Genomic DNA, 113,561 nt, shown 5'->3' on the forward strand with positions numbered 1-113,561 from the left:
AACGGCGACTCGCCTTCAGCGACGCGACCCTCGCGGCGCAGACGCGCATCCGGGTCGTCGAAGAAGACGGCTACCGCGTCAAGGTCGAGGCGATCGTCGAAGACGCACCCGCCTCCTAGAGCCACAGTCCCCTACAGAGAGGAAGCCCAGTACATGGACTTCATCAGCAGCAACACGTCCATCGTCTCGGTGGTCGTCGTCATCGTCATCATCGTGGCGTTGCTCGGCTTCATCGCCAGCCGCATCCGCCGCGTTCCGCCGAACCAGGCGCTCATCGTCGTCGGCCGCGGCGCCGCGAAGGACGCGGCATCCGGCATCACGTCGCCGCAGAAGGTCATCATCGGCGGCCGCACGTTCATCTGGCCGATCTTCCAGGAGGGCTTCAAGCTCTCGCTCGAGCAGTACCAGACCTCGGTCGACGTCACTGCGATCGACAGCAACTTCATCCGCACCTCGGTGAAGGCCACGGTCAACTTCAAGGTCACCGGCAGCGAAGACGGCGTTCGCCGCGCCGCCCAGCGCTACCTGCTGCAGCAGGCGAAGCTTCCCGAGATCGTGCAGCAGTCGCTCGAGGGTTCGCTGCGTGGACTCATCGGCGGCCGGGCCGTCGACGAGCTGGTCAAGAACTTCGCGCAGCTCGCGCAGGATGCCGTGACCGAGACCAAGGGCGAGCTCGCCGAGCTGGGCCTGCAGATCGAGACCCTGAACATCCGCGAGATCGAGACCCCCGGCTCGACGTACCTCGCCGACCGTGGTCGCGCAGAGGCCGCCCAGGCCCGCCAGATCGCCGAGGTGCGCGAGGCCGAGACCGTGCGCGCCGCAGCCCTGTCGCGCATCGAGAACGAGCAGCTCACGGCAGAGCGCCAGCGCGAGCTCGACATCCGAGTCGCCTCGATCAAGGCAGACACTGAGCGAGCCAATGCCGAGGCGGATGCCGCCGGTGAACTCGCGCGCGCCGAGCAGGCCACCTTCGTGGCCGGCAAGGAGCGGGAGGCCGTGGTCGAGCAGGCCAAGGTCGCCGAGCAGCGACTCAACATCGAGGTGCGCCAGCCCGCCGAGGCGGCCGCCTACGCTGCGGTGCAGAAGGCCCAGGCCGATCGCGACACCGAGAAGGCCGCCGTCGATGTCGAGGTCTACCGTCGTCAGCAGACGGCAGAGGCCGCCCGCACCGCAGCCGTCAACGAGGCCGAGTCGATCACCGCCCTCGGTAACGCCAACGCCGCCGCCACGCGGGCACGAGGTGAGGCCGAGGCCGCTGCGGTCAAGGCTCTCGCCGAGGCGCAGAACCTGCTCAGCCGCGAGGCCCTCGCCTCGCGCGCCATCGATGCACTGCCCGAGGTCGCGCGTCGCATGGCCGAGCCGCTGTCGAACGTCGACAACATCTCGATCATCTCGACCGACGGGGCGAGCGCGCTCACGAAGTCCGTCGCGCAGAACATGACCGAGCTGCCCGAGGTCATCAAGCAGGCCACGGGCCTCGACCTCAGCGCACTGCTCGCAGGGCTCGGCGGCGGCATGGTCGCCAAGTCGACACAGGGCGCGGGCAGCACAGGCGCGCGCACCACGGCGGCGCCAGCCACCGCGGCCGACACGGAATCGCCCGTCATCTAGCACCTTCCAGCTAGCACCCTCCATCGAGCGCGGGTGTTCGCGTCGAACGCGGTGGTTCAGCCACCGCGCACGGCGTGGGCACCCGCGCTCGACGCGTGAAGCCCCCGACGGCATCGCAGTGTCCGCCGCTACCGATACCGTGAACCCATGAGCACCACGCACCGCACCGCCGAGGGCACCACGAACGTCTCGGCGGCCATCCAGTTCGCCTCGATGGGAATCGTGTGGGGTGCCAGCTTCCTCTTTATGAAGGTGGCCCTCGAGGGCACCTCGTTCGGCCAGGTCGCCTGGAGCCGCCTGGTGCTCGGTGGCCTCGCCCTCGGCGTGGTGATGCTCATCACCCGCAGCGCACTCCCCCGCTCGCCGAAGGTGTGGGCGCACTTCGTCGTCGTGGCCGTCTCCGGGTCGGTTCTGCCCTATCTGCTCTTCGCCTGGGCCGAGCAGTACGTCTCGAGCGGGCTCGCGAGCATCTACAACGCCGTCACCCCGATCACCACCGCCCTTATGGCCACTCTGGTGTTCCGCGTCGAGAAACTGTCGCGCGCGCAGATCCTCGGCGTCGCCGTGGGAATCGTCGGAGTCATCGTGATCATCGGCCCCTGGCGCTTCGTGCCCTCGGCCGCCGCGGCCGGCTCGCCCGTGACCGAGCTCGCTGGCCAGCTCGCGTGCCTGGGGTCTGCCGTCTGCTACGGATTCACCTTCAGCTATCTGCGCCGTTTCATCACCGGTCGGGGCGTCAGCGGCGTCACGACGGCCTTTATGCAGATCGGCCTCGGTGGTGCCATCATGCTGCTGCTCACGCCCGTCGTCGCGATCGGCGCCGTGCAGCTCACGCCCGCGATCGTCGCCAGCCTGCTCGTCCTCGGCATCGTGGGCACCGGCTTCGCCTACCTCTGGAACATCAACGTGCTGCTCACCTGGGGCCCGACCGTGACCTCCACCGTCACCTACCTGACGCCGATCGTGGGAGTCGCCCTGGGCATCCTGGTTCTCGGCGAGACCCTCTCGTGGAACGAGCCGCTGGGCGCCGTGCTCGTGTTCCTCGGCATCCTGCTGGCGCAGCGCAGACTCCGCTGGCCCCGCCGATCACCCGTCGGTGCCTAGCCACCACGCAGGGCAACAGGCAGCTCAGAGGCGGTCGCGCTCCTCGCGCATGCGCGGCACGAGGGGGATCGCGGCCACCGGAAACAGGGCGACCACCACGAAGGCGACCGGATAGCCCACGAGCCCGATCAACGCTCCGACGGCGGGTCCCACGATGGAGGCGGCCACGTACTGTCCGGTGTTCTGCACGCCGAGGGCGCGACCGCTCCAGGCCGGCCCCGCGGTCTCGGCCACCGAGGTGAAGGCCAGCCCGTTGTCTGCGACGACCACGACCGTGGCGATCACGAAGACGACGGCGGCGGCACCCCACGCCGCGGCATCGGAGAGGGCGAGCAGCAGCATCACGGCGCCGGCCGACATCGCGACCCAGCGCAGCGGGCGCACGCGGCTGCCGAGCCTGTCGCTCCAGACCCCCACGAGGATCCGCCCGATCGCGCCCACGAACTGCGCGGCTCCCACGAGAACTCCGGCGGCGAGCGGCGTCCAGCCGAGCTCGGTGACCAGCCACACCAGCCCGAACGTCGACACGGTGAACTGCGGCACGACGAGCAGAACCGACACCACGTGGATGCGCCACAGGAACGCGCTTCCCCGATAGGGATTGGCGGGCCGCGCCGCAGAGACGGCTGGCGCACCGGGCGCCGCGGGCGCGTCGCTTTCCCCGAGCGAACCGGATGCCGCGGGCGCGTCCGCCGCTCGAACCTCCGCCGCGGGCGCATTACGGATGCCGAGCCCACAGGCCACGGCGAACACGCCGGCGATCACGCCGGGAACGAGCAGGGCGAGCGGCACTCCCCCGGCCTCGGCCGCGACGGGCACAGACACCGCCGCGATCGTGACCCCGAGCGGCACGGCCATCTGCCGGATGCCCATGGCCAGCCCCCGACGCGAGCTCGGGAACCAGCGCACCACGAGCGAGCCGCTCGCCGAGTTCGTGCTGGCGGAGGCCATGCCTCCGAGAAGCAGGAAGACACCGATCGCGACGTATCCGTCGGCCGTCATCGCGAGGAACGCCGCCGCTGAGGTGAGCGCGAGACCGACGGCGATCACCCCGCGCTCGCCGATGCGATCGACGAGGGCACCCCAGGCGAACAAGGTCAGCACCATGCCGACCGTGGGTGTCGCCGCGAGCAGCCCCGCCTCGGCCAGGGTGAGTCCGCGCTGCGTGTGCAGCAGCAGGATGAGGAACGCGGGCGTGTTGATGAAGACGGTTCCCGCGGACTGCGCCCCCAGCCCGAGGCCGAGGTTGATCCAGGCGCGGGCGGGGATGCGCGCTGTCGCGCGGGCAGAAGCTGTCGCCGTGGAGGTCATGGGGCCGTTCCTTCGTTCACGACCTCCGAGCTGAGGCCGCATTGGTATACCATTACGGTATACCAATTGCTGAACGCCGCAACCGCGCTGCAGAATGAGGCAAGGAGCACGGACACCCATGGCCGACGACGTCGAGCGCTCATCCCAGACGACGCAGTTGTACGAACGGCTGCGCACCGCGATCCTGACCCTCGAGCTGCTGCCCGGCCAGAGCCTGGCCGAACGCGGCCTCGAGTCGCGATTCCAGGCATCCAGAACCCCCGTGCGCGCCGCGCTCGTTCGTCTCGAGGCCGAGGGTCTCGTGCGCCGCGACGGCCGCAGCTACGCGGTGGCGCCGATCGACCTCGACGAGATCGCGCAGCTCGCCGAATACCGCGAGGCGATCGAGACCGCTGCGGCGCGACTGGCCGTGCGGAGGGCATCCGACGAGCAGCTCGATGAGCTGGCAGACGAGCTGAACGACGCCGCAGACGCGAGCGCCGCCGGTGACAGTGTGCAGGCCGGAGGTGACTTCCACGCCCGGCTCGCGGAGCTCGCCGGCAATCCGTTCTTCGGAACGGCGGTCGCCACCTCCCTACGCCGCCTCGAGAGAACCCGCTGGCTCGAGGCCCGCTCGCCCGAGGCCCGCAGCCACGCGCGCGACGAGCACCGGCGCATCCTGCAGGCCATGCGCGAGCGCGATGCCGAGCTCGCCACGACATTGATCGCCGAGCACATCCGCGGAACCCACGAGCGCCTGCAAGACGCCGTCGCCACGAACGACTGGCGCCGGGCGCAGCTGCTGCCGCAGTGAGCCCCGACGCCTATGCTGGCCCGATGGTCACCGAACACCGCTTCACTGGTCGCATAGCCGGCTTCGGCACGGCGTCGGGCACTCGAATCGTCGTGGGCGTCTGGGCCGAGTCGCCGCTCGGCGCCTTCACCGACGTGATGCTGCAAGACGCCGACGGACACCGCACGCTGCTCGCTCCGAGCGACGAGATCGCCGAATTCGTGTCGTCGACGTACTCGTTCGACGAGGTGAGGGTGGTTCCGGTGACCACCCGGCGCGTCGACGGCGGCCTGGCCGTGACCGCCGGTGACCTGTCGGTGCGGATGCGCGTGGGCGGCCTCTCGACGCTCGGCCGGCTGCTGCGCGTGGTGCCGTCGCTGGTCGCGACGCATCCGGCGTGGCTCCGGGTGATCGATCCCGTCGCGAGCCGCCTCGTGGCGGGAGTGCACACGGCCGGCACGGCGGGCAACGGGAGGCAGGAGTTCTACGGGGTGACGCTCATCCGGGATCTCGACGACGTCGTGGCGACCCGTTCGGGTGAGAGCCTCGGCGCGATGACTCCGCTCGATCCGCCGGTGACCTTCGGATTCGGATCGGCCCCGCCCGCCCCCTCGATCGTCGACGTCGTGACGACCATCCGGGAGTAGCTGGTCGAGTAGGCCGCCACTTCGACAGGCGCAGGGAACGAGCGACCCGCGCAGGCCGAGGTCACGCGCGCCAGCGGTACTCCACCTCGGGGCGGCCCGGCGTTCCGTAGCGCGGCGCCCTGTCGGCGCGACCCGAGTCGGCCAGGTACTCCAGATAGCGGCGGGCGGTCACCCGCGACGCACGGATCTCCTCGGCCAGCTCCCGCGCCGACACTCCCCCGCTCGACTCGAGCAGCAGGGTCGACACCGCACTGAGGGTCTCCGGGCTGAGCCCCTTTCCGAGGCCGGGATCGTTCGACGTGCGCAGCGCAGCGAACGCGCCGTCGACATCCCTCTGGCTCGCCACGGTCGGCGACTGCGCGAACAGGCTGCGGAAGTCCCGATAGCTCGTGAGCTTGTCGGTAAAGACCCCGAAAGTGAACGGTTTGATGAGGTACTGCACAATGCCCGCCGCGATCGACGCCCGCACCACCTCGGCACTGCGCACCGCCGTGATCGCGATCACGTCGACGTCGACTCCGCCCGCGCGGATGCGCCGGCACAGCTCCAGCCCGTCGATGTCGGGCAGGTTCATGTCGAGCAGAATCAGGTCGATGCGCTCGGCCGCCTCACCCAACGACGCCTTGAGCAGCCGCACCGCCTCGGCACCGGTGTGCGCGATCCCGCCGACCTCGAAGCCGTCGAGCCTGCCCACGTAGAGTGCGTGCGCCTCGGCCGTCAGCACCTCGTCCTCGACGATCAGCACCCGGATCATGTCGCCCCTGACGATGGCCGCATCCCCATCGGACGGGCCTTCACGACTCGACCCGCGCGGGCATCGGCAGTGTCACGGTGAACACGGCGCCCACGTGCTCGCTCAGCTCGATGACCCCGCCGAGCCTGGCGACCGTCTGCCGAACGAGAGCCAGCCCGAGGCCCCGGCCGAAGGCATCCGATTCTTTGGTCGAGAACCCGCGCCCGAACACCCGCTCGCGCGCCTCGTAGTCGATGCCCGGACCCGAGTCCGAGACCTGCACCACGAGGTCGTCCTCGCCGTCGCCCAGGCCGAGGTAGACCTCGACCCACGGCTCGGTGCCGGGGGCGGTTCCGGATGCGGCCGCGTCGAGGGCGTTGTCGACGAGATTGCCGAGGATCGTCACGACGTCGGCCGGCTCGAAACCCTGCGTTCCGGGCTCGAGGTGCGTCTCGAGGTTGAGCGCCACCCCACGCTCGCGCGCCTGCGCCGCCTTGCCGAGCATCAGGGCGGCGATCACGGGTTCGTCGATCGAGACCAGCACGCGGTCGGCGAGCCGCTGGCTGAGGTTGAGCTCGTCGGCGGCGAAGCGCAGCGCCTCGTCGGAGCGGCCCAACTCGAGCAGCGACGCGATGGTGTGAAGGCGATTGGCGAACTCGTGGGTCTGCGAGCGCAGCGCATCGCTCATGGTGCGCATCGACTCGAGCTCGCCGGTGACCCGCAGCAGTTCGGTGCGGTCGCGCAGGGTGGTGACGGTTCCGAGAGACCGGATGCGGCCCGAGCCGCCCTGGGTCTCGGGCGGCAGGGCCGGCTGATGGTTCACGACGAGCACGTGGTCGCGCGTCACGAAGACCTCGTCGCGCGCCTCGCCCTCGCTCAGCAGCAGGGACTTGAGCGACGCCGGGATGTCGAGCTCGTCGACCGGCCGCTCGGGGCCGCCCGGCGTGAGGCCGAGAAGATCGGCCGCGTGGTCGTTGTAGAGCACGAGCACCCCGCGGGCGTCGACGAGCACCAGGCCCTCGCGCACGGAGTGCAGCACCGACTCGTAGTAGGCGAACACCTGGCCGAGCTCCTCTGCTCCGCGGCCCGCCGTGACCCGGCGCAGGTAGCGGCTGAACAGCCACGACACGAGCGCGCCCACCGCGATCATCGCCGCTCCGGCGCCGAGCAGCAGGTGCACCCGGGGCCAGAATTCGGCGTCGACCTGGGTCAGCGTGATGCCGGCCGAGACGAGGGCCACGACACTTCCGTCGGACCCGATGATCGGCGCGACCGCCCGCACCGACGGCCCGAGGGTGCCGGTGTACGTCTCGGTGAAGCTCTCGCCCGCGAGCGCGGGGGCGATCGTGCCCAGGAACTTCTTGCCGATCTGCTCGGGGTCGCGGTGCGTGTAGCGCGTGCGATCCGGTGCCATCACGGTGATGAAGTCGACGTCGGTGTCGTCCATCAGGGTCACGGCGTAGGGCTGCAGCACGGCGGAGGAATCCGACTGCTGCACGGCATCGATCACGAACGGGTTGTGGGCGACGGCCTGGGCGGTGACCATGCTGCGCGTCGACGCGTCCTCGGTGGCCCGGCCACGGGCATCCAGAGCCAGCAGCGCGACGGCGAGGCCGACGGCCACGATCACGAACACGGCCTGCACGGCGAACAGCCGAGCGGCGATGCTGACCCGTCGTCGTCGACCGTTCATCTGCAGCTCCTTCGCGCTCCGTCGCGCCCCTGCCGCCCTACGCTACGCGTCGCCGGACCCTTCCGTCGACCGGATCGCGAACAGTATGAACACAACCGCCTCCAGCGTCGTGGTCGCGCGCAGGATGACCTCAGTAGTTCAGGCAGAGTCGCCACGGTGTTGTGGCGGCCCCTCACGAAGGCAGGCATTCCATGAGCAGCACATCGGTATCGGGCCGCAAGACCCGCAAGAAGCTCGACAAGAACCACTATCTCTACATCGCGGTGATCATCGCCGTGGTGGCCGGCGTCATCGTCGGGCTCGTCGTGCCCGAGTTCGCCAAGACTCTGGCCCCGATCGGCACCGCGTTCGTCGGCCTGATCAAGATGATGATCGCGCCGATCATCTTCTGCACGATCGTGATCGGCGTCGGCTCCATCGCGAAGGCCGCGACCGTGGGCAAGGTCGGCGGCCTGGCGCTCGGCTACTTCATCGTGATGTCGACGTTCGCCCTGGCGATCGGCCTCGTGGTGGGCAACCTGCTGCATCCGGGTGAGGGCCTCGACATCTCGGCTGCGAGCTACGACACGAGCAACATCGTCGCCGAGTCGACGGAGGACTTCTTCCTCGGCATCATCCCCGTGTCGCTCTTCTCCTCGCTCGTCGACGGCAGCATCCTGCAGACCCTGTTCGTGGCGCTGCTCGTGGGCTTCGCGCTGCAGAAGATGGGCGACAAGGGCGCGCCCATCCTCGGAGCGATCAAGTCGCTGCAGGCGCTGGTCTTCCGCATCCTGTCGATGGTTCTGTGGGTCGCCCCGCTCGGCGCGTTCGGCGCCATCGCGGGCGTCGTGGGCTCGACCGGCTGGGGCGCCGTCGTTGCGCTCGCCACTCTGATGATCGGCTTCTACGTGACCTGCGCGATCTTCGTGATCGTGGTGCTCGGCACCCTGCTCAAGCTCGTCACGGGCGTGAACATCTTCTCGCTGATGAAGTATCTGGCCCGCGAGTACCTGCTCATCGTCGGTACCTCGTCGTCGGAGGCCGCGCTCCCCCGCCTCATCGCGAAGATGGAGCACCTGGGCGTCTCGAAGCCGGTCGTGGGCATCACCGTTCCCACCGGCTACTCGTTCAACCTCGACGGCACGGCCATCTATCTGACGATGGCGTCGCTGTTCATCGCGAGCGCCATGGGAACCCCGATGACGATCGGCGAGCAGATCGGCCTGCTGCTGTTCATGATGATCGCCTCGAAGGGGGCCGCCGGAGTCACCGGCGCCGGGCTCGCGACGCTCGCCGGCGGACTGCAGTCGTTCCGTCCCGACCTTGTCGATGGCGTGGGCGTGATCGTGGGAATCGACCGCTTTATGTCGGAGGCCCGCGCCGTGACGAACTTCACCGGCAACGCCGTGGCGACGCTGCTCGTCGGAACGTGGACCGGCGAGGTCGACAAGGGCCAGGTGCGCAACGTTCTGGGCGGCAACGACCCGTTCCAGGAGTCAAGCATGAACCCGGATGCGCACGCGTCGGACGCCCCGGCCGAGGCCACGGCGGCGGCGGACGCCGACCCGGCGGTTCCGTCGACCGCCTCGCTGCACGCCCTCACGGGAGTCGAGCCCACGAAGGCGGCGCCGCGCCGCTGAGCCCGGATGCGCCCGGAGCGGGTGTTCGCGCGAGGCGCGGTGGTTTCGCCACCGCGGTGCGCGAACACCCGCGTTCGCGCGCGTCAGACGACGGTGGTCGTGACGACCACTCCCGACTCGGATGCCACGGTGGCGGCGCCGCCGGAGCGTGTCACCGTGAAGGTCGCGGCGCGGCCATCCGGAGCAGTCACCGTGACCGACGTCTCGCCGTCCGGCCCGGGGTACACCCGCAGCTCGAGGCCGTCGAGGTAGTCGTAGTCGGGTCGATCGGTTCGCGCGCCGACCGGGAGCACGGCCCCCTCGCGCACATACAGCGGCAGCGACAGGAAGCCGTGCTGCTCGGTGCGCCAGCCGCCGCCGGCCACGACCTCTCCCGTGAAGTAGTTCGTCCAGCGCCCGGCCGGCAGGTAGAACTCGACCTCGCCCGACTCGGAGAAGACCGGCGCCACCAGCAGGTCACGCCCGAGCATGTACTGGGTGTCGAGGTGTGCGGCACCCCTGTCATCGGGGAACTCGAGCGCCATCGGGCGCAGGATCGGCGTTCCCCGCCGCGTGGCCTCGAGCCCGGCGGCATAGAGGTACGGCATCAGCTGGAGCTTGAGGTTTGTGAAGAAACGGGTGACGTTCGTTGCGCTGTCTTCTGCTTCGGCCTGCCCCGAGCCTGTCGACGGGTCGAATGCCCACGGCACGCGGTGCGAGTTCGAGCCGTGGAAGCGACTGTGGCTCGACAGCAGGCCGAAGGCGGTCCAGCGCTTGAAGACCCCCGCGTCGGGGGTGCCCTCGAAGCCTCCGATGTCGTGGCTCCAGAAGCCGAAGCCGCTGAACGCCAGCGACAGCCCGCCGCGCAGCGTCTCGGCCATCGACTCGTAGGTCGACGTGGAGTCCCCGCCCCAGTGCACGGGAAGGCTCTGCCCGCCGACGGTCGCCGACCGCGCGAACAGCACGGCGTCGCCGACGCCGCGCTCCTCTTCGAGTACCTCGAACACGGCCTTGTTGTAGAGCTGCGCGTAGTAGTTGTGCATACGCTCCGGGCTCGAGCCGTCGAAGTAGTCGACCTCCAACGGGATGCGCTCGCCGAAGTCGGTCTTGAAGGCATCAACTCCTTGGCGTTGCAGCACGCGCAGCTTCTCTTTGAACCAGTCCGTCGCGCCGGGGTTGGTGAAGTCGACGAGCCCCATGCCCGCCTGCCACAGGTCCCACTGCCAGACCGAGCCATCGGGGCGCTTCACGAGGAAGCCCGCCTCCTTCGCCTCGGCGAACAGGGGGGAGCGCTGCGCGATGTACGGGTTGATCCACACGCAGATGTGCAGGTCCTTATCGTGAATGCGCGACAGCATGCCCTCAGGATCGGGGAACACTCTCGGGTCCCACTCGAAGTCGCACCAGTTGAACTCGCGCATCCAGAAGCAGTCGAAGTGGAAGACGCTCACGGGCAGTTCGCGCGCGGCCATCTCGTCGATGAACGACGAGACCGTCTCCTCGTCGTACGAGGTGGTGAACGATGTAGAGAGCCAGAGGCCGAACGACCACGCGGGCACGTGGGCCGGGCGGCCGGTCAGGGCGGTGTACCGCTCGAGGATCTCGGCGGGCGTCTCGCCGTGGATGACGAAGTACTCGAGGCCCTCGCCTGCGACCGAGAACTGCACGCGCTCGACCGACTCGGAGCCGATCTCGAAGGAGACGTGGCCGGGGTTGTTCACGAGTACGCCGTAGCCGCGGTTCGTGAGATAGAACGGCACGTTCTTATAAGCCTGCTCGCTCGAGGTGCCGCCGTCTGCGTTCCACACGTCGACCGTCTGCCCGTTCTTCACGAGCGGACCGAAGCGCTCGCCGAGCCCGTAGACCAGTTCGCCCACGCCCAGCGACAGCTGCTGAACCGTGTAGTTCGGGGCGAAGGCGCGGGCCGTGCCGCCACGCGCATTGCCGACCGGGGCGCCGTCGAGCTGCGCATCCGGTCGCACCTGCATGTGCGCGGTCGACTTCGGACCCGCTGTCGTGAGTACCCGCCCACCCGCGGAGAAGCTGAGCCCGTAGGGCGCGCCCTTCTGCACCGTGACACTCAGGTCACCCGAGGTGAGCACGCCCCGCTCGTCGGAGACCTCGACGACGCCGTGCCCGTCTTGCGCCCCGAGCAGGTCGAAGCCCAGCTCGTCGCGACCTCCGGAGAAGTGCGAGACCTTCACCCCGATGATGTTCGGCAGCGGCGACGACAGCGCCACGGTGAGCACGGGACGGTTCAGCACGTCGCCCCGCTTCTCGATGACCATCGTCGGCGCGGTCACGACGATGCCGTTCTCGCCCTCCGGCCAGATGTCATACGCCTCCTGCGCGTAGAGGGGGGTGACGCCGGGGCGCAGCTGCCAGAAACCGTCGGTGAACTTCATATATGCCCCTTAATGTGCACTGCGTGTTGTTACTTGGTCGAACCGGCGGTGATTCCGCGGGTCAACGTTCGTTGGAAGATGAGGAAGAAGATGAGGGTGGGAATGAGACCGAGCAGGGCCGACGCACTCGTGGTCGTTACATCCATCAGCCTGTCGCCCTGCAGGGCCGTGATCGCGACCGGAACCGTCTGGTTCGCGTTCGACACCAGGAAGGTGAGAGGGATGAGGAACTCGTTCCAAGTCCAGATGAAGAAGAAGATAAGCAGCACCGAGAGCGTCGGACGGCTGATGGGCACGACGACGCGTCGGAGGATCTGCCAGCGATTGGCGCCGTCGAGCGAGGCCGCCTCGATGATCTCCTTCGGGAACGTTCCGAAGACCGCCGACAGCAGATAGGTGCCGAACGCGCTCTGCACGACGGTGAAGATGATGATGACGCTCCACACGTTGTCGTAGAGGCCGACCTGCTTGAACATGAAGTACAGCGGGTAGAGCATCGCCTCCTGCGGCAGGGTGTTGGCGACCATAAAGAGCACCAGAACCCAGACACGGCCCTTCACCCGGCCGATACCGATGGCGTAGGCATTGAAGACCGAGACGATCACGGCGAAGACGGCCACGGTTCCGCTGATGAAGAAGCTGTTCCAGAGCTTCTCGGGAAAGTTGACCCTCTGCCAGAAGCTCGCGATTCCATCGAGGTAGATGTTGGTCGGAAGGCTGAGCGGCCCGCCGTTGGCGTAGTCCGAGGGCGACTTGAACGAGTTCACCAGAATGATGAGGAACGGCACCGCGACCAGCACGGCGACCACGATCACGGCGATCAGCAGAATCCAGTCGCCGAGCGTGCGGCGCGGCTTCTGCTTGTGCGGCTTGAGCTTCTTCTCGGGCTGCGGGGCCGAGGCCCTGGGTGCGCTGCGCGGAGTCAGTGTGGCGGTCATCAGCGTTCGTTCTCCAAACGTTCTGCGCGGTTCTGGGCGAGGATGAAGATGATCGTGATCGCGACGACGACGACGGTCAACGCGGTGGCGATCGTCGCTCCGTAGCCCACCTGCTGGCTCTGGAAGAACTCGCTGTACGAGTAGTAGCTGGGCACGATCGTGGAGTTGCCCGGGCCGCCGCGGGTGAGGGCGTAGATCGGGCCGAACACCTTGAGGGCCGCGATCGTCGCGGTGAGCACCACCACGTAGATCTCGGGGCGGATGATGCTGACGGTGATCGACGTGAAGCGCTGGAACCAGTTGGCACCGTCGAGCTCGGCGGCCTCGTAGAGTTCCGGGTCGACGCGCTGGAGCGCGGCCATGAAGATCACGACCGGGTAGCCGATCTGCACCCAGACCATCACGACCATCACGCTGGCCAGGGCCGTATCGGGACTGCCCAGCCAGTTGTGCTGCAGGGATCCCAAGCCGACAGCATCCAGAACCGTGTTGAGCGCCCCGTTCTCGGGCCGCAGGATCCAGCCGATCACGATCGCGGCGATGGCCACGGGCAGAATCTGGGGCAGGTAGTAGGTAGCGCGGAGGAAGCTCGCGAGCCTGCCGCCGAACTTCTTGCCGACGAGGTCGAAGAGGAGGGCGGCAAGCACCAGTCCCGCGAGGGTCGGCACGACGACCATGGCGACGATCATGGCGACGCTGTTCTGGAACGACACCCAGAACTTGTCGTCGCCCATGAGTTTGACCCAGTTGTCGAGACCGATGAATTCGGGCGGGCGGATGCCGCGGTACGACGTGAAGCTGAGGTAGATGTTCCAGATGAGGGGAACGAGGATGATGATCGTGAACAGCACGAGGCCGGGGATCAGGTAGAGCCAGAAGCCTCGTTTTCGCACTCCGGGGAGCAGGCTCATCTCCGGTGCTCGGCGACTCCGTGCGATGACGGGGGCGGGTGGCAGCGTTGCCATGGGGTGTCCCTTTCGTGCGGTCTGAGGGAGTGAAGTGGGGGGCCTTCGACGGGCTCGGGGAACGGATTCGTTGCCTGAGCCCGTCGAAGGGCGAGGGGACGAGAGGACTACTCGCCCGTGATGTCCGCCACGCCGGATTCGTACTCGTCGCCGAGCGTGGTGTTCATCTCCTCCGGGGTGGTCGAACCGTTGAGCAGCTCCTGCGTCGCCGCCACGATCTGGTCGTAGAACGTCGACGTGGGCCAGTCGGGGTAGAACGCCAGCCCGTCGCGCTCCGTGAGCGTGTTGAAGTTGGCGATCAGCTCCTGGCTCTTCGGGTCGGTGATGTCTTCGGTGTTCGCCGCGACGGGCACGCCACCGTTGTTGCCGATGAGGGCCTGGATCTCAGGACGCATGGTGATGTCGATGAACTTGTACGCCAGGTCCTTGTTGGCGGCGTTCTCGGGAACCACCCACAGGTTTCCACTGGAGCCGGGAGCCATCTCCGATCCGGGGAAGAGGAACGTTCCCCAGTCGAAGCCGGTGGCCTCGTTGATGACGCGTCCGTACCACCACGAGCCCGACACCATCATCGGATACTGGCCCGACATGAACGAGACGCCCATGTCCTCGGCCTTGATGCCCGTGACATCCTTCGAGATGTAGCCCTTGTCGACGTACTCGGCGAGCTTCTCGCTGGCGTAGCTGAGCTCAGGACCCTGCCAGTCGACCGGGTTCTTGTAGAGCTGGTAGTCGTCGACGAAGTCTCGGTCGCCCTTGGACAGGGCGAGCTGATACCAGAGTTGTCCGATGGGGTACTCGGCGCCCGCCTCGGCGAGCGGCGTCACGCCGTTGTCGACGAACGTCTGCAGGGCGGCCTCGAACTCGTCGTAGGTCGTGGGCACGGCGATGCCGTACTTCGCGAACATGTCCTTGTTGTAGTACACCTCGACGAACTCGCCGTAGTTCGGGATCCCGTACCAGGAGCCCGAGCCCATGACGCCCTTGTCGTCGTAGCGCGCGGTCGTCTGCAGTGACGGGGCGAGCTTGTCGGCCCACCCGTACTCCTCGACGGCATCATCGATCGGGGTGAGCAGTCCCTGGCTGGCCAGCAGACCCGCCGTAGCGTTTCCCTTGTTGTATTCGAGAATGTCAGGGGCCTCGTTCGAATTGAGCACCTGGCTGGCCGTCGAGCGGATCTGTTCGAAGCTCTTCGCCTCGAACTCCACCTTCGCGCCGGTCTCTTTCTCGAACGTCTTGATGGCCTCGTCCCATGCGATGCCCATCGCGCTGTCCTCGCCCTCGAAGTGCCAGAGCTTCAGCGTGTTGGCGTCCTCTTCGGACGCTCCGGCCGAGCAGCCCGAGAGCAGGGCTCCCGCGGCGATCACGGTCGTGAGCATGGTGAGTGTGCGTTTCATTTTCATGTGTCTACCTCCTTGTAGGGATGAGTTGCCGGCCGGGCCGGCGATGGTGCTGTGGGTTTCGAGTGGCGTATCGACAATCATCGAAGCGCTTCGACAATGCGCGCGGAACTCCTTTCGGGTCGAGTGTCAGGCCGGGTGGGCGGCGGGCTTCGGGGCGGCGATGGAGCCGCGGTCGAGATAGGTCGGGGCGATGAGCGTGACCTTCGGGTGGCCGAGCGCGTCGACCAAGGCCAACGCGTTCTCGACGGCCGAGTGGCACATCTCATCAAGGGGAAGCGGAATGGCGCTCAGCGGCGTCTCGAGCTCGTCGGCGGCGTAGCTCGCGCAGGCGGCGAGCACGGAGAGGTCGCCCGGAATCGACAGCCCGAGTTCGCTGATACGACGCAGCGCCCCCTCGACGATGGGCTCGTTGCAATGGAAGACGAGGGCGGTCATGTCGGGAAGTTGTTCGCGCAGCAGGTCGTAGGCCTGCTGCCCTCCCGAACGCCCGATCTCCGGCCACTGCGTCGCCGTGCGCACGCCGCGCGCCCGGCACTCCTCGTCGAAACCGTGCGTGAACCGGCGGATGAAGTTGGTGTCGCGGTCGACGTAGCTGTGCGGATGCCCGATCACGCCGATCGCCTTATGCCCGGCGTCGGCGAGCATGGCTACGGCATCCCGCCCCGCCCGGTCGAAGTCGAGGTCGATGCACGACATGTCGTCGATGCCCGGGGGCACCCCGATGAATGCCGACGGAAGGCCGAGACGCCGAACCAGGGGCACGCGCTCGTCGACCGTGGCGACGCCCATGATGACGACACCGTCGATCAACGATCGCGAGGCGGCGCGGCGGATGCCGGAGACCTCGTCGTCGGTGGCGAGCAGCAGCACGTCGTAGTCGTGTGCCCGTGCCGCCTCGACGACACTCGTCACGAACCGCATATGGGTCGGCAGGTGGCCGTCGGGGCCGAGCGGCGCGCTCAGGGCGAGGATGTTCGTGCGGGCGCCCGCAAGCATCCGGGCGCCGGCGTTGGGCTCGTACTCGAGCTCATCGATGGCCCTCATGATGCGCTGGCGCGTGGAGGCTGCGATGGACCGCTTGCCCGAGAGCGCGTACGACACCGTGGAGATCGACACGCCCGCGGCCTGTGCCACGTCGGTGATTGTCGCCATCTGAAGACTCCGGTGTCTGGGGTGGTGCGGTCTGTTTAAGCGCTTCGATTGTGAACGCGCTCTCAGCAGAGTACGACGCGAAGCGCTTCGACGCAACAGATATTGCTGACTCGCCCAACAAATCGGCTCGAGCAGCGGCGGCGGTCAGCCCGGCAGCACGCCCAGGCCGTCGACCTTCGGGATCGCCGACAGCAGCTGCTTCGTGTAGGGCTGCTGAGGGTTCGACCACACCTCGTTCACGTCGCCGCGCTCCACGATCTTGCCCCTGCTCATCACGGCCACGTCGTCGGCGATCACGCGCACCACCGAGAGATCGTGGCTGATGAACAGCAGCGACGCACCGGTCTCGAGCGCGAGACTGCGCATCAGGCCCGCGACCCGCGCCTGCAGAGACGCGTCGAGGGATGCGATGGGCTCGTCGCCGACGAGCAGGTCCGGCCCCGAAGCGATCGCCCTGGCGATCGCGATGCGCTGGCGCTGCCCGCCCGAGAACTGGTGCGGGAAGCGCGACCGGGCCGACGCATCCAATTCGACGTGCGCGAGCAGGTCGGGAACCGTCCAGGCCGAGCGGTCGGGGTTAACCTTCAGGCCGTCCTCGATCTGCCTGCCGATCGTGCGCCGCGGGTTCAGCGAGGCGTAGGGGTTCTGAAACACCATCTGGATGCGCAGCAGCTTGCGATCACGGGTACGCATGCCCAGGCGGGTCACGGGGGTGCCGTCGAACGTGATCGATCCGCTGTCGAGGCCCTCGAGCCCGCAGATCGCACGGGCGAGCGTGGACTTGCCACAGCCCGACTCGCCGACGAGCCCCAGCACCTGCCGGGTGCCGAGCGAGAGGCTCACGTCATCCACGGCCACGAGCCGAGGGCGACCCGCGACCCGGTAGCTGACCTTCACACCATCGAGTTCGAGCAGCGCCGTCATGATGCATCTCCTGTCGGGGCCGACTTCGGTGCCGCATCCGGGGCCGAGCCGTCGTGCGGCAGCGCGTCGATGAGCGCCCGCGTGTAGGGGTCGCGCGGGGCCGTGATCACCTGGAACCGGTCACCGTGCTCCACGATCTCGCCCTCGCGCATCACCGCGATGGTGTCGGCCAGCGCGCTCATCACGCCGAGGTCGTGCGTCACGAGCAGAATCGCGAGGCCGAGGTCGTCGCACAGCTCGCGCAGCAGGCGCAGGATGCCTGCCTGCACGGTGACGTCGAGCGCGGTCGTGGGCTCGTCGGCGATGAGCACGCTGGGGCTGCACATGATCGCCGAGGCGATGGCCACGCGCTGCAGCTGCCCGCCCGAGAACTGGTGCGGGTACTTCTTGAGGGCCCCGGCCGGGTCGGGCACCTTGACCTGCTCGAGCACGACGCGGGCGCGCTCGAGGGCCTCGCGCTTCGACATGCCCGTGTGCTGGCGCAGGTGGTCGGTGAGCTGCGATCCGATCGAGAGCATCGGGTGCAGGCTCGACGTCGGATCCTGGAACACCATCGCGATGTCGTTTCCGCGCAGGGTGTTGAGCTTCTTCGTCGGCAGCTCGAGCAGGTTGCGGCCCTCGAACTCGATGACGCCGCCGACGGTCGCCTGCTCGGGCTGCAGGCCCAGAACCGTCATGCCCGTCATGGTCTTGCCCGAGCCCGACTCCCCCGCGAGGCCCGTGATGCGGCCCGCTGGCACGTCGAGCGAGATGCCGCGCAGGATGCGCTTGGCCTTCTCGCCGCGCCCGATCGAGAGCGTCAGGTCGCGAATACTGAGACCGCCGGATGCCGATGGCCGGTTCACAGGGCCCGGCCTTTCACTGCGTCGGCGGTGCGCGGGTCGAGAGTGTCCCGCAGCGCGTCGCCGAGGAAGTTGAAGGCCAGAACCACGGTGAGGATGGCGAGGCCGGGGAACACCGAGATCCACCACGACGAGAAGTTCTGCACGCCGTCGGAGACCATCGCGCCCCAGTCGGGAGTCGGCGGAACGGCTCCGAGGCCGAGGAACGACAGGCCTGCGAGCAGCAGGATGGCTGTGCCCACGTCGAGCGTGGCCAGCACGACGACCGGCGCGATGATGTTCGGCAGGATGTCTTTGCCCAGCGACACGAACGGGCTGTTGCCGAGCAGTCGGCCGGCCACCACGTACTCCGAGCGCGACGCGACGACCACGAGCGAGCGGGTGACGCGGGCGTACGCCGGCCACGACACGATGAGCATCGCGATGACCGCGTTGGTCAGGCTCGGGCCGAGCGACGCGGCGATGACCATCGCAAGGATGATCGTGGGGAACGCGAAGACCAGGTCGGCGATGCGCATGATGACCTCGTCGGCGACCTTGCCGAAGTAGCCGGCCACCGATCCGGCGATCGTGCCGACGAGCAGCGACGACACGACCAGCAGCAGGGGCAGGATGATCGACACGCGTGCGCCGTCGAGAACGCGCGCGAGCACATCCCGGCCGAGCTGGTCGGTGCCGAACCAGTGCGCCGCACTCGGCGGCTGCAGGCGCTCGAAGTCCTGAGCCAGGGGCCCGGCGGGGCTGATCATCGGCGCAAGGAGCGCCAGCAGCAGCCAGACGACGATGATCGCCGTGCCGGTCACGGCCAACGGATTGCGCAGGGCCGCCGGGAACCGCAACCGGCGTCGGGCGGCCACGGCCAGAACATCCGGCTGGGGCCGCGAAGCGGGCGCTGTGGTCTGGCTCATGCGGCCCTCACCCTCGGATCGATGAAGCCGTATGCGATGTCGACGATGAAGTTCAGGCCGATGTAGACGATGCCCACGACGAGGCCGACGCCCATGATGGCGGGCAGGTCGAGCTTGGTGGCCGACGAGAAGGCGTATTCGCCGAGGCCGTGCCAGGAGTAGACCTTCTCGACGAGAACGGTGCCGCTGAGCAGCGAGCCGAACGCGATGCCGAGCACGGTGATGATCGGAACAAGGGCACCGCGCAGCACGTACTTGAGAACCACGGTGCGACCGGTGAGCCCCTTCGCCCTGGCGCCCCGCACGTAGTCGGCGTCGAGCACCTCGAGGATGGCCGAGCGCGAGAACCGCGTGAGCAGGCCGATCGTGTAGAGGGCGAGAACGGATGCCGGCAGCACGAGGTGATAGACCGCGTCGCCGAACGTCGCCCACTGCCCGGCCAGCAGCGAGTCGACCGTGTAGAGGCCGGTCACGTGCGGGGGCGCGACCGCCGTGGGATCGAGTCGCCCCGACCCCGGGAACAGGCGCAGCTGGAAGAAGAAGATGAAGTACACGAGCAGGGCCATCCAGAATGCGGGGACGCTCAGCCCGATCAGGCTGACCACGCGGATGATCTGGTCGATGAACGTGCGGCGGCGCAGCGCGGCCCAGAGGCCCAGGCCGATTCCGATGATGGCGGAGATCAGGATGGCGCCGACCGCGAGCTCGATGGTGGCAGGGAAGGCCTTGCCCAACTCGGTGGCGACCGAGGTGCGCGTCTGCGTCGACGTGCCGAGGTCTCCCTGGAAGAGGTGGCCGAGGTAGGTGAAGTACTGCACCGGCAGCGGCTTGTCGAGCCCGGCGTTCTCGCGGAACTGCGCAACGATCTCGGGATTCGCCGCCGCCTGCTCGCCGAGTGCGGCCTGCACGGGGTCGGCCGGCACCAGGTTGGTGAGGATGAAGGTGACGAGGGTGACGCCCAGCATGAGCAGGGCCGTCACCCCCAGCCGGATGGCGAGGTAGCGCGCCAGCGGGGGGATGCCCGCCGGCGCGCTGCGTCGTTCCGTCTTCACGGCGTCGATGCTATTTGATTCCGGCAAGGTCGATCGTCCAGACCGGGTTCAGGCTCACGCCCGTGATGCTGGGTGAGGTGACCACGTTCTGCGCGGGCTGCAGCAGGGGAACGAACGGGCCGCTCGCATTCTGTGCCTCCTGCAGGGCCGCGTAGACGCTCTGGCGCTCGTCGGTCGAGACCGCGGCCTTGGCGGCGGTGGCCAGGTCGGTCACCGTCTGGTCCGCTCCGGCAGCCCAGCCGGCGCGAAGGCCGACGAGCTCGCCCGGGGTGAACGCGAGGTAGTTCGACGGGTCGGGGAAGTCGGGGCCCCAGTACCAGAGGCCGACGGTTTCCTTGCCGTCGCGGTACGCGTCGAGCTCGGTCGCGACAGGGGCGGGAGCCAGCACGATGTTGATGCCGACCTCCTTGAGCTGGGCCTGCACCGACTCGGCGACGCTCTGCAGCGACAGACCCTGGACCGTGATGTCGTTCGGGAAGTTGAGCGTGACATCCTCACCGGCGTACCCGGATGCGGCCAGAGCCGACTTCGCGGCGGCGGCGTCGTACTGGTTGCCGTCGGATGCGTCGATCGCGCCGACGAAGAGCGACGGGATGAATCCGCCGGGCTGCACGGAACCCTCACCGGCGAGGTCGACGATCTTGTCGTAGTCGATCCCGGCCTTGACCGCCTTGAGGAAGTCGGGGTTGCTGGTGATCGCAGAGACCGACGGGTCCTGGTTGAGGAGCAGGAAGATCATGTAGCGCGACGGGCTCGAGAGAACCGTGACATCGGATCCGTCGAGCTCGGCGACCTGGTCGGGGTTCAGGTCGAGGGCGACCTGCGACTCACCGGCCTGGATGTTGAGCTTCTGCGTCGGGCCCTGCACGTTGCGCAAGACGACGCGGTCGTAGGCGGGGGCGTCACCGGTGTACTTCGGGTTCTTGGTGAAGACCACCTGCGAGGCCACGTCGAACGACTCGAGCATGTACGGGCCGGAGCCGGCGGACGCGCCGTTGAGGTAGGACTCGGCACCGTCGGCGTCGGTCGCCGTTCCACCGTTCTCCTCGACGACCTTCTTGTTCACGACGCTGAGGGCCGGGTTCGGAAGGATGTACGGAAGGGCCGGGTTGGGCTCGGCCGAGGTGAGCGTCAGCGTGGTGTCGCTCGTCTTCTCGACGGTCACGCCGTCGAGCAGGAACGACGGGTTGCCCTTGATGCCCTGCACGCGCTGCAGCGAGAAGACGGCGTCGTCGACGGTCACCGGGGTGCCGTCGGAGAAGACGTGGCCATCGGCCATGGTGAGGGTGAGCACCGTGTTGTCGGCGTTCATCTCGTAGCTGGCGAGCCCGTCGATCGGCTTCGTCACGTCGTCACCCTTGAAGGTGAGGAGGGTCTCGTAGAGCGCCTTGGCCACGATCGAGCCCGTGGTCTCGTACTCGCGGTTCGGGTCGGCGGTCTTCAGGTCGAACGAGGAGTCGACGACGACGGACTTGCCGCCGGAGGATGCGGAGTCGCTCGAGCCTGCGCTGCAGGCTGTGATGCCGAGCGTCGCGACGACGGCGATGCCGACGATGCCTGCGATGCGGCGGAATGGTGACAACACGAGGGTGGTCTCCTATCGGGTGAGGAAGGGTGCAGGGCGGGTTCGGCGCGATGAGGCGGTGAATTCTGAACGAACCGAATGTGGAATGTTGTCTTGAAATTACTTCTCACACAGATCAAGTGTCAATCTGACCGCATCAGATAGAGACAAAGTGATGACAGCAACCGCCTTTTCGACATAACATCTCCAAACAAGAGACTCTGCAGCCGCGGAGACGGACAAAACAGGGAGTCGAACGTGGATCTTGATGAGACGCATGTGCGCATGCTGGAGATCCTGAGAGACAACGGGCGTATTTCAATCGCCACGCTCTCGGAGCAGCTCGGCATCTCGCGTTCGAATGCCTACACGCGCTACGAATCCCTGGTGCGCAACGGGGTCATCCGCGGAGTGCACGCCGACATCGATCCGGCCGCCGTCGGCCTCGCCGTGGCGGCCATGGTCTTCGTCACGGTGCGGCAGAGCCAGTGGTCCGATTTCCGCAGCCGACTCACGACGCTCGACGAGCTCGAGTCGTTCACGGTGATGACCGGAGAACACGACGCCATGCTGCTCGTGCGGGGATCGGGCGTCGCCGCCATCCACGACCTCGTTGCCACGCGACTCGCGCAGTGGCCGTCGGTCAAGGCCACCGTGACCGTCTTCATCATGGACGAGATGACCTCGAACGTCTCGCTGCGCATGGGCGCCGCGACGAGCGACACCCTGCAGCAATCAGGCGAGCGCTACGGAATGACGCGGTTCGTGCGCACCAGCGACGAGCGGGCCAAGAGTGCGGAGAGCGCACAGAACGCTAGGCGCGCACCTCGCGGCACACGCTGACATGGTCGGCCCCGTCGGGGCCCACGAAGTCCTCTGTCAGCTCGAGCACACCGTCGTCGGTGCGGCTCACGACGGAAGTCGCGGAGCCCGCGGTGGTGGTTCCGTCTGTGCCCAGGTGCACGAAGGAGACGTGCAGTACGTCGCGGTCGCGATAGCCGCTGAACCGTCCGACCGTCACCGTGTCGCCCGTGTAGTCGCCCCAGATCACACCGCGATCCTCGCGATAGTGGAACCGCGACGGCGCCGTCGTCGAGACCGCGCTGGCGGTCGACGAGACCATGTCGAATACCGTGTCGTCGATAGATTCGTCGAAGGTGCGGGAGGCGGCGGCAGCGGAGGCGTCGGAGGGGGTGCTCATGATCGCCCACTGTTCCGGAGTGCGCCGCAGCTCGTCAATTCCCGGGCAGAAAGTCCGTTGGAGGGTGTCAGCCACATGACATTCACGGACGAATAGGCACGTTCGGGTTCAGGATCAGGACAGATCGGCGCCAGCGCCGTAACGAGCTTGAAACCTGTTCGCAGATCCGGCTACTTTGCAGTCATGACTACTCTCTCGCCCGCTCCGCGCGACCCCCGGATGCCTCGGCTCCCCACCTCCGACGCCTTCCGCGAGTTCATGGCGAGCGGCTGGGGCGAGCTCGATCGCACCGCCCGGGTGACGCCAGGAGCGGCCGAGGCGGCGGCCGACCACCGCCGATTGCTCTCGGCAAGATTCCCGCGCGAGACGCTCGTCGTGGCGAGCGGGCGCAGTGCCGTGCGCTCGAACGACACCGAGTTCGACTTCCGCCCGCACAGCGACTTCGCCTGGCTCACCGGATGCGCGGCGGAGGCGGCCGTGCTGGTCATGCGGCCGGTCAGTGCCAGCGACGGCGCATCCGGTCACGACGCCGTGCTCTACCTCATCGAACCGGCCTACGCCGGCGACGAGGCCTTCTACACCGACGCGCTGCGCGGCGAGCTGTGGGTCGGGGCGGCGCCCGGCCTCGACGACTGGGCGTCGGCCCTGCAGATCGACGTGCGCTCGCTCGCCACGCTTCCCGACGATCTGCTCGCCATTCACACCGCCGTGCTGAGCGCCGGTGCGAGCGAGCCCGCCCTGTCGGAGGCCGGAATCGACGAGCCTTCTCCACTGCTCGAGCAGGCGCTGTCAGACTTGAAGCTCGTGAAGGACGAGTGGGAGATCGCCCAGCTGCGCGCCGCCGTCGACGCCACGGTCGCGGGCTTCTCGGCCGTGGTCGCCGAGCTGCCGGCCGCACTGGCGGGCGGCGGCGAGCGCTGGCTGCAGGCCACGTTCGACAGGCACTCGCGGCAGGGCGCGAACGGCGTCGGCTACACCACGGTCATGGGGTCGGGGCCCAACGCGGCGACCCTGCACTGGTCGCGCAGCGACGGCCCGGTGAGCGAAGACCACCTCGTGCTGCTCGATGCGGGCGTCGAGGTCGACACCCTCTACACGGCGGATGTCACGCGCGTGTTCCCGGCATCCGGCACGTTCTCGCCGGCCCAGCGCCGCGTCTACGAACTCGTTCTCGAGGCGCGAGCAGCAGCGCTGAGCGTGCTGCGCCCGGGTGGGCTCTTCTCCGACTTCCAGGAGGCGGCGCACGACGTGATCGCCCGCGGTCTGCACGGCTGGGGCATCCTGCCGGGCACGCTTGAGGAGGCGCTGAGCCCCGAGGGGCAGTACCACCGCCGCTACGCCATCTGCGGCAACGGCCACCACCTCGGACTCGATGTGCACGACTGCGCGAAGACCAGCGAGGAGCTCTACCTGCGCACCCCCCTCGTGCCCGGAATGGTGCTCACCGTCGAGCCGGGCATCTACTTCCACGCGAACGACCTCACCCTCCCCGAGGAGCTGCGCGGCATCGGCGTGCGCATCGAGGACGACCTGCTCATCACGGAGTCGGGCTACGAGAACCTCTCGGGCGCCCTACCCGTGGAGGTCGCCGACGTGGAGGCGTGGGTGCGCGCGCTGACGCGGTAGCGCCACTCGCTCGCCGCTCGCATCGCCGCTCGCATCGCCGAGCGCGGGACTTCGCGCGTCGCGCGGTGGTTCCGCCGCCGCGCTCAGCGAGAACCGCCGCGCTCGCCGACGCGGGCCCGTAGGGCACTCCCCACCAGCACCGTGCGACCATGGGTACTGTGCAATCACGAGCGTCCGAATCAGAGCTCACGGATGCCGAACTGCGGCTTCTCGAGGCGAGATTGCGCGAGCGCCGGGCCGAGATCGACACGGAACTCGGCGGGCTGGCGCAGACGCTCGTCGAGGTGCGCGAGGCCCGGGGCGCGGAGTCGGTCGACGACGAGCACGACCCGGAGGGTCCGACGCTGTCGAGCGAGTGGTCGCGCATCCACGGGGTGCACGGCGAGCTCGCAGCGGCGTCGGTGGCGGTGGATGCGGCCCTCGACCGCGTCGCGTCGGGGTGCTACGGAGTGTGCGCCCGCTGCGGCAAGCCGATCGGCTTCGCCCGCCTCGACGCGCGCCCTGAGGCCACGCTCTGCATAGCCTGCGCCCGAGCCGCCGAGCGCTGAGCGAGCCCCGCCCGCCCCGCCCGTTCCCTGAGCGCCCCGCCCGTTCCCTGAGCCTGTCGAAGGGAAACTCCCCTACCGAGCCCCTCCGACAAGCTCAGGGAACGAGCCGCCGTATCGAGATCACCTCTGGCTAGGCTGAGCCCATGATCGCGAACTCAGAAGCCCTCGTCTTCTCGTCATTCCTCGCCTACGTCGTCGGTCTCGCGATCGGCGCACTCGTTCTCTACATGGTGATCCGTTCGGCCGTCGCGTCTGCCCTCTACAAGCACCAGCTGTGGCTCGAGCAGTACCGCCCCGCCACGAACCCGGGGCCTCAGCCGCCGACGCCGCCGGCCCCGCCCGTTCCCTGAGCCTGTCGAAGGGAAACCCCTCGACCGACCCCCTTCGACAAGCTCAGGGAACGAGGCCCCTTCGACAAGCTCAGGGAACGAGGCGGCTCACGCGGCGACCTCTTCGAGCACCTCTCGGAACGCCAACGTCGCCGGGTGGTGCGACCCGCTGTCGCGCACCGACGTGAAGATCGATCGGCGCGCATCCCCCGGCAGATCGATGAGCAGGCAGCTCGTCTCGCGCCCCGCCCACACGAGCTCGGGCATCAGCGCCACCGCGTTCCCCGACTCGATCAGACGGATCTGCGCCTGCAGGTCGGCGGTCTCGTAGCGCACATCGGGCTCGAAGCCGGCGATGCGGCACTGCTGCAGCGCCCAGTGCCGAGACGCGGCGCCCGCCGGCTCCATCACCCAGGGAAGGTCCCGCGCATCCTGGATCGACGCGACGGCATGGATCTGCCGCGAGGTCGGCGGAACGGCGAGCGACACGGCATCGCTCGTGAGCCGCTTCTTGTCGAGCTCCGGATGCCGCGGCGCCGCGTGGGCCGGGTACTCCTCGGCGACCACCATGTCGAAGTCGCGGGCCCAGGTCTCGTAGAGCGCGGTTTCGGGCTCGCGCTGCACCATCTCGACCCGCACCTCGGGATAGCGGGAGCGCATGAGGCTCAGCGCATCCGGCATCAGGGCCAGGGCGGCCGACTGGAACACGGCAACGCGCACCGTGCCCGTGACGGCTGTCAATGACGCGGCGAGCGTGGCCTCGGCGCGCTCGAGGATCTCGAGCATCGACGCCGTCTGGGTCACGAGGATCTCGGCCTGCGGGGTGAGCTGCACGCGTCGGCCGACCTTGCGCAGCAGCTCGACGCCGGTCTCCTTCTCGAGCAGGGCGAGCTGCTGGGACACCGACGACGGGCTGAAGTTCATGGCCGTGGCGACCTCGGCGAGGGTGCCGCGGATCTTGAGTTCGCGCAGGATGCGCAGGCGCCGGGCATCGAGCACGGGCGGAGCCCCATTTCATTAGCTGAGCTGATGGTTATTGGTTATAAACGGTCACTTTATCTAATGTGAACCTCATCCCATACTGAACCCATGACCGACATCGCCGCACACCCGGAAGCCGACTCCACCACGCCCGCGCCCGCGCCGGCCGAGCGGGCCGACCTTCCCACCCCCGAGGCGGCCACCGCGCTCGTTCGCCGCTGGCTCACGGAGGCCGCCGCCATCCCGGCCGACGCCTCGGCGCAGCGCCTCGCCGGCGTGCTCAAAGACCCGAAGGGCCTCGACTTCACGGTCGGCTTCGTCGACGGAGTCGTGCGCCCCGAAGACCTGGGCGTCGCCGCCCGCAACCTGCGTGCTCTGGCCCCGAATGTGCCGGCGTTCCTGCCCTGGTATCTGAGGAGCGCCGTGCGCCTCGGCGGCCTGGCCGCTCCTGTCGTCCCGGCCATCGCCATTCCGATCGCCCGCAAGGTTCTGCGCGGCATGGTCGGTCACCTCATCATCGACGCCACCGACGCCCGCCTCGGCTCGGCCATCGCGAAGCTGCGCAACCACGCCGAGGGCACGAAGCTCAACGTGAACCTGCTGGGCGAGGCCGTGCTCGGCGAGGCGGAGGCCGCCCGCCGCCTCGAAGGAACCCACCGCCTGCTCGCCCGCGACGACGTGGACTACGTCTCGATCAAGGTCTCCTCCACCGTCGCGCCGCACTCCGCCTGGGCCTTCGACGAGGCCGTCGCCCACATCGTCGAGCGCCTCACTCCGCTGTTCGAGCGCGCTGCGAAGGCGACGCCGGCCAAGTTCATCAACCTCGACATGGAGGAGTACAAGGACCTCGACCTGACCATGGCGGTCTTCATGCGCATCCTCGACGACCCCCGCTTTCACTCACTCGAGGCCGGAATCGTGCTGCAGGCCTACCTGCCCGACGCCCTCTCCGCGATGATCCGCCTGCAGGACTGGGCATCCGCTCGCCGTGCCGCGGGCGGGGCCGGGGTGAAGGTGCGCATCGTCAAGGGCGCGAACCTGCCCATGGAGGAGGTCGAGGCGAGCCTGCACGGCTGGCCGCTGGCGACGTGGTCGTCGAAGCAGCAGAGCGACACCAACTACAAGCGCGTCGTGAACTACGCCCTGCACCCCGACCGCATCGACAACGTGCGCATCGGCGTTGCCGGGCACAACCTCTTCGACATCGCCTTCGCGTGGCTGCTCGCCCAGAAGCGCGGCGTGACCGCGGGACTCGAGTTCGAGATGCTGCTCGGCATGGCGCAGGGGCAGGCCGAGGCGGTGCGCCGCGAGGTCGGATCGCTGCTGCTCTACACGCCCGTCGTTCACCCGCAGGAGTTCGACGTGGCGATCGCGTACCTGATCCGCCGCCTCGAGGAGGGCGCCAGCCAGCAGAACTTCATGTCGGCCGTCTTCGAGCTCAGCGAGAACGAGGCGCTGTTCACCCGCGAGCGCGAGCGATTCGAGGCCTCTCTCGCCGAGCTCGACGACGCCGTTCCGCAGCCCAACCGCACCCAGAACCGCACCGCTACCGAGGCCACCGCACCGCGCACCGGCTTCGACAACGCCGCCGACACCGACCCCGCACTGCCGCAGAACCGCGCGTGGGGCCTCGAGATCCTGCGCCGCGTTCCCTCGTCGCTGCTCGGCGACGACACGATCGCCGCGTCGATCGTGCACGACGAGAGCGAACTGGATGCCACCATCCAGAACACGGCCACGGCCGGTTCAGCGTGGGGCCGGCTCTCGGGCGCCGAGCGCGCCGAGGTGCTGCACCGGGCCGGTGACGAGCTCGCCCTCTCTCGCGCCGACCTCATGGAGGTCATGGCGAGTGAGACCGGCAAGACCCTCGACCAGTCGGACCCCGAGGTGTCGGAGGCCATCGACTTCGCGCACTTCTACGCCGAGCGCGCCCGCGAGCTCGACGCCCTCGACGGCGCCGACTTCGTGCCGGCCGCGCTGACCGTGGTCGCTCCCCCCTGGAACTTCCCCGTCGCCATCCCGGCCGGCTCCACCCTCGCGGCCCTCGCCGCGGGCTCGGCCGTCGTCATCAAGCCCGCCCGCCAGGCCCGCCGCTCGGGCGCCGTGATGGTCGAGGCGCTGTGGAGGGCGGGAGTCCCCCGCGAGGCGCTGCGCCTCGTGCAGCTCGCCGATCAGTCCCTCGGCCGCACGCTCATCGCCCACGAGGCCGTCGACCGCGTGATCCTCACCGGTGGATACGAGACGGCCGAGCTGTTCCGCTCGTTCCGCCCCGACCTGCCCCTGCTCGCCGAGACCAGTGGCAAGAACGCCATCATCGTGACCCCGTCTGCCGACCTCGACCTCGCCGTCAAAGACGTGGTCGCCTCGGCGTTCGGCCACGCCGGGCAGAAGTGCTCCGCCGCATCCCTCGTGATCCTGGTCGGCTCGGTCGCGAGCTCGCGCCGGTTCCGCACCCAGCTGGTGGATGCGGTGTCGTCGCTCACGGTCGGCTACCCGGCCGACCCCAGCACGCAGATGGGCCCGATCATCGAGAAGGCGAAAGGCAAGCTGCTCTCCGGTCTCACCACCCTCGGCGAGGGCGAGACGTGGCTGGTCGAGCCGAAGCGCCTCGACGACAGCGGGGCCCTGTGGAGCCCGGGAGTTCGCGCCGGCGTGCGCCGCGGATCCGAGTACCACCTCACCGAGTACTTCGGCCCGATCCTCGGCATCATGACGGCCGCAACCCTCGAGGAGGCCATCGAGATCCAGAACGAGATCGACTACGGCCTCACTGCAGGGCTGCACTCGCTGAACTCGGCCGAGCTCGGCGTGTGGCTCTCGCGCATCCAGGCCGGCAATCTCTACGTGAACCGCGGGACGACCGGTGCGATCGTGCGCCGGCAGCCCTTCGGCGGCTGGAAGAAGTCGGTCGTCGGACCCGGATCGAAGGCCGGCGGACCGAACTACCTGCTCGGCCTCGGCTCGTGGAAGACGGCCGTGAGCCACGCGGATGCTCCGGTCGCGAACGCGTCGGTACGTCGCCTGGTCGACGCGGCCGCGACGGAGCTCGGCGCCGACGAGTTCGGCAGCCTGCGTCGGGCCGCTGCGAGCGATGCCGCCGCGTGGGCATCGGAGTTCGGCACGGCGCGCGATGTCTCGGGGCTCAGCGCCGAGCGCAACGTGTTCCGCTACGTTCCGCGCCCCGTGACGATCCGCTTCGGCAGCGACGCCCGCGATGCGCATGTCGTGCGCGTGCTCGCCGCGGCGTTCGTGTCGGGCGCGCCGATCGACGTGTCGGCCGCTGTGGCCCTGCCGTCGGAGCTGCGCGCCGCCGTTTCGGAGTGCGGCCTGTCGATGCGCATCGAGAGCGACGAGGCCTGGCTGGCCCGCGCGAACACGATGTCGGATGCGACGATCCGGCTCGTCGGCGCATCGGCCGGCGAGCTGGCGATCGCCACGGGCGGCCGCCCCGACCTGGCCGTGTACGCCGGCGAGGTCACGGAGTCGGGCCGCATCGAGCTGCTGCCGTTCTTGCACGAGCAGGCCGTCTCGATCACGGCGCACCGTTTCGGCACACCGAACCACCTGAGCGACAACCTGATCTAGCGGCCCGTTCCCTGAGCCCGTCGAAGGGCAGCCCTTCGACAAGCTCAGGGAACGGCCGGCCTACGCCCCCGCGAAGAACGCCCCCACAGCGGCCGACAGCGCCACCGGGTCGTTCACGTGGCAGAGCTCCCGTGCCGAGTGCATCGACAGCAGCGGAACACCCACGTCGACCGTGCGAATTCCGAGCCTCGTCGCCGTCAGCGGCCCGATCGTCGATCCGCACGGAACCGAGTTGTTCGACACGAACTCCTGGTAGCTGACGCCCGCTCGCTCGCAGGCGCGCGCCCACAGGGCCGCACCGAGCGCATCCGTCGCATAGCGCTGGTTCGCGTTGATCTTGAGCAGCGGACCGCCGCCCGCGATCGGCGTGTTCACGGGGTCGTGCCGCTCAGGGTAGTTCGGGTGGATGGCATGGCCGGCGTCGGCCGACAGGCACCAGGATGCGGCGTACGCCCGCAGGCGGTCGGTCGGGGTGGCGCCGAGCCCGGCCCCGATACGGGTGAGCACGTCGTCGAGCAGCGGGCCGGAGGCGCCGGAGCGCGACTCGCTGCCGAGCTCCTCGTGGTCGAAGGCGGCGAGCACGCTGATGTGCTTCGCGCCGCTGCCACTAGCACCGCCGCCGACCGTCTCATCGGCCGCGGCGGCGATCAGCGCGACCAGTCCGGCGTAGACCGACGAGAGGTTGTCCATGCGCCCGGCCGCGAAGAGTTCGTCGTCTTTGCCGAAGCGGGCCGGCGCCTGGGTGTCGGCGGTCAGCAGGTCGTACCCCGCGACATCCCATGCGGGCACCCCGCCGAGCTGGGCGAGGTGGGCGAGTAGATCGCCCGCGTGGCCCACGCCGAACACGGGGGTCAGGTGCCGCTGCTTGTCGAGCGTGAGCCCAGAGTTCACCTCGCGGTCGAGGTGGATGGCGAGCTGCGGGATGCGCAGGTACGGGCCGGTGCGCACGAGATGCTCGCGACCGTCGCGGGTGACGAGCCGGCCGGCGAGTTCGAGCTCACGGTCGAGCCACGAGTTGAGCAGCGGGCCGCCGTAGACCTCGACGCCGGCCTGCAGCCATCCGCGGTTCGCAATCGTGGGCTTCGGTTTGAGCTTGAAGGCGGGCGAGTCGGTGTGCGAGCCGAGCACGCGGAACGGCGTGGTCGACGAAGCCCCGCTCGGCTGGATCCACGCGATGATGGCTCCGTCGCGGATCACGTAGCGGCGCTCGGGTCCGTCCTGCACACCCGCGTCGTCGCGCACGCTCCAGTCGCGCTCCTCGTCGAGCCGCGAGAATCCGGCCTCGTCGAGCCGCCGGGCGGCTGCGGCCACCGCGTGATACGAGCTCGGCGACGCCTGGATGAAGCGGGCGAAGTCGTCGATGTAGGCGTCGGTCGTCATGGAATCCATGACTCAATCCAACCACTCGCCACGAAACCGTGCAGTCCCAGCGCCTCCTCGTCGCCAGGTTGCGAGGCGCGGCTGTGGCTGCACGAAATCGTGCTACTCGTCGGGGAAGACCCGCTTATACGTGCGCCCGTCGGGCAGCGTGACGGTCTCTGCTCTCAGGAGGCCGCGGCTGATGCGCAGGTAGATCGCCTGGGCGCTCACGCCGAGCTGCTTCGCGGCCTCCGACACCGACACCCCGGGCAGGTCAGTGGGCACGCTGCTCGGGCGGGCGGAACGCTTGCGCCCCGCCTCGTGCCGCTCTGCGATCTCGGCGTCGGTGCCGTGCCAGCGCCACTTCGCGGCGGCGGCCCCGAGGCCGGCGGCGTTCGCGATGTCCTCCCACGTGATGCCGGATGCGCGGGCCTCACGAACGGCGTGCAGGGTCGCGGCGTCTTTCTCGAGTTCGGCGGCGAGCATGCGCACCGCGCGGATGCGATCGAGGGGCGCGGGCGGGGACTGGGGCGATGCGGCGGCGGCGGCATCGAGCTCGGCGACGCGGGCGAGCCACGCGCGGCTGTCGTCTGAAAGGAAGGACACGCGCCATATTAACCCGCGAAGCTGCGACTGATTCAGGAGAAGCGCGCGGCCGACGCCACTATCCACGCGGCCAGCCTCTGCTCCCGAACACGTGACGCCGGTCAGAGGCTCTCGGCACGCCGATCGAGCCGCTTCAGGGCCTTCGGAGAGTCGTTGAGCGCCGCTGCTCCGCGGTGCTGCGCGCGCACGGTCATGGCGCCGTAGACGAAGGTGTTCTCGCCCGCCGCGTGGGCTCGGTTCGAGGTCAGCAGCAGGTGCTCCACGAACAGGGCGCTGTCTCGGTGGTCGCCCAACGCATCCTGCACCCGCTCGGCCTCGCGGGCGATGTACCGGTACTTCTTTCCGAGCACGGCTGTGCCACCCTGCGACACCGCGTCGGCCGCGAAGCGCAGTCGACGCGCGGCCTTGCGAGCGCTGTGCAGGGCCTGGTCGCCGCGCGCGTCGACGGCGCCGCCCGATCCGGATGCCCCGGCGAACGCGGCCGCGCCGGCCCGCTTGCGCAGACGCCCGAGTTCGCTCGCGATCACCTTGGCGGCGACCACCTTGATCGACTGGCGCCTCTCGCCCCGCTCCGAGAGCGGCGGGTTGGCCACGAACTCGTCGAGGGCGTCGAACAGCCGATAGTACGACGCGCTCGACAACATCCTCAGCGCGGCCGCGTGCGCTTGGCGGTACTCCTCGAGCGAGCCCTCGACCAGTCGGCGGCGCGAGGCGTCGTCGACCCGGTGTCCGATCTCGGCAAGTTCGTCGTCGGCCAGCTGCGCGCGCACCTCGGCGTCGCGCGCTGTGCCGAGGACCGCGCCGAGCGAGCGCAGCTGATCGCGCAGAGAATCCACCCGCTGCGCGTCGAAGAGGCGGCTGTAGGCCGCGAGCACGCTGCGCAGCCGTCGCACCGTCGAGCGCATACGGTGCACGGCGTCGGGCTGGTCTGCCCTCGCCTCGGGGTCGAGCTGCTCGAGCTGTTCGACGAGCTGGCGCAGCGCCTCGATGATCACGTCTGCCGCGGGGCTCTTCGACGTGAGGGGAGCGGCCTCCGCGGTCTCGGGAAGCAGCTCCGCAAGAGAGGTTTGTCCGAGTGCGCGGGCGATCTTGGCCGGCGACGACGACACCGAGGCGGCCTCGGCCAGCACGGCGACTTCGAGCGCGTCGAGCAGTGCGGTGCGCTCCTGCTCGTTGTCGGGAGCGCCCGGCAGAAGCTCCATCTCCCATTCGCGCCAGGCCCGCACCGACCCGCCACGAACATCCGATGCCGTCACCAGGTCGTCGGCGAACTCGGCCACGGCCTCGCCGCCCCCGGCGAGCAGGTGCGTCGCGGTGCGGCGGGTCGAGATGCGCGCGACCGGGGTCAGGATGCGATCGCGCACGATGGCGCGCACCGGCTCGAGCACCGAGTCGGGCACGGTCTGGGCCGACCCGCCTTCGATCGCCCCGGCCTCACCCGGTGAGGAGTCGACGTCGAGAGGCCAGTGCAGCTCGGTGCGGCCCTCCGCCGCGGGGCGCTTGATGTGCCACCCCTCGTCGCCACCGCCTTCGCGACGACGCACGATGTGGCGCCTGCGCAGGAGGTCGAAGTCGTCGGTGTCGTAGTACACGGCCTCAAGCGTGACGGTCTCGTCGACGGAGACGTTCTCTATACCCTCGACACTCGTGAACGTGGGCACGAGCGCGTTCTCGTCGACGTCGTACTTGCGCTCGATCTCGACCTGGCTGGTGTGCTTCATGGCTCCCATTGTCGCCGACGACGGTCAGCGCTGCACGCGGAACCTGTTCTCGGGATCGAGCTTCACCAGCATCTTGCCCATGATGCGGTTCAGGTCTGCCACGTCGTCAGACGTCAACGGATCTATCACGTTCTCGCGCACGGTGGCGACGTGTCCGGGAGCGGTGGCGACGACCTTCTCCCACCCGGCCTCGGTGAGCTGGGCATTCGTGGCGCGACGGTCTTCGGGGCAGGGAGCGCGCTCGATGTAGCCCCTCTTCTCGAGGCGCGAGACGACGTGCGAGAGCCGGGGAAGGGTGGAGTTCGTGGCCGACGCGAGCTCGGTCATGCGGAACACGCGGTTCGGCGCCTCGGAGAGCATCGCGAGGGTGAAGTACTCGAAGTGGGTGAGGTCGGCATCGTGCTGCAGCTGACTGTCGAGAACGCCCGGCAGAAGCTCGACGACGGCAATGAACTTCACCCAGGCTCGCTGCTGCACGTCGCTCAGCCAGACATCCTCATTCATGCTGACCATTCTATCGGAATAGTTGACGCTACAACTAAGTAGACGTACATTACTTGTAACAACAACTAAATCGGGCTCTGGTCCGATCGATGACAAATAGGAGATTCTCATGGCGCTCGTCACCATCATCGGAGCAGGAAACATGGGTTCGGCCATCGCCGCAGTGGCAGTCGCCGGCGGTAACGCGGTGCAGGTTCTGGCCCGAGATGCAGAGAAGGCCGTGGCGGTCAACCCCCAGGCGACCGCTGGCGTCGTCGGCGACGCCATCACGGGCGACATCGTGGTGCTCGCCCTCCCCTACGGCGCGGTCGCTCCCGTGCTCGAGTCCTACGCCGGACAGCTCGACGGCAAGGTGCTCGTCGACCTGACCAACCCGCTCGACTTCTCGACCTTCGACTCGCTCGTCGTCGCTCCCGGGTCGTCGTCTGCCGCAGAGATCGCCGAGGCCGTACCCGGCGCATCCGTTCTGAAGGCGTTCAACACGAACTTCGCCGCGACCCTGGCGACCGGGGCCGTCGGCTCCGAGAAGACCTCGGTGCTGCTCGCCGGTGACGACGCCGACGCGAAGGCGGCCCTCGCGGCCATCATCGACGGCGGCGGACTCAAGGCCGTCGACGCGGGCAGCCTGAAGCGCGCGCACGAGCTCGAGGCCCTCGGCTTCCTGCAGCTGACGCTGGCGGCCGCGGAGAAGACTTCTTGGACGAGCGGATTCGCCCTGGCCGACTAAGCCCCTTCGGCGCGGCACCCGTCACACGAATGTGCCCGTTTCCCTCCATCTGCTCCGTCACCACGGAGCAGATCGGAGGTGAACGGGCACCATGGCTACGCACCGGCGAGTGGGAGAATTGACGGGTGACAGACACCCGCACGTATCTCTGGGCCGGCTCCTACACCGCAGACTCCGGCGGATCAGGCGCGGGAATCGAGCTGCTCGACGCCGCCGTTGGCCGCTCGCTCGAGTCGCTCGGAACCGCAGCCGAAGCGCCGTCTCCGTCGTTCCTCGCGGCACACCCCACCGCCCCCGTGCTCTATGCCGTCTGCGAGGCGGCCGGTTTCGTTCAGGCCTACTCGGTCGTCGACGGAGAAGAGGGCCACCTCGGACCCGCCCTGACACCGCTCGGCGAGTCGTGGACCACGGGCGACGCCGGATGCCACGTGGCCGTCGACCCGCGCGGCCGCTATGCGATCGTCACCTGCTGGGGCGACGGCCAGGTGATCCTCTTCGGCCTCGACGGCCGGGGCGGCATCGTCTCGCGCACGATCGCCCCCGCCGCGCGCGACCCGCACGCTCACCGCAACCCCGCGTATCCGGCCCTCGGAACCGCCAGGCCGTCGCGCGCCCACGCCAGTCTCATACTGCCCGACGGGCGCATCCTCACCACCGACCTCGGGCTCGACGTCGTGCGCATCTGGACCCACGACCCGCTGCGGGGACTGGTGCGCGCGGGCTTCGTGACGCTCCCCTTCGAGTCCGGGCCGAGGCACCTCGCACTGCACCGCGACGGGCGCGTGCTGGTCGTGACCGAGTACTCGGTCGAGGTGTTCACGCTCGCGCCGAACGACGAGGGCGGATTCGACGTCGAGCACCAGACCCCTGCCATCGAGGGCGGCGCCGACGAGGGCGACACCGCCGCACACATCGAGCTGTCGGCCGATTCGACTCGCGCCTACGTGGGCGTGAGGGGCTCGAATCGCATCGCCGTGCTGAGCGTCGACGACGACGGCGCGCACCCCCTCGAGGCGTCGCCGTCGGGCGGCGACTGGCCGCGGCACCACCTCGTTCACGACGGACTGCTGCGGGTGGCCCACGAGCGATCGAGCGAGGTCACGACATTCGCGCTGGATGCCGCGACCGGCCTGATCGGCGAGCCTCTCGATTCACTCGGGGTCGGCTCCCCCACCTGCCTGGTGCTCGCCCGCTAGCTGCGCGGCCCTTCCGCAATACAGGTTGTTCTGTCAACACGCCGCTGTTCGGAGCACGAAACACCGGCCTTGGCCCCATCCATCCTGTCGAACGGATCCGCTCTTCAGATCGGGCAGCTCACAAACCGGCCGAGGACTTCCTCGATCGTGCCGCGAGGATCGCGAAAGCCGCAGCGACCGCGAGCGCGACCACGAAGACGGAGCCGAACGCCACATCGCCGTCGAACACGGTGACATCGCCGGCCGGAGAAGCGAATGTGCAGAGCGATCCGGTCGGAACCACCGAGAACACCGTCGACGGAGCTGATCCGTGGAGTCGGACCCTTCATCCGACCGACCCTACCGCTGGTGCTCGCCCGCTAGCGCACTAGATGGCGGACAGCCTGCCGACCACCTTCGTCGTGAGGCTCTCCGTCCACGGCACGGGGTCGACATAGCGCGGCGGCATCACGCCGACGAGGGTCATGCCGAGCTGGGCGTAGCGCTCCATGTCGGCCAAGAAGGCGTCGGTGTCGCCGGTCGGGTCGCCCTGGTACAGCATCGTCTTCTCGATGGCGTCGTAGTCGGTTCCGAGCTCGTCGCAGTGGCCGCGCAGCACCTCGAGCTTGTGAGCGACGGTCGCGAGGGCCCCGTCGCCCGGAGCTCCGAAGAGGTTGCAGGCCTGCGCGTACTGCGCCACGAACTTGAGTGTCTTGCGCTCTCCGCCGCCGCCGATGAGGATCGGCACCGATCCGCGCACGGGCTGGGGAAGGCTGATCGTCTCGGCCAGCGAGTAGTGCTCGCCCTCGAAGGGGCCGTCGTTCGGCGACCACATCTGCCGGCAGATCTGCAGTGTCTCTTCGAGCCTCTCGAAGCGCTCCTTCGTCGAGGGGAACGGCACGCCGAGCGCCGCGTGCTCCCGCTCGTACCAGGCCGCGCCGAGGCCGAGCACGGCCCGGCCCTTCGAGAGCACGTCGAGGGTCGTCACCGTCTTGGCGAGCAGGCCCGGATGCCGGTAGGTCACGCCCGTGACCAGCAAGCCCAGCCGCATCCGGTTCGTGACGCCCGCGAGGTAGCCGAGCGAGGTGTAGCCCTCGAGCATCGGCTCGAACGGACCGCCGGCGTCGAGCATCTGGAACCAGTGGTCCATGAACGAGAACAGCGAGACGCCGCCCTCGTCGGCGATGCGCGCCGTCTCTGTGAGGCGATCGGCAAGGGTGGTCTCCCACTCGGGAGCGGTGAACGTGTAGTAGTGCAGACCCAGATCCATATCGTCACCCTAACCCCGAAAAACGCAGGCCCGAAAAGCAGCAGGGCCCGCAGAACACCGTCCCCGCCGGGTTAGCCTCGATCCATGAGATACACACGACTCGGCAGCACCGGACTGAAGATCAGCGAGGTCGTGCTCGGCTGCATGAGCTTCGGCACGCCCGACCGCGGCGGTCACGCCTGGACCCTCGACGAGGAGGCGAGCCGGCCGCTCATCCGCAGCGCCATCGAGCAGGGCATCACGACCTTCGATACGGCGGATGTCTACTCCGACGGCTCGAGCGAGGAGATCGTCGGTCGCGCGCTGGCCGACTTCTCCCACCGCGACGATGTCGTGATCGCGACGAAGGTGCACGGACGCATGGGCGATTCACCCAACCGCGGGGGTCTGTCGCGGGCGCACATCATGTCGGCGATCGACGACAGCCTGCGCCGCCTCGGCGTCGACCACGTCGACCTCTACCAGATCCACCGCTGGGACGCGGAGACCCCGATCGACGAGACGATGAGCGCACTCAACGACCTCGTTCGCGCCGGCAAGGTGCGCTACATCGGCGCCTCGTCGATGTGGGCGTGGCAGTTCGCCAAGGCCCAGCGCGTGGCCGAGGCGAACGGCTGGAGCCGCTTCGTGTCGATGCAGGACCAGTACAACCTGCTGCAGCGCGAGGAGGAACGCGAGATGCACCCGCTCTGCATCGACGAGAAGGTGGGCGTTCTGCCCTGGTCGCCGCTCGCGCGTGGCCGGCTCACACGCGACTGGGATGCCGAGACCGAACGCACGGGCAAGGATCTCTTCGGGGCGACGCTCTACTCCTCGAACGACGACTCGAATCGCGCGATCGTGGATGCCGTGGCCGCGATCGCGGGTGAGCGCGGCGTCTCGCGCGCCCAGGTCGCCCTCGCGTGGGTGCGGCAGCAGTCGGCGGTTTCGGCGCCCATCGTGGGAGCGACCTCGCAGAAGCACCTCGACGACGCCGTCGCGTCGCTCGACGTCGAGCTGAGCGAGTCGGAGCTCGCACGCCTGATCGAGCCGTACACGCCGCGCAATCCCGAGGGCTTTTAGAACTGCGTGATTGAACAACCCCATACCAACACTTATTGCATAAGTGTTGGTATGGTCGAGCCGTGGATGCACGTGAGGGAATGGCTATAGCCATTCCGCCCACAGGTTCAGAGACACACAACTGGACTCCTCGATACCCCGATCTCTATTCGCGGTCCGAGGTGAACCGACAGACCGGCCCCTACGACGCCGCCACGACTCCGCCGATCGCGCAGTGGTCACCCGTACTCTCGAGCGAGACGATCGCCGACGTCGAGGAAGCAGCACTGGCCATTCGAACGTTCGACCTGCATTCGCAGGCCGTGCTGGGCTCAACCGATCCCGCCCTGGCGCCGATGTCCGCAATTCTTCTTCGAACGGAGTCGGCATCCAGCAGCCAGATCGAGCATCTGACGACATCAGCGAAGCAACTCGCCCTCGCCGAGATCGACGAAGGCAAGAAGTCCCACGCCCTCACGGTGATCGGCAACGTTCGAGCCGTGGAAGCGGCGCTGCGACTGTCTGACTCCCTCGACGCGACAAGCGTTCTGGCGATGCACAACGAGCTTCTGAGTCGACAGCCCGGCTTGGAACACGAGGCGGGACGATACCGCCGCGAGCTCGTCTGGATCGGGAACCACGACACGGCCGGCCCTCGCGGAGCATCCTTCATCGCTCCGCAGCACGAACTCGTGCCGCGTGCCGTCGACGACGTCATGTTGTTCGCACGCCGAACAGATCTGCCCTCTCTTGTGCAGGTGGCTGTGGCTCACGCGCAATTCGAGACCATTCACCCATTCGTCGACGGCAACGGCCGTACCGGCCGCGCCCTGGCACAGGCGATGCTCCGCCACAACAAGATCTCGGCTCACACGACGGTGCCACTATCAGCAGGACTGCTCGTCGACACGGAGTCGTACTTCGACGCGCTCAACCGGTATCGACAGGGAGACGCGGGTCCCATCGTGCGTCGGTTCGCAGATGCCGCTCGCTACGCTTCGGTCACCGGGCGGACTCTCGTCGACGCGCTCGCCGATCAACTCAGAGAGTCCACAGAAGCACTGTCCGGGATTCGTTCCGACTCTGCCGCATGGAGGATCCTGCCGCGACTCGTCGGGCAACCGGTGGTCAACACCCGCTACCTCGTCGGCACTCTCGGCTCACGCGATGTGACGGTTGCCAGGGCCTTGGATGTGCTGACCACACGCGGAGTGCTTGTCGAGCGCACCGGATTCTCCCGCAACAGGGTCTGGGAGCACCGAGGAATTCTGACCGTGCTCGATGACTACGCAAGGGAGGTTAGGAGGGCGCGATAATCACTCTTGACGGGTCACTTGTTTTTTGCAAGTATCAGATCAGCCACCCGTCGAATCCAGCTGAGGAGCCCCACAATGTCGTCGATGTTCGTCAACCTGCCCGTCACCGATCTCGAGCGCGCCAAGGCGTTCTACACCGCTCTCGGGTTCCGCATCAATCCCATGTTCACCGACCACAACGCGGCCTGCGTCGTCGTCGAAGACGGCCATAACTACTTCATGATCCTGGTGCGCGAGTTCTTCCAGACGTTCACGAAGCTGCCGATCGGTGACAACGCGGTGAACCCGGCCGTGTCCACGGCGATCTTCCTCGACACCCGCGAGGCGGTCGACGAAGCCGTGACCAACGGGCTGTCGGCCGGCGGAACCGAGCCGCAGCCGGCATCCGATTACGGTTTTATGTACCAGCGCCAGATCACCGACCCCGATGGAAACCTCATCGAGTTCGGCTGGATGGACCCGGTCGCCGCGGAGCAGGGTCCCGAGGCGTTCGCGAATCAGCAGCCCGAGCAGGCCTAGGGCTCGATGGCCGCGCGCGATTACGGGCAGTACTCCGGCGTCACCCGAGCCGTCGAGCTCGTCGGCGAGCGCTGGGCACTGCTGATCGTGCGCGACCTGCTGGTGGGGCCGCGCCGCTACGGCGAGCTCGCCGAGGGGCTCGCGCGCATCCCGAGCAACATTCTCGCGACCCGGCTCAAGGAGCTTCAGGCGGCCGGCATCATCCGCCGCGCACCGCGATCGCGCATCATCGTGTACGAGCTCACCCCCTATGGCCGGGAGCTGGAGCCCGTGGTGCTCGCACTCGGCGCCTGGGGATTCAAGGCATTGGACGAGCCACGTGACGAGCAGGTCGTCACCCCGGCGTCATTGACCATGGACCTGCGGTCCGCCTTCCAACCGCGGGTGGCTCTCGAGCTGCCGGCAACGTCGTATGCGGCCCGCATCGGCGACGCGGAGCTGTTCATCAGGGTGGATGGGTCGGCCCTCGACCTGACGCGCAGCGACGGCCCCGTCGACATCACTTTCGCGACGGGTCCGGCCATCCACCGGCTCATCTCGGGCGACTTGGCGCCGCAGCGGGCGATCGAGACAGGCGCCGTCGAGGTCCTCCGCGGCCACGGCGCACTGCTCGACCGCTTCGCGAGCACGTTCCACGTGGCTGCCCGACCCCGCACGCACTGAAGTGCGGAGAGTGGCCGCTTTCATATCGATCGAAGCGGCCCTTCTCCGCACTTCAGTGCGTTCAGTGAGAGCTACTCGGCGTCGAGGTCCGTTTCGAGCAGCGCGGCGAGCTCCTCGAGCGCTGCCTCGGCCCCATCGCCCTCGGCGGCGAGCGTGACGATGTCACCGTTCGCCGCGCCCAGGCTCATGATCGACAGGATGCTCGCGGCGTCGAGCGGGGTGCTGCCGCCCTTCGAGATGGTCACCTTCATGGGCTGGCGCTTGACCGCCTCGATGAAGACGGAGGCGGGACGGGCGTGCAGTCCGACGCGGCTGGCGATGGTGGCGGTGCGTTCAGGCATGGTGTGTCTCGTTTCTTGAATCGGGGGTGCTTGTTTCAAAGGTTTCGATGAAGAGGTGTCGGTGCTGAGGTGCTAGTGCTGACGCCTCAGCGGGCCGCGACCGGCACGCCGGCCTTGACAGACGAAGCCGACGCGGCCGACGACGTTGCGCCGGCCACAGACGAGTCGGCGGTGTCGGCACCCTCGACCGGGCGGCGACGCACCCAGCGCTTGAGCGCCACGACGAGCAGTCCGGACACGACGGTCCCGGCGAGGATCGCGACGATGAACATGGCCAGGTTGCCGATCGCGAAGAAGACGAAGATGCCTCCGTGCGGTGCCTGCGAGGTCACCCCGGAGCCCATCACGATCGCGCCGGTCAGGGCGCTTCCCACGATTCCGGCGGGGATGACGCGCAGCGGGTCGACGGCAGCGAATGGAATCGCGCCCTCCGAGATGAACGCGGCGCCGAGCAGCCACGCGGCCTTGCCGTTCTCACGCTCGGCTGCGCTGAACAGCTTCTTGTCGAGCACGGTGGCGAAGGCGAGCGCCAGCGGCGGAACCATTCCCGCGGCCATGACCGCGGCCATGATCTCCCACGGCGCCTGGTTCGTGGCCGAGCCCGCCGAGAGGCCGGCCACCGCGAAGGCGTAGGCGACCTTGTTGATGGGTCCACCGAGGTCGGCGGCCATCATGACACCCAGGATCAGGCCGAGGATGACCGCGCTCGCCCCGGTCAGCGACGAGAGCCACGTGGTGAGGCCGGACATGAGCAGAGCGATGGGCCCGCCGAGCACGATGACCATCAGGCCGGATGCGAAGATCGAGCCGACGAGCGGGATGATGACGACGGGCATCAGGCCACGCAGCCAGCGCGGCACCTGCAGCCGCCCGAGCGCCCACGCGATGAATCCGGCGAGCAGACCGCCGACGAGGCCGCCGAGGAATCCGGCGTTCATCAGCAGGGCCACCGCACCTGCGGTGAAGCCCACCGCGATGCCGGGACGGTCGGCGATCGCGTAGGCGATGTAGCCGGCGAGGGCGGGAACCAGGAAGCCCATCGACGCCGCACCGATGGCGAATGCCACCGCGCCGAGGTAGGTGCCGAGGCCTCCGTCGGGCAGGTTGAAGAGGCTGTAGTTCAGGATGATGTCGGTCGCGTTGCCGCTGATCTTGTAGCCCGCGAGCAGGAAGCCGAGGGCGATGAGAAGGCCGCCGCCCGCGACGAACGGGATCATGTAGCTGACACCGGTGAGCAGCCAGCGCTTGATCTTCTGGCCCACGTGCTCGTCGGTCGTGGTGCCGGTGGATGCCGCGGCGCCGTCACCCGCGACACGTCGCGCCTGCGGGTCGTTCGCGGCGGCGAGCGCCTCGGCGATCATCTGGTCGGGCTCGTCGATTCCGCGCTTGACCGGCGCCTGGATGACGGGCTTGCCCGCGAATCGCGCCTTGTCGCGCACGTCGACGTCGACCGCGAAGACCACGGCCACGGCGTTCGCGATGATCGCGGGATCGAGCGGTGTGACGCTCGACGATCCCTGCGTCTCGACGTGCAGCTCTGCGCCGGCGCGCTTGGCGGCCGCCACGAGCGAGTCGGCGGCCATGTAGGTGTGCGCGATGCCGGTGGGGCAGGCGGTGACGGCCACGAGGATGGGCCGGGCTGCGGCATCCGGTGCCGGTGCGTCGGCCACGGGGGCAGCCGACCCGGCCGCATCCGACGCGGGAGCCGCGACAGGCTCGTCGGCCAGCGCACCGTCGACGAGCTCGACGATCGCCTCGGCGCTCGGAGCCTCGCGCAGCGCGGTCACGAACTCGGGCTTGATCAGCGAGCGCGCGAGCTTCGACAGCAGCACGAGGTGCGCCTGGTCGGCGCCGTCCGGGGCGGCGATGAAGAAGATGATGTCGGCCGGGCCGTCGGATGCGCCGAAGTCGACGGCGGGGGCCGGCCTGGCCATGGCGAGCGTCGGCTCGAGCACGGCCGTCGAACGGCAGTGCGGGATGGCGATGCCACCCGGGATGCCGGTGTCGGTCTTGCTCTCGCGAGCCCAGGCATCGGCGAAGAGCGCCTCGGTGTCGCTCGCGCGACCGGATGCGGTGACGAGTTCCGCGAGGCGCCGGATGACGGCCGCGCGGTCGGTGCCGAGATCCTCGTCGAGGATCACCAGCCCAGGGGTGATGAGTGAAGACATCGTTGTTCTCCTTACAGGGTGATTCGCTCCGCGGGGATGCGCGGAAGCGTGGTGACGACGAGTTGTTCGGGATGCGTCTGGTCGAGCCTCGGCACGGTCGTGCCGGGGAGGGAGGCGGCTGCGGCGCCGTGGGCGACAGCCTGGGCGAGGCGGCCCGCGGGCAGGTCGCCTCTCTGGTCTGCGAGCACGTAGCCCGCGAGCGAGCAGTCACCGGCGCCGACCGTGCTGCGGGCGACGATCCGAGGGGCCGGCGCGAACCGGGCGGCGTCGGAGTCGACGAGCACGGCTCCGTGCGATCCGAGCGTCACGAGCACCGAGCCGAGGGAAGGCGAGAGCAGGGCCTCGGCGAGCGACACCGCGAGCGCCGGATCGGCCTCGAGCTCCTCGTGCGTCGCAGAACCCGTGTCGAGGCCCTGCGATTCGGCCAGCTGCAGCAGCTCCTCGGCGTTGGGCTTGATGAGGTCGACCCTCTCCCCCGACGCGACGAGGGCGGCGAGCGGCGCGCCCGAGCTGTCGACGGCGATGCGCAGCTGCGCCGCCGCAGAGTTCGGCACGGCCGGCACAGCCCGCACGGCTCGTACGAGATCCGCGTAGAACGTGTCGGGCACGCCCGGAGGAACCGAGCCGGCGAGCACGAGCCACGACGCCGAGACGCAGGACGCGACGACCGCCTCGATCAGCTCGGCCACCGTCTCCGCGCTCAGGTGCACGCCGGGGTCGTTGAGCTTCGTGGTCGTTCCGTCGGGCTCGGTCAAGGTGATGTTCGAGCGGATGGGCGCGTCGATCGACACGGTCGCCGTCGGAATGCCCGACGCCTCGAGCGCCACGACCAGCGGGTCTGTCGACGCGCCGGGCAGGATGGCGAGGGTCTCGCATCCGGCCGCATGCAGGGCCCGCGAGACGTTCACGCCCTTGCCGCCCGGCTCCTGGCCGGTGACGACGGCGCGCTGCACCTGGCCGCGCTCGAGCGGAGCGTCGAGCTCGACCGTGCGGTCGAACGAGGGGTTCACGGTGAGGGTGACGATCACGGCACGATCACCTCCACGCCCTCGGCGTCGAGGGCGGCCGACAGCGTTCCTGCGGGGTCGACGTTCGAGACAAGGGTGTCGAGGTCGCGCAGCTCCGCGAACCGGTAGAGCGCCTCCTCGTCGAGCTTCGTCGAGTCGGCCAATACGACCGAGCGCCGGGATCGGCGGATCATGGCGGCCTTGACCGCGGCCTCCCTCTCTTCGGGAGTGCTGAGGCCGAAGGCGGCGCTCACGCCGTTCGTGCCGAGGAAGGCGATGTCGGGCCGGAGCCGATCGAGCTGCTCGATCGTGGATGCGCCGACAGCCGCGCTGGTGAGGCCTCGCACGCTGCCGCCGAGCAGGTGCAGCTCGATGGAGGGGTTGAGGTGCAGCAGGGCCGCGATGGGAACGGAGTTCGTGATGATGGTCAGCGGATGCCCGTGCGACGGGTTCCAGTCGACGAGCAGTTCGGCGAGCATCCCGGTCGTCGTGCCGGCGTCGAGCAGGATCGAGCCGCGGAAGGTGTCGCCGATCATGTCGAGGGCTGTGCGGGCGATCAGGAGCTTCGCGTCACGGGACTTGTCGGCCCTGACGGCGACGGTCGATTCGGCCAGGCTCGTCTTCGATCCGGCGACGGCCCCGCCGTGCACTCGTAGCAGAACGCCACGACGTTCGAGGTGGTCGAGATCCCGGCGCACGGTCTCTGCGGTCACGCCGAATCGCTCGGAGAGCTCGGTGACCGTGACGCGGCCCTGCGCGCCGATCGCTTCGCCGATCTGCTGGTGCCGCTCTATGGCGTACATGTCGTCGTTGACCTCGTCTTTCGATTCGTCTGTGAACCTGCGTCTGGCTGTGTTGTGATGTGACTTTATGTCTGTTTGTCTGTTAAAGCAAGATAAACAAAGATTTTGGATGCCCTTCGACAAGCTCAGGGAACGGCACGGCTGCCCTTCGACAGGCTCAGGGAACGGCCCTGTGCTCAGGCAACCGGGAGGGTTCTCCCTTACCGTGAAGCGATGACCGACACCCTCACCCGAGAGATCGAGATCGGCGAGAGCCCCCAGCATCCGGTGCGCCGCGCACTGCGCCGTGCCCGGGCCTGGGTCGAGCGGCACCCGCGCATCCGGTTCGCCTACCGATTCGCCGTAGCGGTTCTCGGCGCAACAGTGGCCATCGTCGGGCTGATCCTCGTGCCGTTGCCGGGGCCGGGCTGGCTGATCGTGTTCCTCGGCATCGCCATCCTCGGCACCGAGTTTCCGGCAGCCCACCGCCTGGGTCAGTGGCTGAAGCGCGTACTCGCGAAGGCCGTTTCGAAGTGGAAGGCGTGGCGCGCATCCCGTTCTGCCCGTGCGTCAAGCTCCTCCCGAATGGACACACCGCGCGCCTAGGATGAGCAGCACTACCCCCGTGCAGTGCGTAAGGAGACGTTCCATGACCGGTTCCGCATCCACCATCGACGGGCTTCAGTCGCCCGTCATCCCGCGCGACGCGCACAACCCCTGGTATCAGCGGCCGGCCGAGCCGCTCGAGGGCGAGGCGCTGCTGCAGGTCGATGCCTGGTGGCGGGCCGCCAACTACCTGTCTGTGGGGCAGATCTACCTGCTCGACAACCCGCTGCTCGAGCGCCCCCTCAGCCGCGACGATGTGAAACCGCGCCTGCTCGGGCACTGGGGAACCACTCCCGGCCTGAACTTCGTCTACGCCCACCTCAACCGCATGATCCGGCACCGCTCTCTGCCGACGCTCTACATCGCGGGCCCCGGCCACGGCGGTCCCGGCATGGTGGCGAACGCCTGGCTCGACGGCACGTACTCCGAGATCTACTCGAAGATCGACCAGTCTGTCGATGGCATGCGCGGGCTGTTCCGCCAGTTCAGCTTCCCGGGCGGCATCCCGAGCCACGCCGCGCCCGAGACCCCCGGGTCGATCAACGAGGGCGGCGAGCTGGGCTACTCTCTCTCGCACGCCTACGGTGCCGCGTTCGACAACCCGAACCTGCTCGTGGCCGCAGTTATCGGCGACGGCGAGGCCGAGACCGGCCCGCTCGCCACGGCCTGGCACTCGAACAAGTTCATCGATCCGCTGCAAGACGGCGTCGTGCTGCCGATCCTGCACCTCAACGGCTACAAGATCGCCAACCCCACCGTGCTGGCGCGCATCCCCGAAGAAGACCTGCTCGCGCTGATGCGCGGCTACGGGCACAACCCGCACATCGTGTCGGGCGGCTTCGACGGCGAGGACCCGCTGCTCGTTCACGCCCGCATGGCCGAGACGCTCGACACCGTGCTCAACGAGATCGCCGCCATCAAGCAGGATGCCGCCGACGGCACCCTCGAGGGAACTCCCCGCTGGCCCATGATCATCCTGCGCACACCCAAGGGCTGGACCTGCCCCGCCGAGATCGACGGCCTGCCCGTGGAGAACACGTGGCGAGCGCACCAGGTTCCGTTGGCGAGCGCCCGCGACACCGAGGCGCACACCCGCCTGCTCGAATCGTGGATGAAGAAGTACAAGCCGGAGGAGCTCTTCGACTCGTCGGGCGCGCCCACACCGTTCGTCACCGGTCTCGCGCCCGAGGGCTACCTGCGCATGAGCGCGACGCCGTATTCGAACGGCGGGCTGCTGCGACGCGAGCTCCGGATGCCGGACTTCCGCGAATACGGGGTCGACGTCACGGCCCCCGGCCACGAGACGGCCGAGGCCACGAAGGTGCTCGGAGGCTGGCTCGCCGACGTCATCAAACTGAACCCCGACAACTTCCGCATCTTCGGGCCCGACGAGACGGCATCCAACCGCCTGCAGGAGGTCTACACGGTCACCGACAAGCAGTGGAACGCCGAGATCCTGCCTGTCGACATGAACCTCGATCGGGCCGGCCGCGTCATGGAGATGCTGTCGGAGCACCAGTGCCAGGGGTGGCTCGAGGGCTACCTGCTCACCGGCCGGCACGGCCTGTTCAACTGCTACGAGGCCTTCATCCACATCGTCGACTCGATGTTCAACCAGCACGCGAAGTGGCTGCAGGTCGCCCGGTCGATTCCGTGGCGTCGCTCCGTGTCGAGCCTCAACTACCTGCTCTCGAGCCACGTCTGGAGGCAGGACCACAACGGCTTCAGCCACCAGGACCCGGGCTTCATCGACCACGTCGTGAACAAGAAGGCCGACGTCGTTCGGGTGTATCTGCCCGTCGACGCGAACACTCTTCTGTCCACCTACGACCACTGCCTGCGCAGCGTCGACTACATCAACGTGGTCGTCGCCGGCAAGCAGCCGGGGCCGCAGTGGCTCAGCATGCCGGAGGCGGTGGCGCACTGCACGCGCGGCCTCGGAATCTGGGACTGGGCCGGCACGGAGCGACCGAGCGACGAGCCCGACATCGTGCTCGCGTGCGCCGGCGATATCCCGACCATCGAGACTCTCGCGGCCGCATCCCTGCTGCGCAAGCACCTGCCCGAGCTGCGCGTGCGCGTCGTGAATGTGATCGACCTGATGCGCCTGCAAGACGAGACCGAGCATCCGCACGGCCTGTCCAACCGCGACTTCGACACCATCTTCACGACCGACAAGCCCATCGTGTTCGCCTATCACGGCTACCCGTGGCTCATCCATCGCCTGACCTACCGCCGGGCGGCGAACGCCAACCTGCACGTGCGCGGCTTCATCGAGGAGGGCACCACGACCACCCCGTTCGACATGCTCATGCTGAACAACCTCGACCGCTACCACCTGGTGATCGACGTGATCGACCGGGTTCCCGGGCTGGGATCGAAGGCAGCAGCGCTTCGGCAGGACATGCAGGATGCCCGCATGCGCGCCCGCCAGTACACCCGCGAACACGGCGAGGACATTCCCGAGGTCGCCCAGTGGCTGTGGTCGGGTGACGACGGCGTGGGCTTCGACCGGCAGAACCTGCAGGCCGTCGACGAGACCGGCGGAGACAACGCCTAGGGCGCGCCCCGCTCTGCCCGCTCCCTGAGCGTGTCGAAGGGCCGCCTGCCGTTCCCTGAGCCTGTCGAAGGGCAGCCTGCCGTTCCCTGAGCCTGTCGAAGGGCAGCGGGGAGGGCTCTACTGCGGGGCCGGGCCCGTCGAGCCGCGCAGAATGAGCTCGGTCGGCAGCGACTCGGACTCGACCGCGTCGAAGCCGCCCGCGTGGAGCCCCGCGATGAGCAGGTGCGCCGAGCGTCGGCCGATCTCAGCCATGTCCTGTCGCACGGTGGTGAGCCCCGGGGTGACGATCGCGGCCATGTCGACGTCGTCGAAGCCGACCACGGAGACGTCTTCAGGAACGCGCAGGCCGGCCTCGCGCAGCCTGGTCATGGCGCCGATCGCCATGTAGTCGTTGCAGCCGAAGAGCGCAGTGAACCTCACCTCGTGGGCGAGCAGGTCGGAGACGAGATCGTAGCCCGACTTCAGCTCGAAGTCGCCGTGCAGCGTCAGCGCGTTCGGGAACGACTCCTTGATGGCTCTGGTGCGCTCGATCGTCGAGTGCAGCCCCGCGAATCCGGCGATGATGACGGCCCGGGTGTGCCCGAGATCGCGCAGGTGGCGGCCGAGCATCTGCGCCCCCACGAAGTTGCTCGAGGTGACTGACGGAACGTCGGGCAGGGTGTCGACCTTCTCGTCGGCGAAGACGATGGGCGAGTTGCCCGACACCCGAACGAGTTCGTCGCTCGCCGAGATCTCCCTGCTCGCGGTGTAGATCAGCCCCTCGATCGACCGGGTGCGCAGCAGGTTGAAGTAGCGCTTCTCCCGGCGCGGGTCGGAGTTCGACGTGCTGCAGATGATGAGTCCGTAGTCGAGTTCGTCGGCCACCTCCTCGACACCGCGCGCGATGCGGCCGAAGTACCAGTGCGAGATGTCGGGTACGGCCAGGCCGATCATGCCGCTTCGCCCCGACTTGAGGCGCTGGGCGCCGGAGTCGGGGACGTATTCGAACTCGGTGATCAGCTTCTGGATGCGTTCGGCCGTCGCAGGATTCACCGGTCGCTTTCCCGAGAGGGTGTGCGAGACGGTGGTGACACTCACGCCGGCGGCGGCAGCGATCTGCTGCATTGTCCACGGCTTCGATGGGGTGTCGGTCACGAACTCACAGTAACCGAGAGAGCCGTGCACTCACGACCCTGTGTCGCATTTTGCAAAACGAGTTGCGACCGAAAAGACGGCCGCATAAGAGAGGTACGACCCGAGCGGTCGTGCACCTTTCTTTTACAGTCCAGAAACAGGAAGAAATCGGGCTGAAACACACTCCCCGTACCGTCGGACGGAGAAGTCGCAAAACGATTTGCAGCCCGACCCGCACCACAGTCCTGTGCGCCTGCCGCATGCCCGCCATAGCCTCCCACCCGCCAAGGAGAATCAATGCACTCCCGTTCCCCCCTCACCCTCAGCACCGCCGCCCGCACCGCCTCCGCCCGCACCGCCCCCGCCAGCACCTCGCACGCCCGACGCAGCACGAGACTGGTCGCGGGCGCCGCAATGGGCCTGTCGGCCATGCTGGTGCTCGCGGGCTGCAGCAGCGCCAGTTCCGAGACCCCGTCCTCCGACAGCCCGGTCGCCCTCACCCTGCAGACCTCGTGGATCCCGCTCGTGCAGTTCGGCGGCAGCTACGTCGCCGACTCCGAGGGCTACTACGCCAAGAACGGCGTCGACGTCGACATCCTGCCCGGCGGCCCCGACGTCGACTCGATGGCCGCCGTGGTCTCGGGCCAGGCCGACATCGGAATGGGCAACGCCGACACCGTGGCCCGCGCCAACGAGCAGGGCGCCGACCTCGTGATCATCGCCGCCGGGTTCCAGAAGAACCCCCTCGCGATCCTCTCGAGCCCCGACAAGCCGATTGCCACTCCGGCCGACATGGAGGGTATGAAGATCGGCGTTCCCAGCGGAGACGAGGCGGCTCAGGACGCCCTCCTCGAGGTCAACGACGTCGACGCGTCGAAGGTCACTTCGGTGCCGGTCGGATTCGACGTGGCCCCGCTCGTCAGCGGCGAGGTCGACGGCCTCTGGGTGTTCTACAGCGAGCAGCCCATCGCCTACGAGGACACGACCGGAAAAGAGGGAGTCACCTTCCTCACCGCCGACTTCGGGCTCGACGTCTACGCCCAGGTCTATGCCGTCACGAAGGAGTCCCTCGAGGACCCTGCGAAGAAGGCGGCCATCGAGGGCTTCCTCAAGGGAGAGATCGAGGGATGGCAGAGCTACGTCGCCGATCCCACCGAGGCCGTCGACCTCACGGTCAACGACTATGCGAAAGACGGAGGCCTCACCGTCGAGGAGCAGACCAAGCAGGCCGAGCGCCAGATGGATCTGCTCGTGACCGATGAGACCGACGAGCACGGCCTCTTCTGGATGTCGGACGAGGGCATCGAGAAGAACGTCGACACCCTGACGACGCTCGGAATCACCGACGTCGACGCCTCGCTCTTCGACAACTCGCTGCTCGAGGACATCTACGGCGGCAAGTCCAGCCTGCAGTAGAACCGACCGCCGCGGGTGGGGCCGACCCGACTCCCCCACCCGCGGCATCCGCCCCGCACCCCGCACCACCCCGCACCCGACGACAAGGACACCCGACGTGGACGGCACCGGCTTCACCCTCAGCAACCTGACCAAGGTGTACTCGTCGAAGAAGAGCGATGTGCTCGCGCTCGACGACGTCTCCCTCGCCGTGCCCCAGGGGTCGTTCACCGCGCTCCTCGGCCCGTCGGGCTGCGGAAAGTCCACGATCCTCCGCATCCTGGCCGACCTCGAGTCGTACTCCGCGGGCGAGGTGACGATCCACGGGGAGAGCCCCTCGTCGATCCGAAGCGCCCACCGGCTGGGCCTCGCCCTGCAGGACCCGTCGCTGCTGCCGTGGCGCAGCGTGCGCGACAACATCCGCCTGCCCGGCCAGGTCATGGGCATCGGCATTCCGAAGAGCCGCATCGACGAGCTGATCGCGCTCGTCGGTCTCGACGGCTTCGCGGATGCGCGACCGTCGCAATTGTCGGGCGGCATGCGCCAGCGGGTCGCGATCGCGCGAGCGATCGTCGCAGAACCCGAGATCCTGCTGCTCGACGAACCGTTCGGCGCCCTCGACGAGATCACCCGTCAGCGTATGAACGAGGAGCTGCAGAAGCTGTGGAGCGCCACCAGCGCCACCGCCCTTCTCGTGACCCACTCGATCTCGGAGGCGGCGTTCCTGGCCGACCGGGTGATCGTCATGTCGCCGCGGCCGGGGCGGATCGTGGGAGACATCGCCATCGACTTCGAGCGGCCCCGACGCCGCGAGCTGCTCTCGACCCCCGAGTTCCACGCTGTCTGCGACGAACTGAGTTCGCTGCTGCACGCGGGCGCCGACCAGGAGTCCCTGCAGGCGGTCGAGGCGTGAGCGTGTCGACCTCGACGCCGGTCTCGACCTCGACGCCGACCGCCTCGCTGCACACGCCGGCGCAGCAGCAGGCGATCGCCACCGAGCGCGCGCGTTCCCAGCGCGCCGGCCGCCGGGCCGCGCTGTCGGGCTGGGTGACCACCGCGCTGGTGAGCGTCGCGCTCATCGTGCTGTGGGAGATCCTGGCCGACGTCGCCCTCACGCGACTGGGCGTGCTCGCGTCGCCGAGCGCGATCATCCGGAGCCTGATCACCGAGCCGCAGCTCTACGTCGGGGCCTTCACCAGCACGGCGTGGATCGCGGTGCGCGGATGGTTCTGGGGCAATCTCGCAGCGATCGTCGTGGCCATTCTCTTCGTGCAGCTTCCGGCCCTCGAGTCGCTCTTCCTGCGGCTGGCGCTTACCCTGTTCTGCCTGCCGCTGGTCGCGGTCAACCCGCTGCTGCAGCTCACCTTCGACCCCGACACGGCGAAGGTCGTGCTCGCAGGGCTGTCGGTGTTCTTCACCACCCTCGTCGGAACGATGCTCGGTCTGCGCTCCGCCGACGGCGGACCGCTCACGATGGTGACCGCCTGGGGCGGGCGGGCGCTCAGCTCGCTGCGTTTCGTGCGGCTGCCCTCGGGCGTCCCCTCGATTCTCACGGGGCTGCAGATCGGCGCCGCCGCGGCCGTGCTCGGCGCGATCTTCGGCGAGTTCATCGGCGCGAAGGCCGGCCTGGGGGTGCTGCTCATCAACGGCCTGATGTCGCTCGACCTGGCCCGCGTGTGGTCGGTAGCCGTGATCGCGACCCTGATGGCGGCCGTGCCCTACGGTCTCTTCGGCCTGCTGCGCCGCTGGCTCACCCCGTGGTCGGCCACGATCTCGAACGCGCAGCAGGCGGCGCCGGCCGTGCGTGGGTCGCTCGGAACCAGAACCCTGCGCGCTGCGGCCTGGACGGTCGGCTCGATCCTCGTGATCCTCGCCGCGTGGTGGGCCTATCTCATCGTGTTCGACATGTCGCCGTTCGTGGGCAAGTCTCCGATCGACGTGTACACCTACCTGTTCACCGCCGACGACGCGAGCGAGAACCGCGCTGTGATGGTCGACGCGCTCGGCGTGACCCTGGTGCACGCGGGGGTCGGCTACATCGCCGGGCTCGTGATCGGCATCGCCGCTGCCGTGTCGTTCGTGCTCTTTCCCATCGTCGAGCGTGTGCTCACACCCCTTGCCGTGGCCCTGCGCTCGGTGCCGATCATCGTTCTCACGCCGGTGCTGATCCTCGCACTGGGCCGCGGACTAGGAGGTGTCGTCGCCATCACCGCCATCGTCACCTTCTTCCCCACGCTGGCCAACACGCAGGGAGGGCTGAAGCGTGTGCCCGCCGACGCGTTCACCCTGCTGCGCAGCTACGACTCCTCGGTCTGGAGCACACTGTGGCGCCTGCAGCTGCCCTACACGCTGCCCGCCATCTTCGCCTCCGCGCGCATCGCGGCCCCCACGGCAGTGCTGGCCGCCACGCTCGCCGAGTGGCTCGCGACCGGCGACGGCCTCGGCCACGAGATCGTGAGCTCGCGCGCCCACTCCGACTACACCGGGCTCTGGGCGGCGGCCGCGATCCTTACCGCAGTGTCACTGATCTTTTACAGCCTGGTCAGCGCCGCCGAGCGCGCCGTGCTGTCGCGTTACGCACCATCCCAGCTCGGCTGACCCCGCCCGCCCCAGAAGCCCGCCCGCCCCAGAAGAAAGACGACACATCATGGCCACTCCCCACATCGGCGCCGACTCCGGAGCTTTCGCCCCTGACGTTCTGATGCCCGGCGATCCGCGCCGCGCCAAGCTCATCGCCGAGACCTTCTTCGACGATCCGCAGCTCGTCACCGAGGTGCGCGGCATCCTCGGCTACACGGGAACCTTCAATGGAAAGCCGATCTCGGTACTCGCCTCGGGCATGGGCATGCCCTCGATGGCGATCTACGCGACCGAGCTGGCCCGCTTCTACGACGTGACCCGCATCATCCGGGTCGGCACCATCGGCGGCATCGCCCCGTACCTGAAGCTCGGCGATGTGGTCGCCGCCTCGGCCGCGCACACGAACTCGAACATGACCGCGGAGTGGGTGCCCGGCGTCACGCTCAGTCACGCGCCCTCGTTCCCCCTGCTGCGCAAGGCCGTCGAGCACGGCGAGGCGACGGGCAAGACCATCCACGTGGGCCCGCTGTTCACCACCGACAGCTTCTACAACCCCGACACCGAGCTCGTCGACAGGCTGCTCGCCTATGGCACGATCGGCATCGACATGGAGGCGGCGGGGCTCTACGCTGTGGCGATCAAAGAGAAGTTCGACGCCCTGATGGTCGGCACGATCAGCGACCTGCCGGGCTCCGAGATGACCGCCGCCGAACGCGAGGCGACCTTCGCCGACATGGTGTCGTTCGCGCTCGCCGCACTGCAGTAGAGGACACGACGCCATGACCGATCCGCAGCCCGCCCCCGCCGACCTCATCATCACCAACGCGGTCGTGCTCGTGCACAACGATCTCGGCGAGGTCGACTTCGCCGAGAACCAGACCATCGTTGTGAGAGGCGGCCTCATCGAGTCGATCTCCGAATCCCGGCCGCCCTCGGAGCGACCCATCCCTGCGCTCGAGACGATCGACGCATCCGGAATGCTCGCGATGCCCGGCTTCATCAACTGCCACACGCACTCGCCCATGGTGATGTTCCGAGGAGCCGCCGAAGACGTTCCCGAGGACACGTGGTTCAACGACTTCATCTGGCCGATGGAGGTCAACCTCACCGACGACGACGTCGAGCTGGCGACGCGGCTGGCGGCCGCCGAGATGATCCGCAGCGGCGTCACCACGTTCGCCGACCATTACTTCAACATGGATGCCATCGCCCGGGTCACCGATGAGAGCGGGCTGCGCGGGGTGCTCGGCTCCACGTACTTCTCATCCGACGGCGAGGCCGGGCTGGAGCGTTCGCTGCAGTTCGCGCTCGATCACCGTGGAGCCGCCGGTGGCCGCATCACCACCGCCCTCGCGCCGCACGCTCCCTACACGGTGACCGACGAGGACCTCGCGAAGACCGCCGACGCGGCCCGCGACAACGACCTCCTCGTGCACATCCACGCCTCGGAGGCGCGGTACCAGATGAAGCACAGCCGCGAGCGCTTCGGACACACGCCCATCGAGACGCTGCGCCGTGCGGGGCTGCTCGACGGCAAGCTGCTCATCGCGCACGGCATCGGAATCGTGGCGGAGGATCTGCCCCTGTTCCTCGCGGCCACCGGAAGCATCGGCATCGGCAGCGCACCGAAGGGCTATCTCAAGCACGGACCCGACACCACACCCGTGCGCCTGCTCGAGTCGGCCGGCATCCCCGTTGGGCTCGCCACCGACGGGGCTGCCTCGAACAACACGCTCGACGTGTGGGAGAGCATGACGTTCATGGCACTCACCCAGAAGGCGCTCGAACGGGACCAGACCTACCTGACCTCGCGCCAGGTGCTGGGACATGCCACGGTCAAGAGCGCAAAGGCCGTGCAGCTCGGCGACAGCATCGGACGCCTCGCCCCCGGGTACCAGGCCGACCTCGTGCTCGTCGACCTGTCAGAGCCGCGCAACCAGCCGATCCACGACTACGCCAACATGCTGGTGTACAGCGCGCGCTCGAACGACATCGACACCACGATCGTCGCCGGTCGCGTTCTGATGAGGGGCAAGAAGGTGCTGACCATCGACATCCCGGCAGTGGTCGCCGAACTCCAGCCGCGCCTCGCCCGCCTGACCGACAGGAGCCACGGCAGGAGCATCCAGAACTACGACGCCTGATCCTCGAGGCCGGCCAGGAACTCCTCGATAGCCCGTCGCGACTCATCGACCGTGCGGGCGAGGATGGCCTCGCCCTTGGCAGCGGTCGCACTCGACGGGTCGCCGAACACCCCGCTGGGAGAGAACGGGTGCAGCTGCATGGGACGGGTTCCGAAGTCCGCTGGAAAGTCGGGATACTCGGCGACATAGCGCTCGGGATGCACGGTCGACGGGTCGATCGCCAGCATGATCGAGGTCTCGACCTCCTCGGCGTGGTTCAGCCCGGGAGCAGCCGGACGCGACTCGCGCACCTCGTCGATGGCGGCATCCATGCCGGGATAGTCGAGAACGAGGGCGGGGATGACCCCCTCGTCGACGAGTTCGCGGGCGGCGAGGGCGAGCGGCGCCCGGTTGCCCCAGTCGCCGTTCACGATCACGAACACGCGCACCCCTGAGAGAACGAGCGAGGCCCCGATATCCTTCGCGATGGCCGTGACCGTGCCGGGCGACAGCGAGACGGTTCCGGGGTAGCCCGCGTTGTTCCAGGTCTCTCCGTAGTGCACAGGCGGCAGCAGCACGGCGTCGAGCAGGCTCGCCAGCCGCCGCGCGACCTCCTCGGCGGTCGCGGTGTCGGTCGACAGGGGCAGCTGCGGGCCGTGCTGCTCGAGCGCGCCGAACGGCAGGATGGCGACGCCCGACGTGGCGGAGACGTGCGCGGCCACCTCGGGCCAGGTCGAGCGAGCCGCCTCGATCACGGCGCGTAGTCCTGGATCGAGCGGCCGTGCGAGGTGTCGCGCAGCGCAGGCACCCGGCGCTGGAGTTCGTCGGCCACGCTCGCGACGTCGATGGTGGTGAGCCGTCCACCCGACACGACGACGCTGCCGTCGACGAGCACCGTGCGCACGTCGGAGGATTTGACGCTCAGCACCAGCGCCGCGGCCAGGTCGTGCATGGGCTGCATGTGCGGAACAAGGGTGTCGATCAGCACGATGTCGGCCGTGTAGCCGGGCAGGAGCGCGCCCAGCGAGTCTCCGAGCCCGAACGCGTGCGCGCTCTGCCGGGTGGCCAGGTCGAGGGCGTGCTGCGAGGTCAACCAGGTGGCGTCGCTGTGCACGTTCTTCTGGACCATCGAAAGGAAACGCACGCTCTCGAGCACGTCGAGGGTGTTGTGCGAGGCGGGTCCGTCGGTGCCGACCCCCACGGTGATGCCAGCATCATGCAGCGTCTTCACGGGCGTGCCGCCCGACTGCGCGTGCTTCAAGTACACCTTGCTGCACGAGGCGACCGCGACCCGGTCTGCCCAGGGTCTGAGCCAGCGCAGGTCGTCTTCGATGATGCCCGCGCCGTGCGCGATGATGGCCCCGGTCTCGAGGATGCCGGTGTCGTGCAGCACCTGGATGGGCGTGACCCCGAGCCGGTCGAGACTCGAGCGGGTCTGCGAGGGGCTCTCCGACGCGTGGATGTGGGTGCGCACTCCGAGACGGCGGGCGTGCTCGGCCGTCTTCTCGAGGTCGGCGTCGTTCACCGTGTAGGTCGCGTGCGGTCCCATCGCGGTGGTGATTCGGCCGTCTGCGGCGCCGTTCCAGCGCTCGGCGAACTCCGCAGACCGCTCGATCCCCTCCTCCCCCTGCGACGAGAAGAAGGTCGAGGCGAGAAGTGCCCGCGCGCCGCTAGAGGCCACGACCTCGGCGATGCGGTCGGTCGAGAAGTAGTGGTCGGCGAAGCTCGTGACACCGGCCAGCAGCATCTCCCCCACGGCGAGCTGCGCGCCCAAGGTCACGTCGCGCTCGGTGAGGTTGACCTCCATCGGCCAGATGTGGGCGTTGAACCACTCGCTGGTGGGCACGTCTTCGGCGGAGCCTCGGAACATGGTCATCGGCGAGTGCGTGTGAGAGTTCATGAGCCCGGGAATGGCCACGTGTCCTCGGCCGTCGATGAGCGTCGTCGCCGCGTCACGCTCGGCCAGGGTCACCTCGACGCTGGGTTTCACCCACGCGATCGTGTTGCCCCGGATGCCGATGGCATGGTCGTCGAGGAACGTCGCCGTTCCGCGCGCCGCGACATCGGTGCGCGGCAGCGCGGTGTAGTTCGGGGCGGGCCGGGTCGTGCGGCTGAGAACCGTCGCCCCGGTGATGATGGTGTGCACGGGCTGCTCGGGCGCCCGCCCCGCTTCCTGCGCCGTCTGCTCGTTCGTCATTCGATCTCCTCCCCTGCGAGCCACCGTATCGTTCGGTCGAAGAGCGGGGCGTAGCCCGCCCAGCCCAGGAATGCGGGCGGCGCCCAGTGCGGCGCGAGGTCGGAGGTGAACGCGGCGCTTCGACCCGCGCCATAGCCTCCCACGGCCAGCAACGGATGCCCGGCGCAGCTCGCGAGCGTCGCCGCGCCCGGCCGGGTGGTCACCTCGTTGAGGCCGAGTAGCTCGGGCCACTGCTCGTCGAGCCCGTCGGTGATGGGATGCGCGTAGGCGAGCTGCGGCGCGGCGCCAGCCGGGAGCTCCACCCGGTCGTCGCGATCGAGGATCTCGACGGGAAGAGCCTCGGCGAGCGGCGTGCGCCCCCACCGCGCCTTCGCATCGATGCCGGAGAACGTGAGATAGCCGCCGACCATGAGGAGGCCGCCGCCGAGCTGCACGAACTCGCGCAGTGCTTCGGTGCGGTCGGGCTGGGCCTCGGACCGGGCGAAGGTGGCCGGGGGGAGCTGGAACGTGTTGGCTCCGACGTCGGAGATCACGACGACATCGGCGATCGCCGCGATGCCCTCGGCATCGGCGGGCACGCGCGTCGAGATCTCGTGCGCCGGAATGTGGGCGACGTCGTGACCCGCCGAGCGCAGGGCGGCGACGAACTCCTGCCCGCCCAGAGTGAACTCGGAGGTGTGAAAGGAGTCGAAGCCCTTCTGGTGAACCGAATAGACGAACCAGGATTCTCCGAGGAGCAGGACGCGTGACATGGCAGCACTGTATACCAATCGTTTTGCACGCCCGGAGTATTTCTTATACTCGAAACATTCGGGAAACACTGCAAAGCGTTTTGCGGCGTACCGTCGCCCTATCGAACCGTCCGAAGGAGACCCTTTTGTCACGCATCCACAGCTCTCGCCTCTTCGCGGTCGGCGGCCTCGTGCTCGCCGCCTCGCTCGCGCTCACGGCCTGCTCCGGCAAGACGGCCACCACGGGCGCCAGCACCGATCCCGACCTTCCCAAGGTCGCGATGCTCTACGGAACGACGGGTGACTTCTCGTTCATGGACAGCGCGTACAAGGGCTTCACCGACGCGCAGGACAGTCTCGACTTCACCCCCATCGACCTTTCCAGCCCCAACACCGACGACTACCAGGACCGCCTCGACCTCGCCATCTCCGAGGGAGCCGGCCTCGCCATCGGCATCGGGTTCCAGTACGCGACCCCGATGGAGCAGACGACCGACCACCCCGACACGCAGTTCGTCGCCGTCGACATCGACAAGGGCACGGTCATCCCCGACACCACCACCATCTCGTTCGCCGCAGAGCAGTCGTCCTACCTCGTCGGCATGGCAGCGGCACTCGCGTCGAAGACCGGCCACGTGGGATTCATCGGCGGCGTCGACCAGCCGAGCATCCAGAACTTCTTCGTCGGCTTCGAGGCCGGCGCCACCTCGGTCGATCCGAACATCACGGTCGACTCCACCTACTTGGCTCCTCTCGGCGACTTCACCGGGTTCTCCGACCCGACCAAGGGCAAGGAGGCCGCGGCTTCGATGTACTCGAGCGGAGCCGACGTCATCTACGCCGCAGCCGGCGGATCGGGCCAGGGCGTCTACGAGCAGGCGGCCGCATCCAGCACCGACGCCCAGAAGAACTGGGCCATCGGGGTCGACGGCGACGTCTACGAGCAGGTCGACGACTCGATCAAGCCGTACATCCTGACCTCGGCCATCAAGAACGTGAATGTGGCCGTCGAGGACTCGATCAAGGCATTCCTCGATGGAACCCTCGAAGAGGGCGAGCAGGACTTCGACCTGTCCAACGACGGCGTCGGCTACTCGACCTCCGGCGGCTTCGTCGACCAGTACAGCGAGCAGCTCGAGAAGGCCAAGGCGGATATCATCGCCGGAACGATCACGGTGACGTCGGCGCTCTAGCCGAAAAGGACGTTCTAGCCGAGAAGGACTGGCATGCAGAAGCAGGAAGAGCTGGTGCGCCTGACGGGCATCGTCAAGAGGTTCGGCACCTTCACCGCCAACGACCGCATCGACCTGTCCGTGAAAGCGGGCACGGTGCACGCGATCGTCGGAGAGAACGGTGCGGGCAAGTCGACCCTCATGAAGATCCTCGCCGGCGAGGAGCACCCCGATGAGGGCACGATCACGATCGCGGGCGAGCCTCGCACGTTCTCGTCGCCCCGCGACGCCCAGCGCGCCGGCATCGGCATCGTGCACCAGCACTTCCTGCTCGCCGACGCGCTCCGCGTGTGGGAGAACGTGATTCTCGCCGACGAGCCGGGCTCGGCCCTGCGGCTCGACAGCCGGGCCGCCCGTCGGAGCGTCGAGGAACTCGCCGCGACGAACGGTTTCCCGGTCGACGTGAACGCCGTCGTGCGCGAGCTCGGCGTAGGAGGCCGACAGCGCGTCGAGATCCTCAAGGTGCTCTACCGCGACGCCCGCATCATCATCCTCGACGAGCCGACGGCAGTGCTCGTTCCCAGCGAGGCGCAGTCGCTGTTCGCGGCGATGCGCGCGTTCACCGCCGAGGGTGCTGCCGTGATCTTCATCTCGCACAAGCTCGACGAGGTTCTCGACTTCGCCGACGAGATCACCGTCATCCGGGCGGGCGAGGTGGTGGGGCACCGCATCGCGTCGGAGACCAGCGCCGCCGAACTCGCCTCGCTGATGGTCAAGGTGGCCATGCCGTCGGTGAACCCCCGCTCCCTGCCGCCCGGCGACGACGTCGTGCTCTCCGCCGACAACCTCAGCGTCGGCCTCGACGGCGAGGTCGCCGCGCTCGACGACGTGTCGTTCTCCGTGCACAGCGGCGAGATCGTCGGAATAGCCGGCGTGGAGGGCAACGGACAGTCCGAACTGCTGCTCGCCCTTCTCGGCCGAACCGCCAGCACCGGCACGGTGTCGCTGGGCGGGCACGACATCAGCGCCCTCACAACCGAGCAGCGCCGCGCCCGCGGCATGGCCTACATTCCCGAAGACAGGCACAAGGACGGTCTCGTGCTGTCGATGGCCCTGCGAGAGAACGCCGCCCTCGGCTACCACTCGAGGGCTCCGATCAGACGCGGCCCGTGGTTCAGCCGCTCCGGCGCCGCAGCGGCCGCCGCCTCGATCATCGAGAAGTTCGACGTGCGCGGCGGCTCCGTCGCGAGCCTCGCCTCGTCACTCTCGGGCGGCAACCAGCAGAAATTCATCGTGGGGCGCGAACTCGGCTCGTCCCCCGACGTTCTCATCGCCGCCCACCCCACGCGCGGCGTCGATATCGGCGCCCAGTCGGCCGTCTGGACCGAACTGACCGCCGCACGCGACCGCGGCCTCGGCACGGTGCTGATCTCGGCCGACCTCGACGAGCTGCTCTCGCTCTCCGATCGGCTGCTGGTCTTCTACCGCGGTCGCATCGTCGCCGAACTCCATCCGGCAGACGTGGATGCGCAGGAGTTGGGCGAATACATGACCGGCGTCAGGCGCCAGGGCGAGGCGGCGGCATGACCCGGCGCATCCTGCTCACGATTGCCGGCCCCGTCGTATCGGTGCTGCTTGCACTGCTCGTGACCACGCTCTTCCTCACCTTCGGCGGCTACTCGGCCGCCAGCGCCTACGAGGTCATGTGGAACTACGGCATCGAGCCGGCCTCGCTCGTGTCTGCCCTGAACAACGCGGTGCCGCTCTACCTCGCCGGCATCGCGGCGGCCTTCGCCCTGCGCATGGGCCTGTTCAACATCGGTGTCGACGGCCAGTACCGCGTCGCCGCGCTGGCCGGGGCGGTCGTGGCCGCCAACCTGCCGCTGCCCCTCTACCTGCGACTGCCGATCACCCTGCTCGTGTGCTGCCTGGTCGGCGCGCTGTGGGCGCTGGTTCCGGCGCTACTGCGGGTCTACCGCGGGGTCAGCGAGGTCATCACCTCGATCCTCATGAACGCCATCGCGACCACGGTCGTCGCCATTCTGCTCGCCAACGTCTTCCGCTCGGGCGGAGGACAGAACACCGGCACGGCCATCATCGGTGCCGACGGGGCGATGCCCGCGCTCGTCGATCTCGGCATCGGCAACCGCACGTCGATCTCGGGCTTCCTCGTTCTGGCGATCGTGGTGGGCATCGTCTTCTACCTGATCCAGTACCGAACGACGTTCGGGTTCACCCTGCAGGTGGCATCGAAGTCTCCTGAGGCGGCCGAATCGGCCGGCATCAAGGTGAACCGGCGCATCATCTGGGCGATGCTCGGATCCGGTGCGATCGCCGGGCTGGTCGGTCTTCCGCATGTGCTCGGCGTCGCCTTCCGCTTCGACGGCACGCTTCCCACCGACCTGATGTTCACCGGTCTCGCCGCCGCCCTGCTCGGCCGATCGCATCCGATCGGAGTCGCCGTGGGCGCCTTCGTGCTCGCGTTCGTCGAGCGCAGCTCGCAGGTGCTCGGCCTCGTTCAGCTGCCCACCGAGGTCGGCTCCGTCTTCATGGCCGTCATCCTGCTCTCGAGCGCCATCGGCTACTGGTTCACCGACAAGGCCGATCGCCGACTCGCTCTGTGGAACGCGATCCGCAGCCGTCGCAGGGCAGGCGCACAGACCGTGGAGGCATCCTCATGACCGACAGCAATGGGGCCGCCGCCGGCCTGACCGTCGACGGCGCGACGAAGACCGTCGCCGCCGCTCCGAGCTCGCTCGCGCCCAGTCGGCGCACCCTCCGCGCCGCCGTCCGCTGGAGCCTTCTCGGTTTCGCGCTGATCGTCGTGGCGCAGTACGTGGCCGACGCCCCCGGGATCTCGGCGTCATCCACCTGGGGTTCGGCCCTGCGCCTGACCGTGCCGATCGCGGTCGTCGCCATCGGCGGCCTGTACTCCGAACGGGCGGGCATCATCAACGTCGGCCTCGAGGGCATGATGATCGGCGGCACCTGGATGGCCGGCATCTTCGGCTGGTTCTGGGGGCCGTGGGCGGCGCTCGGCGGAGGAATCGTGGGCGGCCTCGTCTTCGGCCTGCTGATGGCCGTGCTCTGCATCGAGATGGGACTCAACCAGCTCATCGTGGGCGTCTCCATCAACGTCGTGGCCGCGGCGCTCGCCCGTTTTATGTCGGACATCGTCTTCAACGGGGTCGACGGCGGCACGATCTCGCGGTCACCGCGCATCGACGGCTCGTTGCCGAACATCGGCATTCCCTTCCTCTCAGGAGGATTCGGCACTCCTGATGCGACTCGCGCCATGGAGGCGTCGGGCATCCCCGTGATCACCCAGCTGGGCGGCATCGTGGGTGGACTCACGCGTGACGTCTCACTCGCCGCGATCATCGGTCTGCTCCTTATTCCCGCGACGGCATACATCCTGTGGCGCACTCCGTTCGGACTGCGCTGGCGGGCTGCCGGCGAGCAGCCCGCCGCGCTGCAGGCCCTCGGCGGCAGCGTGCACCGAACCCGCTGGGTGGCGGTTCTCGTGGGCAGCGGCCTCGCCGGATTCGCGGGCGGCTATCTTGCCCTCATCTCGCAGGCGTACGTCGAGAACCAGACCGCGGGCAGAGGATTCATCGGTCTCGCGACGCTCATCTTCGGCAACTGGATGCCGTCGGGCGTCTTCTTGGGGTCGAGCCTGTTCGGCTTCAGCGACGCCGTCGGGCTCGGAAGGCCGGAGACGTTCAAAGCGCTGCTCTTCATCCTGGCTATCGTCTTCGTGGCGATCGGTCTCAGCCGGATGTTCGCGGGCAAGCGCCGGGGCGGACTCGCGCCGCTCCTGCTCGGCATAGCCCTCGTGCTCGTTTTCGTGTTCGTGCCGCTGCCCAGCGAGCTGCCGACCGCCGCGCCCTACCTCGTGACCCTGGCCGTCCTCGTGGTCGCGGGAACAACGATGCGACCGCCTGCCGCGCTCGGCCATCTCTTCCCGCGCAAGAACTCGCGCGGCTAGACTCACCCGTCTCCCAGAACCGTCAGCAACGCCAGAGAGAGCACCATGAACCAGCACCTTCCCGCCGTGGCCCTCTGGGACGGCACCACCGATGCCGGCATCCGCTCTCTGAGCTGGTCTCGATCGGGCGCCGACGCCGTCTTCGACGAACCCTCGCGCGCGGCCGCCGGTGAGGAGACCCCCGAGTTCAGCGTGATCCCCGGGCTCATCGACACTCACGTGCACATCGTCGGCTACGCCGGGCCGGGCACCGCCGACTTCCTCACCTGGCCGCTCATGACGCGCGTCGAGGAGCAGACCCTGCACGGCCTGTCGAACGCCCTCACGGCGATGCGCGGCGGCGTCACGACGATCCGCGATCTGTCGGCCGACGACATCCAGTTCTCGATGCGCCGCGCGATCGACGCGGGCGTCGTGACCGGGCCCCGCATGCAGGCCCATGGCATGGTGAGTATGACCGCCGGCCACGGCGACCTGTTCATTCCGCCCGCGTTCACGCAGCGCAAGCCCCTGGCCGACGGCCCCGATCAGTGCCGCCAGCTCGTGCGGCACTTCGCCAGGGCCGGTGCCGACGGGGTGAAGATCGCGACGAGCGGCGGGGTTCTCTCGGTGGGCGACAAGAGTTCGTGGCGCAACTACACGCGGGCGGAGATCGCCGTGATCGTCGACGAGGCCCACGCGCTCGGAATGCGCGTCGCGGCCCATGCACATACCGCTGACGGCATCGAGGTCGCCATCGACGAGGGCGTCGACTCGATCGAACACGGCACTCTGCTGACCGAGGCGCAGGCGTCTCGGATCGCCGCCGCCGGCATCACCGTGGCGCCCACCCTGCTCATCAACGACCGCATCGCCGCCGGCGAGAACGGCGTCTCGTCCGAGCAGGCCGACAAGGCGGCGCAGCTGATCGAGAAGAGGGATGCCGGCATGCGTGCAGCCGCCGATCTCGGGGTCGACTTCGTGCTGGGCACGGATGCGAACGGTCATCACGTGAAGTTCGGCGATCAGATGGCGGAGGTGCGGTTGATGGCGCGCGTCTTCGGCTGGACTCCAGAGCGGGCCCTGCAGGCGGCCACGTCGCGGGCGAGTCGCGCGTTGGGGCTCGAGCAGAAGCTCGGACGTATCGCTGGCGGCCAGCTCGCCGACTTCGTCGTGATGCGCGGTCGACCCTGGCAGAACCTGTCGGATCTCGACACCGCGAACATCGTGGCCGTGGTCTCGAAGGGCGAGGTCGTATCGGGAGAGCTGCCGCGCTGACTCGTCGATCGCGAGCAGTCGCGTGATGTTGTGCCCTCCTGAGGATCTCGTGCCCTCCCGCTTGGTCTCGCGCCCTTCGGGGAGGGTGTTGCCTGAGAAGGCCGTCTGCCACACTCGGAACATGCCAGACTCACAGCCTCCTGCGTTCCCCGGTGTACCCGACGATCCGAAGACTCCCGCGTCGCCCGAGGCTGTTGCATCGACAGAGGCTGTTGCATCGACAGAGGCCTCGAGCACGCCGCCGGTTCCGACGACCCCGCAGTTCTCCTCTGCCCCTCCACACTCGCCCGAGCCGTCCGCCCCGATCTCGCCGTCGGCACCGGCAGGTGCGTCTGAACCGCAGTTCTCGTCTACGCCTCCCCCGCCGTCACCTCCCGTTCCGCCGAGTTCGCCGACGCCTCCTGCACCACCTGCACCACCTGCCTACAGCAGCGCCCCGAGCGCTCCACCCGCACCGCCGTCCTACGGCAGCACTCAGTCAAACCCTCCCTCGTACGGCAGCACTCCTCCGGTCAGCGACTATGGAACGCCGCCCCCTCAGTCGCAGAGCTATCCCCCGACGAGCCAGTACTCGTCCGGACAGTACCCGTCCGGACAGTACCCGTCCGGACAAAATGCATCGGCCCAGTACCCGGCCGCACCGTATGCTCCGGGAACGATCAGCCCGAAGAAGCGTCCGGGCGGCCTCGCTCTCACGGCGGTGATCATCGGCAGTGTCGCGCTCCTCGGGTCGTTCATTCCGTTCATCAACTACATCACCGGGTTCTTCGCGTTCGTCGGCCTTGTTCTCGGAGTGATTGCGATCTTCCTCAAGGGACGCAAGAAGACGCTCGCCATCGTGGGAAGCGCCGTGTCGTTGCTCGCGCTGATCCTCTCGATCGTTCTGTCGATCGTCTACACCGGCCTGTTCTTCGACAGCGTCGATGAGGCCATCCAGAGCAACTCCCCTTCCGTCACCTCGGAGCCCGTCGAACCAGGCGACGACACGTCGACAGGTGAGCAGGGCGCCCCCTTGGCCGGCGACGTCGGATCGCGCGAGAACCCGGCTCCTCTGGGTTCGAGCGTCGCGCTCTCGCAGTTGGGCGAGCCGACCTGGCAGGTCACGGTGAACACCCCCACTCTGAACGCCGATGCCGCGGTCGCCGCCGAGAACTCCTTCAGCGACACCGCTCCCGCAGGAACGTCGTTCGCACTGCTTCCCATTACCACCACGTACGTCGGATCGGAGACCGGCTACCCCGCCTATGTACAGGTGGGCTTCGAGGCGGCCGACGGCACCATGTACAACCAGTACGACGCCATCGCCATCGCACCCGGCGGCATCGATGCGGTCGCCGAGCTCGCTCCCGGCGCATCCGCATCGGGCAACATCGCGGTCGCGATTCCGACCACCGGGGTCGAGCAGGGCCTGTGGGTCGTGTCGAGCCTCGACGGAACGAAGTTCTACTTCGCGGCTCAGTAGCACCTCGTTCTCTGAGCAGGTCGAAGGGCGTCTCGACAGGCTCGACGCACGGGGTGTCGACGGGTCTCGCGTCTCGACAAGCTCGACGAACGGGTGCCGAAGGGGCTCGCGTCTCGACACGCTCGACGAACGGGGTCACCATGGTCTGCTTGTTCGTTGGTGTCCGGCGGGCCTCGGTGTTCGGTTCGGGTCTTGCCAGCTCGGTGGTCTGACGTGCGGTTTGCCGTGGATCATGACGAGTTGCCATGCCGAGGTGTGGATGGTGGCGTGGTGGAACGGACACAACAACGCGAGGTTGTCGATGTCGGTCCGTCCGGGCGGATAGTCCTCACTCACCCACGGGGTCACATGGTGCGCCTGGCACCGTGACGGTGGAGCGGCGCAGCCGGGGATGACGCATCCTCCGTCGCGGGCAGCGAGTGCTCTGCGTTGCCTTCGGGTGGCCAACCGTTTCGTCTTGCCGTGATGAAGAACCTCGCCGTGGTCACCGAAGACAGTGGTGATCGTGTCGCCATGGCAGCGGAGCTGGTCCACCGTGCTGATGGGGATGGGTTCGGTACTGCCGTCGATCCACGCGGCCCCGCGCCCGGATTCGAGGTCGTCGAGGGTGACGTGCACGTTCACGGTCGGCGCCGCCCCGTTCAGCAGCGACGCTGCCGGCGAGACGGCGGCCATTTCGAGGAGGGTCATGACCGCGTCGAGGAGATTCTGCTCCGCCGTGCGCGAGTCGACGATTGCGTGGTCGCCTGAAGTGTCGCCCAGTGTTGCGGGTTCGCGGGGAGATGGGGCGTCGACGGTCGGCGCCGTGTCCGCTGGAGGGGTGACCGTCTGACTATCGGCCGTCTGGCCGTCAACCGTGTGTGCGGGCTCATGGCGAGAATCGGTCGTGTCCGGTGCGTGCAGCCCTGGAGTTGAAGCTTCGGGAGTGCGCGGGCTGAGGATCGAGTCGACCGCGGCCAGGAACACTCCGAGTTGCAGAGGTGGGAGCGCGTAACGGCCTCTCGCCATGCCATCGGCGCCCACTTTCGGGTAGCTGAACCCGCGCAGCGACTGCTTCACGGCGTCGCGGGGCTCGGCGCCGTCGGGGTCGAGGTGTTCCCGGAAACGGATCGCAAGCCGGCCGATCTCCTCGACCGTGTACCGCCTCGGCACCCTCCACAAGGCGTCCGCGTCGCCTGTACCGCCGCTCTCGTCGACGCCCGCATCCTTGTCCGTGAGCCCGTCGGCATCTATGTCCGAGTCGGTATCGGCTTCCGTGTCTGCGACGGTGGCGATCGCCGCGGCGACCAGATGCCGTTCGGCCCGGTCGGTGTCATCAGACCAGCCGGTGCGGTTCACCACCTCGGACAGGGTGCGACAGATCACCGCGGCCGTATCGACACCGACACGGCCGGCGAAGAACGCCTCCTCCACAACCGGGAAGAAACTCGGATTCGGGGTTCCCGAGATCGAGATCGACGACCGCAACCGCTGACCCAGGCCGATGCGGGTCGCCGCGGTGCGCTCGGAGATGTTCGTGGTCGCGGCGAGGAGCTTTCGCGCCGAAGGGAACCCGTGACGGTAGGCAAGACCGGCGGTGTCGAGTTCACGGCGTGACTCGTTCGCGACTTCGGCCGCCACCCAGGTTCGGGCCGCGTCACCGGCTCGACCGATCTCCTCCCACGCATGAGCTGCCGCGAGCAGCGCGCCACCGGGATCGGCACTCGACCCGGCACCGGTGTTCACGGCTGCCCGGTTCTCGTCGAGGAGCTCACGAAGGCGCTCGGCGATGTCGCCGAGGGATGCGTCGTGGAGGTCCATACGAGAAGTCAAACAGTAGCCACCGACATTGGGTCGGCAGGGGCATTCAATACTTGATCAGGGGATATTGGTGTGGATAACTTGGCCAGAAGGGGGGCTGTGGAGGAGAGGAGCGAGGCGAGCTCGGGCGGCCCTTCGACAGGCTCAGGGAACGGCGGCCCTTCGACAAGCTCAGGGAACGGGTGGCCCTTCGACAGGCTCAGGGAACGGTGGCCCCTTCGACAAGCTCAGGGAACGGGCCCCTTCGACAAGCTCAGGGAACGGCGGGGCGCACAGCCGCGCCTCGTCAGCCATCGCGCCCGAAAGCGCGACACGGCCACGGGTGCGGTTCTATGGTGGTGCACACAGTGTTTTTCCGATCCATCGAAAGGAAATCTCTCATGTCGTCACCCCAGCCCGTCGTCTTCATCCATGGCCTGTGGGTGCACGCATCCAGTTGGCAGCCCTGGATCGAGCTGTTCGAAAACGAGGGCTACACGGCCGTGGCCCCCCTCTGGCCGGGCGAACACGACACCGTCGAGAGTTCGCGCGCGCATCCCGACGACGCGGCCGACAAGGGCATCGACGATGTCGTCGAGCACTTTCAGGGCATCGTCGATTCGTTCGACGTGCAGCCCATTCTCATCGGGCACTCGTTCGGTGGGCTCATCGTCGAGAAGCTGCTGGGCCAGGGCTACGGCGCCGCGGGCGTGGCCATCGACCCGGCGCAGATCAAGGGAGTGCTCCCCCTCCCTCTCAATCAGCTGCGGTCGTCGTTCCCCGTCCTCGGCAATCCAGGCAACCTGCACAAGGCCGTGTCGCTCACCCACGAGCAGTGGCGTTTCGGCTTCGGCAACGCCCTCACCGAGGAGGAGTCGTCGGCGCTCTGGAACGCCTGGAACATCCCCTCACCCGCAAGACCCCTCTTCCAGGCCGCGGTCGCGAACTTCACGCTGCACTCCGAGGCGAAGGTCGCCACCGACAACGACGACCGCGCACCCCTGCTTCTCATCGCCGGCGGCAAGGACCACACCGTGCCCGAGACCCTCGTCGACGCGACCCTCGCCCAGTACCGCAACTCGAACGCGGTGACCGAGCTCATCACCTTCTCCGACCGCGGCCACTCCCTCACCATCGACCACGGCTGGAACCAGCTCGCCACCGAGATCCTCGTCTGGCTCCGCCAGCAGTCGCTCGGCCAGTAAGCCGGATGCCCACGGCCGGGCAATCCGAATACCCACGGCCGGGCAAGACGTCCGGGGAAGCAGGATGCCCACGGCCCGGTCTCACAGACGGGCCAGGATGCCTGCGGCTAGGCCTGCTCGGGCGCCGGCAATGACGCCTCGCCCGCCAGCGACAAGGTCAGCACCGCCTCGGTGATGTACGGACTCTTTTCGATCTCGAGCGCCGCCAGCCGCAGATCCTCGGCCACATCCCCCTCCCGGTCGTTGCCCACGAGGTCGACGGCGGCCACGAGGTAGAACTCCTCGGGGCCGACGAACTCGAGGTGCAGGTAGGTGACCCGCTCCACCTCGGGAGCCGCGAGCAGCGCCGTGAGAACGATCTTCTCGATCTCGTCGTCGGCGACCTGACCCACAAGAAAACGGCGGTTGCGGTCGATCAGAACCAACGCGACCACACCGAGCAGCAGCCCGACCAGGATCGATCCGGCGGCGTCGTAGACCGCATTGCCGGTGAGCTGGTGCAGAAGAATGCCGAGGAACGCGATGACGAGACCCGAGAGCGCCGCCGCGTCTTCGAAGAACACGGCGCGGAGGGTGGTGTTCGACGTGTCGAGCACATGGTGCAGCGTTCCGACCCTCCGTCGCAGCGCGGCGGAGCGCGCCTGCCGCAGTGCCTGGAGGAACGAAATCCCCTCGAGAACCAGGGCGACGCCCAGAACGATGTAGTTGATGGTGTAGTCGGCGTCGCGTTCGGGCTCGAAGAGCTGCTGCACGCCGTGCATCACCGAGACGACGGCGCCGACGGTGAAGAGTCCGAATGCCGCGAAGAGCGACCAGACGTACGCCTCCTTGCCGTAGCCGCGCGGATGGTCCTCGTCGCGCGCGCGGTCGGAGCGTCGCTCGGCGATGAACAGGAACACCTCGTTGCCCGTGTCGGCCCAGGAGTGCGCCGATTCGGCGACCATCGACGCGGAGCCCGTGAGCACCGCCGCGATCGTCTTGGCTACGGCCACCAGCGCGTTGGCGCCGAATGCGACCAGCACGGTGAGGGTGCTGTCCTGCTTCTTTTCTGCGGAGGCTTCTGCGGAGCCGCCTGCCGAGGCTCCCGCCGGGGGTGTCGTGGTCACAGGCCAACGATGCCACAGCGCCGATCGTTCTGCTGGGCGGGATCGTCCGAGTCTGTACCCCCAACAGGGGATGTCGCCGAGTGTGCATCGCCGGGTGAACGGTGCAATGCTTGAGACCCGTGAATTCGTCCAAACGATCAGGCACCGCAGAGCCCTCGGCGGCGAGCGTGGAACTCGACCGCCTCCTCGCTACCGGACTCCTCCGCACGAGCTTCGAGCCGATCTTCGATCTCGACTCCATGTCGGTCATCGCATACGGAACGGCAGCCCAGGGCCCTCCCGGCTCTCCGCTCGACTCCCCCACTGCGCTGCGGGCTGCGGCGGCCGACAGCGACCGATTGGCGGAGGTCGACAGTGCCGGACGGATCGCCGCGATGAAGACCGCGGAGCGAGCCGGCCTGTCGTTGCCCCGGAGCCTGTTTTTCCACGCCGAGCCGGAGACGATTCACGCGCTGTCCCTCGACGACACGGCCCGCGCTCGACCGATGGTCCTCGAGATCCGCGGGCACAACCTCGCCACAGCCGATCTGGTCGCCCTGCTGAAGTCCATTGTCGACATCCGCGACCAGGGCTGGGCGATCGCCCTCACCGAAGTCTGCGTCGACGCTCACGCCCTGGCCCTGCTTCCCATCATCGCGCCCGACGTCATCGACGTCGATCTTCGACTCATCGGCGGCCTGCCCGACCAGCACGTCGCATCCATCGTCAGCGCCATCTCTGCTTACGCCGAGGCGACCGGATGCCTCGTGCTCGCGACGGGCGTCGAGAACGAGGGGCATCTCACCACGGCTCGGGCCCTCGGCGCGACGCTCGGTCGAGGATCGTTCTTCGGAGTCCCGGGCAGGCTGCCGAATACTCTGCCCTGGCTCTCGGGAGTGCGTCCGGCGCCGGCGGGTCGCCTCGCAGGTCTTCGGCAGGACACGCCCTTCTCCGTGGCGGCGGAGCGTCGCGAGACGCGACCGTCTCACCGCGACCTGCTTCTCGAGATCAGCCTGTTCCTCGAGGCGCGAGCCGCGCAGGAGAACGGGTCGGCCGTCGTCCTCGGAACGTTCCAGCACCGCGAGAACTTCGACGAGCGGGCCGTGGAACGGTACTACCCGCTGGCCGACACAGCCGCCTTCGTCGGAGTGTTCGGCCACGGCTTCGACCTACTGACGCTCAGCGACGCGGTGTACGCGGTCGAGCTCGACAAGGAGGATCCTCTGGTGGCGGAGTGGAACGTGGTGGTGATCTCGCCCGACTTCGCCGCCACCCTGACCGCACGCCAGGTGGGCGAGCCATCCCCATCGAACGACGATTTCGAGTTCATCCTCACCCACGACCGTCGTCTCACCATCGAGGCGGCGCGCACCCTCGTGGCACGGCTCTAGGCAGCCGATTCCTCAGGTTCCTCAGGCGTTGCGGCGATTCATCGACGGCGCAAGGCTCTCGAGCACGGCGCGGGCATTGTCCTCCGCCGTCAGGTCCCTGGCGTCGGCGAAGAACCGCACGGCGTCCTCGGCGCGGGCGCGTGCCTCGGTGTCTCGACCGTCTTTGTCGGCGTGGCCGGCGAGCAGCAGAGCGGCCCGTCCCGCATAGCGCGCATCGTCCGTGGCCTCGGCCAAGCGGTGGAGCACGAGGGCGAGCTGCGCACTCGCGCTGCGATCCGGCCGGTCGAGTTCTGCCGTGGCCCGCATGTACAGGGCGAACATCAGCGCGTCGAGGATCACATCGAGCGACGATTCGACCGGCCCGAGAACCGGAAGGCTGGGTCCCTTCGCCGTGTGGAGCCGAAGCTGCCACTCATCGTCGACGACCTGCAGAACAGCGGAGTGCGGTGAGCCGGTGCCCAGATCGAATTCTCCGATGTCGTCGCCGGAGAGCGGGCGCCAGCCGAGTTCGGTGGAGTGACGCGACAGCCATCCTGCGACGGAGCGCACAGCATCGTTCACCGGTTCCACTGATCCCGCCCCTTTCCCTACCGACTCTAATCTCGCATGCGACGCCCGCGCGATGCCGCATGCGTTGGAACTTCGAGTTCCATGATGATCGATCAGACCTGCAATAGTCAGGGTGGTACCTTGATGCGGGGATACGCGAGTGAAGGAGAAGGCGTGGGCGTGGTTCGAAAATGGGTCTTCCCCGTCTTGCGCATCCTGCTGATCGCAGCGATCGCCGTGGCTCTGGGAAAGCTCGCCTTCTTCCCCGACAAGACAGAAGACGTGTCGGCCGTTCCCACCGGGGAGATCGTCGAACCGGTCATTCCCGTCGCTCTGGGCACCATCGTGAACGATGTCGTCGTTCAGGCGACCGTCTCGGCAGACCCCGCAACGCCCCTCAAGTCCACAGCCGCTGGCACCGTCGACGAGATCTTCTTCGCCCAGGGCTCGACGGTCGCCGCGGGCGACGTCGTCTTCGACGTCAAGGTCGAGATCGTGCGCGCGCCCGAAGACATGATCGACGAGGAAGGCAAGACCAAGCCCCCGATCTACCGCTACGAGCAGGTCATCGCGCCGGCGGCGGGCGTGCTCAGCTCGCTGAGCGTCATCTCCAAACAAGACGTGACGATCGGCATGACGGCCGGGCAGATCGCCCCGCCCACGTTCTCGGTCTCGGGCTCGCTGCAGCCCGAGCAGCGCTACCGGCTGGTCGATCAGCCGACGGATGCGTCGATCGCCATCACCGGCGGACCCGCGGCTTTCACCTGCACGGGCCTGCGCATCACCACTCCCCTCGCCGGCAGCGAGGGCGGCGGCGGATCGACCGGCGGCGACACGACCGGCGCAGCCGGAGCATCCGGAACCGGCGGCGGAGGCGGCGGCTCGACCACCACCGTGAGCTGCCCCATCCCCGGCGACGTCACCGTCTTCTCCGGGCTCGCAGCCCAGATGACCATTGCGGGGGGCAAGGCCGAGAACGTCCTCGTCGTGCCGACCACCGCGGTGCGCGGTGCCGCGCAGAGCGGAACCGTCTGGCTGTCGCTGGCCGACGGCACCACCGAGGAGCGCGCCGTCGGCCTCGGCCTCAACGACGGGAGCCAGGTGGAGATCACCGGCGGCCTGGTGGAGGGCGACCAGATTCTGCAGTTCGCGCCGGGCGCGTTGGCCGACCCCGCAGGCTGCCCGCCGGGAGCGGTCGACTGCGGCGCGGTCTCAGTGAGGTGAGCCTGCTCGAACTGCGCGACGTCACGCGCACGGTGATCCCACCCGACCAGCCGGCCCTGACGATCCTGAACGGCGTCGACCTCACGGTCGAGCCGGGCGACCGCATCTCGATCGTGGGCCGCTCGGGCTCGGGCAAATCCACGCTCCTCAACCTTCTCGGTCTGCTCGACATGCCGACGAGCGGCCTCCTCACCTTCGACGAGAAGCCGGTCAAGTCCTACTCGGGAGCGGCCCGCGACCGGGTGCGGGGAGCGCAGATCGGCTTCGTGTTCCAGCAGTTCAACCTGCTCCCGGGCAGAACCGCGCTCGAGAACGTGGCCATGCCCCTGCTCTATGCCGAGGGCAAGGCGTTCTGGCGCCGAAAGAAGCTCGCGGCCGAGATGCTCGAGGAGGTCGGCCTCGGAAACCGCATGGACAGCATGCCCGACCGGCTCTCCGGCGGCGAGCAGCAGCGCGTCGCCATCGCCCGCTCCCTCGTGCGCGGACCCCGCCTGATCCTGGCAGACGAGCCCACGGGCGCGCTCGACCTCGACACCGGCAGCTCGGTGATGCAGCTCATCGACGACGTCGCCACCCGAACGGGCGCCGCCCTCGTCACGATCACGCACGACCCTGCCATCGCGAGCCGGGCCCGCGACCACTTCCGACTCGACCGGGGCGTGCTCACGCGAGTCGACGAGGTCGAGCTCGCGACGGCATCCGAGGCCCTCTCGTGAGGCGTGCGTTCACCAGCCTGGTCGGGGCGGTCATCGAGGCGTGGCAGGAGCTGCGCGTGCACCGCACACGCGTGCTGCTCTCGCTCATCGGAGTCGCCGTCGCCGTGTGCTCCCTGACCACCGTCGTCGCCCTCGGCGGCATCGTGCAGCAGGCCAACGAGGAGCTCAGCGAGAGGCAGAGCGGGCGGCCCGCCTCCCTCTACGTCTCGGCCTACAGCAATGACGGGGCCCCGGTCGATTCGAGCACGATGGATGCGACGTGGACCGAGACGCTGGCACGGTACGACATCGACTACGGCAGCCGGGTGCTGCAGACCACGCAGGCGGTTCCCTTCACCACCGGCGTCGTGCAGGTGCAGACGCAGGCCGTCGACCAGCCCTACGGCGAGATGCATCGGGTGCGCCTCACCGAGGGCGCCTGGTTCGGCCCCGACGACGACGCCCTGCTCGCACCGACCCTCGTGGTGAACCAGATCTTCTGGGAGCGGCTCGGCAGCCCCGACCTGCTCACGCACCCGACCGTCGAGCTCGGCGCCCAGGGCGGCAGGCCGGGCACCACGGCCGTGATCGTGGGCGTCTACCCGGTGGCCAGCTACGAGACCGAACCGGCGATGTTCATGCTGGTCGACCACCTCGCGGCGATGAAGGCCGCCAGCTCCACGGTGGCTGTCGAGGATCCGTATGCCGGCTCGACCCAGTACGAGATGTGGGTTCCCCCGGCGATCTCCGATCAGCTCATGGAGATCGTGAAACGTGACTTCTCGTCTGCGCTCGCGACCCCCGGTGGCGGAACCGGCGGCATCCAGGTCGACGTCTACCGCCAGGACTATGCCCAGTACGGCGACGACCCCTTTCTCGTGACCAAACTGGTCGTGGGCGGAATCGCCGTGCTCGTGCTGCTGCTCGGTGCGCTCGGACTCGTGAACATCGCCCTCGTCACGGTCAAGCAGCGCGTGCGGGAGATCGGCATCAGACGCAGTTTCGGCGCGACGGCCGGGCGCGTGTTCTTCGCCGTGATGATGGAGAGCGTGGTGGCCACGATCGCCGCCGGAGCGGTCGGCGTGATCGCGGCCATCCTGGTCGTGCAGAACCCGTTCACCATGAACCTCGTGGGCCAGGGGCTCGTCAGCGACTTCCCTCCGTTCCCTGCCGAAGCCGCGCTGCTCGGCCTCGTGGCGGCCACCGCGGTGGGCGCACTCGCGGGCCTGCTGCCCGCCCTCGTGGCCGTGCGGGTGAAGGTGATCGACGCCATCCGCTACTGAGCCGGCCCGCTAGCCCGTCGCGCTCGCCGTCGAGGCGCCGCCCAGCTTCCAGTGGTCGGCGATGAGCTGCAGCCCCTGCTCGAACACGTACGCCCACGTCGTGGCGTCGTGCGCGCTGCCCTGCGCCTCGATGTAGGTCGAGGTCATGCCGGCGGCCTGCGCGTCGGCATAGATCGCCTTCACCTGCGGCAGGAACGCCTCGTCGTTCGAGCCCACACCGAAGACCGCGAACGTGTCGTCGTAGGGTCCGTGCTGCTGCATGATCGCCGCGGGATAGGCGGCCTCGTAGCGGGCGAGGCTGCCTCCGAACGCCGCGTCGGCCGTCTTCTGCGGGTCGCCGATGCGCGGATACGCCTCTCCCGACGCGTCGAGGATCACGCCGAAGAGATTCGGGAAGGCGGCTCCGAGCTGGATGGAGCACGTTCCTCCCTGCGACAGCCCACCGATTCCCCAGTAGTGCGGATCGTCGATGACGTTGAGGTTCGCCTTGATCCAGGTGGGCACGTCGACCGTGAGGTAGCTCTGCGAGTTGCCGAGCGGCGAGTCGACGCACATCGGGTTCTCCGTGGGGTCGCCGAGCTGATCGGGCGAGACCACGATCGGTGCGAGGCCGTCGTGAGCCGCTGCGTAGGCGTCGAGGCTCGCCTCCAGCTTGTCGGTGATGAGCGGATCCTGCGGGCTGCCCGGCTGGCCCGACATCATGATGAGCACCGGCAGCTTCGGCGGATCGGTGGTGAGTGCCGCGGGCGGAAGATAGACGATGGCCGGCCGTGCCGGAAAGCCCGATTCGGATGCCGGGATCGTCACCGTCGTCAGGGTTCCGGTCTTCGGCATGGTCGCCGGCGCCACCCACGCGTCGAGCGACGACGGCGACGCCGAGGGCGTGGTCGCGGGCAGGGGCTGCGCGGATTCGTCCTCGATCGCACTGATGCCGAGCGCGCTGCGCACCGTGGGGTACTGGCCGAAGTCGACGTTCACGGCCATCGCCGTGGTGAGCACGAACAGAACGAGCGCGAGCGCCGACGCGACCACGCGCATCCAGGATGCGCGTCGCATCGAGACGATCGCCACGCCGAAGGCGGCGAACCCCGCGGCGATCCATACACGCACGACGGGGGTCAGGTCGGCGCCGAAGAGGTCGAGGCGGTCGGAGAGGAGCCAGGTCAGCCCGAGTCCGAGGAGCGCGCCCGCCGCTGCCGAGACCGCGACCGCCGTGAGCCAGCGACGCCGCGTCCACCGGCGGCCGGGCCGACGGGCCACGAGCAGCACGACCGCCGCGAGCGCGAGCGCGTAGACGGCGACGAGCACCGGACCCTCAGTGATGCCCAGGTCAAGAAGCCGGTTCACGATGCACCTCCTGTGTCGCCTTCGGTCTCAGATCCCTCAACAGCCTGCTCACCTGCAGCACCGACAGCTGCGGAAGGTAGCACCGGCCGATGGCCGCTCCTACCGCCGGGAGGTCGGTGGTGTCGGGGTAGATCAGCCAGAGGGGAACGAACTGCGGCTGGAACTTCTTCTTGAAATTCAGCAGCGAGCGGAACCCGTAGGCCGGTTCGAGCGACCGGCCGACGTAGTCGAGCAGCTGGGCCACGACGCTCGCACGCACCTCGAGCTGTGACGACTCGGGGGCTGCGTTCGCGAGCGGGGCGCCCGACAGGCTCAGCAGGTCCATTCCGTCGCTCTTCGCCTGCTCGACGGCCGCGGCGATCACGAACTCCATCGTTCCGTTGGCGGCATCCGGGCGGCGCCGCATGAAGTCGAGGGTGTACCCGCAGACCCGCGGCCCCTGCGCCCCGTCCTGGGTGGCGTACAGCGGCAGCCAGCTCGTGACGGCGACGATCGTGCCGTCTGCGTCGACCGCCAGCATCAGGCGCACGGCCGGATCGGCGAGTTCGTCGATGCCGCCGAGAGTGAAGCCCATCTCGGGCAGATTCTTCTCGGCGACCCAGGCCTCGGAGATGGCCTGCAGCTGAGACCTCTGCAGCAGCGACAGGTCCTTCCACGACGTCCACTGAGCCTGCACGCCGGCGCGCGCCGCCTTGTTCACGGCCGTGCGGATGTCCTGCCACTTCTTGCCGGTCGGGTTCCAGTCGCGGGGGCGCAGCACGGCCTCCTCCGCCACCTTGAGTCGCTGCCAGCGCAGGGCGGCGAAGGTGTCGAGCGCGTCGTCGTCGACCCCGTAGAACGTCGCGGTCCAGCCGTGGTCCCCGCAGAAGCGCACGAACCTCTCGACGACGCGCGGGTCGGCGAAGGCGGGGCCGAACGGGCCGCCGACCGCCACCGCGACGAAGCCCTGCACCCTGTAGGCCACGGCGGCATCGACCTCGGGATCGAACCAGTAGGAGTTGCCCGACCAGGTCGACATGAACGACATGGTGTGCCCGCCGCCCCTGGTCAGAATCGCTCGGGCGCGCACTCGGTCGTCATCGCCGGCCACGGAGGTGCGGCTGAAGACGAGCAGACAGGATGCGACGACGACCGCAGCCCAGAACAGGGTCGACGGCAGGTGCCACAGCGCGATCGCCCCGCGCATCGACGGAACGAACGCCAGTCCGTCGGAGGCCACGAAGGTCGGAGGAACGAGGCGCAGCGGCAGTGCGCGGAGGAGGTCGAGAACATCCACCGTCGGCGTGAACTGGTCCCTGATGGCCAGCGATCCGAGGACCGACAGCAGGGCGGCGCCGACGAGCGCGCTCCCCGCGATCACGAAGAACCGCCTGACGCTCGAGGCGGAGGTGCGCACGTCGACATGCCTGCGCAGCAGAATCAGCAGCAGGGCGCTCGCCAACGGCAGGATCGCGCAGAGCGCGCTCCCCGTGAGGGTCTGCCAGATGTAGGGGTCGACCTCCTGGTTCGACTCCTCGGCGATCATCGTCATCGTCTCGGGCTGGATCACCACGAAGACCGCCACCATCACCGCAGACATCATGAGGTGGATGCCCACCGCCAGCCACAGGGCTGCCCGTCGGCCCCGCAGAATTCCCCACGCGGCGACGACGCCCACGGCGACGGGCAGGAGCGCGATCAGGGCGCCGCGGGGGTGGTGCTCGTCGACCGCAAGAAGTCCGTAGATCGACAGCAGCCCGCTGCCCGAGCCGATCAGTGCCGCCACGACCGGGCCGATCGCGCCGACGGCGACCACCGTCGCCAGCAGGGTGCGGATCTCGTGGTGCGAGCTGCGCACCAGCCGGAACCTCGAGCGCGAACCGCCGAGCACGAAGCCGAGCACGAGCCCGACGGGCACGGCGACGAGCGAGTAGAAGTCTCCCGCCCCGCCGGAGTACAGGAAGAACGTGACGGCGAAGAACGACGCGCCCAGCCGCATCCGGCGACGCCAGAGGGCCGAGGCGAACGAGCTGGCGGCCATGGCCGTGCAGATGACGCCCGTCGCGGGAGACAGTGCGTCGATGGAGGGGGCGTTGAGCGGCAGGAATCCCAGGTAGGTGCTCTCGACCCAGCTGAGGGCGAAGCCGATGAGACCGGATGCGGCGCTGCCCGCGACGTAGGCGACGACGGTGCGCCAGCTGCCCATGAGCCGCTCGGCGGCGCCCACAACCGCCACGATGAACGGAACGACGAAGATCAGCGCGCCGCCACCGTCGACGGCGAGGAAGGCGGTGATCAGGCCCCACCAGCGGTGGTGCCGGAAGACGTCGTCCTGGCCCGTGGCCAGCAGCTGCCAGCCCCAGTCGTAGGTGCTGGAGGCGAACCCGACGATGCTCAGCACGATCACGACGATGCAGCACAGCACCGTCACGGGCCGACGGAGCATCCAACGAACAACAAGCACGACTACCTCAGATCACGGGCACGCACACCACCAGCGCCGGTGAAGAGTATCGAGGCGAAGTGAGGAAAAACCCTCTCTGGCCCAATGCATGAGAAACCCGAAGCGAAGGCTCGGCTCGCGCTCTGCGATCTGTCAGGATCGGCTACTTGGCCTTGCCCTTGTCGTCGCCACCCTTGCCCGGGTTCTCGTTGCCGTTGCCGTTGTTGCCAGCGCCGTTGCCCGTGCCGTTGTCGCCGGGTCCCGGCGGGGTGACGGGTTCGGATGTGACGCCGGGCTCGGATGTGACGCCGGGCTCGGGCGCAGATGGCTCGGGCTGTCCGGGGGTCGGTTCGACCGGCTCCTGCTCGGCCGGATCCGTGACGCTCACCGGCTCCTCGCTGGAGGGGTCGTCGCCCGTGGTCGAATCCTCTTCGGGCGCGGCGGGCGCCTCGGAGGTCGACGGGGTCGTCGCCGGAATCGGCGACGAGTCGGCGCCCATAAGCGATGTCACGACCAGAACAGCCCCGACGATCGCCGCAGCACCGAGACCGGCCAGAAGCAGTCCCCATCGGCGCGATCGGGGAGAACGGGGTGGCGGACCCGACGCCGCCGTCGCTCCGAAAGCGACCGTGGGCAGGTCGGACGCCGTGGGAAAAGCAACCGTGGGCAGGCCAGACGCCGTGGGCAGGCCAGACGCCGTCATCACCCGGGTCGCCGTGGCTTCGACGGCAGGCACGTCGGACATCGTCATCGCCCGGGTCGACGCCGTCGACTCGGCCGCGGCCACCCCTTCGGACCGAAGGTCATGCGACGCGGTCACCACCTCGAGCGCGGTCGGACGCTCCTGCGGGTCGCGCGCGGTCATCGCCGTCAGGAGCGACTTCCACCCGTAGCCGAGCGAGCCGGGAATGTCGGGGTCCTGCGTCAGCCTGGCGAGCGCGGCTTCGTGCACGACCGGCTGACCGAAGACGCGCTCGCCCGTGAGAGCCTCGAGCAGCACCAGGCCGAGCGAATAGATGTCGGACGGCGGCGCGGGTTCGGAGCCCCTCACCTGTTCCGGGCTGAGGTAGGCAGCCGTGCCGAGCAGGGTTCCCGGGGTGGTCAGGCGCGACGACCCGACCAGATGAGCGATGCCGAAGTCGGCCAGAGTGGCCGTGAACTCCTCTCCCGGAGTCAGCGACCGACGCAGCAGCACGTTCGCCGGCTTGATGTCGCGGTGCACGACGCCCGCGCTGTGCACCACGTGCAGGGCCTCGCCCAGGTCGCGGGCCATTCGTGCCGCATCCACCGCTGAGACGGGGCCATCCGCGATGCGCGTTCGCAGGGTCGGGCCGTCGACGTACTCCATCACGAGGTACGCATCTCCGTCGCCGTCGATGCGAGCGTCGTACAGCGTGACGAGCGAGGGGTGGTTCAGCGCGGCGAGGAGGCGGGTCTCCGACGTCTTGCGGCCGAGATCGGCAGCTTCGGAGTCGCGGAAAAGCTTGACCGCGACCGTGCGCCCCAGGGTCTCGTCGGTCGCCCGGTAAACGACGCCCATGCCGCCGGACCCCACGCGCGACTCGAGGCGGTAGCGGCCGCCGAGCAGAGGATTCGACGGAAGCCGGCCGTCGCTCGAACCGTCTGCCATATCGGGTGCGCTCAGACCAGCGGGTCGCTGTCGCGCGTGCTGCGGGTGACCTGTTCGCCGCTTGCAGGATCGACGGCCGAGCGGGTCGTCGACGTCGTCTGGCGGCGGCGCAGCATAAAGACGAGGCTGATCAGGAACACGACGACGCCGGCGCCCATCAGGATGTACCCGATCAGGCTGAGGTTGACGACGCCACCGAGGTCGATGTTCACCGCGAACGCCAGCACGGCTCCGATGACGACCAGTGCGATTCCGCTTCCGATACCCATGGGTATTCCTTTCGATCTGCGCTGGCGCGAGGTGTTCGCATCAGCGCACGGCACGTCGCTCGATCCGGGTGTGGATCAGAGCCGTCGAACCGATTCGCCCATGTCTACCACTCTCGGAGCGGCGGCGATCGGGGCTTGAAGCGGCGTCGTGACTAGTAGTAAGCAGCGTCAGCTCGACCCTGCGACGACCGCGGCGACCGCGGCGAGCGCCGCATCGAGCGTGGCGGCCGCCGCCGCACCGTCGACGCGCACGATGGCCATCGACGCGAAGACCAGCCCGGTCACGGTCGTCGTCAGCATGTCGGCGGCCCCACGGCCGAGCTCGGGCCGGCGGGCGGCGACACCGGATGCGACGGCCGCGCGGAGGTCGTCGCAGTACCGCGTGACGACCGCCAGCAGCGCGGCCTCATGCCCCAGCGACGAGCCCGTGGCGTTCAGCAGCAGGCATCCGTTCTTCGCCAAGGCTGTCTTGTTGTCGACCATCGCCTGCCGAAGACCCTGCAGGTAGGCCTCGAGCGCGTCGGGCGCGACCTCGGGCGCACGCAGCGGCGCCAGGCGCGGTCGCACCACGTCGTCGAGATACGACTCCACGGCGGCGTCGAAGAGGCCCCGCTTGCTCGTGAACGAGTGGTAGATGCTCGACCGGTTGAGGCCGGTCGCCTCCTCGAGGTCGGGCAGGGAGGTGTCCTCGTAGCCGCGGCTCCAGAAGACACCGCGCGCGGCGCGCGCCACATCGACCTCTGCGAACGAACGCGTTCTTCCCATGACCCGGCTCCTTTCGACCTGACGATGGCTACGACCTGACAATCGCGGTCGATTGAGTCTATAGTGAAACGGTCAGTTCAAAAAAAGGACCTCATCATGATCATCGCCGCCGTCGTGCTCGCCGCACTCGCCGCCGCCCTGCACGTCTACATCTTCTTTATGGAGTCTCTGGCGTGGGACGGCCCGGCCGCCCGCAAGACGTTCGGACCGGCATCCACCGCAGAGGTCGAGGCGACCCGCTCGCTCGCCTACAACCAGGGCTTCTACAACCTCTTCCTCGCGATCGTCACGGTCATCGGCATCGTGTTCGTTCTCGTGAGCACCTCGCCGGTCGGCCCCGCGCTCATGCTGGTCGGCACAGGCTCGATGCTCGCGGCCGCGGCCGTGCTGTTCCTCTCCACGCCGTCGAAGCGGTCCGCCGCGATCCGGCAGGGCGGAATCCCCCTTCTCGCGGTGATCGCAACGATCATCGCCCTCGCCGTCTGACGCCATCCACCACAACCAGCTCTGCATCACAACCAGCTCTCCATCACCACCGGCGCTGCATCGTCAGCGCCAGAACCACAGAAAGTCGAGATCATCATGCGCGCCCTCATCCACAACGAATTCGGAGACCCCGCAGAGGTTCTTGCCGTCGAGACCGTCGCCACCCCGGAGCCCGGCGCCGGTGAGGTGCGCGTGCGCACCCTTCTGAGCCCCATCCACAACCACGACCTGTGGACGATCCGCGGCACCTACGGGTTCAAGCCCGAGCTGCCCGCCCGGGCCGGAACAGAGGCCGTGGGCGTCATCGATGCGCTCGGCGAGGGCGTGACCGGCCTCGAGATCGGCCAGCGCGTGGCCACGGGCGGCACCTTCGGCGTGTGGGCCGAGTACTTCATCGCCAAGGCCGCCGGCCTCATCCCCGTCGGCGATGCGATCTCCGACGAGGTCGCCGCGCAGCTCGTGTCGATGCCGTTCAGCGCCATCAGCCTGCTCGACACCCTCCACCTGGCCGAGGGCGACTGGCTCGTTCAGAACGCCGCCAACGGTGCGGTCGGTCGACTCGTGGCCCAGCTCGCCGCAGCCCGGGGCATCAACGTGCTCGGCCTGGTTCGCCGTGCGGCCGGTGTCGACGAGTTGAAGGCCCAGGGCATCGGCAACGTCGTCGCCACCGACACCGAGGGATGGCGCGACGCGGTCGACGAGATCACCTCGGGTGCCGCGATCACGGTCGGCGTCGACTCGGTCGGAGGATCGGCCGCCGGCGACATCGTGTCGCTGCTCGCCGAGAACGGCCGACTCGTGGTCTTCGGCGCGATGAACTCCCCCGTCATGGAGATCCCTTCCGGCCCCGTCATCTTCAAGAGCATCTCGGTCTCGGGATTCTGGGGCTCGAAGGTCATGGGCGGCATGGACGGCGCGAAGCGCGCCGCCCTGCTCGGCGAGCTCGTCACGCGCATCGGCGACGGCTCGCTGACGCTTCCCGTCGAGGAGATCTACTCCTTCGACCAGGCCCGCGAGGCGGCTGCCGCGAACTTCGTCGCGGGCCGCGGAGGCAAGGTGCTGCTGCGCCCGTAGCCGGCCCGTCCTGTTCAACAGGACGAATCGTTCCGGCTGCGGCGTGGCGCCCGTCGACACGCCGCAGCTCGACAATTCGTCCTGTTGAACGGATCCGCTACTCCGCCTCGACGACCGTTTTTGACGTCGTCAGGGTCGGGGTGTAGAGCAGTTCGGAGATGCGGCGGCGGTCCATCGCCGCCACCTGCAGGGTGCCGCCGTCGACCTCGACGCTGTCTCCCACAACAGCGAGCCGGCCGAGCCGCTCGACGACGAAGCCCGCCACGGTGTCGGATGCCGCGGGCGGCAGGGTCACGCCCGTCGCCTCCTCGAAGTCCTGGAAGTTGAGCCGCCCGTCGACCGAGCCGCCCTGCTCCATCATGGCCGCGGCCGCCGTCTCGGTGTCGTACTCGTCGAAGATCTCGCCCACGATCTCCTCGACGAGGTCTTCGAGGGTGACGATGCCGTCTGTTCCGCCGTATTCGTCGAAGACGACCGCGATCTGGTCGCCGGATGCGCGCAGGCCCGTGAGGGTCGGCAGCACTCGGGCGGTCGACGGAATGTAGGGAATGGGTCGCATCAGCTCGCGCAGCCCGGTCGACGAACTCGACGCCTCGTACAGGTCGCGCACGTGCACGAAGCCGACGATGTCGTCGATCGATGCGTCGACGACCGGAAACCGCGAGTACGGCAGCGCGCGCACCGACTCGAGCGCGTCGGCGATCGAATCGTCGACGGTCAGCGCCACGACCTCGGGGCGGGGCCGCATGATCTCGCTCACCTGCCGGTCGCGCAGCGAGAGCACATCGTCGAGCATGCGCCGCTCGTCGTCGGGCAGGCCCTCGTGGCTGGTCACGATCTCGCGCAGCTCCTCGTCGGAGAGCTTGTCGCCCGTCTTGTTCGGGTCGCCGCCGAGCAGCCGCACGACAGCGTTCGTCGACACCGACAGCAGCCAGATCACCGGCCGCATCAGGGTGGCGAAACCGCCGAGCACGGGCGCGACGGCGTACGAGAACCGGGCGTTGTGCTGGATGGCGAGCCGCTTGGGCACGAGCTCCCCGAGCACCAGCGACAAGTAGGCGATGAGCAGGGTCAGAATGATCGTGGCGGTGGTCGAGGCGGCCGCCGCCGTCAGGCCGAGGTTCTCGAGCAGCGGCGTGACCGACGGAGCGATCGACGACGCCCCGTAGGCCGCCGACGCGAAGCCGGCGACGGTCACACCGATCTGCACGGCCGAGAGGAAGGTGTTCGGATTGCGGGCCAGCCCTGCAACGGTCGTTCCGCGCCTGCCTCGCTGGGCTATCGCGTTGATCTGGCTCTCGCGCAGGGTCACCAGTGCCATCTCGGTGGCGGCGAAGACGCCGCCCACGAGAACGAAGACGATGACGAGAACGACGCTGACGACGAGTTCGCCGTTCATCGACGGACCTCCGCCGCCTGATCAGGGTGCACGCCCGGGGTCACCCGGGCGCTGGATCGGTGATGGTCGGATTTACTCGCAGACGATGTCATGCCCACGAGCATAGGGATCGCACCTCGGAGAACCCCCACAGTCGCACGGGAATCAGACGGGCCCGCCGCTGTGGATACGGCGGATCTCGACGCCGCCATCGGTGGAGCGCACGCCGGGATTGGAGCGCGCGATCTCCGTCGCCGCCTCTATGCTTGCCGCCTCGATCACGTAGAAGCCCGCGACGACCTGGGGCAGGTCGAGGAACGGGCCCGGCCTTGCGCCGTTCACGTCGATCGACACCGCGTCGGAACGCGACGTGAACGCGTAGGCCAGCGTCATCGCGCCGGATTCCGCGAGCTCGTCGGCGTGCCGGTCGTTCTCGTCGCCCGCCGCGGTCGTGCTGCCGGCGTGCCGACCGGAATCGTCGGAGTAGATCAATACGGCGAACTGCGCCATAGCGGTTCCTCTCTCGCACGTCGATTCTGCGCTCCCGGGCCTCCCGGCACCAGACCCCGCCCCGAGCCTCAGTCTTCGGAAATGGACCTGTCGAAGAGGGCCGGGCGGAAGACATCCGGATCGGGCCCGCTGCGCACGCCCGTGTCGAGGGCGTCGATGCGCGCGATCTCGTCGTCGCTGAGCTCGAAGTCGAAGACCTCGACGTTCTCGGCGATGCGAACGGGATTCGTCGACTTCGGGATCGCCGAGCGACCCTCCTGGATGTGCCAACGCAGCATGACCTGGGCCGGGCTCTTGCCGTGGCCTTCGGCGATGGATGCGATGGTCTGGTCATCCATCACGCTGCGGCGCTCGTCGCCCCACCCCGGGTAGAACGTGATTCCGCCGATCGGAGACCACGCCTGCGTGAGGATGCCGCGTTCGGCGTCGGCGCGCTGCACGTCGGGCTGGGCGAAGTAGGGGTGCAGCTCGACCTGGTTCACGGCCGGAACGACGGTCGTGGCCTCGAACAGCCGGTCGAGGTGCGCCGGCGTGAAGTTGCTGACCCCGATCGCCCGCACGCGCGCATCGGCATACAGCGTCTCGAGGGCCTTGTAGGCGGCGATTGTGGCGTCGAAGCGTGAGGGGATCGGCTGGTGGAGGATCAGCAGGTCGAGCTGGTCGACGCCGAGCTTGCGGATCGCCTTCTCGAAGGCGTGCAGCGTCTCGTCGTAGCCGTAGTCGGTGACCCAGACCTTGGTCTCGATGAACACGTGTGAGCGATCGACGCCCGAGCGGCGCAGGCCCTCGCCGACCTGGCGTTCGTTACCGTAGGCCGCAGCGGTGTCGATGTGCCGGTAGCCGAGGTTCAGGGCGGTCTCGACGGCGTTCGCCGTGTCTTCGGGCGAGCTCTGGAAGACGCCGAGGCCCAGGGAGGGGAGGGTGACGCCGTTGTTGAGGGTCAGTTCAGTGGTCATGGCTCGACGCTACGCCGCACGCTCGTCTCGAGGGAGGCACTGCCTTAACCCCTGACAGCGTTACCCCCAAGGCCGTGCGATGGAGAGCCGTGCGATTGAGAAGGGCGAGGCGTCAATACGATCGGGGTTCCCTGTTGGACAGGCCGGGGCGACGGCGCGCAGGCTGGAGCCATGGAATACACACACCTCGGACGAACGGGCCTGCGCGTCTCGCGCGTCGTGCTCGGCACGATGAACTTCGGCCCGCAGACGAGCGAGCCCGATTCGCACGCGATCATGGATGCCGCGCACGCGCAGGGCGTCAACTTCTTCGACACGGCCAACGTCTACGGCCAGGACCTCGGCCGCGGCGCGACCGAGGAGATCGTGGGCCGCTTCTTCGCACAGGGCGGCGGACGCCGCGAGAAGACCGTGCTCGCCACGAAGCTCTACGGCGACATGACCGACTACCCCAACGATGGCAAGCTCTCGGCGCTCAACATCCGGCGCGCGCTCGACGCGAGCCTGACACGGCTGCAGACCGACTACATCGACCTGTACCAGTTCCACCACGTCGATCGCGCGACGCCGTGGGAGGAGATCTGGCAGGCGATCGAGGTCGCCGTGCAGCAGGGCAAAATCCTTTACACCGGCAGCAGCAACTTCGCCGGCTGGCACATCGCCCAGGCCCAGGAGGCCGCCAAGGCGCGCCACTTCACCGGCCTCGTGAGCGAGCAGTCGATCTACAACCTGATCGTGCGCGACGTCGAGCGCGACGTGCTTCCGGCGGCCCAGGCTTACGGACTCGGCGTCATCCCCTGGTCGCCACTGCAGGGAGGGCTGCTCGCCGGGGTGCTCGACAAGGAGGCCGACGGGTCGCGCCGTCGCGACGGCCGCGCGGCCGAGGCGCTCGAGAAGCTGCGCCCGCAGATCGAGAAGTACGAGGCGTTCGCCGCAGAGCTGGGGCACTCGCCCGCCGAGCTTGCCCTCGCCTGGCTGCTGCACCAGCCCGCGGTGACGGCTCCGATCACCGGGCCGCGCACGATGAACCAGCTCGACACGGCCATCGCGTCGGTCGACATCACCCTCGACGAGGATGCCCTGGGCCGGCTCGACGAGATCTTCCCCGGCCACAAGACCTCCCCCGAGGACTACGCCTGGTAGCCCGCCGTTCCCTGAGCCTGCCGAAGGGCAGCATGCTCAACCCGCGCACTCTCACCATTTGAAGGAAACCCATGAAGCAACGCACCATCGGCGACATCTCCGTCAGCGCCATCGGACTGGGCGGCATGCCCATGTCGATCGAAGGACGCCCCGACGAGGAGCGCTCCATCTCCACCATCCACGCCGCCCTCGACGCGGGTGTCACCTTCATCGACACGGCGGACGCCTATCACCTCGCCGCCGAAGACGAGGTCGGCCACAACGAACTGCTCATCGCCAGGGCGCTCAAGAGCTACGGCGGCGACACGTCCGGCGTTCTGGTCGCGACCAAGGGCGGCCACCTGCGGCCCGAGTCCGGACCGTGGGCGCAGAACGGGCATCCGGACTACCTCAAGCAGGCCGCCGAGGCCTCGGCGACGCGCCTGGGCGTCGACGCGATCGGCCTCTACCAGTACCACCGGCCGGACCCGTCGGTTCCGTACGCGGACTCGATCGGCGCGCTGCGCGAGCTTCTGGATGCGGGCACGATCCGCATGGCCGGCATCTCGAACGCCGACCCCGATCAGATCCGTCAGGCGAACGAGATTCTCGACGGTCGCCTCGTGTCGGTGCAGAACCAGTTCTCGCCGAAGTTCCGGTCGAGCGAGAAGGAACTCGTTCTCGCCGACGAGCTGGGCATCGCGTTCCTTCCGTGGAGCCCGCTCGGCGGGATCACGAACGCCGCGTCGCTGGGCGAGAGCTACGAGGCCTTCGGCCGCATCGCCCGCGACCGCGGAGTGACGCCGCAGATCGTCTGCCTCGCCTGGGAGCTCGCCAAGTCGCCGCAGGTCATCCCGATTCCGGGCGCATCCCGCCCCGAGTCGATCACGAACTCGGCCCTCGCAGCCGACTTCGAGCTGACCGCCGAGGAATTCGCGGCCCTCGACGCGTAGCGCTACGCCGCGGGCTTCAGCGCCGGCTGCCGCAGGCGCCCCACGAGGGCGGCGGCGGCCGGTGCGGCCTGGCGCGGAACGGCGATCGCGGTCGTCCAGACCAGCGCCTCGTGCGTCACGGGAACGGCGCTCAGCAGTTCCGGCCTCTTGAACGCGAAGTGAGCGGGAACCACGGCCACGCCGAGCCCGTAGCCCACAAGATCGAGCAACGATCCCACGTCTCCGACCTCGAGCTCGACCGAGTGCGTCAGCCCCTCGTCGGCGAAGGCGCGGTCGGCGAGCACCCGGGCCGCCCATCCGTCTGCGAATCCGACGAACGTCTCGTCGGCGAGGTCGCCGATCTCGACCCGGCCGCGCCCGGCGAGCGGGTGGTCGGGGTGGCACAGCACCACGAAGCCCTCCGAGGCGATCGTCAGCAGCTCGACCGTCGCCGGAACGACGCCGCAGTCGGCGACCAGCGCGAGATCGAGAAGCCCGCCCGCGACCTGGTCGATCAGCTGCGTCGATCCGGCGAATCCGAGCCGCACCGACACGGCCGGGTGCGAGCGCCGGAAGTCGGCGAGCTCCCGCGGCAGGTGCACTCCCCCGAGACACTGCTCGGTTCCGATGCGCAGGGCCCCGCGCAGAACGCCCCGCACGGCGAGCACGGCGTCACGGGCGGCGGATGCGCTGGCGACGGCTCGCTGGGATTCCTCCAGCATCGCGGTTCCCGCGGGAGTCAGCTGCACGCGACGGGTGCTGCGGGTGAACAGCGTGGTGCCGAGCTCGGTCTCGAGAGCCCGGATCGACGCAGACAGCCCCGATTGCGAGATCTGCAGGGACTCGGCGGCACGGGTGAAATGCTGGTGCTCGGCGACGGCGACGAAGTGCTCGAGTTGGCGGAGTTCCATGAGACTTAAAGAGTACTGCTCGCCCCCGGGGTCGAACCTAGAATCGACAGCATGCCCCGCTCCACCGACCATGCCCTGTCCTTCGGCCGCAACGTCGGCGACTACGACCGGGGCCGTCCGAGCTACCCGGCCGAGGCCGTCGACTGGATCCTCGAGCAGGCCGAGCCGACGCATCCGGCCGACCCGACGCGTCCAGCCGACCCGGCGCATCCGGCCGAGCCGGCGCATCCGGCCGACCCGCGGGTGGTCGACCTCGGCGCGGGAACGGGCAAGTTCACGGCGGCACTCGTCGACCGCGGCCTGCGAGTGGTGGCGGTCGAGCCCGACGCGCTGATGCGCGAGCGGCTCACGACGAACCTGCCGACGGTCACCGCGCTCGAGGGCAGCGGCGAGCACCTTCCGCTCGACGACGCGAGCGCAGCGCTCGTCACCGTCGCCCAGGCGTGGCACTGGGTCGATGTCGACGCCACGTCGCGCGAGGTCGCCCGCGTGCTCGAGGCCGGAGGTGCCCTCGCTCTCGTGTGGAACATCCGCGACGCCGACGTGGAGTGGGTCGCCCGACTCGGCGAGGTGATGGGGGCGTCCGAGGCCGAGAAGTACGACAGCGTGACCCCGCCCGTCGGCGCGCCGCTCGAGCGACAGGCCTACCGCGAGTTCCGCTGGGTGAACGAGGTGACCCGGGAGCAGTTCTTCGCCATGGTCACCTCGCGCAGCTACGTGATCACGATGGCCGACGCCGAGCGCGACGAGATGCTCGCTCGCCTCGGGAAGCTGCTCGACACGCATCCGGATCTTGCCGGCCGCACGAGCTACCCCATGCCCTACGTGACCCGGGTCACGATCGCGCGGGTCGCGGCATGAGCGCGGCGCTGGACGAGGTCGAGTATCTCGACAGCTTCGCCGAAGACCATCTCTACCTCAACCACGCCAGCTACGGGCCGCCGTCGCGGCAGGTCGCGGCGACCACCGAGCGACTGCAGAACCTCGCAATGGCCGGGGGCGTGAGCGCCTCCGCGACTCTGCACTCCGAAGACGCGCGGGCGCGGGCGGCGGTCTCGGCGCTCACGGGCACGCCGTCCGAGCGCATCGCGCTGACCACGAGCACCTCGCTCGGGCTCATGCAGATCGCCTTCGGTGTGAGCGGCGAGGCTCTCGTGAGTCCCGACGAGTTTCCCGCGAACGTCTACGCGTGGCGACGGGCCGAGGGAGCGGGGCTGGTCACCGTGCGCACGCTCCCGGGCGGAGGCCCCTCCGCCCCCACCCGCGTGACGCCCGAACTTGTTCGCGAGGCCCTCACGCCGTCGATCACCGCGGTCGCCGTGAGCGCCGTCGACTTCCGCACCGGGTTTCGCGCCGACCTGGCCGGCATCCGCGAGGTCATCGGCGACCGGCTGCTGATCGTCGATGGCATCCAGGGCTTCGGCGTGATCGACACCGACTGGACCATCGCCGACGCTGTCGCCGTGGGCGGGCAGAAGTGGCTGCGGGCCGGCTGGGGCGGCGGGTTCGTCTCGTTCAGCGAGCGGGGCCTGGATGCGATCCGCCCGGTTCTCGGCAGCTGGACCGGTGCCGAGAACACCGGACTCTACGACGGGCTCGAGCACGCGATCCTGCCGGATGCCCGGCGCCACTCCATCACCAACCTGTCGCCGATGGCCATGGGCTCGCTGGCCAGTGCGCTCGAATTGGTGTCGTCAGTAGGCATCGCCCGTGTCGAGCAGCTGATCGCCGGCACCGCCGACGTGCTGATCGAGGCGCTCGACGCCGCCGGCGTTCCGGTTCTGTCGCCGCGCGAGCACACCCAGCGCGCCGGCATCGTGGTGGCGGGCTTCGCCGACGGCACCGCCGCGCGGGCGCACGCGGCCCTCACCGACGCGGGCGTGACGGCCACGCTGCACGGGACCGATCGCATCCGCTTCGCCGTTCATGCGACGACCACCGACGACGCGGTGCGAATCGCGGCGCGCGTACTCGGCAGGTCTCGCTAGCCTTTCGCAGCCCGCTCCGCCTCGCGGCGCCGCTCGCGCGCGGCGTCGGCCTCGGCTGCCTCGGCCACGGTCGGGGCGGTTCCCCCGAGAGAGCGCGGCTGCCACCACTGGCCCGTTCCGTCGACGGGGTAGCTCGCCTGCAGGCCGTCGACCATCGTCTGCATCGTGACGCGCAAAGACTCTGTCACCTGCGTGATGTCATCCTGCTCGCCGACCACGATCGGCCTACCGAACGCGAAGTGCACGGGCACGCCGAATCGCTGCCTCAGCGGAATCGACCGGTTCTTCGTGAGCAGCCGCTGCCCACCCCAGACGGCCACGGGGATGATTGGCACTCCCGCGTCGCGTGCCAGGCGCGCGGCACCCGACTTGAGCTCGCGCACGGTGAACGACGAACTCACACCGGCCTCGGGGAACACTCCGACGAGCTCGCCCGACTTCAGGGCGGCGACGGCGTTGCCGAAGGCCGCCGCTCCCGCCTTCATGTCGACGGAGATGTGGCGCATTCCCCGCAGCAGCCAGCCGACGGCGGGCTTGTCGAACGCCCGCTTGGTGGCCATGAACCGGATGCGGCGGCGGTTGTGCAGCCACGTCTGCCACTCGACGAGCGCGAACTCGAGGTAGCCGAAGTGCGTCATGGCGAAGACGGCGCCGCCGGAGGAGGGAATGTTCTCGAGGCCGGTGGCCGAGTGCGTCGTGCGCAGCCCGGCGAACATGGTTCGACCGATGCCGATGGCAGTGGAGTAGATGGGTTCGCTGGAGCGCCGCGTCATGCGAACAACGGTAGTGCGGCCGCCTGCTAGAACGCGGTGTGGCGGCGGGCCATTGACACGGCTCCGGATGCGCCGGTCGGCCCCGGCGGTCAGCCCAGCCGGTCAGCCCCGGCGGTCGGCCTGGGTGATGCCGCCGTGGTGGTCGGGACGCGGGTACTCGCGCGACGCCGGCTCGTGGTCTTCGACGGCGAGCGTGTCGCTCTCGGAGCGGCCATAGGCATCCGGATCGGGCGGGGTCTCTGCCTCGTCGACCGTGACCGTTCCGTCGATGTCGCTGGCGATGTTCTCGCCCTCGGCCCGCTCGGTGATCCAGTCTGCGGCGGCCTGCCGGTCGCGCGTCTCGTCGCTCGGTCGTGAGCTCTCGTGCGAAGTCTCGTCGTGCGTCATCGCATCAGCCTACGTCCGGGGCGACGAAGCCATGGCGGGGGTTGCTTCAGAGGCGTAGCTTTGATGTCGTTCCGTGCGAAAATAGAAGGTCGAACCCACACGATGGGTTGAAAATCGAGGAGACCACACACCCCATGGCCAACGCTGGATCCAAATGCCCCGTCTGCTCGCGCACCGTCGCCGTGGGCATCGTCTCGCAGACCCTTGTTCAGCACGAAGACAAGACCGGCTTCCGCTGCGCCGGATCAGGCACCAGCCCGGGCGCCGGCCGACCGACAGCGGCACCGCGCAAGGCTCCGGCATCCGGCACGCCGCGCAGCAGCACCGCGGCCAAGCGCACCAGCCCGCCCACCAAGGGCGGCGTCACCGTGCGCCGCGTCGAGGTCGACCAGGAGGAGCTGGCGCGTCGGCAGGAGAAGCAGGAGCGCATGCGCGAGGAGCGCGCCGCGGCCGCCCGCGAGCGCAACGACGCGAACATCTCGTACTTCGACGAACTCAGGTAGTCCGCTCGGCGGAGGCCCCGCGCGAAGCTCGTTCTCGCGGGGGATGTGTGCCGCTCGGGCGCTGGCCAGACTGAGGGCATGACGACGAACCGCACTTCCGCCCCGCTCAGAACACCGGCCGCGGAGCGCTCCCGCCGCCTCCGGCGCCGCTCGGTCTTCGCCGCCCTCGCCGCAGCCGTCGCCCTCGCCGTGTCGGCCTGCGCGACGAGCAGCCCCGAGGCATCCGCCCGGCCCACCGCGGTCGCGCTGCCCGACACCCCCGTCGGCGAGAAGGCGCAGTGGGTGCTCGACGCCGTCAACTCCGACGCCGAGACGACCGAGGCCGAGGTCGAAGCGAACGTCGGGGCGGAGATGCTCGAGCAGGTGCCCGCCGGCCAACTGGTCACCGTGTTCGCCCAGATGGGCGATGCGAAGCCGTGGATCGCCGCGGAGGTGAGCGAGGAAACGAACGGGCTCCTGGTTCTGCTGCACAGCGACGCGGCCGAACTGCAGATGTCGATCTCGATCGACGAGCAGCAGCTCATCAACGGGCTCCTCTTCCAGGAGCCTCCCGCCGATCGCACCCCTGCGGCCTCGTGGCAGGAGCTCGAGAAGAACGTGGGCTCGCTCGACGCCGACACGAGCATGACCGTCACGCGCGTCGAAGTTGTTGCCGGTGCCGATGCGGCGGGCCAAGCGGATGCCGCCGGCTCGGGCGAGCGCATCGTCGACATAGCGGGCGATGCGACCAAGCCGCTCGGTTCGGTGTTCAAGCTCTACGTTCTCGGCGCCGTGGCCGACGCGGTGGCCGCGGGCACCCTGTCGTGGGACGACACCCTGATCATCTCCGACGACACACGCAGTCTTCCGTCGGGCGAGCTCCAGGACCTGCCGAGCGGCACGCTGGTGACGGTTCGGGATGCGGCGACCAAGATGATCCAGATCAGCGACAACACCGCCACCGACCTGCTCATCGACAGGGTCGGGCGGGAGGCCGTCGAGGCGCAGCTGGCGATCATGGGCCACCACGACCCGTCGCTCAACACCCCCTTCCCGAAGACCAGGGAGTTCTTTCAGCTCGGCTGGAGCGCCGACTTCGCCGACGCACAGGCGTCGTGGGCGGACAGCTCGGTCGACGAGCGCCGCGCCGTTCTCGCGGGGATGCCCGGCGGAGTCCTCGACGTGGCATCGCTCGACCTGTCGAAGACGGCCTGGCAGAAGGGCATCGACTGGTTCGCGAATCCGGCCGACCTCGTGGCGGCTCACCTGGCCCTGCAGCAGAAGGCGGCGACGCCCGCCGGCGAGCCGGTACGCGGCATCCTGTCTGCGAACCCGGGGCTGCAGTTCGATGAGGAGGTCTTCCCCTACGTGGCGTTCAAGGGCGGCAGCGCCCCCGGCGTGCTGGCCGGCAGCTGGCTGCTCGAGCGCGCCGACGGCGAACGCTTCGTGATCACCCTGCAGGCCTCGTCGCTCGACCCGGCCGACGTCACCGACACGGCGCTCGTCTTCGGAAACGTGACCGACGCGGCGACGCTGCTCGCCGACGACTAGCGCGCCCTTCGACAAGCTCAGGGAACGCTCCGGCCTCAGCCCTGAGGTGGCGCAGATGGTGGCCCCTCTCGCTTGAAACCCTTCATGTGTGACATCTCACGGCCACCGGCGTTCAGGCGATCGGCGTCGCCGTTCCTGTCACGACGATGCCGCCCGCGGCCGGGATGTGCACCAGCAGCCTGCTGGGCCTGCCCACGTGCGAACCCTGGGTGATCTCGATGTCGGCCGGGGCATCCACGAGGCCGAGCGCCCGCAGGTAGGCGCCGAACGCGGCGGCCGCCGAACCCGTGGCGGGGTCCTCCGTGATCTCCCCCACCGGAAAGAGGTTGCGGCTGTCGAACTCGGCCGCGCCCGTCGGGACGATCGTCGTGACGGTGCCCGTCCACCCCTGCGTGTCCATCAGATCGCTCATCGCGTCGGGGTCGAAGGTGAAGGAGTCGAAGTCGTCTCGAGCGGCGAAGACGATGACCGGATGCCTGTTGCCGGCGAACGAGACGCGCGGAGGGAAGGCCGGGTCGAGGCGGTCTGTCGACACCGAGAGAAGCCCGAGCAGCGTGTCGAGCACGCCCTCGTCGAGAGGATCGACCGACGGCTCGACGCTCGTGAAAGACGCGGTGATGGTGTCGCCATCGGCCGTGGTCGTGATCGTCACCGGACCGACCGGCGTCTCGAACACGAAGACCCCCTCGCCGTCTCGATCGGCGAGTGCGACCGCCGTGGCGACGGTCGCGTGGCCGCAGAACGGAACCTCGGCCAGCGGCGAGAAGTAACGCACACGAAGGTGTCGGCCGTCGCCCTCGATGCTGCTCTCGGTGATGAATGCGGTCTCGGCGAACCCGATCTCGGCCGCGATGGCCTGCATCTCGGCGTCGGCGAGCATCGAGGCGTCGAGCACGATGCCGGCCGGGTTGCCGCCGCCCGGTGCGTCGGAGAAGGCTGTGTAGCGGAGGGCGGTGCTCGCATCGGTCATACGACCATGCTGGCAGATGCGCGCCGCCCCGGCCCCTACGCTCTCTGGTCGATCTCGGAGTATCCCTGCGGCACGACCGTGATGCGCAGCCTCGACGGGATCTGCTCCTTCATCGCTTCGACGTGGCTGATCAGACCGATCGTGCGGCCCCCCGATCGCAGGCTGTCGAGGGTGGACATCGCGATGGCCAGCGTGTCGGAGTCGAGCGAACCGAAGCCCTCGTCGATGAAGAGCGTGTCGAGCGTGATGCCGCCTGCCTGGTTCGACACGACCTCGGCGAGCCCCAGGGCGAGGGCGAGCGACGCGAGGAAGGTCTCGCCGCCCGACAGTGAATGCGTGGCTCGCGCCCTGCCGGTGTGCTGGTCGAGGATGGCGATGCCGAGTCCGGACCTCGTGTTTCGGTACTGCACCGAGTCGTCGTGCTCGAGCGAGTAGCGGCCGCCGGTCATCACCGCGAGCCGTGCGTTCGCCGCCCTGATGATCTCTTCGAGCTGGGCCGCGAGAACATACGACTCCAGCCGCATGCGCATGGTGTTGGGCTCAGCACCCTCGACCGAGTTCGCCAGCGAACGCATCGTCTCGTATTCGGCGAGCAGGGTCTCGGATGCGTCGAGCCGCTCGAGCGCGTCGCCCACGAGACTGCGGAGTCGGCTCAGACGATCGGCCACGGAGCCGGCCGCGACTCGGGCCTCGTCGCGGTCGGCGCCGGCCGCGCGGCGTGCCTCGGCGGCCGGCTCGATCTCGATGGATGCCTCGGGCAGCCCCTGCAGTTCGGGTTCGGCGAGGATCGCCACGGCCGTGGCGCGGGCCACCTCGTGGGCGCTGATGCGGCCGGAGAGGTCGTCGCGCTGCGGAGCCGTGAGTCGGGCCTCGGTGACCTCGTGCGAGTCGGAGAACAGCTGCTCGTCGAGGTGCTCGCGTAGCGTCTGCTGGGCGTGCTCGAGCGCGAGCCTCTTGTCGGCGTGCGCCAGCAGGGCCGCCTCGAACTCGCGAGTGACCGTGAGCAGGTGCTGCAGGTCGAGCACCCTCTCGGCGACCGAGGAGTGGTCGCCGCGGTGCTGCTCGACGAGCTCGGTGATCGATTCGATCTGGGAGACGAGCGAGGCCCTCGCGTTCTGCGTGGTCTGCAGTGCCGACGTCAGCTCGTCGACGGTGGCGGTGATCGACTCGAGTTCTGCTCGCAGTTCGGCTACTCGCGACTCGAGGGCCTGCGCGGCACGGTCGGCATCGATAGCCGAAGCCAGTGTGGCCCTGGCCAACTCGAGGTCGGCGTCGATCTCAGCGGGCGACCGCCCTTCGCTCGCCGAGGTCGCCGACGCGTGCCGGGCGGCCAGGTCTTGAACCGCGACTCCCGCCTCGGCCAGGGCGTCGCCTGCTGCCGCGAGCAGGGTTCGCTGCTCAGCGATCTCGGCGTCGGTGATCGGTTCGCCCAGTTCGCTGGTCCAGGCGGTGGGGTTCGGGTGCTCGGTGGCTCCGCAGACGGCGCACGGTTCGCCGTCGACGAGTCTCGACGCGAGCTCGGCCGCGTGCCCGTCGAGTCGACGGGTGAGCAGGTCGTCGTATCGGCCGGCGGCCGATTTGTTGGCCGTGCTCGCGGTCTTCTCGACCACGCGCGCAGCGTCGAGGTCGAGCTTCAACTCGGCAGCGAGCACGGCCGACTCGCGCGCCGTGGCCAGGCGCGTGACGCGATCTTCGGCGTCGGAGCGGCCGGAGGCCTCGACCAGGCGGGCGTTGCGCTGCTCGACGACCTCGTCGATGAGGCCGGGAAGTGTCTGCGCGCGCTCAATGGCCTTGTCGACATCGGCCTGCTGCGCCTTTTCGGCGGCATCGTATTCGGCGACGCGACTGGTGAGGCGGGGAATGCGCTTCTCGTCGGCGAGAACCACGTCAAGCCCGCCCATAAGACGAGAGAGCTCGTCGGCATCGGCCGCGAGGGAGTCGGGTGTGGGGGGTGAGTCGGGAGTGGGGCGTGAGCCAGGAGTCGGCGCGGAGTCGGACGATGCAGCGAGGTTTGCAAACGACCCAGGGCCGGACGACGCCTCTCCGAGACCCGACAGCGTTGTGGCCTCGGCGTAGGCGACCCGTGCGGCCTTCTCGGCGAGGGCAGCTCGACCGAGTGCCGACTCTGCGGTCTCTTGAGCGCCGACATGGGCCCAGACGATCTCGGCTCGGGTCGCCGCCTCGAGCCGGCGCCTGTCGTCGTCGACGGACTCGTCGAGTCGAACGAGCTCGGCCAGCTGAGCGGCGGCCTCATCGCGGCGAGTCTGAAGTCGACGAACGTTCTCGCGCTCGCGCAAGTCTGCCTCGGCGGCGCTGAACCGCTCGTCGGCCACAGCCACGCGCTGCCGGGCGGCATCGAGTTGACGGTCGAGGTCTGCGAGGGCGTGCTCGAAGTAGGCGCGGTCGATGGGACGCCCCGCGGCGGAGGATTCGGGCACCGCGGGAGCCTCAGGCTCGACGAGCACCCCGGGATCGGCGGGAGCCTCGGACTCGACGCCGTCGTCGTCAACAGCGTCGCCATCTTCAACAGCGTCGCCGCCTTCAGCAGCGTCGACATCGTCAGTAGAGCCCACACCCTCAGCGGCGCCGATCGCCACGATCGCCGCCACCTGGCTGCCGAGCTCGGTGATGCGCTCGGCGGATTCGCGCTGCCGCACCTCGAGGGCCTTGCGCCTCTCGACGAGGGCACGCTCGATGTCGGCGAAGCGGCGGGTGCCGAACAGGCTCTGCAGCACAGACTGGCGTTCGTCGTTCTTGGCGTGGAGGAACTTCTGGAAGCGGTTCTGTGCCAGCAGGATGACCTGCAGGAACTGGTCTTTGCTGAGCCCGAGGATGCCGTCGAGGGCGATGCCCACCTCCCGGGGAATCGCGGCCACACCCTGCCATTCGTCTTCGTCGCCGGAGGCATGCGGCAACAGCTCGGCCGGCGCACCAGACGCGCCAGATGACATCGACGTGCCCGACGCGTCGCCGACCCGCACGAAGAGCTGCGCGGCCGCCGGGCTCTTGGTCGTGCCCACGCCGCTCTTCTTCGGGCGCTCGTAGTCGGGCGAGCGCCGTACCCTGTACTGCTGACCGCCCGTGCTGAACCAGAGTTCGACGTAGGTGGGGTCGCCCGGTTCGCAGTAGTCGCTGCGCAACTGCTGCTGCGTGCCCTCGTAGCGCGGCACGCCGGCGTAGAGCGCGAAGCAGATGGCGTCGAGGATGCTCGACTTGCCCGCACCGGTGTTGCCGGTGATCAGAAAGATGCCGTCGTCTGAGAAGGCGTCGAAATCGATGTGCTGTGCCGTCTTGTACGGGCCGAATCCGGCGATCGTGAGGCGGTTGATTCTCACGCGGTCGACTCCCGGCCGGCCTGCTCGGCGATGATCTCGACGATCAGCTCGGCCTCGTCGTCGCTCGGACCCACCCCGTTGCGAACGAACTCGAGAAACCCGGCGATCACCTCGTTGTCGGATCGCGCGTGCAATCGTTCGGCGTAGCTCGCCGCGGCATGCTCGGCCACGATCGCGGGCTGATGGGTGAGGGCCACGGCGTAGGGAAACCGCGACTGGATGCGGCGCATGCCGTCGTTGGGTCGCGCCTGGTCGGTGAGCACGACGGAGACGAAATCTCCCTCGGCCCTCGTCAGCGCGGGGTCGGCGAGCAGCTCGTGGAGCTCGCCGGTGAGGATGCTGAGCGGCCGTGGCACGGGAAGGTCGACCCACTCGACGGTGTCGAGACCGGCCGCATCGAGGTCGACCAGCCAGGCGCCGCGGGGCTTGGCGGCCTCGCCGAACGAGTAGTGCAGCGGCGCGCCCGAATAGCGGATGGCCGGGGTGAGGGTGGATCGGCCGTGGATGTGCCCGAGCGCCACGTAGTCGGGGCCGTCGAAGACATCGACGGAGACCAGATCGAGGCCGCCGGCCGTGATGTCGCGCTCGACGTCGCTGGCCTCGGATGCGGACGCGCCGCTACCCGCACTAGCACCCGCACCACCATCAGCACCCGGGACGTTGACGACGAAGGCGTGCGACAGCACCACCGACCTCGCTCCGTCTCGCCGCGCGATGTCGTCGCGGATGCGCTGCATGGCATACCCCAGAACCTGGGAGTGCCGCCTCATCTCGACCTCGGGAAAGAGGTGCCTGACCAACGCGGGCTCGAGGTAGGGGATGCCGTAGAACAGCACCGGCCCGTATTCGTCGTCGATGACGACGGGCTCATCGAACTGCTCGGGGCGGGTGATGACGTGGATGCCCGCCAGCCCCGCCCACTCGCTCTGGAACCCGAGGCGCGTGGCCGAATCGTGGTTGCCGCTCGTGATGACCACGGATGCGCCCGCGTCGCGGATCTGCCGGATGGCCCTGCTGAGCACGTCGAAGGCCTCGCGCGCGGGCGTGGCCGAGTCGAAGATGTCGCCCGACACGACGACGACATCGACCGACTTCGCGCGCACGATGTCGGCCAGCGCGTCGAGCACCGTGCCGAGGTTGGCGAGCGTGGAGTGACCGTGGAACGTTCGACCGATGTGCCAGTCGGACGTGTGCAGGATTCGCATGAGCCAACGCTATAGCCGCCCGCCGACATCGATCGCCGCGACCCATTGCGCGGGCCTCGGCCACCTCCTCAGAATTGACCATGCGCATCACCACCGCCCTCGTGTCGCACGAGATTTCGCAGCCCCACCCGATGCGCGTCGACATCGGAGACAGGGTCGTCGTGGGCGAGCGCGACGCCGACTGGCCCGCGTTCGTCTTCGTCACGGGCGATGCCGGCAGCGGCCGCGTTCCCCTGCGCTACCTCTCGCGCGCGCGTCCTGTCGCCGTGGTCAACACCCCTTACGACACGAGCGAGCTTCCCACCCGCGAGGGCGACGTGATCGAGGTCGTACGCGAAGACCGGGCGAGCGGATGGCTGTGGTGCCGATCGCTCGACGGCCGGCAGGGCTGGGTGCCCGCCACGAGCCTGGTCGACTGAGCCCGGCCGACGGGCCCGGTTGATCGGGCCTAGGCCGTGCGGGCCAGGAGCTCCGCGGTGTCGTGACCCACGACATCCAGAGCCGTGGCGACGCCCGCGTTGTAGACGCGACCGTCGTGCGTGTTCAGACCCTTGGCGAGGGCCGGGTCGTCGGCCAGCGCGCGGGCCCAGCCCTTGTCGGCGAGCGCCACGACATAGGGCAGGGTCGCGTTGGTCAGAGCACGGGTGGATGTCTCGGGCACGGCCCCGGGCATGTTCGCCACGCAGTAGTAGACGGTGTCGTGCACCGCGAACACGGGGTCGTCGTGGGTGGTGGGGTGCGAGCCCTCGAAACATCCGCCCTGGTCGATCGCGATGTCGACGAGAACACTGCCCGGCTTCATCGTGGCCACCATGGCGTCGGTCACGAGCTTGGGCGCCTGCGCTCCCGGAATGAGGACCGAGCCGATCACGAGGTCGGCCTCCTTCAGTTGCGCGGCGATCTCATAGGCCGACGAGCTGCGCGTCTGGATCGCGCCGCCGAAGCGGATCTCGAGTTCGCGGAGGCGGGGAATGGAGAGGTCGATGATGGTGACGTCCGCTCCCATGCCGAGCGCGTTCGCGGCAGCGTGCTCGCCGGCCACACCTCCGCCGATCACCACCACCTTGGCCTTGGGCGTTCCGGGGACTCCTCCCAGCAGGATTCCCCGACCGCCGGCCGCGCTCATCAGGTGGAAGGCGCCGACCTGGGTCGACAGCCGGCCCGCGACCTCGCTCATGGGCTGCAACAAGGGCAGCGAGCGGTCGGCGAGCTGCACGGTCTCATAGGCGATGCCGGTGGTCCCGGCGGCGAGAAGGGCATCGGCACAGGCTCTGGATGCGGCCAGGTGCAGATAGGTGAAGAGCGTCTGGCCGGCACGCATGCGCGGGAACTCCTCGGCGACGGGCTCCTTCACCTTGAGAACGAGGTCGGCACCCGCCCAGACCTCGTCGGCGGTCTCTGCGATCGAAGCCCCGGCTTCGATGTACTGCTCGTCGCTGATGCGGGAGCCGACTCCGGCTCCTCGCTCGACGAAGACGGAGTGGCCGCGGCGCACCAGTTCGAAGACTCCGGCCGGCGTCGCCGCCACCCGGTTCTCGTTGTTCTTGACTTCTTTGGGCACTCCGATGTGCATGATGACTCCGTTCGTCGGCGGCACCGTGACAGGAGGTACCGAAGTTCTGGGATGATTCTTGCCAAAATTCGATTCTGGCGAACGGAAACCGCAGTATCAGCGATCTTCCGGCCACAATCTGTGAAATAGTTCGGTCATGACCGATTCAACGAGAGCTGTGGCGAACGATCGCCGCCCCTCTCAGGCGCCCGCCGAACTCGACGAGATCGACCGATCGATCCTGCGCATCCTGCGGGCCAACGCGCGCATACCGAACAACCAGCTGGCCGAGCGCGTGGGCATCGCGCCGTCGACCTGCGTTGCCAGGGTCAAGTCCCTGGTCACGCGCGGGGTGATCACGGGCTTCACGGCCAACGTCGATCCGTCGTCAGTCGGGCTGAGCCTGCAGGCGCTGATCAGCGTCACGATCAGGGCGGGCGCGCGCAACCTCATGGTCGAGCTCGGACAGGAGATCCGGCAGTTTCCCGAGGTGGTGCAGCTGTACTTCCTCGGAGGCGCGGAGGACTTCATCATCCACGTGGCCGTGCGCGACAGCGCCGCCGTGCGCGACTTCGTGCTCGACAACCTCTCGGCGCATCCGGCCGTCGCGTCGACCCGCACGAGCCTGGTGTTCGACCACGACTACAGCGGCCTCTCGATAGCGCCCTGACTCCGGGAGCCGACTTGTCAACGGGTCGAACCGCGCTCGTGCCCGAACTACTCTCGCCGTAGGAGCAAAGACGCCGACGCAAAGGGGCACACCTGATGGACTACTTCTGGCTCGAAGCCTTCTACCTGGGCCTGCTCGGACTCGCAGGGCTGGCGATCGCGGGCATCTCGGTGATCGTGCTGCTCAGGCTCTTCCGCGGTCAGCGCTGACGCGTCCGCGCCCGTTCGGCACATCCGCGCCCGGACGGCCGGTAGCCGATGCACCGCTGAGGCGCGGATACCCGTCGGCGCTGCGCTACACCTGCTGTTCCGGCTCGTCGGGGTATTCGGGGAAGGTCGCCAACTCTTCGTGGCCGCTGATGAAGCCACCCAGGATCGCGGCCATCACCTCGGGGCGCACGCTGTGGTTCGCCGCGTCGATCTCGACGTTGCGCGCGTCAGGCAGCGCCTCGGCCAGCGCGGCCGCGGCCGGAGGGAAGATGGGCTGGGTCTCGGCGCCGACCATGGCGATCACGGGCTGGGTGACGGATGCCCATTGCTCGGCCCACGGGGCACGGTCGGCCTTGTCGAGAACGGCCACGTCGTAGGCGAGCGTGTGCGCGATCGCGAGCATGTCGGGCCACGCCGGCGAGTTCTTCGCGCCCTCGAGCCACTGAGGCGGCATGTTCCGCATGAAGTACTCGACGACGGCGCCCCGGTCTCCGGACTCGACGAGTTCGGTGATGGTGCGCAGCTCGAGCCCGTCGTCGCCTTCTCCCTCGAGAGTGAGCGGAACCTCGAACAGGGCGAGCTTCGTGATGCGTTCGCCGACGCCGGGCGTGGCCGCAGCCCAGAGGGCGAGCGCTCCGCCAGAGGAGTTGCCGTAGAGGGCCGCGGATCCGCCCAGCGCATCGAGCAGGGCTGCGATGTCGTCGACCTCGCGCTCGACCGCGTAGTCCTCTGCATCGCCACTCTCCCCTCGGCCCCGCCTGTCGTAGTTGATGACGGAGAACCCTTGATCGGCGAGCAGGGTCGCGATGTGCGCGGTCGTGGGGTCGAAGGCCCGGTAGTTCATGGCGCTGCCGACGAGAATGATGGCGAGCGCGCCGCTGCCCAGCCGGTCGTAGGCGATGCGCGTGCCGTCTGCGGATGTCGCGAACTCAGTCATGACCGAAGCCTAGCCGCGCGACCTCCACGGTCTGCGGGGGCTACCGATGCCGAACCACGTCGTCGTATCGTCGGTTCATGACACTCACATGGGAACAGGTCGTCATCGACTCCGAGGACGTGATTTCACAGGGCCATTGGTGGGCAGACGCTCTGGGTTGGCAGATCATCGACGAGGCCGACGACGGAATCGAGATCCAGAACCCCGACGGAAGCCATCCGACGATCCTGGTGCTGGCCGTTCCCGAGGCCAAGACCGTGAAGAACCGGCTGCACCTCGACTTCGTTCCCGATGACCAGGCGGCCGAGGTGGACCGCCTCATTTCCATGGGCGCCACCCGGGTCGACATCGGCCAGGGAGAACAGTGCTGGGTGGTGCTCGCCGACCCGGAGGGCAACGAGTTCTGCGTGCTCTCCGCGAGGTGACGCTTCGCGCGTTGTGACCAACGCGTGTTGCCGGTTCGATCGACCCGAACCGGCAACACGCGCAGCACTCAGCCGGTGACCACCGCGATCTCGTTCGGCGTCGCCGGCAGCTCGGCACTGGCGACGACCTCGCCAGTCGCCACGTCGACGGCGAAGAGGGAGTCGGTTGCCGGCTCGGTCACGTAGGCGATACCTCCGAGAACCACGAGCGCCGGATGGGCGTCCTGCCACTCGGCCGGACCCTCCCACGCGCCGATCACCGGGTAGCTGGCACCGAACTCGCCGGTCTCGGGATCGAGCACGTGGAGCGCGCCGTCGGAGCCCAGGATGATCGCCTCGTCGCTCGGACCGCGGGCCACGTCGCGCCAGGTGTAGCCGGCGCCTCCGGGCAGCGTGACGATGGTCATCGTCTTGGCGACCGTGTCGACGAGGGTCAGCTGCTCGAGCAGCACGCCCTCACGGTCGGGGTCGGAGTTGTAGTCGCCCACCGCGATCGACGAGGTCTCGGTGACGTACTGGTTTCCCGTGCGGCCGTAGGCATCCGGAGCCTGGATCTTGGTGAACTCGCCGTCGTCATAGACCAGCACGCCGTCGGAGCATCCGAAGACCGCGACCTCGTTCTTCGCCGCGCCCTCGCCGTGCACCGAGGGGCACTCCTCGTTGCGGGCGACCTCGGTGCGCGAGGCGTCGAGCACGCGCACGCCGCTGCGCCCCTCCGACGTTCCGATGGTCGTCAGCAGCGTTCCGTCTTCGAGTTCGATCGACACCCCGTGGTGCGCTGCGGGCGCCGGCACGACCTCGGTCTCGGGAAGCCCGTCATCCGCCGCCGTCAGCAGCGCGTCGGTGTCGAAGATCGTGGTGTCGCCGGTTCCGTCGGCGAAGAGGATCGTCTTGTCGCCGTGCCGCACCACGTGTCCCGGGGTCGGCGCGTCGAAGGCCAGGTCGGTCAGTTCGGGCTCGGCCGTCCGAGACGCGCCGTCGGCCGTCCAGGTTCCGGCGTCGAGCACCTGGAAGCCGTCGGTGGTCGAGACGAGCACGTGGCGCCCGTCGCCGGCCGCGTTGATCCGGTTGAAGCCCGGCAGTGCGATGTCCGCCTCGAGCTCGAGGGTCGTGCCGTCGAGCACGAGGAGGCCGCCGTCGTAGGTGAGCGACACCCGCGGGGCGGGGTCTGTTGCGGATGCGGCTGCGCCGGCGGTCTGAGCGGGAACGGTTTCGGTCGCGCACGCGGTCAGCAGGAGGGCCGACGCGGTGACGGCGACGAGCGCGATCCGCCGGGAGTGGAGCTGTTTCTTCATTGTTTCCTTTTCTGTGGTGGGGTGGGCGTCTCTCACGGAGACAGCCCGGTGGCGATGAGCTCGGTGTTCGAGCGCATCATCTGCAGGTAGGTGCCGGCTCCCCCGCCGGGCTCGCCGAGCGATTCGGTGAACAGCGCGACGACATCGACGTCGATGGATGCCTCGTCGGCGAGAACCTGCACGAGCCGGTCGGGCTGCGACGAGTCGGCGAAGATCGTCGTCACGCCAGCCTTTTCGATGGCCGACACCAGGTCGTCGAGGTCGGATGCGCTGGGAGCCGCCAGGGTCGTTCCTCCCGGAATGACGGCGCCGATCACGGTGAAGTCGAATCGCGCCGCGAGGTAGCCGAACACGTGATGGTTGGTGACCAGCTGTCGCCGCTCGGCCGGGATGGCCGAGAACGCCGCGGTCATCTCCGCGTCGAGCGCCTCGAGCTGCGTGATGTAGGCGGCCGCATTGTCGGCGATGTCCGCGCCATCGATGCCGTCGGTGTCCTCGAGCTCCCGGGCGACACCCTCGACGACGTCGATCATGCGCGCCGGGTCGGTCCAGAAGTGCGGATCGGGCGCTCCCGCCGCGTCGCCCGCGGAGTACTCGAGCGGGTCGATCAGCTCGCCGGCCGTGATCGATCGCACCCCGTCGGCCGTCGCCGCATCCAGGTTCTGCTGCAGGCCCTCTTCGAGCCCGAGGCCGTTCGACACGATGAGGTCGGCGTCGAGGATGCGCGCGGCCTCCCTGGCCGAGATCTGGAACGAGTGCGGGTCGGCATCGCGCTGCATGAGCACGACGACCTCGGCCTCGTCGCCGGCGATCTCGCCGACGACATCGCCCAGGATGTTCGTCGAGACGACCACGAGGGGCCGGTCGGCGCCAGCGCCGGCGACGCCCTCGGATGCGCAGCCCGTCAGTGCGAGGAACGTCGCCGAGAGTGCCAGGCCCACGGCGGCGTGCACGGATCGACGCGCGCTCATCGCCCGGTCTCCGCGACGAAGGCGGGTTCGGCCCCGACAGTGAGCGTGCGGGCGACGCGCAGCCCGTCGCGGTAGTCGATCTCGTAGACCAGCCCGTCGGCGGGAGCGTTGAGGTAGACGCGATCGGCGTCGAGCTGCAGGGTGACGCCGGGTGCGAGGGCCGGGTCGGCGAGGCTCGACGCGGCCAGAGGCTCGGTGGCCGCGAGCGTCGCCCCCGTCCTCGGGTCGAGCAGCAGCACGCGGCCGTCCTCGGCCAGCGCGACGACGCTGTCGTCGGTGTCGGATGCCGCCGTGACGTGAACGAGCGGAGCCTCGGTGGGCAGGAAGGTCCACTGGCGAGCGCGGGTGTCGAGCAGCCAGGCTCCGCCACCACCCGCAACGGCGGCGACGACCGGCCGGCCGCGACGGTTGTCGAAGCCGGATGCCCTGTCGGCCGCGGAGACCTCCTGCGGATACGGGATGCTCTCGAAGTCGACGCCGCCGTCGCCGTCGCGCGTCGCCAGCAGGGCGCCGTCCGCGCATCCGAAGACCACGCCCACGTTGGTGGTGATCGAGCCGTCGAGCTCCGCGCACTCGGCGTCGGAACCCGCGACGGCGTCGCCATCGCCCTCGATCAGCCGAACGCCCGCGACTCGGCCGTCGGTGCCCGCGACCGTGGCGAGCGCGCCGTCTCCGAAGGGCACCACCGCGCCCTTGTGCGGCGGCGACTCGAGGCGGGCCGTCTCGACGACCTCGCCCTGGCCCAGGGCCTCGGTGTCGAGCAGCAGGCCGACCCCGGCGTCGCCGAACCAGACTCCGGTGAGCGACGGCCCGCCGACGACGACGGCCTCGCCCCGCTCGGCGATCGAGCCGACGACGCGAGGCTCTGCGGCGTAGTAGTGCACGTGGTCCTCGTGGTCGACGGTCCAGGCGCCCGAATCGAGGATCGTGAGCGTTCCCTCCTCGGCCGACGACGCGAAGACGAATCGTCCGTCTGTCGAGACCGTCGAGGGGGCCACGTCGAGCGTCGCGAGTTGAGCGCTCCGCTCGTCGAGAAGGTCGAACAGGGTCGCGGAGCCGTCGCGATCGATCGTGGTGAGGTGCAGTTGCGCCTCGGGCATCTCGGACGCTCCCTCGACGTAGCCGTGGGGCCGGCCGGCCGACTCGTCGGCCTCCGTGCCCGGGGCCCCGGTGGATGCCGTGGCGCAGGCCGGCAGGGCCAGGGCGGCCAGAAGAACGGCGGCGGGAGCGAGAGGTGCTCGGCGGGATCTAGGCGGTGTGGACACGCGGGCCTTTCTGGGTCGAGACGGAGGGGAGGCGGGTGACGACAGCACGGGCTCCGGCCGAGAGCGCTGCGAGAACGATGGCGCTGAGGGCGATGGATGCGCCGGCCGCCGTGGACGCGTGCCACGAGACGAGCAGGCCGACGAGCACGGCGAGCGAGCCGATCGCCGCCGCGAGCGTCATGGTGGCGGGGATTCCGCGCATCCATTGGCCCGCGGCCACCGCGGGGGCCAGCAGCAGCCCGACGACGAGCAGCGTGCCGACCGCGCTGTACGACGCAACGACAGCGAGGGTCACGAGGCCGGTGAGCACGGTCTGCGCGAGGCGGGGTCGCATGCCGAGCGTGCGGGCGACCCGCGGGTCGAAGGCCAACGCCACGAAGGGGCGATGGAACAGGGTCGCCACCGCGAGGGTCACGAGGAGGGCGGCGGCGAGCAGCAGCACGTCGCTCCAGCCGATGGCGAGCACGTCGCCGAACAGGATCGCCGTGAGGTCGACGGCGAACGAGCGGGAGCGCGACACGATGATCACGCCGAGGGCCAGCATGCCCACGAACAGCAGGCCGATGGTGGTGTCGTTCGAGAGCCGACCCCGGCGCGAGACGATGCCGACGCCGGCGCTCATGACCAGTGCGCTCACGGCCGCGCCGAGCACCACGGGCAGGCCGACGAGCGTGGCGATCGCGACACCCGGGAGCATGCCGTGGGCCATCGCCTCGCCGAGGAAGGCCATGCCGCGAATGACGACCCAGGTGCCGACGATCGCGCTCATCGAGGCCACCAGAACGCCGCCGACGAGGGCGCGCAGCATGAACTCGGAGGAGAGGGGATCGACGAACCAGGACACGAGAAGCGACCCTACATGAGAATGATTGTCATTAACGATAAGGTCGTCGTATGCATCCGCCTCGAGACATCTCTTCCCTTCAAGCGCACGAAATCCACGTGCGGATCGACCGAACGACGGCACTGTCGGGCGTGTCGGCGGACTTCGCCGCGGGTACCGTGACGGCACTCTGCGGCGGCAACGGCTCGGGAAAGTCGACGCTGCTCGGGGTGTTGGCGGGCACTATCGAGCCGCAGTCAGGGCGCGTGCTCGGCACGACGCGGCGGCCGGCCCTCGTGGTTCAGCGCAGCGCGGCGAGCGACACGCTGCCGCTCAGCGTTCTCGAGGTCGTGAGCATGGGCCGCTGGGCACACCGGGGAATGTGGCGGCGACTGGATGCCGGGGATCGCGAGACGGTGCGGTCGTGCATGCGGGCCCTCGGCATCCAGAATCTGGCGGACCGCCCGCTCGGGTCGCTCTCAGGCGGCCAGCGCCAGCGCGCCCTCGTGGCCCAGGGGCTGGCCCGACGGGCCGACGTTCTGCTGCTCGACGAACCGACGGCAGGCGTCGACGCCTCCGCACAGCAATTGATCATCGCCGCACTGCGAGCGGAATCGCGACGCGGGGCGATCGTCGTGCACGCCACGCACGAGGAGAGCGTGCTGAACGAGGCCGACGCGATTCTGCGCCTGGAGCGCGGCCGAACGGTCAGGCCTTCGTGAGCGCCGACTCCTTGTGTGCCGCCTGCTTGCCCGACTTGTCGCTCTCGACGAGGTAGGCGGGATCGTCGGTCGAGGCAGTGAACTTCTGCCCGTCGAACTGGAAATCCTTCGTCTTCTTCTCGACGATCGTTCCGTGAGTCTCGCCCTGTGGCGTGTTCCAGCTGACTTTGTCGCCCTTCGAGAACGTCATGTCTCGCCCCTTACTTCTTGAGGGGGTCGTGGCCCCAGTTCATGAGTGAGTAGCGCCACGGCGTGTCAGCGACCTCGCCCGTCGGTCGCTGCGCCGAGTGCCGCTTGATGTAGCCGAGCACCGTGCGCATGTGCTCGTAGTCCGCCTCGGTGAGCTCGGATTTCTTCTTCTCGAGGATCGAGAGGATGTGCCGACCGCTGCGGTGCCCGATCGCCTCGCCTCCCGCGCTCTGGCCCACGCTGCGCGACTCGTCGGTCGTCAGCCACTTCTCGAGCGCCTTCGGAGTGAGGTTCACCGAGTGGGTGAAGTCCGTCCAGACGTCGGCGTTGTCGTCATCACTGTGGCTCATTCCCTCAGTATCGACCCTCGGCGCACTTTCGTCGCAGGGGAATGAAAATCGGCCCCTTTTGTGGGAATATGACGCTTTTCTGTCGCGCTCAATCGGTTGTCGTATACCCCCCAGGGGTATATGGTCGATGTATGAGCAACACGCATGAGCACCTCGAGCACGCGCATCACGAGCACGACCACATGAGCCACGAGCACGACCACGCGGGTCACGGGCACGCCGGCCAGGAGGCCCACGACCATACGGCGCACTCCGGCCACACGGGCCACGACCACTCGGGACATGGCGGCCACGGCGGCCACGCCGCGCACTTCCGCCGTCTGTTCTGGATCATGCTCGTGATCGCCGTGCCCGTCGTCGCGTTCTCGCCTATGTTCGCGATGCTCCTCGGCTACGACCTGCCCGACAACCTCGTCGTCAGCGCCATCTCCCCCGTGCTCGGAACGGTGATGTTCGTCTGGGGTGGCGCCCCCTTCCTCACCGGAGGGCTCGGCGAGATCAAGGCCCGCCAGCCGGGAATGATGCTCCTCATCGCCCTGGCCATCAGCGTCGCCTTCGTGTCGAGCTGGGGCGCGACCCTCGGCCTGCTCGACCACCAGCTCGACTTCTGGTGGGAGCTCGCCCTGCTGATCGTGATCATGCTGCTCGGCCACTGGATCGAGATGCGCTCCCTCGCCCAGGCGTCGAGCGCCCTCGACAGCCTCGCGGCTCTACTGCCCGACGAGGCAGAGCGGGTGGATGCCGATGGCTCGGTCGTCACCGTCGCCCCGGCCGAGCTGCGCCTCGGCGACACGGTGATCGTGCGCCCCGGCGGCCGGCTGCCCGCCGACGGCGAGGTGATCGACGGCACGGCCGACGTCGACGAATCGATGATCACCGGCGAGTCCCTTCCCGTCTCCCGCAGCAGGGGCGACGCCGTCGTCGCCGGAACGGTCGCGACCGACTCGGCCCTGCGCATCCGGGTCACCGCGACCGGCGACGACACCGCGCTGGCCGGAATCCGAAAACTGGTGACCGACGCGCAGAACTCGTCGAGTCGCGCCCAACGCATCGCCGACCGCGCCGCGGCCTGGCTGTTCTGGTTCGCCCTCGGCGCGGCCGTGATCACCGCGATCGTGTGGTCGCTCGTGGGCAGCCCGAACGACGCGATCATCCGCACCATCACCGTGCTCGTCATCGCCTGCCCGCACGCGCTCGGCCTTGCGATCCCGCTGGTCGTCTCGATCGCGACCGAGCGCGCGGCGAAGGCCGGCGTGCTCGTGAAGGACCGCCTGGCGCTCGAGAGCATGCGCACCGTCGACACCGTGCTGTTCGACAAGACCGGAACGCTCACGACGGGATCGCCGACCGTCACCCACGTGCTCGCTGCAGGCGGCTCGGCCGGCGGCGACCGGCTGGGCGACGACGAGCTGCTGGCACTCGCCGCGTCTGCGGAGGCCGACTCCGAGCATCCGGTGGCCCGCGCGATCGTGGCGGCCGCCGCCGAACGCGGCCTGACGGTGCCGCGGGCCACGGACTTCCGCGCCTCCACCGCGGTGGGCGTCGAGGCCACGGTCGACAGCCGCGTCGTCGCCGTGGGCGGGCCGCGCCTGCTCGAGCAGTCGAATGCTGCAGCGCTGGATGCGACGCGCGGCTGGTCCGCGAACGGCGCGATCGTGCTGCACGTGCTCGCAGACGGCGTGCCGATCGGAGCCATCGGACTCGCCGACGCCGTGCGCCCCGAGTCGAAGCAGGCCGTCGCCGACCTCGCGGCCCGAGGGGTTCAGGTCGTCATGATCACGGGAGATGCGGAGGCGGTGGCGCACTCGGTGGCAGCAGAGCTGGGCATCGAGCGGGTCTACGCGGGTGTGCGCCCGGAGGACAAGTCGTCGACGGTCCGCGAGCTGCAGCAGGAGGGCCGCAAGGTCGCCATGGTCGGAGACGGCGTGAACGACGCCCCCGCCCTGGCCCAGGCCGATGTGGGAATCGCGATCGGCGCCGGAACCGACGTGGCCATCGCCGCGGCCGGCGTCATCCTGGCCGGCGACGACCCGCGCTCGGTCGTCTCGGTGATCGACCTGTCGAAGGCCAGCTACCGCAAGATGACGCAGAACCTGTGGTGGGCGGCGGGCTACAACCTGCTGTCGGTGCCGCTCGCGGCCGGGGTGCTCGCGCCGATCGGCTTCGTGCTGCCCATGGAGATCGGCGCCCTGCTGATGTCGCTCTCGACCATCGTGGTGGCCCTCAACGCGCAGCTGCTGCGCCGAATCGACCTGCGCCCGGGGCGAGCACTCCGCTAACTGAGGACATATTGCCGCGCCCGCCGGGACGCCCCCGGTTTCGCGCGGCTCGCTCGAGGCGAGAGAGCCGCGCGAGGCGATATGTCCTCAGTTAGCAGTCAGATCGGGCTCAGAAGCCGATCGAGGGATCGATGAACTCGTTCGTCACGATCTGGTCGGGCGTGAGTCCGTCGGCCGGAGGCGTTCCGAGCTTCTCGAACAGCGGCGTCGTGATGTCGATGATCTTCTGCACTCGATCGACGTCGAAGTTGCCCACGGCGTCGTCGGATCCGTTGCCCACGAGTCCCAGCTCGACCTGCGCCTTCACCGAGTAGTCGGCGACACCGGGCGTGTAGACCCAGCCGTTGTCGAACTCGTCGACGGCCTTCAGGATGAGCTCGTTGGTGGCGGCCGGGTCGGCGTAGTAGTCGACCGTGGCCTGCTGGATCACGGGCACCAGCGCGGTGAGGCAGGGCGAGAGCTCCTCGAGGTCACCGGTGCGCACCGAGAGCGCCGAGGCGTAGATCGGGTAGCCCGCGTCGTGGATGAGCTGGAACGCGACCGGCTTGCCCCAGTCGGCGATCTCGTTCTCGTAGACGTAGGGCTCGACGGTCGCGAAGCCCTGCTGGGCATCTTTTCCGCCGGCCGCGATGAAGCTCGCGGGGGTGCCGTCGTAGCCGCCGTCGACGTGCGAGGCCGGCAGGATGCCGCTGCCCATCAGGTACTCCATGTAGGCCGCGCCGCCGAAGTAGCGCACGAACGCGTCGGTCTTGCCGAGGTCTTCGATCGTCTTCACATCGGGGTAGGTCGCGGGGTCCCACATGATGATCTGCGGCCCCACCTCGAACGGGGCGAACACGGCGGTGGTGGGCATCTCGTCGCTCAGCTGCACGGCCTCGTCGGTGTTGGCGTAGCCGAGCGTGATGTCGGTGTCGGTGTACTGCTGGCTGGTCACCGTCTGGAACCCGATCGCAGGCCCGCCCGAGCGCACCTCGACGTTGACCCCGGTGTACTCGCCGCTCGCGAACAGGGGCCCGGAGACCGCCTTCTTCGCGGCATCGATCGTGGCATCCGGCCCGATCAGCTGATACAGGTTGCCCTGCTCGGCCTCGGGGTTCCAGTCGGTCTGGATCACGACGTTCGCCGGGCAGCCGGCCGCGGCCAGGTCGAGGGCGCCGATGGGCAGGTCGGCGGATGCCGTGGGCTCGGAATCGGCGGATGCGCCGGTCGAGCAGGCGGCCAGGGTGGCGACGAGCGCGAGCGCCGAGGCCGACGTGGCGACCGTGCGGCCGAACCGCCGGGAGCGGGTGGAGCGGAGCGTGCTGGACATGGTTCTCCTCTGGGTGGATGGTGCGGGGGTGCTGCGGTCGGGTGGAACAGTCAGGCCAGGGTGTCGATCGCGGTCTCTCTGGCCCCGATCGCGAAGCGGTCACGGGTGGTGGTGTAGAAACTGGCGCCGAATCGGGCGACCGGCGCGTAGTCGTGCAGATGAACCCGCCAGGCATCCGTGTCGATCAGCTGGTCGCGGGTGTGCAGCGACACGATGCGGCCGATGAAGATCTCGCGGCTCGCGGTGTCGAGCTTCTCGTGCAGCACGCATTCGAAGGCCACGGGGGCCGCGGCGATGGTGGGCGGGCCGACGAGGCGCGACGGCATGCCGGCCAGACCGACGGCGTCGAGCTCGCTGACGCCGGCGGGCATGCGCTCCCCGCACCGGTCGGCGGCCTCGGCGAGCGGCTCGTCGACCATGTGCACCACGAACTCGCCCGTGCGATCGATGTTGCGGGCGGTGTCCTTCTGCGCTCCCCCGGCGAGCCTGTTGAGGCTGACGAGCAGCAGTGGGGGCTCCTCGCCGAGCATGCAGAACATGCTGAAGGGCGCGGCGTTCACCACTCCGCCCTCGTCGAGCGTGGTCA

104 protein-coding genes (2 of these 104 only partly in view) are annotated in these 113,561 nt (G+C 68.7%); 48 read left to right on the plus strand and 56 right to left on the minus strand.

The genetic code is table 11. The features are described from left to right. The 3 genes from ASF06_RS08030 to ASF06_RS08040 all read left to right on the plus strand — a co-directional run. A protein-coding gene (locus tag ASF06_RS08030; protein WP_055926527.1) for a hypothetical protein crosses the window boundary here: on the plus strand, positions 1-119 show its final stretch. 370 nt of this gene lie to the left of the window's left edge; 119 of the gene's 489 nt are visible here — the last part of the coding sequence; its start codon lies off the left edge, out of view; it ends in the stop codon at positions 117-119. A 34-nt stretch (positions 120-153) separates the two neighbouring features. Further along, positions 154-1,611: an SPFH domain-containing protein gene (locus ASF06_RS08035; RefSeq protein ID WP_055945400.1), complete on the plus strand. Its 1,458-nt coding sequence runs from the start codon at positions 154-156 to the stop codon at positions 1,609-1,611. Positions 1,612-1,758: 147 nt separating this feature from the next. Then, positions 1,759-2,715: a DMT family transporter gene (locus ASF06_RS08040; protein WP_055945403.1), complete on the plus strand. Its 957-nt coding sequence runs from the start codon at positions 1,759-1,761 to the stop codon at positions 2,713-2,715. Positions 2,716-2,739: 24 nt separating this feature from the next. Here the strand turns inward: ASF06_RS08040 and ASF06_RS08045 are convergent, their stop codons facing one another. Further along, positions 2,740-4,026: an MFS transporter gene (locus tag ASF06_RS08045; RefSeq protein WP_055945406.1), complete on the minus strand. Its 1,287-nt coding sequence runs from the start codon at positions 4,024-4,026 to the stop codon at positions 2,740-2,742. Positions 4,027-4,144: 118 nt separating this feature from the next. On the opposite strand from ASF06_RS08045, the gene ASF06_RS08050 reads away from it, so the two are divergent. Together ASF06_RS08050 and ASF06_RS08055 are read left to right on the plus strand one after the other, a co-directional pair. Continuing rightward, positions 4,145-4,819, plus strand: coding sequence for a GntR family transcriptional regulator (locus ASF06_RS08050; RefSeq protein WP_235500941.1), 675 nt, complete (start codon positions 4,145-4,147; stop codon positions 4,817-4,819). A 23-nt stretch (positions 4,820-4,842) separates the two neighbouring features. Next, entirely contained in the window at positions 4,843-5,445 is a 603-nt protein-coding gene (locus ASF06_RS08055) for a hypothetical protein (protein ID WP_055946322.1), read from the plus strand. A 61-nt stretch (positions 5,446-5,506) separates the two neighbouring features. Here ASF06_RS08055 and ASF06_RS08060 read toward each other — a convergent pair whose 3' ends face one another. Both ASF06_RS08060 and ASF06_RS08065 read right to left on the minus strand, forming a co-directional pair. Then, positions 5,507-6,199 carry a response regulator gene (locus ASF06_RS08060; RefSeq protein WP_055945408.1) on the minus strand — a complete coding sequence of 231 codons (693 nt, stop codon included), beginning with the start codon at positions 6,197-6,199 and terminating at the stop codon, positions 5,507-5,509. A 40-nt stretch (positions 6,200-6,239) separates the two neighbouring features. Beyond that, the gene (locus ASF06_RS08065) at positions 6,240-7,871 is read right to left on the minus strand and encodes a sensor histidine kinase (RefSeq protein WP_055945410.1); all 1,632 of its coding nucleotides are present in this window, start codon (positions 7,869-7,871) and stop codon (positions 6,240-6,242) included. Between the two features lie 191 nt (positions 7,872-8,062). Here ASF06_RS08065 and ASF06_RS08070 point away from each other — a divergent pair, with 191 nt between their 5' ends. After that, positions 8,063-9,490, plus strand: coding sequence for a cation:dicarboxylate symporter family transporter (locus ASF06_RS08070; protein ID WP_055945413.1), 1,428 nt, complete (start codon positions 8,063-8,065; stop codon positions 9,488-9,490). A gap of 83 nt (positions 9,491-9,573) precedes the next feature. Here the strand turns inward: ASF06_RS08070 and yicI are convergent, their stop codons facing one another. The 10 genes from yicI to ASF06_RS08120 all read right to left on the minus strand — a co-directional run bounded on the left by yicI (position 9,574) and on the right by ASF06_RS08120 (position 21,643). Next, entirely contained in the window at positions 9,574-11,874 is a 2,301-nt protein-coding gene (gene yicI / locus ASF06_RS08075) for an alpha-xylosidase (protein ID WP_055945415.1), read from the minus strand. 29 nt (positions 11,875-11,903) lie between these two features. After that, positions 11,904-12,812 (minus strand): carbohydrate ABC transporter permease, encoded by a 909-nt coding sequence (locus tag ASF06_RS08080; RefSeq protein WP_082500781.1) that lies wholly within the window; start codon positions 12,810-12,812, stop codon positions 11,904-11,906. Further along, positions 12,812-13,777: a carbohydrate ABC transporter permease gene (locus ASF06_RS08085; protein ID WP_055945417.1), complete on the minus strand. Its 966-nt coding sequence runs from the start codon at positions 13,775-13,777 to the stop codon at positions 12,812-12,814. Before ASF06_RS08085 ends, ASF06_RS08080 begins: the two co-directional genes overlap by 1 nt. Before the next feature lie 107 nt (positions 13,778-13,884). Next, entirely contained in the window at positions 13,885-15,180 is a 1,296-nt protein-coding gene (locus ASF06_RS08090) for an ABC transporter substrate-binding protein (RefSeq protein WP_442853929.1), read from the minus strand. 126 nt (positions 15,181-15,306) lie between these two features. Further along, complete coding sequence (locus tag ASF06_RS08095; protein ID WP_055945421.1) at positions 15,307-16,332, minus strand: LacI family DNA-binding transcriptional regulator; 1,026 nt, start codon at positions 16,330-16,332, stop codon at positions 15,307-15,309. Between the two features lie 144 nt (positions 16,333-16,476). Beyond that, positions 16,477-17,256: an ABC transporter ATP-binding protein gene (locus ASF06_RS08100; protein ID WP_055945423.1), complete on the minus strand. Its 780-nt coding sequence runs from the start codon at positions 17,254-17,256 to the stop codon at positions 16,477-16,479. Further along, positions 17,253-18,101, minus strand: a complete 849-nt coding sequence (locus ASF06_RS08105; protein WP_082500782.1) for an ABC transporter ATP-binding protein — start codon at positions 18,099-18,101, stop codon at positions 17,253-17,255. The genes ASF06_RS08100 and ASF06_RS08105 overlap by 4 nt, the downstream gene beginning before the upstream one ends. Continuing rightward, complete coding sequence (locus ASF06_RS08110; RefSeq protein ID WP_082500783.1) at positions 18,098-19,006, minus strand: ABC transporter permease; 909 nt, start codon at positions 19,004-19,006, stop codon at positions 18,098-18,100. The genes ASF06_RS08105 and ASF06_RS08110 overlap by 4 nt, the downstream gene beginning before the upstream one ends. Continuing rightward, a complete protein-coding gene (locus tag ASF06_RS08115; protein WP_055926492.1) occupies positions 19,003-20,058 on the minus strand; it encodes an ABC transporter permease in 1,056 nt (351 codons plus the stop codon). Before ASF06_RS08115 ends, ASF06_RS08110 begins: the two co-directional genes overlap by 4 nt. A 10-nt stretch (positions 20,059-20,068) precedes the next feature. Then, the gene (locus tag ASF06_RS08120) at positions 20,069-21,643 is read right to left on the minus strand and encodes an ABC transporter substrate-binding protein (protein WP_055945425.1); all 1,575 of its coding nucleotides are present in this window, start codon (positions 21,641-21,643) and stop codon (positions 20,069-20,071) included. Between the two features lie 237 nt (positions 21,644-21,880). Here ASF06_RS08120 and ASF06_RS08125 point away from each other — a divergent pair, with 237 nt between their 5' ends. Next, on the plus strand, positions 21,881-22,465 hold the full coding sequence (locus tag ASF06_RS08125) for an Lrp/AsnC family transcriptional regulator (protein WP_157439117.1): 585 nt from the start codon (positions 21,881-21,883) through the stop codon (positions 22,463-22,465). Here ASF06_RS08125 and ASF06_RS08130 read toward each other — a convergent pair. Continuing rightward, positions 22,437-22,823, minus strand: a complete 387-nt coding sequence (locus tag ASF06_RS08130) for a hypothetical protein (protein WP_055926484.1) — start codon at positions 22,821-22,823, stop codon at positions 22,437-22,439. The genes ASF06_RS08125 and ASF06_RS08130 overlap by 29 nt on opposite strands. A gap of 183 nt (positions 22,824-23,006) precedes the next feature. Between ASF06_RS08130 and ASF06_RS08135 the strand changes: the two genes are divergently transcribed. The 3 genes from ASF06_RS08135 to ASF06_RS08145 all read left to right on the plus strand — a co-directional run bounded on the left by ASF06_RS08135 (position 23,007) and on the right by ASF06_RS08145 (position 25,347). Further along, positions 23,007-24,449 (plus strand): aminopeptidase P family protein, encoded by a 1,443-nt coding sequence (locus ASF06_RS08135; protein ID WP_055945429.1) that lies wholly within the window; start codon positions 23,007-23,009, stop codon positions 24,447-24,449. Positions 24,450-24,598: 149 nt separating this feature from the next. Continuing rightward, entirely contained in the window at positions 24,599-24,997 is a 399-nt protein-coding gene (locus ASF06_RS08140) for a TraR/DksA family transcriptional regulator (protein ID WP_082500784.1), read from the plus strand. Between the two features lie 143 nt (positions 24,998-25,140). Then, on the plus strand, positions 25,141-25,347 hold the full coding sequence (locus tag ASF06_RS08145; RefSeq protein WP_055945432.1) for a hypothetical protein: 207 nt from the start codon (positions 25,141-25,143) through the stop codon (positions 25,345-25,347). 87 nt (positions 25,348-25,434) lie between these two features. Here ASF06_RS08145 and ASF06_RS08150 read toward each other — a convergent pair whose 3' ends face one another. Beyond that, complete coding sequence (locus ASF06_RS08150; RefSeq protein WP_055945434.1) at positions 25,435-26,325, minus strand: LysR substrate-binding domain-containing protein; 891 nt, start codon at positions 26,323-26,325, stop codon at positions 25,435-25,437. 90 nt (positions 26,326-26,415) lie between these two features. Here ASF06_RS08150 and ASF06_RS08155 point away from each other — a divergent pair, with 90 nt between their 5' ends. After that, positions 26,416-29,892, plus strand: coding sequence for a bifunctional proline dehydrogenase/L-glutamate gamma-semialdehyde dehydrogenase (locus ASF06_RS08155; protein ID WP_055945437.1), 3,477 nt, complete (start codon positions 26,416-26,418; stop codon positions 29,890-29,892). Positions 29,893-29,952: 60 nt separating this feature from the next. On the opposite strand, the gene ASF06_RS08160 is transcribed toward ASF06_RS08155, so the two are convergent. From ASF06_RS08160 to ASF06_RS08175, 4 genes are all read right to left on the minus strand, one after another. Continuing rightward, on the minus strand, positions 29,953-31,272 hold the full coding sequence (locus tag ASF06_RS08160; RefSeq protein WP_055946336.1) for a M18 family aminopeptidase: 1,320 nt from the start codon (positions 31,270-31,272) through the stop codon (positions 29,953-29,955). A gap of 102 nt (positions 31,273-31,374) precedes the next feature. Beyond that, a complete protein-coding gene (locus ASF06_RS08165; protein WP_055945438.1) occupies positions 31,375-31,857 on the minus strand; it encodes a hypothetical protein in 483 nt (160 codons plus the stop codon). Between the two features lie 101 nt (positions 31,858-31,958). Then, entirely contained in the window at positions 31,959-33,578 is a 1,620-nt protein-coding gene (locus ASF06_RS08170; protein WP_162237690.1) for a CYTH and CHAD domain-containing protein, read from the minus strand. Positions 33,579-33,602: 24 nt separating this feature from the next. Then, positions 33,603-34,082: a MarR family winged helix-turn-helix transcriptional regulator gene (locus ASF06_RS08175; RefSeq protein ID WP_055945442.1), complete on the minus strand. Its 480-nt coding sequence runs from the start codon at positions 34,080-34,082 to the stop codon at positions 33,603-33,605. 109 nt (positions 34,083-34,191) lie between these two features. On the opposite strand from ASF06_RS08175, the gene ASF06_RS08180 reads away from it, so the two are divergent. Together ASF06_RS08180 and ASF06_RS08185 are read left to right on the plus strand one after the other, a co-directional pair. Next, positions 34,192-34,809 (plus strand): NADPH-dependent F420 reductase, encoded by a 618-nt coding sequence (locus ASF06_RS08180; protein WP_055945444.1) that lies wholly within the window; start codon positions 34,192-34,194, stop codon positions 34,807-34,809. A 125-nt stretch (positions 34,810-34,934) separates the two neighbouring features. Continuing rightward, the gene (locus ASF06_RS08185) at positions 34,935-36,005 is read left to right on the plus strand and encodes a lactonase family protein (RefSeq protein ID WP_055945445.1); all 1,071 of its coding nucleotides are present in this window, start codon (positions 34,935-34,937) and stop codon (positions 36,003-36,005) included. Positions 36,006-36,123: 118 nt separating this feature from the next. Here the strand turns inward: ASF06_RS08185 and ASF06_RS19470 are convergent, their stop codons facing one another. Together ASF06_RS19470 and ASF06_RS08190 are read right to left on the minus strand one after the other, a co-directional pair. Next, complete coding sequence (locus ASF06_RS19470) at positions 36,124-36,288, minus strand: hypothetical protein (RefSeq protein WP_157439118.1); 165 nt, start codon at positions 36,286-36,288, stop codon at positions 36,124-36,126. A gap of 84 nt (positions 36,289-36,372) precedes the next feature. Beyond that, positions 36,373-37,254 carry an LLM class F420-dependent oxidoreductase gene (locus ASF06_RS08190; protein ID WP_055945448.1) on the minus strand — a complete coding sequence of 294 codons (882 nt, stop codon included), beginning with the start codon at positions 37,252-37,254 and terminating at the stop codon, positions 36,373-36,375. An 84-nt stretch (positions 37,255-37,338) separates the two neighbouring features. Between ASF06_RS08190 and ASF06_RS08195 the strand changes: the two genes are divergently transcribed. From ASF06_RS08195 to ASF06_RS08210, 4 genes are all read left to right on the plus strand, one after another. Then, the gene (locus ASF06_RS08195; protein ID WP_055945450.1) at positions 37,339-38,316 is read left to right on the plus strand and encodes an aldo/keto reductase; all 978 of its coding nucleotides are present in this window, start codon (positions 37,339-37,341) and stop codon (positions 38,314-38,316) included. A 161-nt stretch (positions 38,317-38,477) separates the two neighbouring features. Then, positions 38,478-39,611, plus strand: a complete 1,134-nt coding sequence (locus ASF06_RS08200; protein ID WP_235500942.1) for a Fic family protein — start codon at positions 38,478-38,480, stop codon at positions 39,609-39,611. 75 nt (positions 39,612-39,686) lie between these two features. After that, on the plus strand, positions 39,687-40,130 hold the full coding sequence (locus ASF06_RS08205) for a VOC family protein (RefSeq protein ID WP_055945454.1): 444 nt from the start codon (positions 39,687-39,689) through the stop codon (positions 40,128-40,130). 6 nt (positions 40,131-40,136) lie between these two features. Beyond that, on the plus strand, positions 40,137-40,793 hold the full coding sequence (locus ASF06_RS08210) for a winged helix-turn-helix transcriptional regulator (protein WP_055945457.1): 657 nt from the start codon (positions 40,137-40,139) through the stop codon (positions 40,791-40,793). Positions 40,794-40,864: 71 nt separating this feature from the next. Here the strand turns inward: ASF06_RS08210 and ASF06_RS08215 are convergent, their stop codons facing one another. The 4 genes from ASF06_RS08215 to ASF06_RS08230 all read right to left on the minus strand — a co-directional run bounded on the left by ASF06_RS08215 (position 40,865) and on the right by ASF06_RS08230 (position 45,112). After that, positions 40,865-41,134 carry an HPr family phosphocarrier protein gene (locus ASF06_RS08215; RefSeq protein WP_055945459.1) on the minus strand — a complete coding sequence of 90 codons (270 nt, stop codon included), beginning with the start codon at positions 41,132-41,134 and terminating at the stop codon, positions 40,865-40,867. 86 nt (positions 41,135-41,220) lie between these two features. After that, positions 41,221-43,302, minus strand: a complete 2,082-nt coding sequence (locus tag ASF06_RS08220; RefSeq protein WP_055945462.1) for a PTS fructose transporter subunit IIABC — start codon at positions 43,300-43,302, stop codon at positions 41,221-41,223. An 11-nt stretch (positions 43,303-43,313) separates the two neighbouring features. Then, positions 43,314-44,330 carry a 1-phosphofructokinase family hexose kinase gene (locus ASF06_RS08225; RefSeq protein ID WP_055945464.1) on the minus strand — a complete coding sequence of 339 codons (1,017 nt, stop codon included), beginning with the start codon at positions 44,328-44,330 and terminating at the stop codon, positions 43,314-43,316. Continuing rightward, positions 44,327-45,112 (minus strand): DeoR/GlpR family DNA-binding transcription regulator, encoded by a 786-nt coding sequence (locus tag ASF06_RS08230; protein ID WP_055945466.1) that lies wholly within the window; start codon positions 45,110-45,112, stop codon positions 44,327-44,329. Before ASF06_RS08230 ends, ASF06_RS08225 begins: the two co-directional genes overlap by 4 nt. A gap of 213 nt (positions 45,113-45,325) precedes the next feature. Between ASF06_RS08230 and ASF06_RS08235 the strand changes: the two genes are divergently transcribed. Further along, positions 45,326-45,697 carry a TIGR02611 family protein gene (locus ASF06_RS08235; RefSeq protein WP_055945468.1) on the plus strand — a complete coding sequence of 124 codons (372 nt, stop codon included), beginning with the start codon at positions 45,326-45,328 and terminating at the stop codon, positions 45,695-45,697. A gap of 43 nt (positions 45,698-45,740) precedes the next feature. Then, positions 45,741-48,257, plus strand: a complete 2,517-nt coding sequence (locus ASF06_RS08240) for a phosphoketolase family protein (RefSeq protein ID WP_082500785.1) — start codon at positions 45,741-45,743, stop codon at positions 48,255-48,257. Between the two features lie 117 nt (positions 48,258-48,374). Here the strand turns inward: ASF06_RS08240 and ASF06_RS08245 are convergent, their stop codons facing one another. Further along, entirely contained in the window at positions 48,375-49,391 is a 1,017-nt protein-coding gene (locus ASF06_RS08245) for a LacI family DNA-binding transcriptional regulator (protein ID WP_157439119.1), read from the minus strand. A 276-nt stretch (positions 49,392-49,667) separates the two neighbouring features. Between ASF06_RS08245 and ASF06_RS08250 the strand changes: the two genes are divergently transcribed. From ASF06_RS08250 to ASF06_RS08270, 5 genes are all read left to right on the plus strand, one after another. After that, positions 49,668-50,786, plus strand: a complete 1,119-nt coding sequence (locus ASF06_RS08250; protein WP_055945472.1) for an ABC transporter substrate-binding protein — start codon at positions 49,668-49,670, stop codon at positions 50,784-50,786. Between the two features lie 97 nt (positions 50,787-50,883). Beyond that, positions 50,884-51,678: an ABC transporter ATP-binding protein gene (locus tag ASF06_RS08255; RefSeq protein WP_055945474.1), complete on the plus strand. Its 795-nt coding sequence runs from the start codon at positions 50,884-50,886 to the stop codon at positions 51,676-51,678. 2 nt (positions 51,679-51,680) lie between these two features. After that, on the plus strand, positions 51,681-53,363 hold the full coding sequence (locus ASF06_RS08260; RefSeq protein WP_162237691.1) for an ABC transporter permease: 1,683 nt from the start codon (positions 51,681-51,683) through the stop codon (positions 53,361-53,363). A gap of 49 nt (positions 53,364-53,412) precedes the next feature. Next, entirely contained in the window at positions 53,413-54,111 is a 699-nt protein-coding gene (gene deoD, locus ASF06_RS08265; RefSeq protein ID WP_055945477.1) for a purine-nucleoside phosphorylase, read from the plus strand. Between the two features lie 13 nt (positions 54,112-54,124). Further along, the gene (locus ASF06_RS08270) at positions 54,125-55,489 is read left to right on the plus strand and encodes an amidohydrolase (RefSeq protein WP_055945479.1); all 1,365 of its coding nucleotides are present in this window, start codon (positions 54,125-54,127) and stop codon (positions 55,487-55,489) included. Here the strand turns inward: ASF06_RS08270 and ASF06_RS08275 are convergent. The 3 genes from ASF06_RS08275 to ASF06_RS08285 are packed head-to-tail and all read right to left on the minus strand — an operon-like array spanning position 55,477 to position 58,417. Continuing rightward, positions 55,477-56,223 (minus strand): creatininase family protein, encoded by a 747-nt coding sequence (locus ASF06_RS08275; protein WP_055945481.1) that lies wholly within the window; start codon positions 56,221-56,223, stop codon positions 55,477-55,479. The two genes, ASF06_RS08270 and ASF06_RS08275, sit on opposite strands and share 13 nt — an antisense overlap. Continuing rightward, the gene (locus tag ASF06_RS08280; protein WP_055945483.1) at positions 56,220-57,665 is read right to left on the minus strand and encodes an amidohydrolase; all 1,446 of its coding nucleotides are present in this window, start codon (positions 57,663-57,665) and stop codon (positions 56,220-56,222) included. The genes ASF06_RS08275 and ASF06_RS08280 overlap by 4 nt, the downstream gene beginning before the upstream one ends. Further along, entirely contained in the window at positions 57,662-58,417 is a 756-nt protein-coding gene (locus ASF06_RS08285) for a glutamine amidotransferase (RefSeq protein ID WP_055945485.1), read from the minus strand. The genes ASF06_RS08280 and ASF06_RS08285 overlap by 4 nt, the downstream gene beginning before the upstream one ends. A gap of 125 nt (positions 58,418-58,542) precedes the next feature. Between ASF06_RS08285 and ASF06_RS08290 the strand changes: the two genes are divergently transcribed. From ASF06_RS08290 to ASF06_RS08315, 6 genes are all read left to right on the plus strand, one after another. Next, positions 58,543-59,589, plus strand: coding sequence for a BMP family lipoprotein (locus tag ASF06_RS08290; RefSeq protein ID WP_082479573.1), 1,047 nt, complete (start codon positions 58,543-58,545; stop codon positions 59,587-59,589). Between the two features lie 33 nt (positions 59,590-59,622). Beyond that, on the plus strand, positions 59,623-61,155 hold the full coding sequence (locus ASF06_RS08295; protein WP_055945486.1) for an ABC transporter ATP-binding protein: 1,533 nt from the start codon (positions 59,623-59,625) through the stop codon (positions 61,153-61,155). Next, positions 61,152-62,249: an ABC transporter permease gene (locus ASF06_RS08300; protein ID WP_055926387.1), complete on the plus strand. Its 1,098-nt coding sequence runs from the start codon at positions 61,152-61,154 to the stop codon at positions 62,247-62,249. Before ASF06_RS08295 ends, ASF06_RS08300 begins: the two co-directional genes overlap by 4 nt. Then, positions 62,246-63,556: an ABC transporter permease gene (locus tag ASF06_RS08305; protein ID WP_055945488.1), complete on the plus strand. Its 1,311-nt coding sequence runs from the start codon at positions 62,246-62,248 to the stop codon at positions 63,554-63,556. Before ASF06_RS08300 ends, ASF06_RS08305 begins: the two co-directional genes overlap by 4 nt. A 45-nt stretch (positions 63,557-63,601) precedes the next feature. After that, on the plus strand, positions 63,602-64,813 hold the full coding sequence (locus tag ASF06_RS08310; RefSeq protein ID WP_055945490.1) for a metal-dependent hydrolase family protein: 1,212 nt from the start codon (positions 63,602-63,604) through the stop codon (positions 64,811-64,813). A 700-nt stretch (positions 64,814-65,513) separates the two neighbouring features. After that, complete coding sequence (locus ASF06_RS08315) at positions 65,514-66,275, plus strand: hypothetical protein (protein ID WP_055945492.1); 762 nt, start codon at positions 65,514-65,516, stop codon at positions 66,273-66,275. A 135-nt stretch (positions 66,276-66,410) separates the two neighbouring features. Here the strand turns inward: ASF06_RS08315 and ASF06_RS08320 are convergent, their stop codons facing one another. Next, the gene (locus ASF06_RS08320; RefSeq protein ID WP_055945494.1) at positions 66,411-68,075 is read right to left on the minus strand and encodes an HNH endonuclease signature motif containing protein; all 1,665 of its coding nucleotides are present in this window, start codon (positions 68,073-68,075) and stop codon (positions 66,411-66,413) included. A gap of 380 nt (positions 68,076-68,455) precedes the next feature. Here ASF06_RS08320 and ASF06_RS08325 point away from each other — a divergent pair, with 380 nt between their 5' ends. After that, entirely contained in the window at positions 68,456-69,259 is an 804-nt protein-coding gene (locus tag ASF06_RS08325) for an alpha/beta hydrolase (RefSeq protein WP_055945496.1), read from the plus strand. A 107-nt stretch (positions 69,260-69,366) separates the two neighbouring features. Here the strand turns inward: ASF06_RS08325 and ASF06_RS08330 are convergent, their stop codons facing one another. After that, entirely contained in the window at positions 69,367-70,365 is a 999-nt protein-coding gene (locus ASF06_RS08330) for a cation diffusion facilitator family transporter (protein ID WP_082500788.1), read from the minus strand. Between the two features lie 167 nt (positions 70,366-70,532). On the opposite strand from ASF06_RS08330, the gene ASF06_RS08335 reads away from it, so the two are divergent. After that, positions 70,533-71,735 (plus strand): EAL domain-containing protein, encoded by a 1,203-nt coding sequence (locus ASF06_RS08335; protein ID WP_055945497.1) that lies wholly within the window; start codon positions 70,533-70,535, stop codon positions 71,733-71,735. A 21-nt stretch (positions 71,736-71,756) separates the two neighbouring features. On the opposite strand, the gene ASF06_RS08340 is transcribed toward ASF06_RS08335, so the two are convergent. Next, positions 71,757-72,305, minus strand: a complete 549-nt coding sequence (locus ASF06_RS08340; RefSeq protein WP_157439121.1) for a hypothetical protein — start codon at positions 72,303-72,305, stop codon at positions 71,757-71,759. Between the two features lie 159 nt (positions 72,306-72,464). On the opposite strand from ASF06_RS08340, the gene ASF06_RS08345 reads away from it, so the two are divergent. Genes ASF06_RS08345 through ASF06_RS08355 form a run of 3 tightly spaced genes read left to right on the plus strand, consistent with a single transcriptional unit; the run spans position 72,465 to position 75,486 of the window. After that, complete coding sequence (locus ASF06_RS08345) at positions 72,465-73,508, plus strand: efflux RND transporter periplasmic adaptor subunit (RefSeq protein ID WP_200920337.1); 1,044 nt, start codon at positions 72,465-72,467, stop codon at positions 73,506-73,508. Then, on the plus strand, positions 73,505-74,224 hold the full coding sequence (locus ASF06_RS08350; protein WP_055945504.1) for an ABC transporter ATP-binding protein: 720 nt from the start codon (positions 73,505-73,507) through the stop codon (positions 74,222-74,224). Before ASF06_RS08345 ends, ASF06_RS08350 begins: the two co-directional genes overlap by 4 nt. Next, positions 74,221-75,486 (plus strand): ABC transporter permease, encoded by a 1,266-nt coding sequence (locus ASF06_RS08355; RefSeq protein WP_235500943.1) that lies wholly within the window; start codon positions 74,221-74,223, stop codon positions 75,484-75,486. Before ASF06_RS08350 ends, ASF06_RS08355 begins: the two co-directional genes overlap by 4 nt. A 9-nt stretch (positions 75,487-75,495) precedes the next feature. Here the strand turns inward: ASF06_RS08355 and ASF06_RS08360 are convergent, their stop codons facing one another. From ASF06_RS08360 to ASF06_RS08380, 5 genes are all read right to left on the minus strand, one after another. After that, complete coding sequence (locus ASF06_RS08360) at positions 75,496-76,833, minus strand: alpha/beta hydrolase (protein WP_055945508.1); 1,338 nt, start codon at positions 76,831-76,833, stop codon at positions 75,496-75,498. After that, complete coding sequence (locus ASF06_RS08365; protein WP_157439122.1) at positions 76,817-79,276, minus strand: DUF2156 domain-containing protein; 2,460 nt, start codon at positions 79,274-79,276, stop codon at positions 76,817-76,819. Before ASF06_RS08365 ends, ASF06_RS08360 begins: the two co-directional genes overlap by 17 nt. A gap of 142 nt (positions 79,277-79,418) precedes the next feature. Next, positions 79,419-80,885 (minus strand): serine/threonine-protein kinase, encoded by a 1,467-nt coding sequence (locus tag ASF06_RS08370; RefSeq protein WP_055945513.1) that lies wholly within the window; start codon positions 80,883-80,885, stop codon positions 79,419-79,421. Between the two features lie 11 nt (positions 80,886-80,896). Further along, positions 80,897-81,154, minus strand: coding sequence for a DUF6458 family protein (locus ASF06_RS08375; protein ID WP_055945516.1), 258 nt, complete (start codon positions 81,152-81,154; stop codon positions 80,897-80,899). A gap of 168 nt (positions 81,155-81,322) precedes the next feature. Next, complete coding sequence (locus ASF06_RS08380; protein WP_055945518.1) at positions 81,323-81,919, minus strand: TetR/AcrR family transcriptional regulator; 597 nt, start codon at positions 81,917-81,919, stop codon at positions 81,323-81,325. A gap of 96 nt (positions 81,920-82,015) precedes the next feature. Between ASF06_RS08380 and ASF06_RS08385 the strand changes: the two genes are divergently transcribed. Beyond that, entirely contained in the window at positions 82,016-82,405 is a 390-nt protein-coding gene (locus ASF06_RS08385; protein ID WP_055926335.1) for a DUF1304 domain-containing protein, read from the plus strand. 96 nt (positions 82,406-82,501) lie between these two features. Beyond that, positions 82,502-83,479 (plus strand): zinc-binding dehydrogenase, encoded by a 978-nt coding sequence (locus ASF06_RS08390; protein WP_055945520.1) that lies wholly within the window; start codon positions 82,502-82,504, stop codon positions 83,477-83,479. 97 nt (positions 83,480-83,576) lie between these two features. Here ASF06_RS08390 and ASF06_RS08395 read toward each other — a convergent pair whose 3' ends face one another. The 3 genes from ASF06_RS08395 to ASF06_RS08405 form a co-directional block, all read right to left on the minus strand. Further along, the gene (locus ASF06_RS08395) at positions 83,577-84,878 is read right to left on the minus strand and encodes a hemolysin family protein (RefSeq protein WP_055945522.1); all 1,302 of its coding nucleotides are present in this window, start codon (positions 84,876-84,878) and stop codon (positions 83,577-83,579) included. Positions 84,879-85,022: 144 nt separating this feature from the next. Continuing rightward, the gene (locus ASF06_RS08400) at positions 85,023-85,367 is read right to left on the minus strand and encodes a YciI family protein (protein WP_055945524.1); all 345 of its coding nucleotides are present in this window, start codon (positions 85,365-85,367) and stop codon (positions 85,023-85,025) included. Between the two features lie 68 nt (positions 85,368-85,435). Then, positions 85,436-86,323, minus strand: a complete 888-nt coding sequence (locus ASF06_RS08405; RefSeq protein WP_055945526.1) for an aldo/keto reductase — start codon at positions 86,321-86,323, stop codon at positions 85,436-85,438. 171 nt (positions 86,324-86,494) lie between these two features. Between ASF06_RS08405 and ASF06_RS08410 the strand changes: the two genes are divergently transcribed. After that, positions 86,495-87,466: an aldo/keto reductase gene (locus ASF06_RS08410; protein ID WP_055945528.1), complete on the plus strand. Its 972-nt coding sequence runs from the start codon at positions 86,495-86,497 to the stop codon at positions 87,464-87,466. A gap of 71 nt (positions 87,467-87,537) precedes the next feature. Continuing rightward, complete coding sequence (locus tag ASF06_RS08415; protein WP_055945530.1) at positions 87,538-88,398, plus strand: aldo/keto reductase; 861 nt, start codon at positions 87,538-87,540, stop codon at positions 88,396-88,398. A gap of 2 nt (positions 88,399-88,400) precedes the next feature. Here the strand turns inward: ASF06_RS08415 and ASF06_RS08420 are convergent, their stop codons facing one another. Then, the gene (locus tag ASF06_RS08420) at positions 88,401-89,288 is read right to left on the minus strand and encodes a LysR family transcriptional regulator (RefSeq protein ID WP_055945532.1); all 888 of its coding nucleotides are present in this window, start codon (positions 89,286-89,288) and stop codon (positions 88,401-88,403) included. Positions 89,289-89,339: 51 nt separating this feature from the next. Here ASF06_RS08420 and ASF06_RS08425 point away from each other — a divergent pair, with 51 nt between their 5' ends. Both ASF06_RS08425 and ASF06_RS08430 read left to right on the plus strand, forming a co-directional pair. Continuing rightward, positions 89,340-90,149, plus strand: a complete 810-nt coding sequence (locus tag ASF06_RS08425) for a class I SAM-dependent methyltransferase (protein WP_055945534.1) — start codon at positions 89,340-89,342, stop codon at positions 90,147-90,149. Then, the gene (locus tag ASF06_RS08430; protein WP_055945536.1) at positions 90,146-91,276 is read left to right on the plus strand and encodes an aminotransferase class V-fold PLP-dependent enzyme; all 1,131 of its coding nucleotides are present in this window, start codon (positions 90,146-90,148) and stop codon (positions 91,274-91,276) included. The genes ASF06_RS08425 and ASF06_RS08430 overlap by 4 nt, the downstream gene beginning before the upstream one ends. On the opposite strand, the gene ASF06_RS08435 is transcribed toward ASF06_RS08430, so the two are convergent. Both ASF06_RS08435 and ASF06_RS08440 read right to left on the minus strand, forming a co-directional pair. Beyond that, a complete protein-coding gene (locus tag ASF06_RS08435; protein ID WP_055945538.1) occupies positions 91,273-92,049 on the minus strand; it encodes a lysophospholipid acyltransferase family protein in 777 nt (258 codons plus the stop codon). The genes ASF06_RS08430 and ASF06_RS08435 overlap by 4 nt on opposite strands. A 102-nt stretch (positions 92,050-92,151) precedes the next feature. Then, positions 92,152-92,436 carry a hypothetical protein gene (locus ASF06_RS08440; RefSeq protein WP_055945540.1) on the minus strand — a complete coding sequence of 95 codons (285 nt, stop codon included), beginning with the start codon at positions 92,434-92,436 and terminating at the stop codon, positions 92,152-92,154. Between the two features lie 134 nt (positions 92,437-92,570). Between ASF06_RS08440 and ASF06_RS08445 the strand changes: the two genes are divergently transcribed. Together ASF06_RS08445 and ASF06_RS08450 are read left to right on the plus strand one after the other, a co-directional pair. After that, positions 92,571-92,939 (plus strand): hypothetical protein, encoded by a 369-nt coding sequence (locus tag ASF06_RS08445; RefSeq protein ID WP_055945542.1) that lies wholly within the window; start codon positions 92,571-92,573, stop codon positions 92,937-92,939. Between the two features lie 78 nt (positions 92,940-93,017). Next, the gene (locus ASF06_RS08450) at positions 93,018-94,469 is read left to right on the plus strand and encodes a serine hydrolase (protein WP_055945544.1); all 1,452 of its coding nucleotides are present in this window, start codon (positions 93,018-93,020) and stop codon (positions 94,467-94,469) included. 112 nt (positions 94,470-94,581) lie between these two features. Here ASF06_RS08450 and ASF06_RS08455 read toward each other — a convergent pair whose 3' ends face one another. From ASF06_RS08455 to ASF06_RS08465, 3 genes are read right to left on the minus strand one after another with little or no spacing between them, the layout of a single operon-like run. Further along, entirely contained in the window at positions 94,582-95,439 is an 858-nt protein-coding gene (locus ASF06_RS08455) for a PhzF family phenazine biosynthesis protein (protein ID WP_055945546.1), read from the minus strand. Between the two features lie 35 nt (positions 95,440-95,474). After that, complete coding sequence (locus ASF06_RS08460; RefSeq protein ID WP_055945549.1) at positions 95,475-98,774, minus strand: AAA family ATPase; 3,300 nt, start codon at positions 98,772-98,774, stop codon at positions 95,475-95,477. Further along, positions 98,771-99,979 (minus strand): exonuclease SbcCD subunit D, encoded by a 1,209-nt coding sequence (locus ASF06_RS08465; protein ID WP_055945551.1) that lies wholly within the window; start codon positions 99,977-99,979, stop codon positions 98,771-98,773. Before ASF06_RS08465 ends, ASF06_RS08460 begins: the two co-directional genes overlap by 4 nt. Before the next feature lie 80 nt (positions 99,980-100,059). On the opposite strand from ASF06_RS08465, the gene ASF06_RS08470 reads away from it, so the two are divergent. Then, the gene (locus ASF06_RS08470; protein ID WP_055926287.1) at positions 100,060-100,398 is read left to right on the plus strand and encodes an SH3 domain-containing protein; all 339 of its coding nucleotides are present in this window, start codon (positions 100,060-100,062) and stop codon (positions 100,396-100,398) included. A gap of 29 nt (positions 100,399-100,427) precedes the next feature. Here the strand turns inward: ASF06_RS08470 and ald are convergent, their stop codons facing one another. Continuing rightward, positions 100,428-101,552 carry an alanine dehydrogenase gene (ald, locus tag ASF06_RS08475; RefSeq protein ID WP_055946345.1) on the minus strand — a complete coding sequence of 375 codons (1,125 nt, stop codon included), beginning with the start codon at positions 101,550-101,552 and terminating at the stop codon, positions 100,428-100,430. A gap of 136 nt (positions 101,553-101,688) precedes the next feature. On the opposite strand from ald, the gene ASF06_RS08480 reads away from it, so the two are divergent. Continuing rightward, on the plus strand, positions 101,689-102,201 hold the full coding sequence (locus ASF06_RS08480) for an Lrp/AsnC family transcriptional regulator (protein WP_055945553.1): 513 nt from the start codon (positions 101,689-101,691) through the stop codon (positions 102,199-102,201). Between the two features lie 294 nt (positions 102,202-102,495). Here ASF06_RS08480 and ASF06_RS08485 read toward each other — a convergent pair whose 3' ends face one another. Next, on the minus strand, positions 102,496-103,347 hold the full coding sequence (locus tag ASF06_RS08485; RefSeq protein WP_055945555.1) for an alpha/beta fold hydrolase: 852 nt from the start codon (positions 103,345-103,347) through the stop codon (positions 102,496-102,498). 77 nt (positions 103,348-103,424) lie between these two features. On the opposite strand from ASF06_RS08485, the gene ASF06_RS08490 reads away from it, so the two are divergent. Next, positions 103,425-103,772: a VOC family protein gene (locus tag ASF06_RS08490; RefSeq protein ID WP_055945556.1), complete on the plus strand. Its 348-nt coding sequence runs from the start codon at positions 103,425-103,427 to the stop codon at positions 103,770-103,772. Positions 103,773-103,840: 68 nt separating this feature from the next. On the opposite strand, the gene aztD is transcribed toward ASF06_RS08490, so the two are convergent. From aztD to aztB, 4 genes are read right to left on the minus strand one after another with little or no spacing between them, the layout of a single operon-like run. Beyond that, on the minus strand, positions 103,841-105,067 hold the full coding sequence (gene aztD, locus ASF06_RS08495; protein WP_055945558.1) for a zinc metallochaperone AztD: 1,227 nt from the start codon (positions 105,065-105,067) through the stop codon (positions 103,841-103,843). Positions 105,068-105,099: 32 nt separating this feature from the next. After that, on the minus strand, positions 105,100-106,038 hold the full coding sequence (aztC, locus tag ASF06_RS08500; protein WP_055945560.1) for a zinc ABC transporter substrate-binding protein AztC: 939 nt from the start codon (positions 106,036-106,038) through the stop codon (positions 105,100-105,102). Next, entirely contained in the window at positions 106,035-107,303 is a 1,269-nt protein-coding gene (locus ASF06_RS08505; RefSeq protein ID WP_055945562.1) for a hypothetical protein, read from the minus strand. The genes aztC and ASF06_RS08505 overlap by 4 nt, the downstream gene beginning before the upstream one ends. Continuing rightward, positions 107,287-108,147, minus strand: coding sequence for a zinc ABC transporter permease AztB (gene aztB, locus ASF06_RS08510; RefSeq protein WP_055945563.1), 861 nt, complete (start codon positions 108,145-108,147; stop codon positions 107,287-107,289). Before aztB ends, ASF06_RS08505 begins: the two co-directional genes overlap by 17 nt. 98 nt (positions 108,148-108,245) lie before the next feature. Between aztB and aztA the strand changes: the two genes are divergently transcribed. Continuing rightward, positions 108,246-108,848: a zinc ABC transporter ATP-binding protein AztA gene (aztA, locus tag ASF06_RS08515; protein ID WP_235500944.1), complete on the plus strand. Its 603-nt coding sequence runs from the start codon at positions 108,246-108,248 to the stop codon at positions 108,846-108,848. Here the strand turns inward: aztA and ASF06_RS08520 are convergent. Continuing rightward, positions 108,835-109,038 (minus strand): DUF2945 domain-containing protein, encoded by a 204-nt coding sequence (locus tag ASF06_RS08520; RefSeq protein WP_055926264.1) that lies wholly within the window; start codon positions 109,036-109,038, stop codon positions 108,835-108,837. The two genes, aztA and ASF06_RS08520, sit on opposite strands and share 14 nt — an antisense overlap. A 10-nt stretch (positions 109,039-109,048) precedes the next feature. Further along, a complete protein-coding gene (locus ASF06_RS08525) occupies positions 109,049-109,387 on the minus strand; it encodes a DUF3140 domain-containing protein (protein WP_055945565.1) in 339 nt (112 codons plus the stop codon). Between the two features lie 131 nt (positions 109,388-109,518). On the opposite strand from ASF06_RS08525, the gene ASF06_RS08530 reads away from it, so the two are divergent. Continuing rightward, positions 109,519-111,666, plus strand: coding sequence for a heavy metal translocating P-type ATPase (locus ASF06_RS08530; RefSeq protein WP_055945568.1), 2,148 nt, complete (start codon positions 109,519-109,521; stop codon positions 111,664-111,666). A gap of 109 nt (positions 111,667-111,775) precedes the next feature. Here the strand turns inward: ASF06_RS08530 and ASF06_RS08535 are convergent, their stop codons facing one another. Both ASF06_RS08535 and ASF06_RS08540 read right to left on the minus strand, forming a co-directional pair. Continuing rightward, entirely contained in the window at positions 111,776-112,975 is a 1,200-nt protein-coding gene (locus tag ASF06_RS08535) for a hypothetical protein (RefSeq protein WP_055945570.1), read from the minus strand. Positions 112,976-113,025: 50 nt separating this feature from the next. Then, positions 113,026-113,561, minus strand: partial view of a flavin reductase family protein gene (locus ASF06_RS08540; protein ID WP_055945572.1) — the 3' portion only. 142 nt of this gene lie beyond the right edge of the window; the window shows 536 of its 678 coding nt (coding positions 143-678); its start codon lies off the right edge, out of view — the gene reads right to left on this strand; its stop codon occupies positions 113,026-113,028.

Source organism: Agreia sp. Leaf244, from assembly GCF_001422695.1.
In the GTDB taxonomy this organism is placed as follows: Bacteria; Actinomycetota; Actinomycetes; order Actinomycetales; family Microbacteriaceae; genus Agreia.

Coding starts and splice junctions, on each gene's coding strand:
- ASF06_RS08310 (WP_055945490.1), top strand. CDS start 63,602: ATGAACCAGCACCTTCCCGCCGTGGCCCTCTGGGACGGCACCACCGAT.
- ASF06_RS08280 (WP_055945483.1), bottom strand. CDS start 57,665: ATGACGAACGAGCAGACGGCGCAGGAAGCGGGGCGGGCGCCCGAGCAG.
- ASF06_RS08060 (WP_055945408.1), bottom strand. CDS start 6,199: ATGATCCGGGTGCTGATCGTCGAGGACGAGGTGCTGACGGCCGAGGCG.
- ASF06_RS08190 (WP_055945448.1), bottom strand. CDS start 37,254: ATGGATCTGGGTCTGCACTACTACACGTTCACCGCTCCCGAGTGGGAG.
- ASF06_RS08320 (WP_055945494.1), bottom strand. CDS start 68,075: ATGGACCTCCACGACGCATCCCTCGGCGACATCGCCGAGCGCCTTCGT.
- ASF06_RS08135 (WP_055945429.1), top strand. CDS start 23,007: ATGACTACTCTCTCGCCCGCTCCGCGCGACCCCCGGATGCCTCGGCTC.
- ASF06_RS08395 (WP_055945522.1), bottom strand. CDS start 84,878: ATGAACGGCGAACTCGTCGTCAGCGTCGTTCTCGTCATCGTCTTCGTT.
- ASF06_RS08090 (WP_442853929.1), bottom strand. CDS start 15,180: ATGAAAATGAAACGCACACTCACCATGCTCACGACCGTGATCGCCGCG.
- ASF06_RS08420 (WP_055945532.1), bottom strand. CDS start 89,288: ATGGAACTCCGCCAACTCGAGCACTTCGTCGCCGTCGCCGAGCACCAG.
- ASF06_RS08110 (WP_082500783.1), bottom strand. CDS start 19,006: ATGAGCCAGACCACAGCGCCCGCTTCGCGGCCCCAGCCGGATGTTCTG.
- ASF06_RS08095 (WP_055945421.1), bottom strand. CDS start 16,332: ATGGCGACAATCACCGACGTGGCACAGGCCGCGGGCGTGTCGATCTCC.
- ASF06_RS08055 (WP_055946322.1), top strand. CDS start 4,843: ATGGTCACCGAACACCGCTTCACTGGTCGCATAGCCGGCTTCGGCACG.
- ASF06_RS08045 (WP_055945406.1), bottom strand. CDS start 4,026: ATGACCTCCACGGCGACAGCTTCTGCCCGCGCGACAGCGCGCATCCCC.
- ASF06_RS08400 (WP_055945524.1), bottom strand. CDS start 85,367: ATGGCGCAGTTCGCCGTATTGATCTACTCCGACGATTCCGGTCGGCAC.
- ASF06_RS08130 (WP_055926484.1), bottom strand. CDS start 22,823: ATGAGCACCCCCTCCGACGCCTCCGCTGCCGCCGCCTCCCGCACCTTC.
- ASF06_RS08155 (WP_055945437.1), top strand. CDS start 26,416: ATGACCGACATCGCCGCACACCCGGAAGCCGACTCCACCACGCCCGCG.
- deoD (WP_055945477.1), top strand. CDS start 53,413: ATGGCCACTCCCCACATCGGCGCCGACTCCGGAGCTTTCGCCCCTGAC.
- ASF06_RS08300 (WP_055926387.1), top strand. CDS start 61,152: ATGACCCGGCGCATCCTGCTCACGATTGCCGGCCCCGTCGTATCGGTG.
- ASF06_RS08240 (WP_082500785.1), top strand. CDS start 45,741: ATGACCGGTTCCGCATCCACCATCGACGGGCTTCAGTCGCCCGTCATC.
- ASF06_RS08405 (WP_055945526.1), bottom strand. CDS start 86,323: ATGACCACTGAACTGACCCTCAACAACGGCGTCACCCTCCCCTCCCTG.
- ASF06_RS08210 (WP_055945457.1), top strand. CDS start 40,137: ATGGCCGCGCGCGATTACGGGCAGTACTCCGGCGTCACCCGAGCCGTC.
- ASF06_RS08425 (WP_055945534.1), top strand. CDS start 89,340: ATGCCCCGCTCCACCGACCATGCCCTGTCCTTCGGCCGCAACGTCGGC.
- ASF06_RS08285 (WP_055945485.1), bottom strand. CDS start 58,417: ATGTCACGCGTCCTGCTCCTCGGAGAATCCTGGTTCGTCTATTCGGTT.
- ASF06_RS08525 (WP_055945565.1), bottom strand. CDS start 109,387: ATGAGCCACAGTGATGACGACAACGCCGACGTCTGGACGGACTTCACC.
- ASF06_RS08160 (WP_055946336.1), bottom strand. CDS start 31,272: ATGACGACCGACGCCTACATCGACGACTTCGCCCGCTTCATCCAGGCG.
- ASF06_RS08490 (WP_055945556.1), top strand. CDS start 103,425: ATGACACTCACATGGGAACAGGTCGTCATCGACTCCGAGGACGTGATT.
- ASF06_RS08230 (WP_055945466.1), bottom strand. CDS start 45,112: ATGTACGCCATAGAGCGGCACCAGCAGATCGGCGAAGCGATCGGCGCG.
- ASF06_RS08195 (WP_055945450.1), top strand. CDS start 37,339: ATGAGATACACACGACTCGGCAGCACCGGACTGAAGATCAGCGAGGTC.
- ASF06_RS08040 (WP_055945403.1), top strand. CDS start 1,759: ATGAGCACCACGCACCGCACCGCCGAGGGCACCACGAACGTCTCGGCG.
- ASF06_RS08410 (WP_055945528.1), top strand. CDS start 86,495: ATGGAATACACACACCTCGGACGAACGGGCCTGCGCGTCTCGCGCGTC.
- ASF06_RS08295 (WP_055945486.1), top strand. CDS start 59,623: ATGCAGAAGCAGGAAGAGCTGGTGCGCCTGACGGGCATCGTCAAGAGG.
- ASF06_RS08380 (WP_055945518.1), bottom strand. CDS start 81,919: ATGGGAAGAACGCGTTCGTTCGCAGAGGTCGATGTGGCGCGCGCCGCG.
- ASF06_RS08480 (WP_055945553.1), top strand. CDS start 101,689: ATGACCGATTCAACGAGAGCTGTGGCGAACGATCGCCGCCCCTCTCAG.
- ASF06_RS08375 (WP_055945516.1), bottom strand. CDS start 81,154: ATGGGTATCGGAAGCGGAATCGCACTGGTCGTCATCGGAGCCGTGCTG.
- ASF06_RS08440 (WP_055945540.1), bottom strand. CDS start 92,436: ATGACGCACGACGAGACTTCGCACGAGAGCTCACGACCGAGCGACGAG.
- ASF06_RS08450 (WP_055945544.1), top strand. CDS start 93,018: ATGACGACGAACCGCACTTCCGCCCCGCTCAGAACACCGGCCGCGGAG.
- ASF06_RS08085 (WP_055945417.1), bottom strand. CDS start 13,777: ATGGCAACGCTGCCACCCGCCCCCGTCATCGCACGGAGTCGCCGAGCA.
- ASF06_RS08215 (WP_055945459.1), bottom strand. CDS start 41,134: ATGCCTGAACGCACCGCCACCATCGCCAGCCGCGTCGGACTGCACGCC.
- yicI (WP_055945415.1), bottom strand. CDS start 11,874: ATGAAGTTCACCGACGGTTTCTGGCAGCTGCGCCCCGGCGTCACCCCC.
- ASF06_RS08455 (WP_055945546.1), bottom strand. CDS start 95,439: ATGACCGATGCGAGCACCGCCCTCCGCTACACAGCCTTCTCCGACGCA.
- ASF06_RS08305 (WP_055945488.1), top strand. CDS start 62,246: ATGACCGACAGCAATGGGGCCGCCGCCGGCCTGACCGTCGACGGCGCG.
- ASF06_RS08175 (WP_055945442.1), bottom strand. CDS start 34,082: ATGAATGAGGATGTCTGGCTGAGCGACGTGCAGCAGCGAGCCTGGGTG.
- ASF06_RS08530 (WP_055945568.1), top strand. CDS start 109,519: ATGAGCAACACGCATGAGCACCTCGAGCACGCGCATCACGAGCACGAC.
- ASF06_RS08035 (WP_055945400.1), top strand. CDS start 154: ATGGACTTCATCAGCAGCAACACGTCCATCGTCTCGGTGGTCGTCGTC.
- ASF06_RS08415 (WP_055945530.1), top strand. CDS start 87,538: ATGAAGCAACGCACCATCGGCGACATCTCCGTCAGCGCCATCGGACTG.
- ASF06_RS08070 (WP_055945413.1), top strand. CDS start 8,063: ATGAGCAGCACATCGGTATCGGGCCGCAAGACCCGCAAGAAGCTCGAC.
- ald (WP_055946345.1), bottom strand. CDS start 101,552: ATGCACATCGGAGTGCCCAAAGAAGTCAAGAACAACGAGAACCGGGTG.
- ASF06_RS08050 (WP_235500941.1), top strand. CDS start 4,145: ATGGCCGACGACGTCGAGCGCTCATCCCAGACGACGCAGTTGTACGAA.
- ASF06_RS08430 (WP_055945536.1), top strand. CDS start 90,146: ATGAGCGCGGCGCTGGACGAGGTCGAGTATCTCGACAGCTTCGCCGAA.
- ASF06_RS08065 (WP_055945410.1), bottom strand. CDS start 7,871: ATGAACGGTCGACGACGACGGGTCAGCATCGCCGCTCGGCTGTTCGCC.
- ASF06_RS08220 (WP_055945462.1), bottom strand. CDS start 43,302: ATGTCTTCACTCATCACCCCTGGGCTGGTGATCCTCGACGAGGATCTC.
- ASF06_RS08370 (WP_055945513.1), bottom strand. CDS start 80,885: ATGGCAGACGGTTCGAGCGACGGCCGGCTTCCGTCGAATCCTCTGCTC.
- ASF06_RS08145 (WP_055945432.1), top strand. CDS start 25,141: ATGATCGCGAACTCAGAAGCCCTCGTCTTCTCGTCATTCCTCGCCTAC.
- ASF06_RS08390 (WP_055945520.1), top strand. CDS start 82,502: ATGCGCGCCCTCATCCACAACGAATTCGGAGACCCCGCAGAGGTTCTT.
- ASF06_RS08250 (WP_055945472.1), top strand. CDS start 49,668: ATGCACTCCCGTTCCCCCCTCACCCTCAGCACCGCCGCCCGCACCGCC.
- ASF06_RS08385 (WP_055926335.1), top strand. CDS start 82,016: ATGATCATCGCCGCCGTCGTGCTCGCCGCACTCGCCGCCGCCCTGCAC.
- ASF06_RS08520 (WP_055926264.1), bottom strand. CDS start 109,038: ATGACGTTCTCGAAGGGCGACAAAGTCAGCTGGAACACGCCACAGGGC.
- ASF06_RS08445 (WP_055945542.1), top strand. CDS start 92,571: ATGGCCAACGCTGGATCCAAATGCCCCGTCTGCTCGCGCACCGTCGCC.
- ASF06_RS08205 (WP_055945454.1), top strand. CDS start 39,687: ATGTCGTCGATGTTCGTCAACCTGCCCGTCACCGATCTCGAGCGCGCC.
- ASF06_RS08180 (WP_055945444.1), top strand. CDS start 34,192: ATGGCGCTCGTCACCATCATCGGAGCAGGAAACATGGGTTCGGCCATC.
- ASF06_RS08080 (WP_082500781.1), bottom strand. CDS start 12,812: ATGACCGCCACACTGACTCCGCGCAGCGCACCCAGGGCCTCGGCCCCG.
- ASF06_RS08100 (WP_055945423.1), bottom strand. CDS start 17,256: ATGACGGCGCTGCTCGAACTCGATGGTGTGAAGGTCAGCTACCGGGTC.
- ASF06_RS08485 (WP_055945555.1), bottom strand. CDS start 103,347: ATGACTGAGTTCGCGACATCCGCAGACGGCACGCGCATCGCCTACGAC.
- ASF06_RS08170 (WP_162237690.1), bottom strand. CDS start 33,578: ATGAAGCACACCAGCCAGGTCGAGATCGAGCGCAAGTACGACGTCGAC.
- ASF06_RS08465 (WP_055945551.1), bottom strand. CDS start 99,979: ATGCGAATCCTGCACACGTCCGACTGGCACATCGGTCGAACGTTCCAC.
- ASF06_RS08325 (WP_055945496.1), top strand. CDS start 68,456: ATGTCGTCACCCCAGCCCGTCGTCTTCATCCATGGCCTGTGGGTGCAC.
- ASF06_RS08140 (WP_082500784.1), top strand. CDS start 24,599: ATGGGTACTGTGCAATCACGAGCGTCCGAATCAGAGCTCACGGATGCC.
- ASF06_RS08470 (WP_055926287.1), top strand. CDS start 100,060: ATGCGCATCACCACCGCCCTCGTGTCGCACGAGATTTCGCAGCCCCAC.
- ASF06_RS08270 (WP_055945479.1), top strand. CDS start 54,125: ATGACCGATCCGCAGCCCGCCCCCGCCGACCTCATCATCACCAACGCG.
- aztC (WP_055945560.1), bottom strand. CDS start 106,038: ATGAGCGCGCGTCGATCCGTGCACGCCGCCGTGGGCCTGGCACTCTCG.
- ASF06_RS08535 (WP_055945570.1), bottom strand. CDS start 112,975: ATGTCCAGCACGCTCCGCTCCACCCGCTCCCGGCGGTTCGGCCGCACG.
- ASF06_RS08435 (WP_055945538.1), bottom strand. CDS start 92,049: ATGACGCGGCGCTCCAGCGAACCCATCTACTCCACTGCCATCGGCATC.
- aztD (WP_055945558.1), bottom strand. CDS start 105,067: ATGAAGAAACAGCTCCACTCCCGGCGGATCGCGCTCGTCGCCGTCACC.
- ASF06_RS08235 (WP_055945468.1), top strand. CDS start 45,326: ATGACCGACACCCTCACCCGAGAGATCGAGATCGGCGAGAGCCCCCAG.